Here is a 111,437-nt window from a genome sequence, read left to right as displayed (position 1 = left end):
GTAAAGGGCCTGCAGCGTGTCGCCTGCGGCGGTGTTCAGGTAGCCATAGTCGATAAGGATCGCAGCGCCGCCGTTTCCGGCAATCCGGTGGCCTATCTCCTCGGCAATCGCATTGGCGGCGGGCTGGGTTTCGAAGATCGCGCCTTCAGGGGCGGATGAAAGATCCGCGGGGATGGCGTCATCGGGCAGGCGAGCGGTGCCGACGCCGAACATCAGTTCTCCGTCCTGCGACAGGCCGATCTGGCGTTCCTGCCAGCCACGAGCGGTCTTGACGAACTGGTGGATCGGCAGGGCGTCAAAAAACTCGTTGGCGACCAGGATCAGCGGACCGCCGGGAACATCCTGGAACCGGTTGCGGAAGTGCGGCGTCAACGGACCGCGCGACAGCGTCGCAGTCTGAATTTCCCGCAGTCTCGGACTGGTCTCGACCATATTCAGGCGGGCCGCCTTGATGAAGGCCGGGCGCAGGGACGCCATGCGCAACAGGTCGGCCATCAGCGTGCCGCGCCCAGGCCCGAGTTCTACAAGCTGAAACTCAGCCGGTTCCCCCAGCGCCTGCCAGGCAGACAGGCAGGCAGCGCCGATGAGTTCGCCGAACATCTGGCTGACTTCGGGCGCGGTGATGAAATCGCCCTCGCTGCCGAACGGTTCGCGCGTCATGTAATAGCCGGCGTCCGGGTCGCCGAGGCAAACGGACATATATTGCGCGACCGACAGCGGACCTTCGGTTGCAATCCGGGCCTTGATCCTGTCCTTCAGTCCCGTCACGCCGCGTTTGCTCCGGAGCTGCGCCTCGCTGCCCAGATCATGGTGGCCAGTCCGACCAGGATCATCGGAAGGGACAGCAGGATGCCCATGGTGAGAAAGCCGCTCAGATAACCGATATGGGCATCGGGAACGCGGTAGAGTTCTGAAATCGACCGGGCAACGCCGTAACCGAAGGCAAAGGCGCCGGCAAGGAAGCCGGGTTTTTGCAGGAGCTTGAAGCGCCGGCTGAGCACCATCAGCACCAGAAACAGCACGACGCCTTCAAGCGCGGCTTCATAGAGCTGGCTCGGGTGACGGGGCTCCGGTCCGCCATTTGGAAACACCACCGCCCAGGGCACATCCGTCGGCCGGCCCCACAGCTCGGAATTGATGAAGTTGGCGATCCGGCCGAAGAAGAGACCGATGGGGGCCGCGCAACCGGCAAGGTCGAACAGGGTCCAGATCGACAGGCCACGCTTCCAGGCAAACAGGATCATCGCGATGACCGTGCCGGCAAAGCCGCCATGAAAGGACATGCCACCGGTCCAGATCGCGATCGCCTCGGCCGGGTGGGCGAAGTAATATGCCGGATTGTAGAACAGCACGTAGCCAAGACGTCCGCCGATGATGATGCCGAGCGTGCCCCAGAGCACGAAGTCATCGATCTCAAGCGGGGCAGGGCGGGGGACGCCGCTCCACAGGCGGTCGTTGGCCACCAGCAGGCGCATGTAACGCCAGGCCAGCAGAATTCCGACGATATAGGCGAGCGCGTACCAGCGCAGGGCAAAGGGTCCGAATTCGATGAGAACAGGGTCGATTGCGGGAAAGGGCATAACCAGAACTGGCGGCACGGCAGAACCTTCCAATGGTGCGCGGGCGAATTCGGGCTGAACGCTTGCGCTATCTTGTCCGCCCCGTCAAGCCGATGCGGGTTCGCAGGGGGACGGGAGCCGCCTGCCGAAAGAGGGGATGGCAGGGCGGGGCGGAATGCGTGTGAATGCGGCTGCGGCGGAATTGGTCCTTGAAGTTGCCGCCATTCCCTCATACCTGTCTGTCATCACATGTGTTTCCGATCAAGGAGGGTCCGATGACCCAAGGCCCGAACCGTCTTCTCGATGATTTTGCCAAGTTGATGACCGATGCCGCCGGTGTTGCCCAGGGCGCCCGCCGCGAGGTCGAGACCGCTTTCCGTGCTCAGGCCGAGCGTTTTCTGTCCGACATGGACGTGGTTTCGCGCGAGGAGCATGAAGCGGTCAAAGAGATGGCAGTGCGCGCTCTGGACCGGATAGATGAACTCGAATCGCGGCTCGCCAAACTCGAAAATCCGGAATCCACCGCTTCTGGAGACGCTTAAGCCGATTTGTTGACGTCGATGTGAGCGTTTTCTGTGAAAAGGTGATGACAGAATTACGACGCTTGAACATGGCGGTTTTGCGTTGATTTTGGGCAGTGTGATGAAAAATACCGCTGAGTCGTCCACAAGTTTCGGCTTTTTTCGCTCAACTGGTATGTATCGTTTAAATCATTCCTGCTCCTATACTGAAAGATAACAGGGATTCGTCGGAGCAAGACGGAACCGGTTCCCTTCTAAAGGGCCGTAAAAGGACGCGTTTTGCTCCTCCGGCATGGGACTTTTCCCGGCGGCCCGCCCGGTTATCGTGATCGGGTTACCGGCCCCCGGCTCAGAAGGGGAGTAGGCACATGAGCCTCATCGAGATTGAACTCGAGCGACCTGGTAATCCCGTTGACACCATAGAGACGTTCGCAGCGTTAAACGACTGGACGTTCGAAAGGTCGGACGAGGACGAGATCACCATTTCCCTGGAGGGGAGCTGGTGTGATTACCACGTCTCCTTCTCGTGGATGGAGGAAGTCGAAGCCCTTCATCTTGCCTGTGCTTTCGACCTCAAGGTCACCGAATTGCGCAAGACGGAAGTTGTCCGTCTGCTGGCACTCGTCAATGAACAGCTCTGGATGGGCCACTTCGATCTCTGGAACAAGGAGAACGTGGTGATGTTCCGGCAGTCGCTGCTTCTGGCGGGCGGTGCGGAGGCATCCTCGGCTCAGATCGAGGGAATGCTGACAAATGCCCTTGAAAACTGCGAACGTTTCTATCAAGCCTTTCAATTCGTCGTCTGGGCCGGTCACTCGGCAGCCGAGGCGTTGAACACGGCCTTGTTTGAAACCGCAGGAGAAGCATGAGCTTTTCAAAGGAACGGCCTTTCCTTCTTGTCGGAGCCGGCAAGATGGGTGGGGCAATGTTATCGGGCTGGATGGCGGAGGGGATCGACCCCGCTGCCATCGTGGTCAATGATCCGCATCTGTCCGAAGAGATGGATGCCCTTCTCAAGAAACACGGCATCCGTCATGTGACCTCCGTGCCGGAGGATCTGACGGCCGGGATCGTGCTGGTCGCCGTCAAACCGCAGATGATGGATCAGGTTCTGCCCGGTCTCAAATCCGCGGTTGCGTCCGACACGCTGGTGTTGTCGGTTGCCGCCGGCACGCCAGTTTCCAAATTCGAGGAATTTTTCGGCCATGTGCCGATCTGCCGCTGCATGCCCAATACGCCGGCAATGGTCAAACGCGGCATTACGGCGGTCTATCCGACCCCGGCCGTCTCTGCTCAAGCGAAGGACGATGTCACTAGACTTCTGTCGTCGGTTGGCAAGGTGGTCTGGCTGGACAGCGAAGACCAGATCGATCTCGTGACAGGGGTCAGCGGATCAGGGCCTGCCTATGTGTTCTTCCTTGCCGAAGCCTTGAGCGAGGCCGGACGGCAGGCAGGACTTCCGGAAGAGATCGCCCAGGAGCTGGCGATTGCCACGGTCTGTGGCGCAGGTGAACTGATGCACCAGTCCGGCGAACATCCTTCCGTTCTCAGAAAGAACGTCACCAGCCCGAACGGTACGACGGCTGCCGCGCTTGACGTGCTGATGCATGCCGACGGCCTGCAGCCGGTGATGACCGAGGCTGTTGCCGCCGCGGTCAAACGGGCGCGGGAACTGGCCGGCTGAGGCCGGTCCCGTCAGTGACTTTCAAACAGATCAAAGGCCGCGGGACATCCGGCGGCCTTTGTTTTTTCGACTGAAAGTCCGAGAGTTTTCCTGCGGCATATGCCGGGCGATTACTGCTCGTTGATCGTCGACACGGCAAGATTGGTCAGCTTGCTGTTTGCAGCCTTTTCCTGGTCCAGAATGCCGGTCAGAAGATCGTGGGCCTCGTCATGTCCGAGCACCTTGGCCCATTCGCGCAGCGTGCCGTAACGGGCGATCTCATAGTGCTCGACAGCCTGACAGGCGGCCAGGAGAGCGGCGTTTTTTGCAGCGCCGCTTGCTTCGCTGATGATGCCGTCGGTTTCCTTGATGAGACCTTCGATCGCATCGCATTTCTCGCCTTCCGGCTTCTTGCCGAGCGACTTGAAGACCTGTTCGAGAACCTTGACCTGGCCCTTTGTTTCTTCCAGATGCTCACCAATAGCATCCTTCAGTTTCTTGCCGTTTGCAGCTTCCTGCAATTTCGGCATGGTCTTGGCCATGGTTTTTTCCGCGTAGTAGATGTCCTGAAGCGTGTGCTCGAAAGCATCGGCAAGCGTTTTCATGGGGTCGTCCTTTCACAAGATGCGGTGCGCCCGGGGGCAGGGCTCGGCAAGGGGCATTGAAAGCCACCCGAAGCCAACCGGCACGAACCTCCGACTGAACGGAACTTCGCGTGGGGGAACCGGTCGCCTGGGTGGGACAGGTCATGAAAACCTGGTTCGGGTGACCTTGTGGCCAGTCCGCTCACGGTCTCACACCCGTCACTCCGGCAAACGCTGTCCCTGTCCGTTTGGTTCCTGCCTGTAAGTCGCTTTTGCCGTAAGTTGGGCCCACTGCCAGAATGTTTCGCCCGCCTGCGGCAGCGGGCCGCCCTTTTCTGCAAGCCCGGGCGATCCTATCTTGAGAGATGCAATGACACAGGAGGGCCAGCAATGGCGACCGTCAAGACCAAGCAGAAGATCCTGAAGACCTTTCTCGATCTGTTGTCGGAACATCCTTATGAAGACATCTCGCTGCCGCTGATCGCCGAGACGGCGAAGGTCAAGCTTTCCGAAATGCGCGGCGCCTATGCGTCGAAGCTGAAGCTGGTTGCCGCCTTTCTGGAGCAGATCGATACCACTGTTCTGGACGAACGCGACGAGGACATGGGCGACCAGCCGCCGCGCGACCGCCTGTTCGACATCCTGATGAGCCGCATCGACGCGTTGGCCGAACACAAGGAGGCCGTGCGGGCACTGCACAAGGCAGCGCGGAAGGATCCCGCCCTTGCGCTTGACTTAAACGCGCTTGAGGTGCGGTCGCAGAAATGGATGCTGATCGCTGCGGGGATCGATGTCTCCGGCGTCAAGGCAACCGTGGTTGCCCAGGGGCTGTCCATCGCCTTTGCCCGTGTGGTCGACGTCTGGCTGGACGAGGAAGACGAGGGCATGCCGCGCACCATGGCACGCCTCGACAAGGAACTGGACAAGGGCACGTCCTTCATGAAGCGGCTGAACAAGCTGGATAGCGTAGTGAAAGGCGTGCGGTCGTTCTTCCGCAACGCGTCCGAGCAATCCAGCCGCCGCCGTGACCGGCAGCAAAGTGGCCGGGAAGACACAGATCTTGGCGGAGAGGCCCCGGCAAGCGCCTGAGGGACTTCAGGCCCTTGCGAACAGTCATTTGACCGTCCATGGTCGCTCGCAGAACAAGAGGATTGTTTCCGTGAGCGACCAGATCAGTTTTGACGATTTCCTGAAAGTGGATGTTCGTGTCGGCCGGGTTATCCAGGCCGAGGAGTTCCCTGAAGCGCGCAAGCCCGCCTACAAGATGCAGATCGATTTCGGTCCTGAAATCGGCATCAAGAAAACCTCCGCACAGATCACCAGGCACTACACACCGGAGACCCTGGTTGGAAAGCTGGTGATGGCCGTGGTGAATTTCCCGCCGCGCCAGATCGGCCCGGTCATGTCCGAAGTGCTGACGCTGGGCGTTCCCGATGGTGATGGTGAGGTTGTGCTGCTGTCGCCGACCAAGGACGTTCCGATCGGTGGTCGGCTCTACTGATCCTGTTCACTGCGTGCGCCTTATTTTCAGGACTGCAGCTTTCGCGCGAGCCGGTTCTGGCGTTCTATGACCTTTGGCAGATCGATCGTGGTGATCTGGCCGTCGTTAACGACCTGACGGCCTTCCACGAACAGATGTTTGACGCGCGTCGGCCCGGCGAGCAGCAGGGCTGCCGGGTCCCAGCTTCCGGCGCTCTCGACACCGGAAACATCCCAAAGCGCGATATCGGCGCGATTGCCGACGGCAAGCCGGCCGCAATCGGGGCGGTTCAGCACGTCGGCTCCGCCACGGGTGGCAATTTCCAGGGCTTCGCGGGCGGACATCGCATCCGCGCCGTAGGCGACCCGCTGCAGCAGCATCGACTGGCGCGCTTCCAGAACCAGATTGCCGGCGTCGTTGCTGGCCGACCCGTCGACGCCAAGCCCCACCTTCACCCCGGCGTCGCGCATTGAACGGACAGGGGCGATACCGCTGCCGAGGCGGCAGTTGGAACAGGGGCAATGGGCAACACCGGTGCTGCTGCCGGCGAACAGCCTGATCTCACGATCGTCCAGCTTGACGCAATGGGCGTGCCAGACATCCGGCCCGGTCCAGCCGAGATCCTCGGCATATTGTCCCGGGCGGCAGCCGAATTTTTCCTGCGAATAGCGAATGTCCTCATCGTTCTCCGCAAGATGAGTATGCAACATAACCTTCTTGTCGCGCGCCAGCAGAGCTGCGTCCCGCATCAGCTCCCGGCTGACGGAAAACGGAGAGCAGGGGGCAATGCCGACACGGACCATCGCGCCTTCGGATGGGTCGTGAAAGGCATCAACGACGCGGATGCAATCTTCCAGAATACTGGCTTCCCGTTCCACTAGACTGTCCGGCGGCAGTCCGCCGTCGCTCTCGCCGATGCTCATGGAGCCGCGGGTCGGGTGGAAGCGAAGGCCGATTTCTCTTGCGGCGGCGATGGTGTCATCGAGCCGCGATCCGTTGGGATAGAGGTAGAGATGATCGGAACTGAGCGTGCATCCGGAAAGTGCCAGTTCGGCAAGTCCGGTCTGGGCGGACACGAACATTTCTTCCGGACCGAAGCGGGACCAGATCGGATAAAGGGTTTGCAGCCAGCCGAAAAGCAACGCGTCCTGTCCGCCGGGGACGGCTCTGGTCAGGCTCTGGTAAAGATGATGGTGGGTATTCACCAGGCCCGGTGTCACGACGCAGCCGCGGGCGGACAGCGTTGCGCCGGAGGTTTCCAGATCCGTGCCGATTTCCGTGATCACGCCATCACGCAGGCGAATGTCGACGCCTGACAGTTCCCGGCGGTCGTCATCCATCGTCAGGACGGTATCGGCGTTTTTCAGAAGAAACTCAGACATCGTGCATTCCTTGTGTCCCCGTCTCATCGGAATGCGTTCGGCTGGTGGAAAACGGGGGTAAGAACCAGCCGGCAAATTGGTAGAAAATTGATGCTTGGTCAGTCAACCGGAAATTGGGTTGCGATTGTCTTGCGTTGACTTGAAAGACTTTCAATTGAAGCAGATGGCCAGCCGTTAGGACAAGCTTTTCGGCTGGATCGATTGATGTTTCCCATTTTCGGAAAGACAGCGTGTTCCTATGCCGGGATGCGCAACCTTGCTCTCAATCCGCCCATCGGACTGTCCTCCAGGTAGAGGTCGCCGCCGTGGGCGCGGGCAATGTCGCGGGCGATGGCCAGGCCGAGACCGCTGCCGGTTTCGTCCATGTTGCGGGCAAGGTCCAGGCGGTGGAAGGCCCGGAAGGCAATCTCGCGCTGGTCTTCTGGAATGCCCGGGCCGTCGTCATCGACCGTTATCGTCAGCCAGCCGTTCTCGATGCGGCCGAGCACTTCGACCCGGTTGCCGTATTTGCAGCCGTTGGTGACGAGGTTGGAAAGGCTCCGCTTCATGGACAGGCGGCGTATCTCCACGTCCGATGGCCCCTCGAAGCGCGTCGTCACGTCGTGGCCGGAGATCTCCGCTTCTTCTTCCAGTTCTTCCAGCAGCAGGGAGATGTCGGTCTTCTGGATGTCCTCGTCGCCATAGCCGCTGGCAAAGGCGAGATAGTCCTCCAGCATATGGCTCATCTCGTCGACATCCTTGCGCATCGCCTCGCTTTCCGGCGTGCCGCCAAGGAACGCAAGCTGCAGCCTGAGGCGCGTCAGAATGGTTCTGAGATCGTGGCTGACACCTGCAAGCATGGTGGTGCGTTGCTCGATCTGCCGTTCGATGCGCCGCCGCATGTCGATGAAGGCAAGGCTCGCGCGGCGGACTTCACGGGCGCCGCTGGCCCGAAAGTTCTCAACCGGCCGGCCCCGACCAAAGGCTTCCGCCGCATTCGCCAGCCGGATGATCGGGCGGATCTGGTTGCGCAGGAACAACAGTGCGATGATCACCAGAACCAGAGAGGTCGAAAACATCCAGACCAGGAAGATGTGCGAATTGGAGGCGTAGGTCTGGCTGCGCCGCGTGAAGACGCGCAGGATCGAGTCTTTCAATTGGATACGGATCTCGACGAAGCGGGATCTGCCAACCGTGTCGATCCAGAACGGTTTGCCGATGCGCTGCCCGATGGCCTGGCTCAGTTCCTGGTCGATAACGTCGAAGAACGGCTTGGGCGTGGGCGGCGGCAGGGGTTCCAGCGGCGTTACCGTCATGGACATGCCAAGCGCCCGCGAGGCGAGTTCCTCGATGTTGGCGTAATCCGGGTCCTGCGGATAGTTCTCCAGCACATAGACGACGGCTGCAATCTCGCGCACCACCGCCTCCGACATCCTGCGCGAGACCAGTTGGTAGTGCCGCTCCATGAACACGAAAACGAGCACCGACTGAAGGATCACAATCGGGGTCACGATAATCAGGAACGTCCGGGTGAACAGGCCCTTCGGCATGACCCGGTACATCAGCCGGGACACCTGGCGATAGACCGCCATCAGCGGTTTCAGGGGCACCGTCAGGGGAAAGCGCCGGAGGAAGCTGTCAAGTTTGGCCATTGCGGTCCGGTTCAGTCGCACGCAAGCCTGTAGCCGATGCCGCGCACCGTCTGCAGGTAGATCGGGTTCCCGGGATCGGTTTCGATCTTGCGGCGCAGCCGATTGATCTGAACGTCCACCGTGCGCTCGCCCAGGCCGCTATCGTCGCCGACGATCTTGTGGCGGGGAACGGTCGCGCCCGGCTGTTCGGCGAAAATCGACAGGATCTGTTTTTCCCGGTCGGTGAGGCGCACCATGGCTTCGCCATTCTTGAGTTCTCCGCGCGCGGAGTTGAACGAGAAGGGACCGAAGTGGATCTCTTCGCTGACGATGACCGGCTGCTGGTTGCCGCGGCGCAGGATGGCGGCAATGCGCAACATCAGTTCGCGCGGTTCGAACGGCTTTGACAGATAATCGTCGACGCCGGCCTCGAGCCCGGCGATCCTGTCGGGTGTTTCTGACCGCGCGGTGAGCATCAGGATCGGGACGGACGACTCCTCGCGAAGCGAAACGGCCAGCTCCAGACCGGTTTCGCCCGGCATCATCACATCGAGAATGATCAGGTCGAATTCCAGGCCGGTGAGACACGTGCGCGCCTCGGCCGCATGGGCGGCGGTCGTCACACGGTAGCCGTTCTCCTTGAGCAACCTCGACAGGAGGTCCCTGATACGCTTGTCGTCGTCTACCAGGAGAATGTGATTGGCGTTGTCGTCAGGCACCTGGGCATTCATGTCGGCTTTGTTGTCCTTCTGTGACCGTTTGCCGGTCAATCCTTCAGGTCGTAAAGACTGCGTATCAACTGCAGGATCTGCGGCCGCGCCTCGGGATCGATCATTTGCAGCAGAAACCTGCGGATAATCTCGTCGCTGCCATCTGGCAATCCAATTAGGGCACGTTCAAGGCGCTTTTGTTGCAGGCTCGTCAGGTCCACAGCCAGGGCATGTCCACGTTCGGTGGTATAGAGCAGTCTCTGCCGCCGATCGTGATGGCCTTCGCGCTGTTCGATGATGCCTGCGTCCACCAGTTGCTTCAGCACCCGGCCAAGGCTCTGCTTGGTGATGCGCAGGATGCCGAGAAGGTCGGTGACCATGATCCCGGGATTGCGATCCACGAAATGCAGGACACGGTGGTGGGCGCGGCCGAACTCATATTTGGCAAGCACGTCATCCGGATCACCGGTGAAGTCGCGATAGGCAAAAAACAGAAGCTCGATCAGGTCGTAGGACAGCGTGTCGGCGCCATCCGTATCGGACCCTTCGGGCTGCTGCGTCCGGGATTTGTCCGCACCGCGTCCGAGGGGCGGCTGGTCCGGTTTGAAATTTACGTCAGTCATATTGACTTAATTCTGATCGATTGTTACTTCTATCCGGTCGCGTACGAAATGATCGGTCTTTCTGATGCTTTTTTACGCATCAGATGATAAACGAATCCTATCATCGTCGCCGCGGCCATCAGGATACCGATAGTTGGCGTGCTGTGCAAAAAATACAGCGGTAAAAAAGGCGCAAGTCTTTGGTGTCATTTGCCTCTGTTGAACAGAAAACAAAAAGACGCTCATAGAGCGAGCGGGAGATGAAAGATGGCTGGAACGCCTTTTGATCAGCTCAGTGGTGATATCTGGTACGACGGCACCTTTGTGCCCTGGTCGGAAGCCAAACTGCATGTTCTCAGCCACGGACTGCATTACGGCAGCAGCGTGTTCGAAGGCGAACGTGCCTACGGCGGCCGGATCTTCAAGTCCGAAGAGCATACGGAGCGCCTGCTTGCCTCGGCGCGCATGCTCGGTTTCGAGATCCCGTACACTGCTGAACAGATCAATGCCGCCAAGGAAGAAACCCTGGCGCGCATGAACCTGACCGATGCCTATATCCGCCCAGTCGCCTGGCGCGGCAGCGAGATGATGGGTATCTCGGCTCAGCACAACACCATTCACCTGGCAATTGCCACCTGGGAATGGCCGAGCTATTTCAAGCCGGAAGAGCGGCTGAAGGGCATTCGCCTGGACATGGCCGAATACCGCCGTCCGGCACCGGCCACGGCGCCCTACAAGGCAAAGGCCGCCGGTCTCTACATGATCTGCACCATTTCCAAACACGCCGCGGAAGCCAAGGGCTACACCGATGCGCTGATGCTGGACTGGCGCGGCCAGGTTGCCGAGGCCACCGGTGCCAACGTGTTCTTCGTCAAGGACGGCAAGATCCATACGCCGACGCCGGACTGCTTCCTGAACGGCATCACCCGTCAGACGGTGATCGGCCTGGCGAAGGATCGTGGTATCGAGGTTGTCGAGCGCGTGATCATGCCGGAAGAGCTGTCGGAGTTCGAACAGTGCTTTGTCACCGGAACGGCCGCGGAAGTCACCCCGGTCTCCGAGATCGCCGGCAATACCTTTGTGGTCGGCGACATCATCAAGACCCTGATGCAGGACTATGACGCCGCCGTGCGTCCGCAGTCGCCGGCTCTGCAGGCGGCAGCGGGCTGATAGAGCCTTACTCATGGAAACGATCGGAAAGGCGGGCTTAGGCTCGCCTTTTTTGTTTGTAGCGACGTGGCTGCGTGACCTGACGCTTATCGGAAGCATCTATGAGCGGGCCCCCGTCTTTCAAGGATCGGGTGCGTTAGATCGTGGCGGGCGAGATCCGTCCCGTCAGCGCGGAAACCTGTCCCTTGCGCGAGCTGCAGGCCGCGCGGAAAAGTTTCTGGAAAAATCCTTCGTGGGGAAGATTGAGATAGATGTCGGCGCGTGAAGCGCCGGCAGGTCCTTGTTACGGCTGCGCATGCTTTTCGTGCATGGCATGGAACATCCGCCCGCGTTCAGCGTAGAGAATGCAGCCGATGGCGCACAGGCCATAGATGGTGTAGGCGAGGCCGAGCGGCTGGGTGGTGCCGTCGAAAAGCTGGCCCATGATGTAGCCCAGGATCGCGCCGCCAAGTGTCGAAATGGTGCCGATGACGGACGAGGCAGTACCGGCAATGGCACCAAGCGGTTCCATCGCCATGGCGTTGAAATTCGCTCCCAGGAAGCCGAAGCTGGTCATGATCAGCGTGGCCAGGATCATGAAGGCCCAGAAATTCTCAAGGCCGAGCGCCGCCAGAAGCCAGACGGCAAATCCGAGCGCGGTGTAGACCACCGCCGCGCCATGGGACAGTCGGCGCATGCCGATGGCTTCCACAAGTTGGGCGTTGGTGAAGGAGGCTCCGGCCATGGTGATGGCAATGGCGGCAAAGACGATCGGAAACAGGGTGCCGAGATCGAATATGTCGACGAAGATCTGCTGCGACATGGCCAGGAACGAGAACAGGCCGCCAAAAATGAAGGCCGTGCCCACGGTGTACCCAAGGCTCACCCGCGTGGTCAGCGCCGTCATATAGGCGCTTACGATGGTGGCGACCTCCATCGGCCGGCGGTTTTCGACCGCAAGGGTTTCCGGCATTCTGAGCGCAGACCAGATCATCATCGTGACACCGGAAATCAGCAAAAGCGCGAAGATCCAGTGCCAGCCGGCAATCAGGAGAACTGCCTGGCCGATGGATGGTGCGACCACCGGAACGGCCATGAACACCATCATCACCAGTGACATGACCTTGCCCATGCGCCTGCCGGTGTAGCAATCGCGGACGACCGACAGCACGGTGACACGGGCGGCCGCGCAGCCGATGCCCTGAAGCACGCGGGCAATCAGAAGCGTGTCGAGATCCATGGCGAAGATCGCACCGATACTGGCAAGGCTGTAAAGTGCGAGACCGCCGACAAGGACGCCGCGCCGTCCGAGGGCGTCGGTCACCGGGCCGAAGAAGAGCTGCGCGCCACCGAAGCCGATCAGATAGGACAGGAGCACCAGTTGGCGGTTGTTTTCCTCAACGATGTTGAGCGCATCGCCGATGGCGGGCAGGGCGGGCAGCATGACATCGATTGCCATGGCATTCAGCGCCATGATCATGGCGATGATGGCCACAAACTCGGCAAAGGGAATGCCCGGATCCCGAAGAACTTCGGAGGAAGAGCCGGAAGCGCCCTTTTCTGCCGCCGGCGTCGCAGCGGCTTTGCCAGAGGATTCACTGTCGTGTTTCACGGGGTCGGGACCAATACAAATAACGGGGCTGCCGGGGCAACCGCAAAGCTTGAGAATGGGAAAGGGGCGGCGGAGCGGCCTTTGAATCAATAGCAGACTATTCGCTTGGGCGGCTCAGGTCCAGCGTGCGGCGTCCGTGTCGTCTTCGGTTTTCGCTTCGACCCAGGCCCCACTGCCACCTTCCGCAGGGTGTTCCTTCTTCCAGAAGGGAGCGCGGGTCTTCAGGTAATCCATCAGAAAATCTGCGGCCTCGAACGCAGCCCTGCGGTGGGATGAGGCCGCGATCACCAGCACGATATTGTGACCCGGCGCGATCTTGCCAAAACGATGGATCACGGTCAGGCCTGTCAGCGGCCAGCGTGCGGCGGCTTCCCCGGCTATCCGGGTCAGTTCGGCTTCAGCCATCCCGGGGTAATGTTCCAGTTCCAGCGCTGCCAGGGTTCCGGCTTCGTCCCGGCACAGGCCGGTGAAGGTCACCAGTGCGCCAACATCCTTGCGGCCTTCCGTCAGGCGCAGGCTTTCCGCCTGAAGGTCGAAGTCTTCCGCCTGGACGCGGACAAGCGGCGTAACGGCCATCGTTCAGCCGCCTGTCATGGGCGGAAAGAAAGCAACTTCCCGGGCATTGCCGAGCACGGCGTCCGTTTCAACGTGCATCTGGTCGAGGGCGACACGGATGGCGTCCTCTTCCTCGAAAGCGGCGGCGTGGTTGTCGTCGAGCGTCTTCAGATGCGTGATCAGATCGGCCACGGTCGCGACCGATGCCGGAAGCTCGATGGTTTCCTCTTCCACGCCGACCCGTTCACGGACCCAGGCGAAATAGCGGATGTTCATGAAACCTCCAGGTGGTGTGCTGTCAGGGCCGGACCGAAGGCCCCTATTCCGTTATCAGGTGGCCGATGCCGGCGCGGAAATAATCGTAGCCCGTATATAGGGTGAGGAGTGCGGCGAGCCAAAGTGCGACGAGGCCGGTTTCCGTCGTATAGGCAAATACGGTGTCTCCCGCAGGGCCGGCCAGCAGAAAGGCGACCGCGATCAACTGAACGGTTGTCTTCCACTTGGCAAGCTTGGTCACCGGAACGCTGACCTGCAGTTCGGCCAGGAACTCGCGCAGGCCCGACACCAGAATTTCCCGGCACAGGATGATGATAGCCGCGATCATGGTCCAGCCGTAGATGGTTCCGTCGCCCGCGAGCATCAGCAGGCTGACGGACACCAGCAGCTTGTCGGCAATCGGATCGAGCATGCGCCCGAGTGCGGATTGCTGTTGCCAGGCCCGCGCCAGATAACCGTCGAAGAAGTCGGTGATTGCCGCCAGAACGAAAATGGCAAGCGCGACCCAGCGGGCTGTGTTGCCTTCGAAATAGAAACAGACCGCAACCGCAGGAACCGCCAATATGCGCCCATAGGTCAGGAGATTGGGCAGGCTCAGGACAATATTTCGTTTCATGTCGGCTTTCAGATTTCGGGGAGATCCCGGCGACAAGGCTCCGCAAGACACCGAGCGGCAGCACCTGGAACGTCTGTCCCCAAAGATGGTCCGGTTTTCAGGTCAATCGAATATGCTATCGCCTACCTGGTCAATCATCATTTTCGCTTTACGGATCATCTCGTTCTTCGCGCCTTCCTCATCCGGCAGCGTATCGGCGCGGATGAAGGTGTGAACCTTGGTCGTGTCACCGACCTGTTTTTCAATGCGCCCGCAGACCTGCCACTGGCCGTTCGCCTGCTGAGGCTCCGCGACGATCAGATAGCCGTCGTAGTCTACCGTCGTTGCCTTCGACGCGCTTTTGCCACCGTCTCCGGAAGAGCCGAAAAGGGATTTGAACATCTTGCCGAGCATCTGAGGCCTCAATCCGTTTCATTTGCCCCCTTTTACGAGGGGCGGGGGAGCGCTTCAAGGGGAGAGGCAGCTGAAGCTTGCGGGAAATTGCATTCTCCGGGGCGAGGGAGCAGTGCAGGGGCAACCCGAAAGCCCATCAAGTGGCGGGTGGTGGCTGCAATTTCCGGCAGTGATCTTCAGGAAAGATTAGCGAGCGAGTACCACGAACCCCTGACGTTCGAAGGCTTCGCGCGCGTCCGGTCCCTGGAGATAGGCGAGAAACTCCGCTTCGGCAGGAACATCGCGATTGGCGAGATCTGCCACGGGATAGACGATGGGCGGATGGCTGTCTGCCGGGAAGGTTCCGACGACAGTCACGTTGTCCTCGGCTACGGCGTCCGTGGCATAGACGATGCCGTAGGGGGCTTCGCCCGTGGCGACCAGCGCGAGTGCGGAGCGAACATTGTCGGATTGTGCGATCCGGGGCTCCGCTGCGTCCCACAGCCCGAGGCTTTGCAGCGCCGCCTTGCCGTAAATGCCTGCGGGGACCGCATCGACCAGCGCCATGGCAAGGCGGTTGTCGCCGAGAAGGCCTGCGAGGTCCAGGTCAGTCATATCGAGCGGTTGAGCCTCCCGGCCATGGGCGATCAGGACGAGGGCATTGTTCAGAAGGTCGAACCGGCTGCCGGGCTCCAGAAGGCCGTCCTTCTCAAGCACATCCATCCAGTCCGGGTTGGCCGAAATGAAGATATCCGCCGGTGCACCCTGCTGGATCTGCCGTGCCAGCGCCGAGGAACCGGCCAGTGAAATCACCAGATCGTGTCCAGTGGCGGCTTCGAAATGCTGTTCGATTTCATTGAGCGCGTCGGCCAGACTTGCTGCTGCGAAAACCGTGATCTCGTCTGCCGCCGCTTCAGTCGGCAGGACCGGAAGGTTTGCAAGGAAGGCCGCGGCGGTCAGGGAACGAAGGCGGGCGTTGAGACAGAACTTGAACATGCAGCAGGGTCCTCGAGCGTGCGATATGTTTCCTCGGAAATATCGCCGTCAAACACTCCAAAAGGCAAGCGTTATTTTCCGCTGGATATATCGCTCAGCAGCGTCTTCAGTTTTTCGATATGCGGATCTCCTGCGGCACGCGCCTTCAGTTCGATCGCGCGATACTCCTCGAGAACGGCCAGTCCTGTCTCGGTTACCTGTGCCCCTCCGCCTTTCGCTCCGCCGCGGCTGCGTTCCACCAGAGGGGAGCGGAACATGGCGTTCAGGGTCTCTACAAGCTGCCAGGCCCGTTTGTAGCTCATGCCCATCTCGCGGCCCGCTGCGGCTATCGATCCGGTGCGCTGGATGCGTTCCAGCAGCTCCGCCTTGCCGGGGCCCATCATCTCGTCAGGTCCGAATACGAGGCGAATGCGGAACAGGGGACTGCTGTCTTCGTCTTTCATGCGCCGATATTGACCTTGCCGACCGCGCCGGGACAAGGCGTAAATTGCGGTTACGCCGGATTGTCCCTTCATGGAATAGAACCGACCGCCTGGGGTCGAAGGCACGGTCAATCGCGAACAGGTGCCTGGTACGTCCGCTCTCAGGCCTGAGACTTGGCCGACTTCAGCTCGTCGCGGATCTCGATCAGGACGTCGATTTCCGACGGACCGCTCTTGACCTCCGGCTCGACGTCGTCCGGCTTTTCCGCCATGGATCTGATCCGGTTGACCGACTTCACAAGCATGAAGACGACAAACGCGATGATCAGGAAGTTGATGCAGGAAGTGAGGAACGCGCCGTAGGCAAACACGGCCGCACCGCTTTCGCGAGCGGCGGCAAGGCCGGTTCCCGCAGGAACGTCGCCGGACAGAACGACATACATCGACGTGAAATCGATACCGCCGATGATGAGCCCGACTATCGGGTTGATCAGATCGTTGACCAGGCTCGTGACGATGGCGGTGAAGGCGGCGCCGATGATGATACCGACGGCAAGGTCCATGACGTTGCCCTTGGCGATAAAGTCCCGAAATTCCTTGATCATGTCCAAACCCCAAAAGTCTTCAGATCACTGACCAGAGTGTACGCGGCAACACCTTCATCGAATTGAGGGTGACCGGGTATCTTGTCAGAAAATCTGATAATCCTGCTCTGAGGGGCTTTGTCCATCACAAAGTGCGTGCGTGGAGGAGCGTCAGGCCAGACGTCGGCGTTCAGCCCAGCTTCCTATCCGTCCAGTGACGGCGGCAGAGCGAGACGTATTTGTCGTTGCCGCCGATGACGACCTGGTCGCCTTCCTCAACGATCTTGCCGTCCGCATCCAGACGCGCAACCATGGTGGCCTTGCGCCCGCACCAGCAGATAGTCTTGATTTCCTTCAGATTATCGGCAAGTGCCAGCAAAGCGGCGCTGCCGGGAAACAGCTTTCCCTGAAAATCCGTTCTGAGACCGAAGCACATCACCGGAATACGCAGCATGTCGGCCACGCGGGCGAGCTGCCAGACCTGGTCTTCCGTCAGAAACTGGGCTTCGTCTACGAAGACCGCATCGACCTTCTGCGCTTCGTTGGCACGCAGGATGTGTTCGAAGACATTGTCGGACGAGTTGAAGACATCGGCATCCGCTCCCAGCCCGATGCGAGAGGCAATCCGCCCCTTGCCGGCCCGGTCGTCAAACGCGGCGATCAGGAGCAGGGTGTTCATCCCGCGCTCCTCGTAGTTATAGGCAGCCTGCAACAGCACAGTCGACTTGCCGGCGTTCATCGAGGAGTAGTTGAAATAGAGCTTGGCCATGCGGAACTTTGGGAATCGGTCTTGAAGTTGTGGGCAGTTTTCAGGAAACCACCCGAAGCCTCAAACACTTTCCGGTTGAAGTCACAGCCAATGACTCAATTTCAGGTGCCGGGATCCGTTTGCCGAATTCAGTTGACTGGCGTCTGGGCGATCTCAACGATCAGCGGCAGATGATCGGAACCGATATCGGGGCCAAGAGAAACGTTGACGATCTGAATGTCCCTGGAGACGGCAAACTGGTCCACAGGCGCACCCAGTATCCAGTGCAGGCTGTAGTCGAAGAAGAAGCGTGTCGTCTGCGGCCAGCCATCCGGATAGGCGGTCTTCAGCCCGTTGCGTTCCAGTGTCTGCTGAAACCGTGCAGACCAGGGCGAACTGTTCCAGTCGCCAATCGCCAGAATGTTGCTGCCGTTGCCGGCCTTCAGGGTGTCGATGACAGCGTCGGCCTCATCGAAATAGCGGCGCTTGTTTTCCCAGCGGATCTCCGAGCGCGGGCTGTCGGGATGGATGACCAGCAGATGCAAAGGCGCAGCCCCCGTGTCGAGGGAGAGAGACAGAAGCTCCCTGTCGCCGTCATAATAGACGTTGGCGCCGGAAGGCACATCGCCGGAGATGACGCGGGTCTCTTCTTCCGACAGCGGAAAGCGGGAGTAGACGGCAAGACCGCCGAGATCGCCCACCTTCCGATAGTCTGGGAATCCGTTCTTGCCCGCCCCGCCGACCGGCAGGCCGAGGCGCTGCCAGCGGCGTTCCTGCAGCCACCACAGCACTTCCTGGAAGACGACGACGTCCGGCTGCTCCTTTTCCAGAAAGGCCTGCAAGACCTTGTCACCCAGAAACAGATGTTCGAGATTGATCGAGACGACCTTGAGCGGGCGGTCCCCCGGTGCTGCCGGCCCGAGGGGCTTGGTGTTGGCAAGGGTGCGCGCGCCTGTCAGCCCGGCAAGGCTGAGAAAGGCGGCCAGAGCCAAGACCCAGGTTACCCGGTAGATCAGACGGAGACGGTGCCGGACCAGGAAACCGGCCGCACCGGCCAGACAGCCTGCGAAGCCGGCGGCCAGAAACTGCCGCAGGAAGAAGCTCATGTTGTCTGCAAACCAGACGTCAGGCGCCAGAAACGCCAGCAGACCCAGCACGCTGACCGCAATGGCGCCTAGGCTGCCGCACCACCCGATCAGGGACAATGCGCTGTGGATCCGGGAACGCGGTTTAGCCTGGGGCTTTCGAAACATGGCAGCCTGGGTCCGATTTCTTGAGTAGGCGGCTGTGCTTAGCACGGACTGCGCAATAGGTGCGACCTGTTTTGCCGCAAAGTCAGGTTCCCTTGGCCTCGAGCACTGCCAGAAGCGGCCGGATATGCGCTTGATAAGCCTTCCAGCGGTCGACGGAAGAGCCATAGACCGGACGGCGTGCCTGCTCGCGGCTGAAGGTGAAGATCTGGGTGGTCTCGTCAGGGGGTGTCAGGCAGTCGTCGTCCCAGTCCAGGCCGGTGTGGGTTATCAATGCCCGGCTTTCCGCTTCCGTGTCGCTCACCAGGCTTTCATAGGACTGATGCCTCAAGGCAACCGGCAGAACCTCTGACCAATGGGCCATCAGAGCGAAGTAGTGATTGAAATAACCGCCAAGCGAGGTCTGGCTTTCATTGTAGGAATGGTGCGGCGGAAGCGGTGTCATGTAGATCGAAAGACAGGTGTCTTCCGCACTCCGCGTCACATGCACGAAGCTGGCCTTCGGGAAAAGAAGGGCGAGAAGCCAGAGGTTTTCGAAGTTGTGGGGCATCTTGTCGATCACGCGGTGCGCTCTCTTGTCGATATCCTCCAGATGGGTGAGATAATGGCGGCCGATGCGCTGAGCCTCCTGCCGTTTCATCTGACGGGCTGCCTCGAAAAGGTGCGGGCCGTGTATTTGGCCGGACGTCAGTTTGTGGATCCGATCCGGGATGAACTGAAGCTCGCCTGCGGCCCGGGCTGCCGGATGCCGGCCGATGATCCGCTCGACAAGGGTCGTGCCCGAGCGGGGCATGCCGAACACGAAAACCGGTCTGTCGCTTGAAAGCGCCCAGTCCTCCCGCTGCTTGAAGAAGTCCCGGTTAAAGACGGTTTTACACGTTTCCACGAAGGTTTTTTGGACCTCCGGGTCGTGAGCGGGATAAAGGCCTGTCCGGTAATTGTCGAAGAAGGAGAATGCCTTGTCGATGTCCGCTGCCGCATCGCAGATCTTGCCTGCGGCAAAGGCAAGACGGGTGACCTCAGGGGAGGCTGTGCCTTCAGGTAATTCCGAAAGATGCCGTTCAATCCCGTCAAGGACCTTCGCTCTCAGGGTTTCGTCCTGAACCTCGGCGGCCGCGGTCAGGATTGCAGGATCGGACGGTGCCTGGGAAAGGGCGGTGCGAATATGGCTTTCGGCGAGCTCCCGATTGCCAAGCGTCATTTCCAGTTCGAACAGGCCGAGGTGGGCGCGCGGCGACTTCGGATCGGCCTTGAGCGCCTGCGCGAAGGCCTGTCGGGCAGGTCCGGAGCGTCGAAGGTCGGCATAGACCTCGCCCAGGACGCGATGCGCGTATTCCGATCCCGGGGCGAGGGACGCTCCTTTTCGAGCGTGCGGCAAGGCTTCCTCGCTGCGCCTCTCGATGTTGAGCGCACTTGCAAGCGTGGTGTGCACCACCGCATCCTTTTTCGCGAATTTTGCGGCTTTTTCCAGATGAGGGATCGCCGCCGCTGTCTCGCCGAAGGAAAGGCAGGCGACGCCCAGGCCATAGCGTGCGCGGGCGTTGTGCGGCTCTTTCGCAAGCAAAGCCTGAAGCAGCGCCTGCGCACGGCTGAACTGTCCGGCTTGAAGAAGAGCAAAAGCTTGATCGGTGGGATCTGCGTGCATCTTGGTCCGGTGGTTTGCACCGCGCAGGCGGCTGGAATCGCGAACGCACCCGTTTCCTGAACGACGCAAAAGGCGTGCCGGGTGCCGGTTTGTCGCTACAGCTTGTGATAAACCAGCCAGAAGATGCAACCCTTCGGTGTCAGGTTTCGATCCCTGCAAGTCCCTCCAGAAGCGGACCGATATGGTCCCGGTATTTTTCGAAGCGGTTCACGGCCCCGGTGTGAATGGGTTGCCTGACCTGAGCCATGGAGAAGGTAAAGACCTGCGCCTCGTTCGCTTCGTGATGGCGGCAGGCATCGTCCCAGGCCAACCCGGTGTGGGCGATCAGGGCCGGGCGTTCCTGGTCCGGGTCGTTTACCAGGGCTTCGTAGGACTGGTCGCGGATCGTGACCGGCAGAACATCCCTCCAGTGCGTCATCAGTTTCCTGTACTGCCCGAAGTAGTGGGCGAGCGATTGCTGGCTTTCACAGTAACCGTGCTTGCCGGGCAGAGGCGTCATGTAGATCGAGACGCAGGTATCGGCCGGGTTGCGGCTGACATGGCAGAAATGCGCGTTCGGAAACAGGAGAGCGATCAACCAGAGATGCTCGAAATTCTGAGGCATCTTGTCGATCACACGGGCACTCTTCTTGCTGAAACCCTCGAGCAATGTCAGGTACTTGCGGCCGATGCGCTGGGCGGTCTTGCGATCCAGTGCCATGGCGGCGTCAAAGAGGGCGGTGTCGCCGGTGTGGCCCGTCGTCAGATCGCCGATCTGCTCGTCAAAGAAGCTCAGTTCACCCGCAGCCGTTGCCTTCGGGTGGGCGGACAGGATGGCCTCCACCAGCGATGTGCCCGAGCGTGGCATGCCGAAGACAAAGACAGGTCTGTCGCTGGTAAGGGCGAAGTCCTTGCGGTCCTCGAAGAACTGTTTTGAAAAGACCTTCTGGCAGGTTTCGACATGGCGTTCCTGCCGGCCGGCATCATAGTGGCCGTAAAGCTCGCTCCGATGCAGGCCGAGATAGTGAAAGGCCTTGGGAATGTCGCCGCTGTCGTCGCAGATCTTGCCGGCGGTGAAGGCAAGCCTTGCCCGCTCGACCTTGGCCATCGGCCGGTCTGCATCGTCCAGAAGGGGCTCGATCTTTTCCAACGCTTCCTGTTTCAAGCCAATGTCGGAGAGGTCCCTTGCGCTGATGAGAACGGAAGGTTCTTCGGGGGCAAGCTCCAGCGCGCGCCGGAAATGGGTTTCGGCCTCGTCCATCTTGCCCAGCGAAACCTTCAGCCGCGAGAGCGCCAGATGCGCGATGGCCGATGCTTCGTTGATGGCAAGTGCGTTTTGGAAGGCATGCTCGGCCATGACGGGCCGCCGCAGCCTGGCGTAGATCTCGCCCAGTGTGCGGTGGGCGAATTCGGACTTGCCGTCGAGGGCGACCGCCTTGCGCGCATGGGGGAGGGCTTCCTCGAAACGGTTGTCGAGGGTGAGTGCATCCGCCAGTGTCGCGAAAATCACGGCTTCTTTCTTGGCGACTTTCGCGGCGGCCTGAAGATGATCGATTGCCCGGGCTGCGTGTCCGTGGGTCAGATAGATGACACCTAGCCAGTGGTTGACCTGCGGATCGCGCGGATTGGCTGCATTGAGATCGGTCAGGATCTCCAGCGCCATGCCGTAATCCTTCGCGTCGATGCACCGAAGCGCGGCTTCCAACGGGTTTGACACTCTCAGGCTTCCTTGGCTTTGGCGAAATCTTTGGCCGGGCGGAAAGGCCGGCGCGGCGTCCTATTCATGAAAATGGTCATAGACCAGTTTGGCAATCGCTTCGGAAATGCCGGGCACGGCGGCCAGATCGTCGACCCCCGCCTTGGAGACGGCCTTGGCCGTGCCGAAGTGGCGCAGCAAGGCCTTTTTGCGTGTCGGGCCCACACCTGCGATCTCATCCAGCGGGTTCCTGGTGATGTCCTTCTTGCGGCGGGCCCGGTGGCTGCCGATGGCAAAGCGGTGCGCTTCGTCGCGCAGGCGTTGCACGAAATAGAGAACCGGGTCGCGCTCGGGCAGCATGAAGGACTGCCGGCCGGGGATGAAGAATTTCTCCCGTCCGGCATCCCGGTCGGGCCCCTTGGCGATGCCGACGAGCGGCACATCCGTGATGCCCAGGCTTTCCAGCGTTTCGCGCGCCGCGGTCAACTGGCCCTGACCACCGTCGATGAGCACCAGTTCCGGCCAGGCCGGTACGCCGGTATCGGTGGGAACGGCTTCCAGATCGCTTGCATCGGCGTCTTCGAGGGTGGGGTCATCCGCCTGTGGCTTGCTGTCTTCGCGGGCGTGTTCCTTCAACAGCCTCGAGAACCGCCGGGTCAGCACTTCGCGCATCATGCCGTAGTCGTCTCCGGGGACAAGATCTTCCGACTTGATGTTGAACTTGCGGTACTGACCCTTGGCGAAGCCTTCCAGGCCGGCGACGATCATGCCGCCGACAGCATTGGTGCCCATGATGTGGGAGTTGTCGTAAACCTCGATCCGTCGCGGCGGTTGAGCGAGGTCGAATGCTTCCGCGACGCCTTTCAGCAGACGCGCCTGGCTGGAGGTTTCCGCCAGCCTGCGGCCAAGCGCTTCGCGTGCATTGGTGAGCGCGTGGTCGACCAGTTCTTTCTTTTCCCCGCGTTTGGGGCAGGCGACATCGACCTTGCGGCCCGTCCTTTCGGTGAGAGCCTGTGCGAGCAGGTCCTGTTCGCTCAGTTCGTGGGACAGCAGGATCTGCCGCGGCGCGGGCTTGTCGTCATAGAACTGCGCCAGAAAGCTTTCCAGAATATCGGCTTCCTCAAAGGACTTGTCGGCCTTGGGGAAATAGGCCCGGTTGCCCCAGTTCTGGCCGGTGCGGAAGAAGAACACCTGCACGCAGGTCTGGCCGCCTTCCTGGTGGATGGCGAAGACATCGGCTTCCTCGACCGATTGCGGGTTGATGCCCTGATGCGCCTGAATGTGCGACAGTGCCGACAGGCGGTCGCGGTAGATGGCGGCGCGCTCGAACTCCAGATCGGCGGAGGCGGCTTCCATCTGCTTTGCAAGCTGGGTCTTGATCAACTGACTGCGGCCGGACAGGAAGGCCTTGGCTTCCGACACCAGGCCGGCATAATCCGCCGGATCGATTTCTCCGGTGCAGGGGCCTGCACAGCGCTTGATCTGATACTGCAGGCAGGGGCGGGAACGGTTCTCGTAGTAGCTGTCCGAACAGGTGCGGATCAGGAAGGCTTTCTGGAGCGCGTTGATGGTGCGGTCGACAGCGCCTGCGGAGGCAAAGGGGCCGAAGTAGTCGCCCTTGCGCTTGCGCGCGCCGCGGTGCTTGACGATCGCGGGCGATTCATGGTCGCCGGTCACCAGAATATAGGGAAAGGACTTGTCGTCGCGCAGCAGCACGTTGAACCGTGGCCGCAGACGCTTGATCAGGTTGGCTTCCAGAAGCAGGGCTTCCGGCTCTGTCTGCGTGACGACGAATTCCATCGCCGCCGTCGCCAGGATCATGCGCATGATCCGGTTGGACTGGCCCTGCAGGCGCGTGTAGCTGGTAACCCGCTTCTTGAGGCTGCGCGCCTTGCCGACGTAGAGAACCTCGCCGTTCTCGTCCAGCATCCGGTAGACGCCCGGCCCATTGGGCAGGCGCTTGACCTCGTCGGCAATGACCTCGACGCCCTTGCGTGCGGGGGCTTTGCCGGTCTCCGGCGCTGCTACGGCGCTTTTTTCAGAATCAGTATCGTCCTGCATGCCAGACATTTAAGCCGCGCAAGGCCATAGGGAAAGAGGCGGGCGCAGCGAAGCGGGGCTCTGCTGCCAACCAGGCTGCAAAAAGGGCTTTCAGGAGGTGTGCCCCAGCACATAAACGGTGGCGATATAGGCGCAATAGGCCGTCGTCATGACAGCGCCGGAGACGCGACCAAGGCAGATGCGCATTCCGGCCAGGATTGTCAGCAGGATCGCACAGGCCAGCATCACCCAGATATCCAGCTTGAGAACTTCCTGTGGCACGTCGATGGGAACGATGACCGCGGTGATGCCGATGATCGCAAGAAGATTGAAGACGTTGGAGCCGATGACGTTGCCGATGGCGACGGCGCCATGCTGACGGATGGCCGCCATGACGGTGGTGGCCAGCTCCGGCAGGGACGTGCCGAGCGCGATGACCGTCAGGCCGATCACGGCTTCACTGACGCCCCAGGAGGTTGCGATCGACGTTGCCCCGCTGATGGTGAAATGTGCACCGAGCGGCAGGCCAACCAGGCCGAGCACGATATAGGCCAGCGCGATCCAGATGGAGTCCGGAACGTCCTCGACATCGTCCAGGCCGTCGTCGTCTTCCACCTCGATTTCAGCGGCCGCAGCACCTGCGGAGGCCGCGGCAATCGCCTTTTGCTCTTTTCTGTGCTTGCGCGCCATCATCGTTGAGGCTGCGAGGAAGACACCGAGCAGTGCCAGAAGAATGACCCCGGCCGTGAGGCCGATAGGGATGAAGAAACAAAGCGCCATGAAAACGACGGTGACGGCCACCATGAACAGTGCGTTGCGCGTTGCCCCGGTTTCACCGCATGGCGTTGCCGCGATCAGCGCGGGCATGCCCAGAACCAGAAGCACATTGGCGATGTTGGAGCCGACCACGTTGCCGATGGCGATGCCGCCGGCACCTTCCAAGGCCGCTTTCAGGGAAATGACGAGTTCGGGAGCCGATGTGCCGAAGGCGACGATGGTCAGGCCGATGACCAGATTGGGAATACCGAGACGCTGGGCAATTCCGACAGAACCCCTGACCAAGACATCGCCGGCGATAATCAGAACAACAAGTCCGCCTGCGAGGCTTATGTAGTCAAAGAGCATTTACGAAATTCCGGTTCGGGTCAGGTTCAGTCGTCAAAGGCGGCTTCAATGTGGCAGCGCCAAAGTTCAACTTGGCGCCTTATACGCAATAGATCGGTGAGGGGAAAGCCGCGGACAAGGATCTTTCTACCGGCCAAATGGGGTTTGTGAATGCAAATTGCAATTGTCTTTACGGGTCTTTCATCCTGTCAGAATGTTGCCTCCATTCGTCATCAAAACTCCCCATTCTCAATCCTGATCCGCCACAAACGATCTCCATATCTTTGTGATGGGGGAGAGTGAGGGCGCGGCTATTGTCCCGTCCAACTCGCACATGGCCGGCTGATTACCGGCCTAAGCACTAATGGATAAAGTGGATCTGGAGTACTCAAATGAAACGTCTTGCACTTGCTGGCATGGCCCTGACAGCTGCGGCAACCGCATCGGCGCCTGTTCTGGCTGCGGATCTGCCGCAGTCGCCGGCACCGGCCTATGAGGCGGTTCCGGCTCCGCAGCAAAGCATCGATTGGACCGGCCTTTATGTCGGCGGCAATCTCGGCTGGGCGTTCGGCCAATTCGACAACAAGGCCGGCAACAACACCGGGCTTGGAGTGGATGCCAACGGCATCGCCGGCGGTCTTTATACCGGTTACAATTTCCAGGTAACGCCGAACATTGTCGTCGGCGCGGAAGCCGACTTCAGCCTGACCGACCTGGAAAAATCCAAGTCCAACGGCGGCTTGACCCTTCGGTCCAAGTCTGACTGGAACTCCAATTTCCGTGGCCGTGTCGGTTACGCCTTCGACCGTTACCTGGTCTATGGCGCCGGCGGTCTGGCGATTGCCGACCTGGAAGTTTCCGGCAATGGCGATACCGACAGCAAAACGGCCCTCGGCTGGACGCTGGGTGCAGGTGGCGAAGCGGCCATCACCAACAACGTTACCGCCAAGCTGGAATACGTCTACCAGGACTTCGGCGAACAGGATTTCAACCTGAACGGAACCGGCGTGAGCTCGGATTTCAACAACTCTCAGGTTCGTATGGGTATCGGCTACAAGTTCTAAGCCAGCCCTCATCCGATGCGGAAAAACCCGGTACCGAAAGGTGCCGGGTTTTTTCATGCCTGCCTTGTGACTGGACTTTCATGAGTGGACTTTGATGAGCAGTCTTTGGTGTGGGGCTTTTGGGGCTGCGGCAAAGCGAAGCTGCTGAAAGCCGGGCATGTCCGCTTTCTGCTGATGGCGGTTCGGCACGATACAAGTCGTTACAAGCTTTTCCGAATTTCGCCCCAGTACCGTGCTAGGGATGGCATCTGACGTAAAGTGCCGGTGCTTTGGGCGTTCCGTTCTGCCCGCTGCCCGGCCTTCAGGTGGAGAGGCGAATGCGGTTTCTGATGCGCGGACTTGCCGGTCTGGCATTGATGGCGATCATGATCGGCTTTGCCGGTTTCGGGGGGTATCGTCTTTACGATGCGATGACGACGGAAGAGACCACGCAGAGCCGGCCCGCCCGGGAGCGCAGCTATTCGGTGAATGTCGCCGAGCTGACACCGCAAACGGTGACGCCGGTCACGACCGCCTACGGCCAAGTGGAAAGCTGGCGCACGCTGGAACTGAGGGCGAGTTCCGAAGGCCGACTTGTGGAGGTTGCCTCCAAGTTTCGCGATGGGGCCGCTGTCGCCAAGGGCGAACTGCTGCTCAGGATCGATCCGGCCAATGCGGAATTTCAGATGCTGGACGCGGAGGCGGCCCTGGCTGATGCCGAAGCTCAGAAAGCGGAGGCCGAGGAAGCCATTGTCGGGGCGGAGCAGGAGCTGGAAGCAGCTCGCCGCCAGCTTGATCTGCGCAAACAGGCGCTCGAACGCCAGCAGCAACTGAGGGACAAGGGCTATTCCACGGCCGTGCAGGTTGAGACCGAGGAACTGGCCGTCGCCTCACTGGAACAATCGCTCAGCAACCGTCTGCAATCGGTCATCACAGCGCGCAAGCGTATCGAGCGCATGGACCTGACGGTCAAGCGCGCCCGGCTTGCGCTGGACGATGCCAGGCGCACCCTGGAAGAAATCACTCTGACGGCTCCCTTCAGCGGTTACCTGTCGGAAGTCAACGCCACGCTGGGGCGACGCGTCGGCTCCTCCGAAACCCTTGCTCTTCTGATCGATCCGGCGGCGCTTGAAGTCCGCTTTTCCCTGTCGACCGACGAGTTCTCGCGGTTGCTGGATGCCAGTGGCAATCTGGTGAAGGCGCCCGTGACCGCGATCCTGCAACTGGGCAGCCGTTCCATCGAGGTTCCGGGCTCCATCGACAGGGCCGCGGCCGTCGTTTCCGAAGGTGAGGCCGGACGGATGCTGTTTGCGACGCTCGATCTGGAGCCCGGTACGGTTCTGCGGCCGGGCGATTTCGTGAAGGTTGAAGTGCGCGAGCCGGAGCTTACCCGTGTTGCCCTGGTTCCTTCGTCGGCCGTAACGGAAGACGGCCGCATGCTGATTGTCGGCGACGGCGAGCGGATCGAGGAAATCAAGGCGACGATCCTGCGCCGGATGGGCGATGACGTGATTGTGGCCAATGTGCCCTTCGGGGCCGATTATGTGCGCGAACGCCTGCCGCAGCTCGGCACCGGGCTCAAGGTTTCGCCAAGGCGCAACACTGGCGGGCAGGATATCCCGCAGACGGACGAACCGGCGACTGTGCAAGTGCCGGAAGCTGGCGAAACGCGCCTTTCCGGCGATCTGGTGGCGCTGGAGCCGGAGCGGCGCGCAGCCCTGATCGATCAGTTGAACAGGTCCGACATGCCGGAAAACCGCAAGGCGAGGCTGCTTGCCCTTCTGAACAAGCCGATGGTGCCGAAAGAGCTGATCGAACGGCTGGAGCACGGGGGCGGAAACAGCGGCTGACCAGAGCTGACGTCTTTCGTCCCGTCCCGCCCGATATCCTGATTGGAGTGTCCCGACATGCGTTCTCCTGGCGGATCGCAATTTGCCTCGCTGCTGGATTATATGGTCCGGCACCGCACAGCGGCGAACCTGCTGCTGGCGATGATGCTGATCAGCGGTTTCGCCGCCTCGACGCAGATCCGGACGCAGTTCTTTCCCGATTTTGTCCGCGAGGAAGTGGAAGTCGTCGTCAACTGGTCGGGCGCCGGGCCTGAGGATCTTGACCGCGCCGTGGTCGAAATTCTGGGTCCACAGCTTCTTGCCATCAATGGTGTCGACGAAGCCACATCCGTCGCGCGCGAGGGCAAGGCCAGCATCGAACTGGAGTTCGAGGACGGCTGGGATATGAGCCAGGCGACCGACGAGGTGAAGGCCGCCGTGGACCAGGCTCGCTCCAGCCTGCCCGAAGGCATCGACGAGCCGGTCGTCACCAGAAGCGTCTATTCCGACCGGGTGACCGATGTCGTCATGTATGGGCCGGTCGATATCGACCAGCTTGCCCGATTTGCCGAGGATCTTCAGACCGTCTTTTTCCGCCAGGGCGTGACACGGGTTTCCATTCGCGGGCTGGAAGATCCGATCATCCGGGTGAATGTCGGCGAGAACATGCTGGTGCGGCACGGGCTGACGCTTGCGGAGATTGCCGATGTGGTGTCGGCCGAAATGGAAACGACGCCCGCCGGCGATGTCGCCGGCAGTTCCGCCCGGCTGCGCACCGGGCAGACCCGGCGCAGCGAGCAGGAGCTGGGCGAGATCGTTCTCAAGGCGCCCTCGCAAGGGGAAAAGCTGCAGCTCCGGTCCGTCGCCGATATCGTCACCGAAGGGGTGGAGAGCGGCCGGGCCTATTATCACAAGGGCCAGCCGGCAGTGGTTCTCAGGGTCAGCCGCAGCGCCCAGGGCGATACCATCGAGGTTCAGCGGGCGGTGGAACGCATCACGGCGGAGTTCCAGCACACGCTTCCCGAAGGGGTCGTCGTCCAGCTCACCAACACCCGCTCGCAGGCGATCATCGACCGGCTGGATATCCTGGTCGAAAACGGCATCTTCGGGCTGGCTCTGGTGCTGCTGTTCCTGTTCCTGTTCCTGTCGGCCAGAACGGCCTTCTGGGTGGCGGCCGGCATTCCGGTGGCGATGGCCGCCACTGTCGGGCTGATGTATCTCTTCGGGATCACGCTGAACATGATTTCCGTGTTCGCGCTGATCATCTGTCTCGGCATCGTCGTGGATGATGCCATCGTGGTGGGCGAGCATGCCGACTTCCTGCATCGGCGCGGCTATTCGCCGGCGGAAGCCGCCAGTCTGGCCGCCAGGCGCATGACGGCGCCAGTGTTCTGCGCTTCCATTACCACGCTGATTGCCTTTGTCGGGCTGGTGGCCATCGGCGGGCGCTTCGGCAGTCTTGTGGCCGATATTCCCTTCACGGTGTCGGTGGTGCTGATCGCCAGTCTGGTGGAATCCTTCCTCATCCTGCCGGCGCACATGAACCACGCTTTGAAGGCCAGCAAGAAAAAGCACTGGTTCGATCTGCCCAACCGCCTGTTCAACCGGGGCTTCGTCTGGTTCCGGGAAAAGCTGTTCCGCCGGTTCGTCACCTGGGTTATTGCCGTGCGCTATCCGGCAATCGGCTTTGCGCTGATGATCCTGGCGCTGTCGCTGACGCTGGTACTGGACAAATCCGTGCGCTGGCGCTTTTTCAACGCGCCGGAGCAGGCGGTGGTTTCCGCCAGCATTGCCATGATGCCGGGAGCAAAGCGCGATGACACCAAGGCGATGATCGCGGAGATGGAACGGGCGCTTGACGTGGTTAGCCGGCGCTATGGTGAAAAATACGGCGCGGATCCTGTCATCTTCGCGCTTTCCACCGTTGGCGCGACCGCCGGGCGCGGCCTGAGCGGCGCAGACACCAAGGACGCAGACCAGCTCGGCGGCATTTCCATCGAACTGCTCGACCCGGACCTTCGGCCCTATTCAGCCTTTCAGTTCATTGGCGACTGGCGCGAAGAAATCAAGAAGCCGCCGCTTCTGGAAACGCTGGCCCTGCGCGGCGAGCGCTCGGGCCCGGGCGGCGATGCCATCGACGTCAAGCTCTATGGCAACTCCACGGAAAACCTGAAGGCCGCCGCCGAAAGCCTGAAACAGTCGCTGGGTGCCATGGAGGGTGTCAGCGCGCTGGAAGATACGCTGGCCTATGACAAGCCGGAACTGAACCTGACGCTGACACCGCGCGGCGAAGCGCTTGGCTTCACCACGGACGAAATCGCCCGTGTCCTGCGCAACCGGCTGGAGGGTATCAAGGTTGCCGAGTTCCCGATCGGCCGGCGCACGGCCACCGTAAAGGTGCTGCTGCCGGACGAGGAGACGGATGCCGCTTTTCTCTACACCACGCGGGTGCGCACCGATGCCGGAACCTATGTTTCCCTGAGCGAGATCGTCAATGTCGAGAGCACCTACGGCTTTGCCTCGGTCCGCCGCAGCGACGGCCTGCGCACGTTGCGTGTCTACGGCGATGTGTCGGAGGACAACCCGGAAGCTGCCGCAAGGGTGACAGAGGTGCTGCAGACCGAGCTTCTGCCCCAACTTGCCGCCGATTACGACGTTGAAAGCGAAATGAGCGGGCTGGCGGAACAGGAACGCTCGTTCCTCTCCGATGCCCTGATCGGCTTTGCCCTGTGCCTCGCCGGTATCTATCTGGTGCTGTGCTGGATCTTCGAATCCTGGACCCGGCCGCTGATGATCATGATCATCATTCCCTTCGGCTGCGTCGGCATGATCTGGGGGCACTATCTGCACGGCGTACCGCTGTCGATGTTCTCCGTCGTCGGCTTCATTGGCATGGCGGGCATCATCATTAACGATAGCATCGTGCTGGTGACCACCATCGACGAATACGCCAGGGACCACCCCTTCCGGCAGGCAGTGGTCAACGGCGTCTGCGACCGGCTGCGCGCGGTCGTGCTGACCACGGCCACCACGGTGTTCGGCCTGGCTCCGCTCCTGTTTGAAACCAGCCGCCAGGCCCAGTTCCTGCTGCCAACGGTCATCACGCTGGCCTACGGCCTGGGCGTCGGCCTGTTCCTGGTCATCCTGCTGGTACCAGCCCTGCTGGCGGTGCAGAAAGACTTCGGCCAATCCATCACCAGCGGCAAACGCCTGCTCAAGGCCCGCGGCCGGGCACCGCTTTCGGGTGGGCGGGTGTGAGGTTGGGGGTGGTCTTGCGGAGTGTGGTCTTGGCGAGCATGGGGTTTGCAACGATAGACTGCAACGGGGGCGGTGAGGAGAGCGCCCGCTGTTGAGAGTTGCGGTGAAAAGGCAGACATGTTCCCTATTCCCAGATTGGCGGGGGGGGAGCACACCCGCCTGATCCCGTGTTGCGATGAACCTACGTTGTCGGCACGGTTCCGCCGTCAATGACATATTCGGTACCGGTTATTGTCGCGGCGCGGTCGGAAGCCAGGAAGGCTATAAGGTTCGCGACTTCTTCCGGTTTTGTTGGGCGACCGATCGGAATGCCACCTAGCGAATCCATAATGATCTTCTTGCCGCCTTCGTAGTCGGTGCCGGCTTGCTCTGCAAGACGCTCCGCGAGGCGTACCGAAGCTTCGGTCTCGATCCAGCTTGGTGATACACTCAAGACCCGCACGCCTTTGGGCGAGACCTCTTTAGACAAGGCCTTGCTGTAGGTCGAAAGCGCAGCCTTTGCCGCTGCGTAGGCGGTTGTTGACTCAGGCAACGGCAACTCCCTTTGGATCGACGACACATGGATAACGACGCCGCTGCCTCTATCGACCATGTCCGGGACAAGATGGCGATCCAACCGCACCGCAGGAAAGAGGTTGAGATAGAGTTCGTTATGCCATTCGGCGTCGGTCAGCGCCTTGAACCCGCCAGCCGGAGCGGAGGACCCTCCAAGCATATGCACAATGATGTCCACGCTTCCAAGGCGCTCCCGGACGGCGGTTCCCAGGGTGTCGCAGCCTTCAACTGATGTCAGGTCTGCCGCAACGAAGTGAACGCCTTCCTCAGGCGTTTCTGGCCTGGTGCGCGCACTGGTCATCACCACGGCGCCGAGTTCGCGGAATTGCCTGACCGTCGCAGCTCCGGCGCCGCGAGTACCGGACGTGATGAGCGCCCGCTTACCGGCAAGACTGATAAACGGGGTCATGGGACGATCTCCAACTCAGAGATCCTGCCTTCTCTCAGGACGAAGAAATACCGCAGGTCAACCGGGCTGCCGGGGAAGTCTCCGACAACATGGCCCGTCACCACCGTGCGGCCCTCTTCTTTCCCGATCGCAAATGGCTCGACCGTATAGGAGAACTTGCTCGACGCTGCCGCCTTCCAGCGACGGATCGCCTCTCGTCCGGCGTATACCTGTTGTTCGTCTTTCACCGCCGCGTCCTCGTTGAAACACTCTGCCACTGCTTCAGCGTTCCTGCTCCCGTCGGCTTCAAAATAGGCCGCTATTGGTCCTGGCAACTGCATGTCCATGTCGCACCTCCGTCTCTGGTGACCGTACCCGCCGGATCAATTGGCTGCCCCGGCGTCGATGCTATGGATATAAGGCTGTACATTAGTTGCGATAATTGGGATAAATCTGGATGTAACATTTCGAAAAGCGAAACAATGTCGCGACAGCTCCTAATCGAACTTGAAGCGGTGCTTGCCATCTCCGCTCAAAGGTCTTTTCGTGCAGCAGCGCTCGAGCTCGGCCTGTCGACAACTGCGCTCAGCAACCTAATCGGCAAAGTCGAGCGCCAACTCGGCGTCCGCCTGTTCAATCGCACCACGCGTAGCGTTTCATTGACGGATGCCGGGCGAACCTTCGTCGAACAGGTGGCGCCTGCGCTTCGCGAAATACGGGAAGCGACGGCAGTCGCGCGATCACAGCAAGATACCCCCTGCGGGACGTTGCGTATCAATGCCTTTGCCACCGGTGCCCGCGAAATCTTAGCGCCACTCGTGCTGGCCTTCCTGCGGCGCTACCCACAGGTGCACGTCGACTTAGTCACCGAAGGGCGTGTCGTCGACATTGTCGCCGAAGGGTTCGATCTGGGTGTTCGGACTGCCGACCTGGTGCCGAGTGACATGATCGCGGTTCCGCTTGGTGCGCCTCGTAGTTTCGCCGTGGTCGCCACTCCTTCCTACTTCGAGGAGCACGGAAGCCCTTGCGCGCCCCCCGATCTTCTCGCCCACCAGTGTATTTGCATCCGGCTACCGAACGGTGCCCCCTATCGCTGGCACTTCGAGAAGGGGGGAAGGCCCCTCCAGATCGAAGTCGCGGGCCCGATCACTCTTGACGATGCGACCCTTGCACGGATCGCCGTTCTCGACGGGATCGGAATCGGCTTCTTCATGGAAGCCGACGTACGCGACGAGATCGCTGCCGGCAAGCTAACACGCGTCCTGAAGGAATGGACCCCGCCGACAACGCCGCTGTGCCTCTACTACCCGGGTCGCAAGAACCCATCAGCGGCGTTCCGTGCATTCATCGATATGGCAAGAGATCACGGACGGGCTGCAATCCAGAGCACATAGTCAAGTTTTTTGAGCAGTTCTGCATCCGGATATGAATCGAAGTTCTGGGCTTAGCCGAATGAATGACTGTATGTTTGTGAACGGCAGGTTTCAGGTGATACTATTGCAGGTCTGAACAACCAAGTTGGGAGCGCTTGCGGACTGGCTGATTGCAGCCGCCGCACGGCTGATGCCGACATTCACCCGCCGATAGGGTGCTGCAATGCAGTTCGCCGAAGCTGTCATTCGTTGCGGCGTTGTCGCGGCTACAGGTCACCGCGGCAAAAGGCAAGGTTGGCCGAGAACGGGTGATCTCGGAAGCTCGAAGCCTGATTGATGAGTTCAATCAGGCCCATCGGAAGAAGGATGTAGTCATCGATGCGCACACCGGAGCTGGCGTGCGTACTTCCTCTAGGTTCAATGGCTTACGCCCCCTAGGGGGAGAAACTGGATTGACGCAGAGAATTCCCCACTCGATTGGTGCAACATCACCATTTCATGAAGTTATTTTTTCGGGTACTTTTATTGGCGACTATGCCGTTTGATTTTGATATGGGTAATGCTTCTTTTTATTAGTGTGTTTCCAAATGAGTGATAATCAGTTCAATACATCGGTCAGGATGGGCTCCGAACGGAATTTCGGGCTGGTCTTCGCGGCGGTTTTTGCACTGATCGGGCTGTGGCCGATCACGGGCGGCGCCGCGCCGCGCTGGGTTTTGCTTGGCCTTTCGGCGGTTTTCATCGCCTTCGCCATGTTTGCGCCGCAGATCCTGCGTGTGCCCAACAGGTTGTGGTTCAAGCTGGGCCTGCTGCTTGGTGCCGTGGTGGCGCCGATCGTGATGGCGATTGTCTATCTTCTCGTATTGGTTCCAATCGGGCTGGCGATGCGGGCCAGCGGAAAGGATCCGCTTTCAAGGAAAATGGATCCGACTGAAAAATCATATTGGATTCCCAGAACCGAACAGCCGAAGCCCATGAAACTGCAATATTAAGACGAAATACCGGCACGGTTTCAAAACAAAGCAAGGAGTAGGCTCTATGTCGATGATCGCAGAACTGTGGGGTTTTTTGCTCGAAAGGCGGAAATTCTGGCTTTTGCCCGTCTTCATAGTGCTGGCGATTTTCGGCGCGCTGATCGTTCTCAGCCAGGGCTCGGCGGTCGCTCCCTTCATCTATACGCTGTTCTAGGCCTGTGACGGCTATCCTTGGTATTTCGGCGCTGTATCACGACAGCGCGGCGGCGTTGCTGGTCGATGGCCGGATCGTGGCCGCCGTGCAGGAGGAGCGATTTACCCGGCGCAAGCACGATGCCGGGTTTCCGGCCCATGCCATCGCCTATGTGCTGGAGGAAGCCGGGCTGGACCTGGCAGGTGTCGATCACGTTGCCTTCTACGACAAGCCCTTCCTGAAGTTCGAGCGCCTGCTGGAGACCTATCTGGCCAATGTCCCGCGCGGCTTCGCCTCGTTCCGGATGGCGATGCCGGTCTGGCTGCGTGAGAAGCTGTTCCTGAAGGACCTGCTGAAGCGAGAACTGAGCCTTTTCGACCCGCGTTTCTCAGCGGACAAGCTGCTGTTCGGCGAACATCACGTCAGCCATGCCGCCAGCGCCTTCTACTCCTCCCCCTTCGAAGAGGCTGTGGTGCTGACCATCGACGGGGTCGGGGAATGGGCGACGACCACGGTCGCCATCGGGCGCGGCAAGGATCTGGAAATCCAGCGCGAGTTGCACTTCCCACATTCGCTGGGCCTGCTCTATTCCGCCTTCACCTATTACACCGGCTTCAAGGTAAATTCCGGCGAATACAAGGTGATGGGGCTTGCCCCCTATGGGCAGCCACGCTTTCGCGACCTGATGCTGGAGCGGATCGTCGATGTAAAGCCGGACGGCTCGTTCCGGCTGGATCAGCGCTATTTCAACTATGCGACCGGGCTTACCATGACCAGCAAGGCCATGGAGGATCTTTTCGGCCATCCTGTGCGCAAGCCCGAGACAGAGCCGCTGACACAGTTCCACATGGATATCGCTGCATCTGTCCAGGCCGTGACCGAGGAGATCCTGCTGCGCATGACCCGCGCGCTGGCTCAGGAATACGGTATCCCCTCGCTGTGCCTTGCCGGCGGGGTGGCGCTGAACTGCGTGGCCAACGGCAAGATCTTGCGCGACGGCGCCTTTCGCGACATCTGGGTGCAGCCGGCGGCGGGCGATGCCGGGGGCGCGCTCGGGGCGGCGCAGGCGGCCTGGCATATGGAACTGGGCCAACCCCGACAGGCGCAGCCCGGCGATGCCATGCGGGGCGCCTATCTGGGGCCAGCCTTCGACGACGACCGGATCGCGGCGGAATTGACGGCGGCGGGGGCCAGCTTTACCCGGCTGGACGAGGGTGAGATCCTGACCCGCAGTGCACAGGCGCTGGCGGATGGCAAGGCCGTGGGCTGGTTTCAGGGGCGGATGGAATTCGGGCCGCGCGCGCTTGGCAACCGTTCGATCCTAGGCGATCCGCGCTCGGACTCCATGCAGAAGCTTCTGAACCTCAGGGTGAAATACCGCGAGAGCTTCCGGCCCTTCGCGCCCTCTGTGCTGCGCGAGCATGTCAGCGAGTGGTTCGATCTGGACGTCGACAGCCCCTATATGCTGCTGGTCGCCTATGTCTGCGAACATATCCGGCGCCAGATGACGTCCGAGGAAGAAGCCCTGTTCGGCATCGACAAGCTGAACATCCGCCGCTCGGCCATTCCCGCCGTGACCCATGTCGACTATTCGGCCCGCGTGCAGACCGTGCATCGCGACACCAACCCGAAATATCACGCGCTGATCTCCGCTTTTAACGACCTGACCGGCTGCCCGCTGCTGGTCAATACCTCGTTCAACGTGCGCGGAGAGCCGATCGTCTGCACTCCGACCGACGCCTTCCGCTGCTTCATGGGCACCGGGATCGAGGTGCTGGTCGCCGGCAATTGCCTGCTGGAGAAAGAGGCGCAGGACGCCTCGCTGCACGAGAATTACGAAAACAGGTACGAACTGGACTGATCGGAGAAGCCCTTGCCAATCGCTGGCCGCCATCGGCGGACTGCCATCATCCTGTGCCTGATCCCGGCGAGTTATTTCGTGCTGACCGCGATCTTCGCTCTGGCGCATTACGACGACTACGCGTCGGGCCTGCCCCGGCTGCTGCGCTATGTGGTGGGACCGCTGGCGATTGCAGGCATGCTGGGCGGTTGCGCCATGCTGTTGCCGCGCGACCATGCGCTGACAACGGGGATCACTGCCTGCTCGATCCTTGTCGCAATGTTCCTCTTCGAGGGCTATATGCGCTGGCAAAACCTGCCGCAGCGGGTGGGCCTGGCCGGGATCGTCGATGGCGGCGCCGATCAGGACCGCTACGGCGGCGCCATGCCCCCGGCCTATACGATCAAGGCGCTTAATGCCAAATTAGGGACCGAAACTCTGGCCGATGCGGTGCTTTCCGGGATACCCGGAACCGAGATGCTGCTGTGCAGCCGCATGGGCGTGCCGGTCACGACACGCACCGACCGTTACGGTTTTCGCAACCCGCAGCCGGATACCTCTGCGCCGGTCGATGTGATGATCCTTGGCGATTCCTTTGCCGAGGGCATCTGCCTTGAAGATGGCCAGCATCTCGTCGACCAGATGCGCGCGGGCGGGGCTTCGATCCTGAACACTGCCACAAGGGGCGCGGGCCCCTTGTATGAACTGGCGGTCCTTGGCCGTTATGGCCCGCATTTCCGACCCCGTATCACCGTTGTCGCCTTTTTCGAGGGGAATGACTGGGAAAACCTGACCGTAGAGCTCGAACAGCCATGGCTGCACGAGGCTCTGACGCCGGGAGCAGATTTCGGTCCGATTGAGATGGACGCGGCGCAGCGCGCGGGCGCGGCCCGGATCATCACCGACTGGTGGCAGGGCACCGCCGCCAGTCTGGAGGAATATTTGCGCCGCCGGTCCTATATGCGCAATTTCCTCGCCCTGCAGGAAACCGCCAGCATACTGGGCCTGCACTACCCCAAGGCAGCCGGCGACAACCCGGAATTCGAGCAGATCCTGCATCGTATGAAGCAGATCGCGGATGGCTGGCAGGGGCAGGTAGTGGTGGTCTATATCCCCGCGCTCGACCAGTTCGGAGGGCTGTTTCCGCATGGCTTCGTCAGCGCCCCGCTACGCCGGAACGTGGCTCGCGCGGCCGAGGACGCAGGGGTGGGCCTGATCGATCTGACCCCGACCTTTCGCGACCGTCCCTCGCCACTGGGGCTTTACGCGCCGGATGCGCATCTGAATGCCGAAGGCGCCGCGCTTGCTGCTGGCAGGATCATGACCGACCCGCTCCTGGCTCTCCCCTGACCCCCGCCTTGCCGGGAACAGGGGACGCGGCCAGGATGCTGGCAAAGGTCAAACTGCTCGAGGAGCCCTCATCAGAAGCTGATATTGACCCTTGCGTTTGCTCCCTGGTCGCTTGCGTTCTCCCCGAAGGCTCCCTGGTAGGAAAGGCCGAGCGTGGTGCGGTCGGTGATGGTGAGGGCAAGTCCTGCCTCGACAAGGGCTGTGTCCCGGTCGAGGGGCACACCCTGGACCGTGAAGGGATCAAGACCGGACAGGGCCATGCGCTGATCGGGCGTCAGATCACCTATGGCGTGGCGCCAGCCAAAGGCGCCGGTGAGCGCCACCGAGACACCGTCGGTGGTCGCAAGCGTTTTCGACATGCGAAGGCCGAGCGTGCTTGAGCCCAGAAGCTGGCTGGAGCCATCTCCGGTGAGCGCCAGGGCGGCGGAGCCCTGCTCCTGGAAGGCGTCTGTCTGCTGATGCAGGAGCGCTAGTCCGGCGAAGGGAGAGACCAGCAGCCAGGGTGTTTCCAGGGCATAGGAGGCTTCGCCGAACACTTGCGCGGTCCGGGACCAGTAGTCCGCCGAGAGCGTGTCCTTCAGGCTGCCTACGGCAACGGCGCGCTCGCTTGTCACATCGTGCCAGCTGTAGGCAGCGCCGAAGGTGAGACCGAGGTCGGAAAGCCGTACCCCGCCATAGGCGCCAAGGGTGTAGCTGTTCGCATCCGCTGAGGAAGCCCGCGCGGAAACGCTGGCCTGGCTCTGGCCGAGACCGGCCAGCAGCCCGAAGCGGGCCTGGGGCCAGGCGGTTGCCTCAAGCCCGACGAGGGCGCCGCCGGTGCTGCGCGAGAGCGTGGCTGCATTGCCATCGCCGTCGAGCTTGCCATAGGCGCCGTAGGCGCTGCCCCAGGTGGTGAGGTTGAAGCCTGAACCGGTGCCCAGACCTGGACCCCGCGGGCCGACCGGACCGTTGAAGGCGATCTCGGGCACCTCCGAAAAGCCGGCGAAGGCATCGTGAATGCGGCTGGTCACCGTGTCGCGCAGCCGGGCACTGTCGTTGAGGAACAGTGACGGCAGCGAGGCATGGATCTCGCCTGACAGGCTGTCATAGGCGCGCCGTGCCTGGGTCTCGTTCAGGCCCGCAACAGCCCGGTAGAGATCGCTGGTGGAGGCAAGCCCGCTGAGGGAGCCTGCCACCGCCCGCTGGTTGGCGGTGCGCGCCACATCGGCAAAGCTTATGTCGTTGCGGATCAGATCCAGGGTCACCGAGGTGGCGCCATAGGACAGCTCGGCATCGAGGAAAGCAAAGTTCTCGTTGACCGTGCCAAACGTGCCGGTAACAGCCGTGCCTGCGGTTATGATTGTGTATGTGGTGGACGGAGCATAGCTGGAGCCATCGTCTGTACCGTTTTCCGCCAGAATTTTGACTGCGGCGCCACTGTCGATGGTCACGGTCCCGGTGGCGGCGATCTTGTCGGAGTTCCCGGCGCTGTCGACTTCCACGTCATAGGTCGAGCCTGCGGCAAAGGAAACGTTGCCGGCGACATTGAGAGTGCCGATGGAATTGCCAGGCGCGATCGTGCTGCCGGAATTGGCGGTCACATTACCAAGTGTGCCAGACCCGCCCACGGTGCCGCCGTTCAGGGTCGTCGCGCCGATGCGCCCGTTGACCACCAGCCTGCCGCCGGAAACCGTGGTACCCCCGGTGTGCGTGTTCGCCCCGGTCAGTGTCAACGTACCCGCGCCGGATTTGATCAGCGAACCGGTGCCGCTGATCGCCCCGCCATATGTTGTGGTGCCCGACTGGTTCACCGTGAGCCCCGCACTGCCCAACGAAACGGTTCCACCGGTACCGGAAAGCGCCGACATCGCGAGATCGTACCCGTTGAGGTCGAGTGTGCCGCCATTGACCGTGTAGACCGTGTTTGCGGCGAATGCGCCAGCCGAGCCAGCCTGCAAGGTGCCGGCCTCGACCGTCGTGTTGACGGTATGGGTGCTCGTACCGGTGAGGGTCCATGTGGAGTTGCCTGTCTTCGACAGGACTTCGAAGCCGGTGTATTTGGTGCCGATTTCTCCGGCATCGAAACTTGCGGCCGGGCTGGTATCGCCTCCCAGAACAAGCGTGTCGCTGGTGCCGCCCGCGACGACATTGCCGATGATCGTCGAACCCGCTCTCAGCTCCAGAATGTTGGTGCCTGAGGAGAATTCGATGGCATTGGCGCGAACGCCGCCGCCGGAGAGCCCTCCGGAAATCGTCCCTTTGTTGACGATGGTCAGGTCTGAGCCCGTGATGCCGGCTGCGCCAACACCTACGCTTCCGGCAGACCCGGTACTGTGATTAAAGGAGCGACCTCCTCCGCCCCCGTGGCCGCCCGCACCACCGGCGATCATTCCGCTGTTTTCAATGACGAGACCCGTGCCCGCAATCCCCGCGCCACCCGCGCCGCCGTTGCCACCTCTGCCGCCATCTTCATAAATTGCGAAGCCGCCACCCCCGCCGTTGCTGCCGCTTCCACCCGTTATTGCGCCTTGGTTTTCGAGTTTGAAATCGCTGCCTGAAAACGCCGCCGCACCGTTGCCGCCGTCGCCACCGTTGCCCGGCGATTCGAGGAGGGGAGCGAAGGGGTCGACGTCGCCGCCTTTGCCGCCCGCACCGCCATTACCGCCGGTTACCGAGCCGGACAGGGTGAGGGAAAACCCGCTTCCGGAGAGCGCGCTCGCGCCCGCGTCCCCTGCCGTACCGCTGACGCTAGCCGGGCCGCTGACACCGCTCGCCCCTGCCTCGCCGGCCAGCGTGCCCAACAAGGCGGAAGCAAGCGCGTTCGTGGAGGACACGCCAGACAGGACAAGCGATGTGCCACTCGCCGCGAGTGGCGAACCGGTGATCTCAACCGCAGCGTTCGCCCGAACCGTAACGTCCTGCGCAAAGGCCGGCAATGTTCCGGACACGGTAATGGTCGAGACCGCGGGATCGATCTCGATCACGTCCCCGCTGGCGCCTGCGCTGGCAATGGCCCAGCTCAGAGACCCCGCGACAGTGCCGCTGCCGTCATCGGTTGCTGCTGTAACGGTAAAGGTCGCGGCGCTGGCAACGTGAGGCAGCGCGACAAGCAGGGTGGCGGCGCAAAGGGCGGTGGACAGGCGGAGCCGGGCCGACAGCCGCGGCAGAATGCAATGAGCGGAAATGGTTTTCATGAAAGTCTCAGCGACAAAAGCAGGCAGACAACGACAAAGAGGCACACACGGAGTGGCGCTTCAGGCTCGCGGGAGCTGAGAGGGCGTCAAATCGGGGCATGGGACCTCCCTGGTGGTTTCAGGTGGAACCATGCGGATGCAAGGAGGCCGTTGCTGTGCGCGCCGGCCCCGCGATTGAAATATTTCGCGAGGCATGGTCCGAGACAGCTTTTTGCCGCTGCTTGAGGTGAGGCGCTATCCCCTGTTTAGGGGTTATTGTTTCAAATCAATCCCTTGCCAAGCCAGAGCGCCATCAGCACCGAACGGCTGGACACACCGTATTTGCGGAAGATCCGCTTCACGTGGTCGTGGGTGGTATGCGGGCTCTGGTTGTTCTGCTCGGCGATCTGTTTTTCCGTCAGGCCAAGCAACAGGCCTTGCAATACCTGCTGCTCGACCGGGGTCAGCGGGGCGCTTGCCACGCCAACGCCTTCTCCCAGCATCTGATGCTTGAAGAACCAGCGAATACCGCGCAACGCGTGGGAGACGATTTCCTGATCGTCCGCAGTGAAAGGCCTGATGGCGAATAACCCAACTTTTGAAATTTAGGTTTTTCCGGGAGTGCTCTGATGCCTCCCCCGAAGAGCGGTCGGATTTGTTCCGTTCTGACTTCGACTTCCCAGTTCCAGAACGACAGCTTTCGAGAACCTTGCCTGGGGTTGCTGATGTCCGATTTTGGCTAAGGTTTTCGGGTGCCGTCAGGCGTACGAAAGCCTCCCATGCAGGAACCCGCGGTCGGCACACTCCAGGCTATGGGGATTTGTTTTTCGCGGCAGGTCTTGGACAGATCCAAACAGCAGCAAATGGTGGATTGAGCCAGGCGAGCAAGCGGCATAGTAGCGTTGGCTCAACGCTTATCGCAGTGACCTTGGGCGGGTTTTCGCGGTTGTGAGCCGTCGTCTTTTCACAGTGCGCAAGCGGATCTATTGGCCGGTGCCGTTGCAGGGCGGCCGTTCGAGCGAATAGTCCATGCCGGGTCATGGCGCGGTCTCCCGGGTTGAAGCGGTGCAGCATGGCGGTGCACGGGGCTGTTGCCAGCGGGCGAAGGTCTCGATGATGATCATGTGGCCACCGCAGCAAGGGCATGTCGGGCGCGTCTCGGCAGGCTCTGGCGCATCCTTTTTGAGCTCCGTGGCGACGCTCAGCAACTCGCGAGCGTGATTGAGACTGGCCTTGCGAGAGGTGCCGGCAAGCAAGCCATAGTGGCGGATGCGATGGAAGCCGCGCGGCAGGACGTGGAGCAGGAAGCGTCGGATGAACTCGTCCGGGGTGAGCGTCATGACCTGCTGCCGGTCGGTGCCGTTGCGGCGGTAGTCCTTGTAGCGGAAGGTGACCCCGTTCTCGTCGAAGCGGATGAGACGGCGGTTCGAGATGGCGACCCTGTGGGTGTAGCGGGCCAGATAGGCGAGCACCGCTTCCGGTCCGGCAAAGGGCGGCTTGGCGTAGACGATCCAGCGTTTGCTGCGGACAGGCTTCAGATGACGCAGAAAGACCCTGCGGTTCGCCAGTTGGGTCATTGATCCGAAGAAGGCGAGCTGTCCTGTATCGTGGAGGGCGATCAACCGGCTCAGGAACAGGCGGCGGAACAGCTTGCCCAGCACACGCACCGGCAGCAGGAATGCGGGGCGCGACGATATCCAGCGCGTTCCATTGAGCGAGATGCCGCCGCCCGGCACGATCATGTGCACATGGGGATGGTGGGTCATCGCCGATCCCCAGGTGTGCAGCACCGCGGTGATGCCGATCCTTGCCCCGAGATGCTTCGGGTCGGCGGCGATCGTCAGCATCGTCTCTGAGGCTGCCCGGAACAACAGGTCGTAGACCAACGCCTTGTTCTGGAAGGCGATGGCGGCGATCTCGGCGGGCAGCGTGAAGACGACATGGAAGTAGCCGACCGGCAGGAGGTCAGCCTCCCGCTCGGCAAGCCAGGCGCGCGCGGCGGCGCCCTGACACTTGGGGCAGTGCCGGTTGCGGCAGCTGTTATAGGCGATGCGCCAGTGCCCGCAGTCCTCGCAGGCCTCGACGTGTCCGCCCAATGCAGCTGTGCGGCACTGTTCGACCGCCGACATCACCTTGAGCTGGGCAAGGCTCAGGTGTCCCTCATGGGTCGCCCGGTAGGCCGGCCCGGCAGCGCGGAAGATGTCAGCGACCTCGATTGAGGTTCGCACTTGTTCACTCGGGCGACGTCTTGCCTTCCATCTGCGCCATCAGCCGGTCGAGAGGCCCTGCGACCGCGTGGATCGTCCGGGGCGAGACCTTGGCGTAGAGCGCCGTCGTCTCCAGCTTGCTGTGTCCGAGCAGAACCTGGATGACCCTGATATCGGTACCGTCCTCCAGGAGGTGGGTTGCAAAGCTGTGCCGCAATGTATGCGGACTGACGCGCTTGCGAAGACCGGGACCTCGGCCGCTTCCTGGACGGCACGATGCAATTGCCGCGACGAGATCGGATCGGTGCAGCTGCGTCCCGGAAACAGCCAGCCATGGGGCAGCATCACGCCGCGCCGCCTGCCTTCGCGCCACCACACACGCAAGAGCTCCAGAAGTTGCGGTGAAAGCATGGCGTTGCGGTCCTTGCGTCCCTTGCCCTGTTCGACGCGGCTCAGCATGCGGGTCGAGTCGATATCGTCGACCTTGAGATGCGCGACCTCGGAGACACGCAGGCCCGCGCCATAGGCGGCACCGAGTGCCGCCTTGTATTTGATTCCAGGCACCGCCTCGAGCAAACGTGCGGCTTCCTCCACGCTCAACACCTCGGGCAGCTTGCGCGGGTTGCGGGTGATCACAAGAGTTCGCGACAAATCCCGCCGGTTCAGCGTTACCGTGAACAGGAAGCGCAGCGCCGAAACCGTGCTGTTGATCGTCGCCGTGCCCACGCCGGTCTCGTGCTGGTGCAACTGGTAGTGCCGGATGTCCTCGGCGGTCGCTGTGTCGGGAGGGCGCCCGAGGAACGCGGAGAAGTTCCTGACGTGGCGAACGTAATCATTCTGTGTATGGGAGCCCAGGCCCCGCATCACCATGTCTTGCTGCATGCGCTGACGCAGCGGTGTGATCGGGGTATCGGTCTGAAAGGTGGTCATGGCGAGTTCCTCCTGTTGAAAGGAACTCCATGCTCGGACTACTTCCTCTACCTGCCCAGAGCTTCAGACGATTCTTCTAAGCCTCGCCAAGCGTACCTTCCCGCGCAGCGGGTTCGTGCACGGGAGCGATTTGCTGACTGGCAGGTCAAGCCGGAACCAGCCAGGCAGTCCAGGGGCGGGGAGCGGACTGCCCGCTGTTGAGAGCTGCGACGTAAAGGCAGACTTACCTTCAGCTATTGCCGGTAATCGCCCATCAACACCTTGCAGCAGTTCGCGATTCATGAGCACCCGGTGAGTGTCGCGTTCCGGCCTGCGACCGACATCGTTCGTTGGTCTTTCAATCGGTTTCACGAGCCCGATCCGCCAGTTGGGTTTCCCGGAGACATTCCCGACAAGGGCATCGATCAGAACTCTGATTTTCCTGGGCGTGTTCGCGCCCGGGGGGGAAGCACGTAAAGACCGACTGCCGATGCCGGGTAGTCAAGCAACAAGGGAACCAGGTCACCGCGTTCAACCGCTTCGTTGACGAGAAGCAGGGGCGCTTGAGCAATTCCCAGCGCCGCAACCGCCCAGGCGAACGTCCGGACGGGCGCACCGAGATCTTTCTGTTGTCGGACTGGAAGACCCAGTCCGGTGAAAGTGCGGCAGTGTAAAAAAGGCAGTCATGCGCCGTCAGATCTTCGGGCGACGGTTAGGAGGACTGGCCGGACGAAGTGACCACTCCTGAACTGCTTCGCGAATAAACCCAACCGAAACGGGCCTTCCAGCCAACTGCGATGAAAGCCCTCTTCGCGCTGCTCAGCCGCCGTCTCCTGTGTCGGTGGCCTTTGTCTGTTTAGCAGTGGCTGAAGGCAATGCTCACCAGCACGAATAGCCATTTCGGCGTGCGGTGATCGGCGAGCATTTGTCCAGTTGTGGTGGCAACCAATGGCCCGTGGTTGGACGAAGCCAATCAAACCGAGAACGACGTCTCCGCTCTAAGTTTCTAAAACGATTGAAGGTTCCAAGTGTCGCAGGACCTCTGGTCGCCTTGCGCGACCGGCATGCAGCCTTTTTCGACGCACGTCGTGGAGGTGAGGACATATCGCGCCGCACCAGCTGGAGCTTGAGGGCACAAGGGCAAGTCCACCTGGAATATGCGGCAACCGGGCACATCAAATCTTCCGCTCGTGAGAACAACCACAAGGTCCAGTTCCACCCCCGCACCTGGGCATCAACAGCCAAGGGCCTTGCAGCGCTTCCGACATCACAGGATTTTTATTTGCATGCGCAAGCAAATAAATTGACTTCTTGTATATCCCAATTATTTGTATGCGCATGCAAACAATATTGCGAGTGCGGGCCCGCCTCGGGACCACGCTGCGACAAGGCAATCGCCCAACTCGATGACGGCGTCGTTCGCCGTCTCGACCAGACGAAGCAATCAAGCCGCCAGGCACAGGCTTCGAACGCAACCAGTGACGAAAGGAAAACACTATGAGCTGGCTCTATCTTGGAACCGCCGTGATCTTTGAGATCGCGGTCGCAATCAGCGCAGGCAATGCGAAGGGATTCACGCGCCTCGGGTGGACCATCACCACCCTTGCCAGCGGTGCAATCGCCACCTTCTTCCTCAGCCTTGCCCTTCTCACCTTCGATGTCGGCGTAGGCTACGCCATCTGGACCTCCGTTGCAGGCGTCGGGATCGTTATCCTTGGTGCCCTGTTCTTCGGCCAGAAACTCAACCTGAAAAAGTCTCTCGGCATCGCCCTCGTGATCGGAGGCGTCGTCGGACTGCGCCTCAGTGGCGCGGCGTAACGAACAGCCTTCCCTCACACAATTCCCATCCGACCTGAAAGGAAACTGAAATGACGACCACGGATGAAAAGACCCAAAGCAGCGGGCGAGCATGGAGCATGTTGATGCTGGCGAGCGCCTTCGAGATCGGCTATGCGCTCAGCGTTGGCGGTAGCCAGGCGTTCACGGTCCTGAGTTGGTCGGCCGCCGCCCTGGTGTTCTTCCTGCTCACGCTTTACTTCCTCAGCGCCGCCTTGCGAACGATCGACGTGGGAATCGGTTACGCGGTGTGGGCAGGCATCGGCTCTGTCGGTGCGGCAGTCTTCGGCAGCGTCCTGCTCGATCAGCCCCTCACGCTGGTCCAGGCAATCTGGCTGGCGGTCATCATTGCCGGCGTGGTTTGGTTGAAGCTCGCTGACAGCCCGGCGCTGCAGGCGGAAGCCTAGTGGTGGCCGCTCATTCGCCGACCCGCATCACGCAGCTCATGGAGGAAGCCGTCTCTTTCTCCGTGGATCATGTTCGTGATGGCGGCATCCCGTTCACGGCCTTCGTCGTCGATCGCAATGGCGAGATCCTCGGACGCGGTGTCAACCGCGTCCGGGAGTATCACGATCCCACCGCCCATGCCGAGGTCGAGGCAATACGCGATGCTTGCCGCACCCACGGCACAGTGCATCTGCACGGGGCAACGCTTCTGGCATCGGGGGAACCATGCGCGATGTGTTACATGAGCGCGCTCGATGCAGGTGTTTCGCGGATATTGTTCGCAGCCGATCGGGACGAGGCTACCGCATATGGTTTCGACTATCGCGGCAGTTATCGCCTCTTCAGCGATGATCCTCAAAGCTGGCGGTCGCCGGTTGTGTGCAAATTGGCTGTTGCGGAAAGGCTGCGCCCATTCCTGGCATTTCGCTCAGGGCCGCGGGGGTTAAACCAGCCCGAATTCCCTTGAGACAGTGATTGCATGGACATACATATGATAAATGTCCCGCTAATCGCTCATGAGGAACGCGCGTGTAATGGCAGAAAAAAGCGAATTATGGCTCAAGCTGATCCAGGTCGTGGCCAATATCGAAGCCGAGCTGGGCAGGACCTTGCAGGAACAGCATGGCGTTGGCCTGTCGGACTATCGTGCGCTCCAGATATTGTCGCGGTCACCCGATTCCGAGCTCCGGATGCAGGAACTGGCCTCGTATCTGCGCCTGAACCAAAGCTCGGTTTCCCGAATGGTCGAGCGTCTGGAGCGTCACGGCCTGACTATTCGCGATCTTTGCCCGGACGACAAGCGCGGTGTCTATACGGTCCTGACCGACAAGGGCCGGTCACGTCTTGAAAGCGCACAGCCCGACTACGAGGCAGCCCTGACTGCCGCACTCAAGGAGCATGGTTGCGAGGAGTTGCTGTCGACGAAATTCGGCACAGCGGAAACAAAATAACGTAACCAGAATTAGCGTCGTCGAGCAGTTAACATTGGGCGAAACCAATAGAACGTCAGCCGGGACTGTGGTCTTTTCGGGTCACCTATCCCGCGAGCCCGCGTTACTGTGATCGGCTGTACATAAGCTGTTTTAGGCGGATATCGGTGGTGAATCGCGGGCCGAATGGGATTCGAACCACTTCTTCGAAGTGATCGACCGGCGCTATCGGCAAGGCCAGCTTCCAGGAAGTCGCAAATGTCTTTCGAACGACTGGAGTGGGAGCGCTTTGCTGACTAGCTTGTTGCGCTCGATCTGCCAAATGCGCTGCGCCATTTCCATGTCAGAGCAACCCGCTACCAATCGGGGAGGCAAAGGCAGGGGCCAAGGCATGGCTTGGCCCCGTGCAGTTTGTTGAGGCCGGTGTTACGCCGGGACTGTCGGGTATTTCATGCCCGCTACTTCTTGCATCAGGCGGATAACCTGGGTGCTGTAGCCTGCCTCGTTGTCGTACCAGACGTAGAGGACCAGGCGGTTGCCGTCGACGATGGTGGCCTGGCTGTCGACCACGCCGGCGTGGGTGGAGCCGACGAGGTCGGAGGAGACCAGTTCGGTCGAGGCTGTGTAGTCGATCTGGTCCTGCATCAGCGACTGTACGGAAACGCCCCGCAGGTAATCGTTCATTTCCTCGGCCGTCGTCTCGCGCTTGAGGTTCAGGTTCAGGATGGCCATGGAGACATTGGGGATCGGCACGCGAACCGCGTTGCCGGTCAGCTTGCCCTTCATTTCCGGCAGGCACTTTGCGACGGCGCTTGCCGCGCCAGTGCTCGTCAGGACCATGTTCAAGGGTGCGGCCCGGCCGCGGCGATCGCCCTTGTGGTAGTTGTCGATCAGGTTCTGGTCGTTGGTAAAGGCGTGGATGGTTTCCACGTGGCCGTTCTCGATGCCGAACTCATCGTTGATCACCTTGAGTACCGGCGTGATCGCGTTGGTGGTGCAGGAGGCGGCACTCAGGATCTTGTCGTCTTCCGTGATGTCGCCGTGGTTCACGCCATAGACGACATTCTTTATGTTGCCTTTGCCTGGCGCGGTGAGGATGACCTTCGATGCACCCGGACATTTCAGATGTTGGCCAAGGCTCTCCTCGTCGCGCCAGATGCCCGTGTTGTCGACCACCAGCGCATTGCGGATGCCGTATTTGGTGTAGTCGACCTCGGCGGGCGAGTTGGCGTAGATCACCTGGATGTAATTGCCGTTGGCGATGATCGCGTTCTGCTCTTCATCGATGGTGATGGAGCCACTGAATGCGCCGTGGACGGAGTCCCGTCGCAGCAGGCTGGAGCGTTTCTTGAGATCGCCCTCCTTGCCGCCGCGCACGACAATTGCACGAAGGCGCATCTTGTTGCCGGCGCCGACGCGTTCGATCAGCATGCGGGCGAGAAGACGGCCAATGCGGCCGAAACCGTAAAGAACGACGTCCTGCGGTTCCTGCAGGATGGAGGTTTTGCCGGTGTTGATGCTGGCAAGCTGCGTCTCAAGGAAACTCTTAACGTCACCGCCTTCTTCCATGTAGCGGTGGCAGAGCTTGCCGAGGTCGACGCGGGAGGCGGCGAGATCCATCTCGAGCATCGCCTTGACGATTTCAAGGCTCCTGGAGACTTCCAGCTCCTGCCCGGTGATCTGCAAGGCATAGCGGTGTGCCTTGATGATCTCGATGGCGGAGTTGTTCAGCAGGCGACGCCCGAAAATGCGGATGTTGATGCCGAAATCACGGTAGAGGTGACCAACGAGCGGGATCATCTGCTCGGCGGCGGACTGTTTTTCCTTCCAGTTCTCGAAGTGATTATCCATAGCCGCCATACACAAAACTCCCTTTTGGTCTTTCCAGCGCAATGAGTGGCAAGTCTTTAGCCTGCGCAGGGTGTTTAGCTCTTGTGCAAACGCAATGTCCATAAGCTGTTTGAAGACTAATCGATTGAAATTTCAGAAAGTGCTTTGTGTCGCATCTCTGTGGTGGAAGGCGATACATCCGGAACCTTGGTGGCGCCGAAGTGTCAGCGCAGGGAGACTTGAAACAATCGGTAAGATGCAGAGAAGAACTTGGAGGTTTGCAAATGAGGGCGTGTATAACTTCTGAAATCGGAGTTCGGCCCCAAGCAGATAGCGGCCGTCACACAATTCCAGCCTTGATGAGGGACAGGTTTCCGGCAGTGTTGGGGCCGTGAAGCCTTTTCACACCCCGAGGTCCCGCAGGGCTTTTTCTATGGTTTCGCGAGCGCCATTCTCGGCAAAGGGGAAGGACGCAAAGAAAACTTCCGAGCTGATGGCCGGATCCGCCTGTTTTGCCCGTGCCAGCCATTGCCGGGCTTCGGCATCCTTGCCGGCCAGATGCGACGTCAGCGCTGCGATCAGCGAGATATGCTTGTGCGCCCCGATCATCTGCGCCGCCTTTACGCCAAGCTCTTGCGCCTTTGATATGTTGCCCAGTTGAAGTTGCACCAGCGCCCGTGCCGATGTCATGCCATAGGCGAGCGGGTCGAGCGGGCTGAGGTCCAGCGCCAGCGCAAGGTCAACATCGGCCTGCGCTGCCTGTCCTGCCATCACGCTCACCAGCCCGCGTGTGTAGACGCCTTGCGCGAAACTGGGGCTGAGGCTGGTCGCCCGGTCGAACCAGGCGATGGCATCTTCAAGCCGGCCATCGAGCCAGGAACAGCGCCCGGCGTTGAAATGGGCAAAGGGATCGAACCTGTCGGTCTCCACCGCCTGCTGGGCCAGCGCGCGTGCCTCTTCCACCTCCGCTGCGGGATCGTCTGAAAAACGCATGAAAGCGGACTGGAAATGCGTGAAGGACAGCCCGCCCATCGCGCTGGAGAAATAGGGATCGCGCTCCAGCGATTGCGTGAACAGTGCCGCCGCACGGGCGTTGTCCTGCCGGTTGAAGCGGTACATGTGATCCAGGCCAAGGTGGAAACAGGCCCAGGCATCGAGTTCTCCCGGCGCGCGCCTACGCGCGATCCGCGCTTCGTTCTGCGGGATCTGCACCGCCAGGCTGGCAACCACGTGGCTTTCGATTTCCGGTCTGAGCTGCTGCAATTCGGTGAGGCCGGCACGATAATGTTCCGCCCAGATCGTGCCGCTGCTGGTCATGTCGATCAGCGATACGCCGATCGTGAGGCTCCCGCCCGTACATTCCACCGTGCCGGTGAGACCATAGCAAACACCGAGTTGCCGGCCGGCGGACAGCGGATCCACATCGGGCCCGCGAAAGCGGAAGCTCGATCCGCGTGCGATGACGAACAGCCAGTGCAGGCGCGACAGATCCGCAATGATGTCGGCGGGCAGGGCATCGGCCACGATCTCATGCTGACCCGGTTCGCCGAAATACTGGAAAGGCAGGACGGCGATGGAAGGCCGCCCGTCGAGGGCGTTCTTCAGCAGGTTTTCAATTGCCGGGGCGGCTTGCTCCTCGGTGATCAGATCTGAAGGTCTGGGATGGGCCGTTACCTGGGCACTGGTAACCTCGGTCTCTGCGATAAACCGGAAGCCCTTGCCGTGGATTGTCCGGATGACTTTCTGTGCGCTACCTTTGTCCCCCACCGCCTTGCGCGCCGCCTTGATGCGTGCCGCTACAGCGGTTTCGGAGACGATCCGTCCATCCCAGACATGCTCGATCAATTCGTCTTTGCTGACCAACCGGTCGCGGTTTTCCACCAGCAGCAAGAGGAGAGAAAGGACCTGCGGCTCGATCGCCACGCGTTCGCCACCACGGCGCAATTCGAAACGTGCGCCGTCCAGTTCAAAGCCGTCGAAGGTATATACCAGGGCGTCAGCTTGCGGCACACATCCCCCTTTCCCGAAAGTCTTCATGAAAAGGTCAGTTATATTCATGTCCTCGTCAAGCATTGCCGCTGGGTAAGGCGTATCTCTTGTTCATCGGGAACAGCCGATAGTTTTGAAACACTGAAACATGAACCAGGAGATATGAAATGCCGTTGGTAACGATTGATGTCATCAAGAACGTTTTCACCCCCGAACAGAAGCACCAGCTGATCGAAAAAGTGACCGAAGCCATGGTCGCCGTGGAAGGCGAAGCCATGCGCCCGGTTACCTGGGTCCGCGTTATGGAAGTCGAGCAGGGTGATTGGGCGATTGGCGGCCAGCGCCTGGGAGCTGCGGACGTTCACGCCATGTCGGGCAAGAAAGTCGCCTGACCCGAGCGAAAAACTGTTGCAACAAGGGCCGTGCCTTCGGGCGCGGCCTTTCGCGTTTGGGCAGGCAGTTGCAGACAGCTCCTCAGGGGCGAACGCTGGTTGGTTGAGACCCTTCCGCTTCAGCTGAACAGGCCGCCAGCGGTCAAACCTCAAGCGAGGGAAAGTCGTCGCGCAATTTGTCGGCATATCTGCCTTCGAACGTGTGTTGCCCTGCGTGGCGGATGGTGGTTTGGCAGTCGAGCCAGATTGTGCCGCTGCAACCACGGACCCAGCGCAGGCTGAAGCTCTGATCTTCGTGCAGGAACAGCCGTCCGTCCGGCGTCGGCAGATGGCCGAAGAAGTCGTAATACTCCATGCCGGCATGGGCCGGGATCAGGGACATGTCGGGATAGTGGGTGACGACGCCGCGTGCCACCATTGTTTCGGGCACCTTGCGGCTCAGCAGTGTCAGGCCCTGGCCCCCTGCCGGGATGGAGATGAAGCCATCACGGTGCTCAGGCTGCCAGTCCGTGTTGTCGTAGTCGCGAAGCTGGTGGTTGTAGGTCGTGCTGCGGGAGATGAGCTGTTCCATCGGGGTTCGCTCGGTTTTCGGCAGAGCGGCTTCGGCTTCAATGAGGTGCCGGAGCAGGTCCCAGTTGTAATATTTCTGCGGGTAGGACGCGCTGACGAAATCATCGCCGAAGGCGATCAGCCGCCAGACGGCCTCGGGCGAAAACTCCATGTCGGAATCAAGCATCAGCATATGGCTGAAGTCCTTGTGAGCGAGAAACCTGCTCATCAGGTGATTGCGGTTGATGACGAGGTTGGCCGCGCCGTAGGTTTCGAAGGCAAAGGGCAGTCCGTGACGCTGAAACTCCTGTGTCAGCGCGATGAGCGAGCGAACGGTCGGCAGTTCGACCTGTCCGCGGGTCGGCATCGCGATCATGATGACGAGTGGAGTTGCTTCGCCAGCCTCGTTCGCCATTTCCTATTCCTTCTTCGGAAAGCGGTTGGCTCGAACCGCCGCCTCGGGCAGCCGCGAGGGGCACCGGTTTTCTAGGGTTTCTTTTTCGGTTGAACGAGGTGTGCCGGCCGCAGCTCTTCCGCCGCCCTGAAGAGTGAAAATGTCTGGTTCACAAAGCCGACAACACCGTTGATCTGCTGCAGATAGGCCTCCAGCTCCGGTGTGCGCTCCGCCTCGACCAGCTGGATTGCCCGTGACTGGGGCAAGACTTCAAACAGGACATAGAACAGTGGGTCGCCGCGCCGCAGTTCAAGAGGTGCCGAGATATCGTGCCACTCGAAAGCCCAGGTCAGCGTTCGCGGCCAGACGTTGATCGGAAACCGTCCAGGGATCATCAGACCGGGCAGGGGCGTTTTTCTGAGATGCTGAAAGGGCGGAAGCTGCGACATGTAGGTGGGCTCGTCCGCTATGAAGATATATGGCAGGCGCATCTGCAGGATCGGCCTGCCGGGGTCGCGCCATTCCTCACGCGGATGAAGGATGATGAGATTGGCAAAGACATCGTCACGAACCGTGGACATGGGGCCGTCGGCATTTACAACGGCAGGTTCGCCAAAGTCGGTTTCTGCCATGCGAAGTGTCAGGTCGCAGGGACATTGCACCTCGAACAACCGGCTTTCGAGCCCCAGAACCGCCGGGCACGCAGTCACCGATTTTGCATGGGTTCGCGGGCGTGAGGGCGAAGGCTGTTTCAGCCTTTGCGGCGGCTTGTAGATCAATCGGGATTCGTTTTCCGCCAGAAGCCACCCGATTGTCGCCGGGCCGCTTTCTTCGCCGTCTCCGCCGTGCACGTCAACGCTGACGTTGAAACTCAGCACGGGCGGGCCGCCCCTGTTACCGCCGGAACTGTGCACTGATCCAGGGCGGGGCTGGGAGCCAGCGGTTGAGGCTCTTGTCCAGATAAAGGCCGGTGACGATGTTGTAGGAGACAGTCTCCGGCTGGCGGGTAAAGGGGTTGGTGACCTGCCGCGTCAGAATTTGCGAACCGCGATAGCCCGGTGCAAAGACGGTATTTGCCGATGGTGCCCGGGAGCCGGGGTGGCCCGCATAGATCGTTTCCATCACCGGCAACCGCGAGCCGGGATGGCCGGCGTAGATCGTGTGCATGGCGGAGCGCCGTGCGCCTGGGTGCCCCGCGTAGATGGTGTCCATGACGGGGCGGCGTGCGCCTGGGTGCCCTGCGTAGATGGTGTCCATCACCGGTCGCCGCGCGCCCGGATGCCCTGCATAGATCGTGTTCATCGCCGGCCGTTTGGAGAAGGGAGCATATCCAGCCGGGCCGGCGGTGAGCGTTTCAGAATGCATTTGCCCCGGCCGGCTGCCCATGGAGCTGTCGGCGGATGGCTTTCGACCAGCACCCAACTTTGCGAGATCTTGATCGATTCCCGGCTTCTTACGGTCGACCAAAGCTTTTCCCTCAATATCCTAATAATGTTGAAGATTTAATTCTAAAACTGACATAAAGTTACAAAATACCTCTGCTTTTCGCAACTCTTTTCAGAGCTTCCCTTATATTGCCGACAACATCGGTCCAGTTGCGCGATTTCTCTTGCCGGAAATAGCGCATGCCCGGATACCAGTCCGATCTCTCCCCTTCAAAGCAATGGTACCAATGGGGAAAAGTGTCGAGCAGTACCCAGACCGGCGTGCCGACCGCGCCCGCGATGTGGGCGGCCGCGCTGTCGGTCATCACGATGATATCCAGCGCCTGGATCAGGAGGGCGGTTTCGGCAAAATCGAAATCGTCGCAGTCGATCACGAGATCCCCGAGCCCGCCCTCGATCAGCTGGCGTTGCGGAGGGCCTTTCTGCAGACTGAAGAGCTGGACGAAGGGGAGTTCGGCAAGCGGCAGAAAATCCTGGAGCTGTGCTGCCCTGTCCGCGTTGCCGCCATAGTCCACGTTTCCCGACCAGATGATGCCGACCCGCAGCGGCGCTCTTGCCCTTGCCAACAAACTGTCGCGCTTTTCGGCAAACGACGAGTCGCCCTGCAGGCGCGCCGGTGGATGAAGAGACGGGTCATTGACGTTCAAGAGTGAGGGCAGCGACAGCAGGGACACCTGAAGCGCGCAACCATGCGGGCCATCTGCTTCATCGACCCATTCGTCGACACCTTCGAGGGACTGCAGGAGGCGCAAAAGGGCAGGCGGACACAGAAAATGGACCTTGGCACCCGTGGCCTTGAGCGCGGGCAGGAAACGTACCGCCCAGATAATGTCGCCATAGCCGCCCTCGGGCAGGACCAGGATTTTCTTCCCCAAAAGCGGAGACCCGTCCCAGAAGGGCAGGTGCTGTGATGCCGCCGGGCTGACGTTTAAGCCGAAGCGGTGTTCCCAAAGTGGCCAACCAGCCTGATAGTCCCGTTGTCCCAAAGCCAGCCAGGAAGCTTCGATGGCTGATCCGGCATCATGCGGATTGTGGCACAACAGCTCCCTGAAGGTGGCCAGGGCTTCGTCGCGCTGGCCTCTCCTGGAGCGGGCAACGGCGAGGACATAGTCGATCTCCGGATCATCCGGCTGCCGGTTTTTGAGCTGTTCCGCCACGCGCAAAGCGTCGCCCGAGCGCCCGAGGCGCAGATAGTGCGCGATAAGGCGGTGGAGGGCGGTGGCGCTCGCCGGCTGTGTGGCAACGGCCCGGGTAAGGCACGCAAGGGCTGCCGTCGGCCGCTCCTCCAGACTATGAACTTCAGCCTGGAGCAGCCAGGCGTCCAGATGATCCGGGCAAAGCTCCAGACAGGCATCTGCGTAGGCAATTGCCGCCGCGCATTGCTCGCGGCCGAAGCTTCGTAGAGCCAGGGCGTATAAGTCGTCTGCCGTCAGATGGCCGGGATCCCTGGTCATGTGGTTCTTGCCGCCGTCTCTCGCTCACGTGGCTCTGTAGATTTCGTCGATGCCAATGAATTCGATCACCTCGTATCCTTTCCCGGCCATGAAGGAGGGGATCTCGGGACTGTCGGAAATGTTCTCGATGCTCCAGGTGTCGACCGGGACAGTCTCGAAGGGAAACTCCCGCAGGACGGCCATTTCGCCGCCTTCGACATCCAGGGAGAGATAGTCGATCCTGTCGATGCCCATGTCTTCGAGAATGTCCCGGATCGAGCGCACGGGAATCCTGGCAATACGCTCGTCGTGCTCGGGGTGCAGACGGATCCTGTCCAGAAGATCCGGCGCGATGCTGTCTATAAGCCCACCGCTTTGTGTGTAGCCTGACCGGATTTCGAGAAAGTCCGCCACCGGCACCGGCGCGCCTACTGCGGCGTTGAGACAGGCGCAGCGGCGCACAGAAGCTGCCTGCGCATAGTTGGAAGGTACGGGCTCTATCAGAAGCCCGGTCCAGCCAAGTTCCTTTTCAAAGAAGAGCGTGTTCGATCCGGTGATGCCGTCATAGCCGCCCAGTTCCAGAAAAATGCCGCCCTCGCGGTTCTTCAGAACGGCATCGTTCAGAAACTTGTCCTGGCCGGAATTGCTGAAATACGCTCCGTGCATCCCCAGAGCCTTTTCCACCACCCAAAGCTCGTGCCGCAGGCTACCCCGGACCGGGCCGAACACATGTTCGAGCTGACCGGCAAGCGTTTCCCGCAAGTCGGTCAAGGTTTCCTGGGGATACGTGCTGTAGATTTCCGTCGTGGTCATGAGGCGGTGGGGTCCTCAGTTATTTGACAATGGCGCGTAACTGAATGCTTCAAGTCTAGCCTTAACTTACCTTAGGTTAGATCGGTAAGCAGCCGAAGATCAAGGTGTTCAATCAACCGGTCCGCCTCTGTCCTGGCTCTTTGTAGAATAGGTGAAGAAGCCGAGGTGAGTCACTCGATAGCCGACGCCAGGACAAGAGCGTGGCGGCGGTTGACCTGATCAAGATCGACACGCAAGGCTTTCAAGCCGAGGTGTTCGAGGGCGCGGCACGGGTGATTTCCGAGATCAGGCCGCGACTCATCCAGATGGAATTCAACTGGCATCAGATGTTTCGCAGCAAGACGCTGAACGATTTCGCCGAGATGCTGCCGGGGTATGACGTCTATCAGTTGCTTCCAGATGGCTGGGTGCAGCGGGATCCAAGAGATCCGCTTTCGAACGTCTACCAGTTTTCAAACTTCGGTTTTGTTCTGAGACGCAGATGGGTTGTCCGGAAGACTGCAGCCGTCCGAATAGGATCTTACCTCGACAATGCGGGAGCCGAGTTTGGTATTGATCTCCCGTTTCAGCGCTGTGCGTTTGTCGTTGGTCTGATAGATGCGCCTTGCCACATTGACGAAGCCCTCTCCGAAATCCTGCGCGCGTTCGTAGTTCCGGATGTCGTCTTCCAGGCCCCAGAGGGTTTCGTTTAGGCTCTTTAGCTGGGCCTTCCTGGCCTGGAGCTCGGCGGACTTAGGCAGGTGGCGGTCGAAAACGTCGGTGAGTGACGACAATTCGAAGTGGACATGGGTCAGTTTGTCCGGTGCGGATATGCGGGACGCCTTGATTTCAAGGATGGTGATCCTGTCGATGAGTTCAGCCGGTGAACCCGGTATGTAGATCAAGTCGACCAAGATGCATGCCCCGTGCGCTCATTCCGCTGGCATTAGAACTGTATCACCTAGTTGCCCTTACGTTAATCGGCGTCGCCAATGGGGCCACACCTCGTTCTGGAGGGGAATGGCCTGCGGTCGAAAAAAGCCAGCCCGGCGTCATGCGGGCTGGCTGATTGGGGCGACTGCGCTCAGGTGATTACCGCAGCGGGGCCGGGTCGTTTTCCGGCACGGGAGTTGGCGCAACCCTGGTGTCGGTGAAGGCGGGCACGGCAGCTTCGAAGGCGTCCAGCCAGGCCACCAGCTTCGGATGGGTCTCGCGCCATTTACCGGCAAAGCGGAGGTCCAGATACCCGAGCGCGCAGGCCAGCGTCAGGGAGCCTGCGTTGACGCCTGCGGCGGTGGCCGGCGTGGGCGGTGTGTTGTCTTCGAAGTGCTTCAGGCCGCGTTCCATCTTGCCTGCCTGATAGGCGTCCCACGCCGGGTCACGGTACTTCTGTTCCTTGAAACGCTTCTCGTAGACCCGGAGAATGGCCGCATCCATAATGCCGTCAGCCAGCGTCTGGTCGCGCAGGACCGGAAACCGGGCTTCGCCTTCGGGAAACAGCTTGCCGCCGCCGGCCAGGAAATCGAGATATTCCAGAATGACGGAGCTGTCGTAGAGAACGTCGCCGTTTTCCAGAACCAGTGCCGGGATCTTGCCGAGGGGGTTCTGCCTGCGCAGGCTGTCGGAGGGGTCGGCGGTATTGGCGTCTTCAACTTCGACCTTGCCCTTGAGACCGAGAATGGACAGGGCGAGTTTGACCTTGCGGCCGAAAGGCGAAGGGGCAGACGAGCGAAGTTTCATCATGGGGCCGAACTCCTGAAAGACTTGGGCGGTTGGGGTGTCGAAAACGTTCAGCGAGCGCCGGGTGGCGGCACAGACATGCTGCCGGCGCGGCAGCCGGACCTGTCGACCTCGCGGCAGGACCTGAATTCCAGATCCCGCGTGAGGCAGATACGCACTTCCTCAAGCTCGCCCCGGTCGCAGGTGACTGCAAGCCCCTCTTCCGTGAGGCCCGGATTGGCAAGCCGGAAGGCTTTTTCAACGGTGTCGGGCGCGGCCTTGCCGCGTTTGTCGAGCGTGCGGAAGGCCCCCGGAATGGTGATCTTGTCGTACGCCTCGCGGGTAAGAGCGAAATAGTTTTCCGGCGTCAGGCCGGAGCAGGTACCATGCTTGCGCCACTCGTGAAAAACGAGATTGTGGCTCGGCATGATGTCTTCCATCGAAACCGCGATCTGCCGGTCGATGCGCTGTGGTGCGCCATGGCAGCTTTCCGGAAATCCGCGCTCATATTGTGGCCACAGGCCGTGCACGACGAAGCGAAACGGTTTGGAGACGTCGCATTGATGCGGGTTGGCGTCCGCGCCTTCCTGCTTGCAATAGGTCGGCGACCAGGACAGGGCGAGGACGTAGAAATCGAACCTGCCGGGTTCATCGGCCCAGGCGGGCAGGCCCAAAAGCCCCGCCAGGAGGCAGGCGGACAGTCTTCCGATGCGGCGGAGCAGCGCCATGGATCAACCTTCTAGGGGCAAGGCTGGAGCCTCAGTGCGGGCGTGCCGTGCTGCAATGGTCGCCATAGACCCGCCACTGGTCGAGAGGGGCCAGGCAGGCCTCAACATTCCAGCTCAGCCCGACAAAGCCGGCGTCCTCTTCCACCATGTAGTGGACCGCCTGGAGGGTGCCATCGGACAGGCTGGCCGTGCCCTTGCAGTAGCGGCGCTCGATCGGGCTGACATCGCCGCCGCGGGCGTTGACTTCGCTGATTCCGTCGATGCTCAAGATGGTGCGGCCGCCGTAATAGTCCTTGCGGGCGCGGGCGACGGTACCGGCAACGGCGCTCTGAACGGATGCAGCCGTGCAATCCGGCAGGCGCTTACTACTGTCGCTGCCAAAGGAGAAATAGACACGGTCGTCATTCGCGGCCGCCGGTGCAGCCAAGCTTGCGCAAAAGACCAAGGCTGACAGGGTCAAACAGACGGTTCGGGCAATACGCACGGCATAAACTCCGGAAAGCAAACTGTGAGGGAGACGATGGGGGAGCCGGATCGGAAGGTCAAGGTTCGATCCCGGTAAAAGTGTCACTACAGGGGCTTTATTCGCCGATCAACTGCGCCACGTTCCAGCTCGCGCCGGGTCCCTGGTGCAGGATGTCGCACAACCAGGGCAGGACCAGACGCATTTCGTCCGCCAGCGTGAAGGGGGCGTTGATCAGTGTCATCCCGGATCCGAGCATTCTGGTGTCCGGCCCGCTCTTGCCGACATTGAGGTCGAGACACAGCACATCCCGCAGGCCTGCCTCCGCAAAGTCTTCATGCATGCGGCGGATCGCTCTTGCATCCTTCATCGGAAACCAGAGCGCATAGGTACCACCCGGCCATTTCTTGTAGGCCTTCACCACAGCATCGGTCATGCGGAAGAATTCGTCCGTCACCTCGAAAGCGGGATCGATCAGCACGAGGCCGCGCTTTTCCTTGGGTGGCAGAAAGCTGCCCATGGCAAGCCAGCCGTCCAGGTGGATCGTCTTGACCTGGTGGTCGCCCGCGAACCGCTCTGCCAGCGTCTTGAAGTCCGCCGGGTGCAGTTCCGTCAGGGTGAGCCGGTCCTGCTTGCGCATCAATTGCCGGGCAACCATGGGCGAGCCGGGATAGACCGTCAGTGCGTCACCCTCATTGAGCGCCCGTACCGCTGCCAGCCAGGGGGCGAGCAGATCCGCCACCTGCGGCGGAATTTCCGCCTCAAGCACTTTGCCGATGCCAAGTTGCCATTCGCCGGTCTTCTGCATCTCCTGCGAATTGAGATCGTAGAGACCTATGCCCGCGTGGGTGTCCAGGATGCGGAAGGCTTTGTCCTTGCGCTGGAAATAGGCGATCAGGCGGGCCAGAACGACGTGTTTCAGAACGTCGCCGATGTTTCCTGCGTGGTAGGCGTGGCGGTAGTTCATTCTGTCCTGGTTCCCGAAGCCGGTTCGGCTTCGCGCTTGAAGAAAACGACGGCCTTGTCGCCATGATCGGCCTTGCCGATTTCCGTGAAACCGAGCCGGCTGTGGAAGCGCATCGACCCCGGGTTGGCGGGCCGTTCATTGACTTCGCAAACAAACACGCGGCCAGTGCCGGCGAACCGTTCAAACAGGGCACCGTAAAGCGCATCGCCGATCTTCCTGCCGCGAAGGGTCTCGTCGACGCAGATCCGGTCGGTATAAGCGAAGTTGGACAGGCGTTTGCTCAGCCATTGATAATTGCGGCTGTCATAGCCGGTGCCGTCTCCCAGGCACAGCAGGAAACCGACTGGCGCGTCGTCCACGACGGCCACAAGGCAGACCAGGGCCGAATTGACGAGGTCGAGCAATTCTTCGGCGGTCAGCTCGTTCACGGCCGGTACGGCAGCATTGTTCAGCGGAAGCAACGCGCCGAGATCGCCTGGTAGGAATGGTCGAATGGTCAGGGTATCGGATGAAACGGCAAGCATGGGGCACCTATATGGAATTCGGACAGGCCTTATAGGCACTTCGGCGGGATGTGAAAAGGCGTCCGCTGGATCCGTTGGTCGCCGGAAGAGCGGATGATCGGGCTACCGGGCGCAGCTCGAAAACGTGTGGGGGGAGGCAGTGCCGGTATTATCGGTGAAAAGACAGTGGGCGCAGCATGGCTGCGCCCACTGGCGTCATACTCTCGAACTCCTGCACCGCAGGGAGTATCGGAGTTTATTCTTCGGCCGCTCCGCCGTCGTCTTCCTGCGGTGCGTCGCCGTCTTCGAGTGCCTGCAGGTTGACCGCTTTCGGTCCCTTGCCCCGGCGATCCGGTTCGGTCTCGAAAGACACACGCTGGCCGCTGTCCAGGCCGGCAAAACCGGAACGCTCGACTGCGGAGATGTGCACGAACACATCCGCATCGCCTTCGTCCGGCGTAATGAAGCCGAAGCCCTTGTCGTTCTTGAAGAACTTCACAGTGCCAGACTGACGCGGGCCGCGCTCGACCGGCGGCATGTCCCGCCGAGGACGCTGCTGACGGAAGCCACTGTCGCCTTCGCTGCCACCTTCGCGCGGGGCGCCGCCATAGCCGCCACGGCCGCCGCCGCCGCCATAACCACCACCTTCGCGTCCGCCGCCGCCATAGCCGCCACCTTCACGCGGGGCGCCGCCATATCCGCCACGGCTGCCGCCGCCGCCATAACCGCCGCCTTCGCGTCCGCCGCCTTCGCGTCCGCCGCCGCCATAGCCGCCGCCTTCACGTCCGCCGCCGCCGTAGCCACCACGGCCACCGCCGCCGCCGTAACCGCCACCGCCTTCACGGTCGCCACCGCCGCCGTAGCCACCACGGCCGCCACCGCCGCCGTAACCGCCCCGGCCGCCGCCATAGCCACCTTCTTTATTGTCGTCGCGGCCGTAGCCGCCACCAAAATCATTGTCGCGTCCACCGCGGTAGCCACCATCCCGGCCGCCGCCATAGAAGTCTCCACCGAACTCGTTTCCGCCAAAATCACTGCCGAAGTCTTGCGGACCGCCAAACTCGCGCTTGCCGCCGCGCCGACCACGCGACCGCCGGTCCGAATCACCATCGTGCATTACCGAATCACCTTAATTGTTGCGCCCTTTCGGCACATAACGACCAACCTCACCCGCCTTCACAGTCGAGTCACCACACTCAGGCGCACTCCGTGCGCCCGATCAACATTCTGGGATAGGGCTTGAGCAAACCTGCCGCATCCCTCTCCAGCCGCTGCGTTATCATCATAAGGGCGGGACAGGGAAAATCGCAAGAAAATCCTTGGTGGAAGCCTTAATTGGAGGCGTTTTTCAGCGGCCAGGTGTTTGACCAATTGGACAAGTCAGGTTCCGTACCGTCACATGTCTTCCTGGCCGCTTCTTCAAGCAGGACCAGACCGGTGCCATTCCACACCCAGCGGTTCCACAGGCCGCATTCGCCAACGCCCGACCCCTTGAAGTAACTGACGAGCTGCTGGTCGGCCGGAATCCATCTGGCATTGTAGATGAGATCCGTTGCTATCGGACCCTTTTCCGACATGCGGGCAACATGAACCTGACGGGCCGCGCCGTCCTTGCCGGAAAGCACCGCCACATAGGGACTGTTGTAGGCGGTCGGAGCGCCGCAGGGGATGATATAGAGAGCGGCGCTGTCGGCGAGCGGCACACGGACCGCATTCAGGCTGGCGAAGATGGTCGGGTCGATCTCCGAGCAAAGACGGTTGGCAGACCACACGGCGGCGACTTCCGGCGGGAGCTGGTCGGCGCTCATCAGCGGAATGGCATGGGGTGCGTCCCTGGCCGGGTCGGTGCCGGGGGCGACAATGGCAGCAACCGTGCCGGTACGGTCCTGGCGGTTGTCGAGCCAGAGCAGGCTGGATTTGAGGCCAAGCAGAGAGACAGGTACGGCGACAGGTTCGGTGCCGGTGGCGGTAGCAGCGGGCAGGCGGATGGTCAGTTCCTTGCCCATGCGCATGGCATCAAGCAGTGTCGTTGTTGCCGGTCCTGTCGGATACCAGAAGCCTTCTCCACCCAGCGGGCGGAAGCCGGCCGGTGGATTGACCGCCGGCTGCATTTCGCGAAGCTGTTCGATCGGCAGGGCTTCGATGGGAGCGCCGTCCACCTCGAACTTGAGCGTGCCGTCCTGCGGCAACTCGGTGTTTGTGGTCACGCGGACAAGCGGCTGTGCCTCGGCCTGCCAGTCGCGGACGATGCGCACATCGACCCAGACCGACTGGCTGCGGGTGAAGGATGAGGCGAAGCACACGCCCGTATTGCCGCAATCGACCGTCCAGCTTTCGAAGCTGGGGGTTGTCCGGCCGGGCTGCGCCATTGTGCTCGAAGCGCCCATAAGCGCTGCGGCAACAGTCATCAGCAGTGTTAACAGTCGTGGCGTCATCAGCTCCGGCTATCCGAATGTGCTTGGCATCTTCCAACAGGTCCATACATCTTGTACGAAATGCACGCGGCCAGGTGAAGCCGCGATTGATCAGAAAGACGACGCCGGACGGTGTTGTCCCGTATTTGTTACATTGGGCCGTGCAAGGCCGCTGTTAAAGGAGGCTGCCATGGCGCAAGACACTACGAATTCCGGCGGCGGCGAAAATCACGAAGACGGTATGCCGCCGATCCAGGTCATGGTGCTTGCCGTGACGCCTTTTCAGCAGAACTGTTCGCTTATCTGGGACCCCTCGACCATGCGCGGGACGGTGGTCGACCCGGGCGGCGACGTCGACAAGATCCTGGCGGCCGTCAAAAAGCAGGGCGTCAAGGTTGAGAAGATCGTTCTTACGCACGGCCATATCGACCATGTCGGCGGTGCGGCAGATCTTGCCGAAGCACTCAAGGTGCCGGTGGAAGGCCCGCATGAGGCCGATCAGATGCTGATCGACAGGGTGGCCGACCAGGCGGTGCAATTCGGTGTTGAGGGCGTAAAGCCCGTCACGCCGGACCGCTGGATGGTTGAGGGCGATCAGGTGGAGATCGCAGGCCGCATGTTCGACGTGCTGCATTGCCCCGGTCATTCGCCCGGTCACCTGGTGTTTTTCGACAAGGAACTGCGTTTCGCGATTTCCGGGGATGTGCTGTTCGCCGGCTCCATCGGCCGCACGGATCTGCCGGGGGGCGATCATGCGACCCTGATCAAGTCGATCCGGGAAAAGCTGCTGCCGCTCGGGGACGACGTCGCGTTTCTTCCGGGCCACGGCCAGGCCTCGACCATCGGCCACGAGCGCGAAACAAACCCGTTCCTGACTTGAGGCGGAGACAGGCGGCCGGAACTGCGCTGACGGAACGTCCGCTCAGGCGACCAGAGCCGTCAGAGCAGGGCTCTCAGGTCGTCGATGCGGTCGTTGACCAGCCAGCCGTAGTAGTTTTCCTGCGGCCAGCTCTGGCCGCTGCGGCGGAACTTCGCGGCCCGGTCCCAGGGGTCTCCGAGATTGTAGAGCGTTGCGGTCAGGCCGGGGTTCTTCGAAATGTCCACCTTGCCGACGGATTTGTAGGCGGCGATGGAGTCCTGAATGATGGCGGCCATGTAGTGCAGCGAGATATTGGGGTCCATGGTCGCCTTGTAGACAGCTTCTGAATCTGCGGCGGTCAGCTTGCGGAAGTTGCTTGTTCTGGCAACCTTGTCCGTCATCTTGAGCACGGTGAGGGGGCTCAACTGGCCAAGGCCGAAACTCTGGCCGGAATAGAGCGGCTGAAAGAAGGCTTCGTTGAAGTTCTTTCTCGGATAGCGCACGCCGTCGACCGCCCGACCGCGAAACTTGCTGTTCCAGACGTTCTCGTAGCAGGACCACATGCGGTCCGAACTTTTCTGGATGTGGTCCTTGCGGCAGCGCTCGAACTGCGGACGTTCGACAAAGGTGTCGACATGCTCTCCGTTCAGTTCGAAGTCGAAGCGGATGCCTGCATAGGACAGAGCCTTCACATAATAGGATTGCGCACTGTCGAGCGTGTCATAATTGTAGGTATGCTCGCCGACGATAGCGCCGATGATGTGGATCGGGTCGATGCCGTAGCGCGCGGACACACGCTTGATGGACCCCATCAGACGGCGGTCACGTCTCAGAACAGCCAGAACCTTGTCGAACTTGGCATCATAGGATGACTTCGAGGCGGCAGTGCGGCGCGAGGACGCGTAGGGGATCTTCGGCTGGTTCTTGAGCCGGTTTCCTTCCGGAACCACCCGCACCGACTGCGCTTGCACGGTCGTGCTTGTCGCAAGCGGCAGCGCCAGGGGTGCCAGAAGCAGACCAAAAATCAGGTATCCAGTCATCAGTCTGGAAATTTGGCCGAGATGACGGGTCTTCCTGCACACCATAATTTTTCTGCGCCTGGCTTTATCTTGTGTTTCTTGCCGACCAAATGCGGTCATTCCTGCGAACTTTAGCTGTTTCACATAGCTCGCCGGATGTGACTGTAAATAACTCATCTTGCAAAAAGCCCCCAGAAAAAACCACTGCAGCATCGAAGATGCAACCGGTTCCTGTCTCTAGGGCAGGGACATCAACAAAGAAGTGATGCGGGTCACAGGCCTGCGGATTGTCAGGAGACCGGCTTCGGACGGAAGGCCGCAGCAGGTCCCATGCGTAGGCGAACCGCCTTCGGAACGGCCAGGAAATCATAGAAGGCCCTGTGTTGCCGCAAGCCGCACAATTCCCGCTGGATGGTGACATGCCAGAGCGCTTCACCGGCCTCGGCAAGCCGGTTTTGAAGCGTTTCGGTGTCCGTGTCAGGAGCTTCTTCCGCCGACTTCAGATCGGCGAGAGCCTTTTCCAGCTTTTTGGTAAGCCGGGAAAGTGTGGAGGCCTTCTCGTTGAGGACTTCGTTCTCGAGCGCTGCCGCGAGCGGGTCCTTGTCGGCAGGGCTGATCAACTGAGGCGGGCGTAGGGTCATGTCTTCAGAAGGTGCTGCATCGTTCCGGCAAGGGTAATGACAAGCTCAGCGTCACACGGCGGATCGGTTGAGAGCAAGGTCTTTTTCGTACAGTAAAAGTCCGCACAGGGCGAACAGCTTCAGCACGCATGGCAAGGCTGCATAAGTGACGCTGAGCATGAAATTCAGCTCCGCCGTCATTTCGATGCCGGGCTGGTATCCGAACAGGCCGAGCAGCGGCAGGGCAATGCCTGTTGCCAGCGCCAGGGCGGATTTGGACAGAAACGCCATGACCGCAAACAGGCGTGAGGCTTCCCCCTGACGCCGGTCTTCATCGATGTGGTCGGCCAGAATGGCGGGGGGCAGGGCCAGGTCGGCGCCAAGTGCCAGGCCGGAGAGCGCGCACACAAGGCCATAGGCTATCAGGTCGCCCTCTTGAAGCAGCGCTGCCCAGCAGAAGGTGAGGATGGCGACGGCAAGCGATATCTGCCATGCCCGAACCTTCCCGAAGCTGCGGGCAAGCCGGGTCCAGAGCGGCATGGAGATCACGCCGGAGAGAAAGTAAACAAGCAAAAACAGGCCTGTGTAACTTTCAGCGCCGAGCCGGTCGCGGATGAAGACCATCACCAGGACGGCGGGAATGGCGCTGGCGAAAATATTGAGAAACAGAAGACCGAAGAACAGACGCCGCCAGCGGTTCCGAAGAAGGGCCCACCACCCCATCACCGGAGTGTCCGTTTGCGGCGTTTCAAGCGACACCGATCGCATCCAGCGCAGCAGCAACCATAGTGAGACCGCCAAGAGTGGCAGGTAGCCGAGCGTGACATAGAGAAAGGCTGTTTCAAGGCCGGTCAGGGTTGCCAGGGCGGCAGGCAAGACGGATGCGACCAGAAGGCCGGCAAGCCCGAAGCCTTCGCGCGCTGCCGTCACCGGGGTTCTGTTGGAAGCGCTGATTTTCCAGAGGCCGCCAAGGGTCTGATAGTTGATCGTGACGATCGAAAATCCGGTGGTGCAGATGAGCACGGAAGCGGCGAACCAGACCAGGGGGGCAGCTTCCAGGGGATGAAACAGCATCCAGAAGCCTGCACCGAGCATCATCGCTCCGAATGCGAGCACCGCGCCGCGCACATGGTGAAACCGGTCACTGAGGCTGCCGATGAAGGGATCCTGAACAGCATCGAACAGGCGCAGGAAAAGAAGAATGGCGCCGAGCGTCGCAACCGGCTGCTGCAATGTGACGGCATAAAAGTCCGGGGCGTGGAGGTAGATCGGCAAACCGGCAAAGGCGAGGGGAAATGCCATCGCCCCATAGGTAGCCAGGCTGGAAAGCGTCACGCTTCCGGCGTCGTCTTCCTCTTGCCGATGTGTCGTTTCGATGCCCGACGAGCGTGGCGTCACGAACCGGACCCGACCAGCTTTGCACGTAGCTGCGGATTACGCGTGTTGCCGCCCAGCCAGATCGAGAAGAACTTCTTTGTGAAGGCCGGATCGGTGATGGTGCCAAGCTTCCTGTTGCCGAGGTAGAACTCGGCATGACCGCTGCCGGTGCGGACACCCGTGATGGACTGGCCGGGCGTCACACTCGGGAAGATGGCTTCCATCTGAGCTTGCCACTTTGCCAGTTGCGCGTTCGAAACGCCCCCCAATCGCCGGATTTCCTTGACCGAGCTTTCGGCAATCTGCTTGCCCTTGAAGCTTCGCAGATAGGTCAGCTTCAGGGCGAAAGGCGCCGCAGGGCTGTAGTTGCCCTCTGGGGCGTAAAGTTCGGCGTCGAACACCTTGAACCCGAGGAAGGTCATTCTTCCCTTGCCGACCAGCTCTGGCGAGGGCATCAGCCTGGCTGCCGAGCCGAGATCGGCAAGAGCGGGGCCAGCCGGTAGGGTCACGGTCAAAGCCAGGAGCAGCGCGGCGGCAAATCCGTGCCACCGAAACCTGTGTGTCGTCAATTGAAGAACCATCGAACCATCCTCCGAAAACCATCTCATGGGGCCCAGCCACAAACTCTCTACGAGGGAACATTGCTGCCGGATTAGTGGCCCCCGCCTTCGTTGATGGTTGCGGTCGGCAGGCGCTCCTGGTCACCTTGGCTTCACGGAGAGATCTGGAGCGCCGCCGGCAGACGATCGTCGTCGGGCGTCTTGCTGGCGCTTATTTCCGCTTTGTGATCGCAAGATTTCCGGCTGTCATGTTTTCTTCGATTTCGCGATGCAGTATAGTGGGGTAAAGCAAGGGCCGACTGTGGACGCTGCGTCATGTCAGATGATTGCATCGGGAGCTGAACAGGTCCGCAAGCACGTCGCCGGAGGAATAACCGGCACATTTTCCATTTATCAGGTGAGACCGCATCGTGCGGACCCTAAAGCGTCAGCTTGGACGATTGTCATGAGTGAGATCGATTTCAAACCGAAACTGAAGCAAAAGACGAAAGTACAGCGGCCGAAGCTCTACAAGGTCATGCTGCTGAACGACGATTACACGCCGCGGGAATTTGTCGTCCTGATCCTGAAGGCGGAATTCCGTCTGGACGAGTCTCAGGCGGAAGTCGTGATGATGACCGCGCACCAGAAGGGCGTCTGCGTCGTCTCCGTTTATCCAAGGGACGTCGCAGAGACCAAAGCCACACGCGCCATCGATGCTGCGGTTCGACTGGGTTATCCGCTGCAGTTCACCGTAGAGCCGGAGTGACGTCGCAGGCTGGTGATGCTCTTTTACCGGCCAGACTGCTACGAGCCTGACTGTTACGGGCAAGATTGTCGCCTGCCAAGCGGCACTTGCCTGGCTGTTTCCAACTTTTGCACACCATCTTGCCGACAGCGGCTGGCATGAATTCTGCTGATGATGCACTCAAGTGCTGCAGACATCAGGATTCGTGCCAATATGGAACGTTGCGCAAGAACAATTGCTCCGAAACAGAACATTTCCTTTCGCAAGATCGTTGTCACCGGAGGCCTGGGTTTTATCGGGTCGAAGGTTTTCAAGCGTGTCGCCCGGATGGCAAATGTCGCCGAGACGGTGATCCTCGACCGCGTATCATACGCGGCCGATTTTCGGCGTCTGGCGCCCGTCGGAGACGCGGGCGACTTGCCGGTCATACGCGGCGATATCCGCTCGCCGATCGACGTGGCAGCGGCGCTGCATGATTGCGATGCCGTGATCCATCTGGCGGCGGAAACCCATGTGCCCCGGTCTTTTACCGCTCCGGAACTCTTTTTCGACGTCAATGTGACCGGCACTGAGGTGCTCTTGAATGCGGCCCTGGACGCCGGTGTGAAGCATTTTATTCACATCAGCACGGACGAGGTCTACGGTCCTGCGCTGGACGAGGTGCGCGAAACGGCTCCCTTGCGGCCGACGACCCCTTACGCGACTTCCAAGGCCATGGCCGAGGAAGCCGTCATGATGGCGGCGCAGAGCGGGTTGCGGTCGACCATCCTGCGGCCGACCAATGCCGTCGGCACCGGGCAGAACCCGGAAAAACTGTTTCCGCGGTTCGTCATGCAGGCGTTGAAGGGGCAGCGGTTGACGATCGAAGGCACCGGAGCCCAGGAGCGCAGTTTCCTGCCCGCAGGCGATCTTGCCGCCGCGATCGGCCTCCTGCTCAACACACAGGACGAACAGCCGCTCGAGATCTTCAACATCTCCGGGGAGGAAGATCTGTCGGTGCTTGAGGTTGCCCGCCGGGTGTCCGACGTAACGGGTGTTTCCACCGGCCTGCATTTCATTCCGGACCGTGAGACCAACGACCTGGCCTATCGGATCGACGACAGCCGGTTGCGCTCGCTTGGATACCGCCAGAAGAGCTCGGTCGATCAGGAACTGCGTGCGATCTGTCGGGACATGCGCTCCCGCGTCCGCCGCTTTGCCGATGAGGACCGCTTCTGATGCTGGACCTGCCGGTCGCGGTGGCATCTCAGCCGATCCGTTTTCATACGACCCACATTCCGCCCGCCACCTATGACGCGGTCGCAACGGCGCTCAGCAGCAAACATCTGCGTGCCGGTGGCAGCTATAGCCGCAAGGCGAAGGCGCTGGTGAGCCGGCATGTGGGCCATGACCGTGTGTTCCTGACCAATTCCTGCACGTCCGCACTGGAGGTCGCGGCGCTGGCGCTGGATCTTGGTCCGGACGACGAGGTTATCGTTCCCACGTTCACTTTCTGTGCAACGGCGACCGCCTTCGCCCGCAAGGGCACCCGGATCGTGCTGGCCGACATCGATCCGGCAACGATGATGGTAACAGCCGAGACGCTGGAGGCGCGACTGACGAGCCGGACGCGTGCTGTCGTGGTGGTGCACTATGGCGGGGCCGCCGCTCCCATGGCGGCAATCAAGGATCTGTGCGATCGGCACAACATCGTCATTATCGAGGATGCTGCGCAGGCTTTCGGCACGAAACAGGATGGCAGGGCGGTTGGTACATGCGGTCTGTTTGCTGCTTATTCCTTCCACGAAACCAAGATCATCAGCGCTGGTCACGGTGGGGCGCTGGTTTTGAACAGCGGCAATCCCCGTCTGCGTGAGCGCGTTGAGGAACTGCTGGCGCGCGGCACGAATTTTCCCGCATTCGCCCGGCGGGAGGTGAACCATTATGAATGGACCTCCGTCTCTTCCAGCTTCGAGATGCCGGATCTGAATGCGGCCTTGCTCTACAGCCAACTGGAGCATGCAAAGGAGATCCTTTTCAAAAGCCGTGCGATCTGGGCTTATTACGAAAGAGCGCTTCGGAATTTGCCGGTCGAGATCCTGCGGCCGGAAAAAGGGACGCAGGCCAACGGCTATTCCTTTGCGTTTCTCGCGCAGGACCGGGAAACCGCGGAACGGCTGCTGCAGGGCTCAGCCATGTTGGGGCTCGGCATGCAGTCCCATTACAAGCCGCTGCATCTTTCCCGGTTCGCCGGGCAAAATCTGGCAGGCAGTTGTCCCGGTGCGGAACGCACCTGGGACCGGCTGGTGCGTCTGCCGGTCCACATGGACCTGAACACCGGCGAAGCGTCCAGGATCTGCGACTTCCTGCAAGCGGACCTGGGCTGAAGCGGCTGACTATTCCCGGTGTTTGGCCGACACTGTCCGGTGCAGCAGAACGGCGAGTGTGGTCATCGCAAGCCGAAAGTGAGAGATGACGCCAGCCCGTTCGAAATAGGCGGTGTCGCGGGAAAGCCTTTCTGGCAGGATCTTACTTGCATAAACCGCCTCGGTATCGGCGGCGCCGTCGATCCAGTGAAGGTTTCTCAAGGCCCACAGGGTGCCCGGGCTGAGCAGGCCCGGCAGGAAGAGAAGCGACTTCCGCATCTCGTCATCGTAGTAGCGGGCGACTATGCTCGGGTCTTCCGGCCTCGGTCCGAAAAACGCCATGTCCCCCCAAAGGATGTTCAAAAGCTGGGGCAGTTCGTCCAGCTTGGTGTTTCTCAAAAACCTGCCGACGGGCGTGATGCGACTGTCGCCGACGGCGGTGATTGCGCCGTCCTTGCTTGTTCCGGCGCGCATGGTTCTGAACTTCACCATGGCAAACGTGCTGCCCCGCAGGCCGGTTCTCTGCGCGATGTAGAACGGTGACTGACGGTCGGTAAGCCAGACAAGAAAGGTAATGCCGGCAAAGAGCGGCGACAGCAGGATCAGCAAAACTGCGGCAATTACCTTGGTCATCAATTCATCGACATGCGGGGAAAGCTGAGGGGCAACGCTCCGGTCCGGCGGGAAACGCTGCACAATACCTAACCTGGAACGACGAGGCCCCGGACTTTGAAAGCCGGGGCCTTATCCAAACTTTGGCGGCGGGGCATGGGTCGGGGAAAAGCGTCGACCCAGCGTCCCGTGTCAGTCGCGCAGCTTGACGATCTTGTCGTCACCGCCGCCCGGTGTGTTGCCGTCCGGGCCGTCGTCGTCGGAACCGCCGTCATCGATTTCCGTCGGCTCAGTTTTGCCCGGCAGCGGTTCGGTGATCCCAAGCTCGGCAGCCGGATCGTAGCCTTCGGTCAGCCCGAGTTCTTCTGCCGGGCCGCGGCCTTCCATTGCCATCTGATAGTTCACGATGACCGACTTCAACTGGACGATCTGCTCGTTGGCGGTATCGACCTGGATCTTGTAGCGCTGCAGGCGCTTGTTCTCTTCGATCAGGTCTTCCAGGTTGTCGGCGTACTTCTGGTTCTGGTTGCGCTGGTGGTTCAGGTCCGTCAGGGCCGAGTTGTAGCGCAGATTCAGTTCACGCAGCTTGGCGGTGGTTGCCATCAGCTCGTTGCGGTCTTTTTCGTGGTTCTTCTGCGCGCTGTCGAGCAGGTGCTCGATTTCCTGCATGCGCTTGAGAAGATCGCGGCTGCGTTCCTTCAGCGTGGAGTTCTCGCGCGCCATTTCCTGCAGCGACTGGGCACCGATGCGGCGCTGGGACGAGAGGTTCTCGATTTCCGCATTCAGCGCATAGACCTCGTTGTCGTGCTTGCGCTGTTCTTCCTCAAGCCGGTTCTTGGCGTAGACCAGTTCCTGGTTGGCAACGTCCAGATGGGATTTGAGGTCGATGTTGTCGTTGCGGAATTCGCCAACTTCACGCTTGACCGCTTCCAGCTCGCTGGTGACCTGGTTGTTCTTGCGGATTTCGTCTTCCAGCAGCTTGGCGCTTTCAGACAGGTTCTGCTGCAGCTCCTTTTCCCGGTGACGGACCGCTTCCAGATCGGAGCCGAGGCTCTCGGCGTGTTTTTCCAGCGTCTCGAACTTGGCTTTCAGATCGTTGAGCTTGCCGGTGAGGTCGGACACCTGGGAATTGGCTTCCACCAGCTTGGCGCTCTGCAGCCGGTATTCCTCGTTGACCTTCTTGTTGTTGTCGCGGATGGAAACGATGTCGTTGCGGGCGGTTTCCAGCGCGGTGCGGGTTTCGGTCGCGCGCTTGCGCAGCGAGTGCACCTCGGCCTGGGCATCTTCCAGCTGGGTGGTGAGCGTCCGGACCTTGTGTTCCGCGTCGAGCAGGTCGGTGGAGATCTTGGCGTTTTCCGACTTCAGCCGCACCTCGGTCTCCACGGTCGTCCGGGAGCCTTCAAGGTATTCGGCCATCATGCGGATGGAGGTCTGGCTTTCCGCCGCGAAGGCAGCCATCTGTTCGAAGGTCTGGTTGAGACCACCGATCCGGGACTTGAGCCCGTCCAGATGGTTCATCTTTTCCTGCATCTTCAGGGCAAACGGGGAAAGATGCTCAATATTGCTCTTTTCAGGAACCTGTACGGTTTCCTGAACTTCGCTTGCCTCTGTCCTCGTCTCGACCCGCTGCTCCTGGTCACCGCCGGGGCGCGAGGATTTCGAGAAAATGCCCATTCCTGTCTCCTGACTGTCCCACCGGCGCCGCCCGGCGGAAGATACGCAAAACTTTAACTCTTTATTAACCCATAAGCGCTGGCGGTTTCAACGACTCAGGGAAAGCCGGCCCCAGAATACAGTGTGAAGTGTTACCCTCAAAAGACAGATATCCCCGGCATTTTAACGGATTTGCACCTATGGTTAACATTCGGGCCGGAGTGCAACGGACCATATAGCCCACGCTGGCTGCTGACCGACCGGGGCCACAGCGCGAAGAAAGGACGGTATGACACCCGCTTATCTGATCTTCATGACCTTCATGGCCCTGGCATTTCTGCTGATGATTGCCGGCTATGTGAGCGCGCTCTTCTTCATCAGACGTCAGAACCTTCTGGAGGAGGCAGCGCTTTCCCCTGTCAAAGGCGTCTGGCTTTGGAAGCGCATGTTCACGCGTGGCGGCTTCGGCGATGAGGCCGAGCCGGCACGCCGCCGGATTGCCCGGCTTTATCTTCTGGCACTGGCGGCTTTCGCACTTGCCATTCTCCTGTTTTTCGTCCTGCCGGCTGTACCGGGCTGATCGGGGCCGCGTTGATGGGGGCCGCAGTGTTCGCGCGGTTTGAGGATGACGCTTGACGTTACGTCCGGCGTTGGCCGAAATGCCGGAGACCAAACACGGTTTCCCGGAGATATTCATGCGCATTTTTCAAAAGGCATTTTTGCTGGGCCTGGCCCCGGTTCTGGCTCTGGCCCTGGCATCGTTTTTCCAACTGCCCGCATCCGCCTATCAGGTGTTTTATACCTACAGGATTGCCGGCAGCGACATTCTGGAGGTGAGCGAAGGCGATCACGTCGAAGAAGATCCACTCGTCCTGTCACTGACGCTCAACATCGGCAGTGGCCAAACCACCAGTCTGGCGATCGAGACCGACGGCGACATCGAAGAGTGCAAGCTCCAGCTTGAAACCATCATGGGATCAAACTCGGCCTACGCAGAAATTGTCGTCGACATGAACGCCCAGACCATGAACGGCGTCCTGATGATCCAGTGCGCGGTGTTTCATGGGCTGTTTCCGGAGAAGCAATAGGCGCGCCTCGCTTGTCCGGAATGACGGTGGTGTTTCGGGTCGAAGGTGTCATGCAGACCCGGAAACCACAAACGTCAGCCCGTGAAGATCTATCCAGCGAAGGGCCTAATCCCCCATCTCGTCAATCGTCCAGCTCAGCGGCCAGCCTTCGGGCGGGCCGGTGATGCCGTCGCAGTCGGATTTTTCGAGATATTCCACCAAGGTGTAGTTGCCGCTTTCCGCGTCGATCTCATGGCGCTCGAAGGTGCCGCAGTCGTAGTTGGGTGAAGAGTAGGTGGTGCCCGTGACCTGGCCGTTGTCCGGGTCGAAGAACAGATTGTTGACCAGAGCATGGTTGGGCTGGTTGAAGCCCGGTGGTGTTTCGAACTCCTTCCACTCGTCAAGCGATGGGTCGAAGGGAACATGGGTCGCCATGTAATAGGGCACGTTGACGTCGGCCATCTGACAGGGAACGACCCATGTTTCAACGTCCCCTTCCGCGTAGTATTGCGCGCCGAAGGCAGGCACCGTTTCCGCAAGCTGGCAATTCAGCGTCCGGTAACCCATCATCTGGATCTCGTCCGGAAGCTCGTTGAGTGTATAGACTTGGCCGCGTGCACCTCTGTCCAGGCCGCTGTTGTTGGTCTCCTGCGACGGCATGATCGGCGGCGGCAGATCCTTTGCAGGTGCTTGTGCCACCGGTTCGGCTGGGGCCGGTGCCGGTGCCGGTGCCGGGGCTGGCTGAGCCGTTGCAGGGGCGGCCGCAATGCCGGTTGTTTCTTCCGGTGGCAGGCCACCCCAGGCCACGATGGCATCCTGCCGGCCGATGCGGCCCTGAACCTCGTCGATCTTCAACAGCGCATGCGTGATGCCGCTCAGCGAGACCTCGTAGGTGATCGTGCCGGTGCTGCCGCCATATTCGATCTGGACCGACGCTTCCTGGCCAAGACGCAGGTTTTCGATCAGGTCCCGGTCTGCGTCACCACCGAAGGTCATCTCATTGCCGGTGTAGATCTTGTCAGCCTTGCCGAAGAAGCCGACGTTGTCCTCGTCGCCCTCAATTTCGATCCGGGCACGCAAGCCGGTTTCGAGAGGCGTTTTCGGACGCAGGGTCACGTAGACCTGTGCCCCGGGCTTGGCGCCACGCTCCACCTTCAGCCGGAACGGTTCGCCATTGGAGCCGCTGCCACCGGTTTCGGCGATGCAGTAGTTCTTCTCGTTGCAGCGTACCGACCAGTCGCCGAAGTCGGTCCGCTCGAGTTCGGCGGCCGCCGGTGTGGCAAGAACCAGCGAAAGAGATGCAAGTAAAATAAGTCTTTTCGTCACGTCAGCCCCCTCTGACTGTACCGGCTTTTCGCCGGTCCCCGCCCCACCATGGCTGTTCAGGGGGGGAAGTCAATCGTGTGAAGGACGGAAACAGAGGGCTTGCTGCGAAAGGGCGGTTTCAGCGCCACCAAGCGAACGGACGTTGGAACGAAAGCGCCGGTTACTTGTTTCCCATTGAGCGTACCTGGCCGACGCCGGTTCGGAAAAGTTCGCCGGGGGGCGAGAGGATGGAAAGAATGACGTCTAGATTGCTTCGAAATTCAACGGCCATGGCTCTTGTCCTGGCCATCGGCCTGCCGCTGCAGCCGAGCCCGTCCCGCGCCCAGGAAACGGCGGTTGATTGTGCCGCAAATCCGGACCAGGAGGCCTGCCGGACGGAGGAGGCTGCACCTGCCGCGGAAGCAAGCACCAGCGAAGCGCCTGCGGAGCCGGCGTCTGAAGAGGCTGCCCCAGAAGCTCCCTCAGAGGCTACCCAGGAGGCAGCCCCAGAAGCTGCACCTGAAGCCGGCCAGGACGCAGAGCCTGCCGAAGCCATCGAGACGCAGGAAGCGCAGCCAGCGGAAAAACCCGCTGCCCCCGTGGAAGAAGCCACACCCGCCGAGAAACCGGCCGCTCCGGTTGAGGAAACCGCGCCTGCGGAAAAGCCCCAGAACACTGAAGAGACAACAACTGAAGAGACCGCGGCGCCGGAAGCAAAGCCGGAAGCGCCGGTAGAGGAAGCTGCTCCGGCAGAAGAGCCTGCGGTTGAGCCATCATCCGAACAGACGAATACATCACCGGAAGCCGGCGCTGCTGAACAGCCGGCGGCAGAGCAGCCCGCCGATGCGGCGGCCAGCACGGAAGCCGGACAGGCAGAGACTTCGGAAAGCCCGGAAACGCAGGCCGATGCGCCGAAGCCGGCTACCGAAGAGCAGCCCGCTGATGCCGCTGCCGCAGAAGAGCCCGCTGCGGCCGAGGAGCCCGCTGCCGCTTCGGCTGAGCCTGCGCCAGAAGAAGCTGCCCCGCAGCAGACGGACGCTGAGCAGAAAACCTCGGACCCCGCACAGGCCGAAACGCTCGCCGCGCCAGATGCTGCTCCGGTCGAAGCCACCGCGGCAGATGAAACCGTGACCGAAGAGCCGGGTGAGCCGATCAAGGCCCAGGCCACCGCGCCGGCGGAAGAACCGGCGGCTGTCGTCTCGGACGATGCGACGGACGCGCAGAGGGCCGAAGTCAAGGCGAAGGAAGAACGCCGCCGCGACAAGGCCCGCGACCGCAGGCTGGAACTGCTCGGCGCCGCGGCTGTTGGTGTCGGGGTCGGGATGTTGATCCCCGCCCTTGGCGGCAAGGTAGTCGAGGACCAGGGGGACCGGATCATCGTTGAACGGGACGGCGAATATTTTGTGCGCAAGGACGAAAGCAGCCTGCTGCGCTATGGCGATGACGAATTCCATGCGGAACGTCTTCGCGGCGGCCGCACGCGCGAGATCGTCACCCGCCGCAACGGTGTGAAGATCATCACGATCCGCGACGAGGGCGGCTATGTGCTGTACCGTTCGCGTCTTCTGCCGGATGGCCGCGAATATGTGCTGATCGACAATCGCGAGTACAACCACCGCCGCCGCAATTACGACCGCGAGCTGCCGCCGCTGCAGGTCGGCATCCCGCGTGATCGTTACATCGTGCCGGCAGGCCGGGCGAATTATGACGATATCTACCAGACATTCACCGCGCCGCCGGTGGAACAGGTGGAACAGGCCTATTCCCTGCGCGACATCCGCGAAAGCGAACGCCTGCGCGACAAGGTGCGACGGGTGGATCTGGACACGATCACCTTCGACACCGGCAGCGCCGTGGTGCGCCAGAGCCAGGTGCCGCAGCTGGAAGATATCGCCCGCGCGTCCCAGGCCGTGATCGAACAGGACCCGACAACGGTGCTGCTGATCGAAGGTCACACGGATGCGGTCGGTTCGGATGTCTCCAACCTCGCGCTTTCCGACCGCCGTGCGGAAACCGTCGCCCGCATTCTCGCGGACGTCTACGGCGTGGCACCGGAAAACATGGTCGTTCAGGGCTATGGCGAAGACTATCTGAAGGTCGACACGCAGGGCGCGGAAGAGCGTAACCGCCGCGTGACGATCCGCAACATCACGCCGCTGCTGAGCGCGCGCAGGTAACAGGCAAAGGGCGCGGCGCCTGCTTTATACGGCGCCGCGTTTCTCGCCTGAGGTCTGGACACGGGCCAGGAACACCACGTCAGATGTGGGAAGGCATTGCCCCTGTCCTGACTGACATTGACAATTCCTGACGCCACGGCTCATGTGACCGCTCCGATCCGTCCGAGCAGAACAGCTCCGGACGGCCCAGGATTGACCCGCTCCGCTGTGCCGGCCCTCCGGGGGATCACGGCAAGGCGGACCGAAAAACAGAACCAGTTAAGAAGGTCCCCATGCGCCTGACACCTCCCTCCTTGATCGTTTTCATCGTTTCCCTGGCCCTTTTCGTTGTCGCGGTGCTCCCGATGCTCGGCGTCGCCATCCCGAGCATCGGCGTTTCCACCGTCCACCTCCTGATCGGCTCCTGGGCCGTGCTGGCCGCCGGTGTCTTGTTCAAAGGCATCTGAACTTGACGTCTTTTGGTGGAAGGTGAGCGAGCTGCGCTCGCGCTGATGCGCTGGTTTCCGGATCGGCGCGCAGCTTTGCTGCACTTGTCCGGAATGACAGTGGGGGAGGAGAGGCTTGTCAGTTTCCTAAGATCTTTTTAGCAGGAGGCGTTGCAGTCGGTGGGCTTGCCTTGCCACGGAACCTTTCGTCGGAGACACCTGTCCCCAGTCCCACCCACCCGTCCTCCCGGACAAGTGAGGCAACGCCGAACGCAGATCCGGGATCCAGACATAATCTGCGCCACAGGCACGCTCATTTCCTATGGAGAAGGTGACTGAGGTGCGAGTTTTGCTCGCGCTGATGCGCTGGGTTCCGGATCGTCGCGCAGCTTCGCTGCGCTTGTCCGGAATGACAGCGGGGGAGGAGAGGTTTGCCGGCTTCCCGAGGCCTCACGTCCAGAAAGCGTTGCAGTCGGAGCGTTGGTCTTGCCACCAACCCTATCGTCGGAGACACCTGTCCCAGGCCACACACACCTCGTCATCCCGGACAAGTGAGGCAACGCCGAATGCAGATCGGGGATCCAGACATAATCTGCGCCACAGGCGCGCTTATTTCCTATGGAGAAGATGACTAAGGAGCGAGCTGTGCTCGCGCTGATGCGCTGGATTCCGGATCGTCGCGCAGCTTCGCTGCACTTGTCCGGAATGACGGTGGCGAGAGGAGAGAGGAGAGGCTTTGGTCGCCTCACAGCTTCATGTTTCCACCGTCATTGCAGGGCTCGACCCTGCAATCCATGCCATGTCTATTCGACACTTGAGGTCTCTCAGCGTGGTCTGGGTAACGACATGGATCCCACGGTCAAGCCATGGGAGGACGATAAAGCAGGGCGATGCGATCAATCCAAGCCTCGTCATCCCGGGCTGTCGAACCTTTGATTACCCTCCAACAGGAGGATTTCTTTACCGCCCCGGTCTCCCACTCTTCTTCGGCCGCCCACGATTGCGTTTCTCCTCTGCCGGGTCTTCGTAGGACCCCGCGCCGATCTTTGCGCGCACCAGCGGTTTGACCGGGTCTGACGAGCCGAGGGGGACTTCCGTGCGGCCGACGGTCATTTCGTCGAGGGTGTTCTTGCGCACCTTGGCGCTGGGGGCGGGCAGGGCGTTTCGGTCTTTGGCGGCCTGGGCCCTGTCGCGGGCCGTCTGTTTCTTCTTGCCGCTCGCGCCTACCTTGGTGCCGCCGGCGCCAAACTTGCGGTCGCCGCGATAGCCGCCGGTCTTGCCGTCGACGTCGGACTGGCGGGCCATGGCGTCGTCGGCGACGGCCAGTTCGGTTGCCTGCAGGCGCTTGATCTCGTCGCGCAGCCGAGCGGCCGTCTCGAAGTCGAGATCGGCGGCGGCGTCGCGCATCTGCTTTTCCAGATCCTCGATATGGGCCTTGAGGTTGTGGCCGACCAGGTTGCCCTCTTCGGCGAAGCCGGCGTCGATGGTGACGTGGTCCTGCTCGTAGACGCTTTCCAGAATGTCGCCGATGGAGCGGCGGACGCTTTCCGGGGTGATGCCGTGTTCCTCGTTGTAGGCGAGCTGCTTTTCGCGGCGCCGGTTGGTTTCGGCAATTGCTCGTTCCATAGAGCCGGTCATGTTGTCGGCGTAGAGGATCACCTTGCCGTCGACGTTACGCGCCGCGCGGCCGATGGTCTGGATGAGCGAGGTTTCGGAGCGCAGGAAGCCTTCCTTGTCCGCGTCCAGGATCGCGACCAGAGCGCACTCGGGAATGTCGAGGCCTTCGCGCAGCAGGTTGATACCGACCAGCACGTCGAAAGCGCCCAGGCGCAGGTCGCGCAGGATCTCGATGCGTTCCAGCGTGTCGATGTCGGAGTGCATGTAGCGCACGCGCACGCCGTTCTCGTGCAGATATTCCGTCAGATCCTCGGCCATGCGCTTGGTGAGCGTGGTCACCAGCGTGCGGTAGCCTTTCTGGGCCACCTCGCGCACTTCGCCCAGAAGGTCATCGACCTGGCTGGTGGCCGGGCGGATTTCAACTGGCGGATCGATCAGCCCGGTGGGGCGGATGACCTGTTCGGCGAAGACCCCGCCGGCCTGTTCCATCTCCCAGGAGCCGGGCGTTGCCGACACCGCGATGGACTGCGGCCGCATGGCGTTCCACTCCTCGAAGCGCAGCGGGCGGTTGTCCATGCACGAGGGCAGGCGGAATCCGTATTCGGCCAACGTCGCCTTGCGGCGGAAGTCGCCCCGGTACATGGCGCCGATCTGCGGAATGGTGACGTGGCTTTCGTCGGCGAAGACGATGGCGTTGTCCGGCAGATATTCGAACAGGGTAGGGGGCGGCTCGCCCGGCTTGCGGCCGGTGAGATAGCGGGAATAGTTCTCGATGCCGGCGCAGGAGCCTGTTGCCTCCAGCATTTCCAGATCGAACATGGTGCGCTGTTCCAGCCGCTGCGCCTCCAGAAGGCGGCCGTGCTGGTTCAGCTCCTCAAGCCGGTGCTTGAGCTCGTCCTTGATCGACTTGATCGCCTGGTTCAGCGTCGGCTTGGGCGTGACATAGTGCGAGTTGGCGTAGATCTTGACGCTTTTCAGCTCGCCCGACTTCTGCCCGGTGAGCGGGTCAAACTCGGTGATCGACTCGATCTCGTCGCCGAACATGGAAATACGCCAGGCCGTGTCCTCATAGTGGGCGGGGAACAGCTCGATGGTGTCGCCGCGCACCCGGAAGGTGCCGCGCTGGAAGGCAGCGTCGTTGCGCTTGTATTGCAGGGCCACCAGATCGGCGATCAACTGGCGCTGGTCCATGCGCTCGCCCACCTCGATGGCGAAGGTCATCGCGGTGTAGGTCTCGACCGAGCCGATACCGTAGATACAGGACACCGAGGCGACGATGATGACGTCGTCACGCTCCAGCAGCGAGCGGGTGGCGGAGTGGCGCATCCGATCGATCTGCTCGTTGATCGAGCTTTCCTTCTCGATATAAGTGTCCGTGCGCGGAACATAGGCTTCCGGCTGGTAGTAGTCGTAGTAGGAAACGAAATACTCGACCGCGTTGTCCGGGAAGAAGGACTTGAACTCGCCGTAGAGCTGGGCTGCCAGCGTCTTGTTGGGGGCCAGGATCAGCGCCGGGCGCTGGGTGCGGGAAATCACCTGCGCCATGGTGTAGGTCTTGCCCGAGCCGGTGACGCCGAGCAGAACCTGGGTCTGTTCGCCGTTTTCCATGCCTTCCACCAGATCGGCAATGGCGGTCGGCTGGTCGCCCTTGGGCTCATAGGCGGATTTCAGAACGATCGGCACGCCGCCTTCGGATTTTTCCGGGCGCTCGGGCCGGTGCGGCACCCAGAGCTCGCCGTTCTTGTGCAGCGGGTTGCCGCTTTCAATCAGCGCGGACAGCGCTTCGACCGTCGCGGTGGCACCCTGGTTGCCGGTCAGCTCGCCGAACTTGCTTTCCTTGTTCTTCTTCTTGTTGTCTTTCTGGTGCTGCTTGAGCTGCTTTTCCAGGCTTTCCGCCTCTTCCAGCGACATGTCGAGACCGGCCACCGGGTTAAGGCCGCCCGCCGCGCGTTCGCGCGCACTGTCCGCCTTGCCGATGGAAGTTCCGCGTGACGACTTGGTCGGCTTTTCCTTCTTCGCGCTCGCGGTCGCACCGGCCTTGCGGCCTGATCTGCGTGACGGCGCGCCGTCGGCCCGAGCCTCTTTTCCCTCACGAGCGCTCTGGGGTGCCGCCTTTTTCGGCTCCGGCTTGTCCGCCTCTTGCGAAATCTCGGCTGCCCAATCGCTGATCGACCCGGACAGGGGCGCCCCTGAAAAGGGGCTTTGCGGCGCTTCGCCGAAGCCGTCAGCAGAGGTGGTGTCGTCGGGGGAGGATTTCGTCGGGCGCTTGCTCATGGGCGCAATATGGTTCGGTTACGCGCGCGAGGAAAGGGGGTGGTTGCGGGTTTGTTCCGCTTTTTGCCACTTCCTGTCAGTCTCCTGACATATGGGTGTCAGGAAGTCCGCCGGGAAGAGGCGCTTCTTGGCCGGAGATAAGAAAAAAATCGGCCCGCGAAGGGTAGGACTGCGGGCCGATGGAAGAGTTGGATATAGACAGTCGGATGTGGCCGCAGATCGGGCTTTGGCCGGGACCGCTCCGGCTTGCATCCTGCCCGGAAGGTGAGAGCGGCAGGAGGTGAAAGTCGAAGGGCATGTCACGATATGAAGCCGGCCCTCGGGCGGCTGCCGGGCTTCGTGGTCGTGTCGTTCATCAGGCTGTCTCAACCGGCCTTCGGGTCTTGCGACTGAGTGCAATCGGTCAGAGGCTGCCTGGGCTCGTTTCCAAGGGAAAACAGGCCATCGAAAGGATCGAAGGGCAGGGATATCCCTGCGATGTCATCTGCGAGCGCGAACCGAAGGCCGTGTGGGGGCAAAGGTGGCAACTACGGTGTCGTCGCAATCGCGATGGGTCATTTGGGCATTCACGTCTCCTTTGGCCATCGGCATCAGGACCCGGTGACGGGGGCGTCGCGGGTTCTGAATCGAAACAGTCGGCATGTCCTCAGCCGGAGGGCCATCCGCGTTTCGCTGACGAACGGAGGACCTAGGGCTGGACCTCGATGGACAGGATTGAATCCACGCCGCTTTCCGAGCCGTCGTAGACAATGGTGACGGTTTTTCCTGCAGCCAGGGTGTCCGGCACCGCAACGGAGCTGGAAATCGTCTGGAACTGGGTCTTGTCGCTCAGAACGAGCGTGCGGGTGGTCGGGTTCCATGTCTCGACGGACGCGGTCACGCTGTCGGCAACTGCGGGCACCAGGCCGGCAGCAAGGAAGGCAGCACCAAGGACTAAGCCACGAAGGGCCATTGCAGATATCCTTTCAAGGATAGAGATGTTTGAAGGTGCAGTGGTGTCGCGGCCATGACGGCTGGTTGCCGGTGTCATGACGGCTTGGGTTCTCTATCCATCGGATGCCTGGGAAGACCAGAAGCACTGCCTGGTGAGTGGCTTACGCGGGACGCGCTTAACCCTGCTGAAGCGGATTCAGCGCCCGGATTGCGGCGGAAATTTGTTCGAAAACAGGGGGGCTAAAAATATTCTAAGGGCGGATTGGGGAGGGGCCGACTGTGCTTTTTCCGGCGATGCTCGGCTTGCTTCCCGTGCCCGTTTGCGGTCGGAAATTTGTCGTGCAAACAGGTGAGGCAGGAGGCCGTTGCCGGTTGGGCAGCCCACGGAGGGCTGTTGTTTTCGTCAGTAAATCTTTTGCGTGCTGCGTAGTTTGCTGAATATTCAGCGGTTCGGTCTCGTGCTATAATCAGTTCCATCATATCACAAGCAGATATGCTGCATCTTGCGCGGAGGAGGCGAAAGATGAGACTGAGAGCTATTGTTAAATTTACGCTGATGGCGGGTCTGTTTTACGCAGCTGGCCCTGCCAGTGCGGATCCGCTCGACCTGACGCATCAACCGGATCTGACGGTTGCGAAAGTCGTTCTGGCCAGCCTGGACAGAGAGCTCGCGGTGCCGCCGATGCCCAACATGTCGCCGCGCCTGTCCGGTGCGGTGGATCTTCCGGTATCTTCAACCGACAAGGGGCCGTTGATCCAGGTCGCCGGTCGTTGCGGATCGTCCGAATACTACTGCGACTCTCCCGGTTTCCTCTATTGCTGCGGCAATTCTTCGGACGGGTTCTACTGCGCTGCCGATGTCAACGGCTGCACCAAGTAGTCTCCGGTCAGGGTCACGTGTCGACTAGCGACACTCACACACGGACATGCGGCCCTGCACAGTGGTGCGCCACTGGCCGCTCCAGCTGAGGCCGTTGCCGAAGCAGATGCCGGGGCATTTGCCTTGCGCATCGGCGTTGTTCCAGATGGGGCCGGCGTCGATGTCCCGCCCGGGGCTCGCCTTCTCGCAGGAGCAGACCGACATCTGTCCTTGAACCGTCGTATGCCACTGCCCGTTCCAGCGCGTACCCAGCCCACCGCAAACCCGCGGGCATTTCGCCTGCGCATCGCCATTGTTCCAGATCGGCCCGGCCTCGACGTTGTAGGTCTGGGCACCGGCGGGAAGGGCGACGAGCAGGAAGAAGAGCGCGGCAAGGGACATCGGCAATCGCATCGGGACCTCCGTAGGCAATCGATCCTCCGCAGCTTCCATTACCCGTCGCCGTGTGTCGACCGGGAAGTTCTGTGTGAACTGGTTTCTCGCGCGGTGTGGCCCTGCTGCAGCGGGGCTAGGATCGGGATCGGGGTTTCCATGGGGAAGGGATCTGGGAAATCGGGAGGTCAGAGGCGTACTGGATCCCCGCCTGCGCGGGGATGACAAGGAGGGTGTGGTGGGCCAAGGGGCTTGGAGGCAAGCGTGGTTGCCTCGCTCCGCGTTGTCATCCCGGTTTGGCGAAGCCAAGACCGGGATCCAGTATTCTGTGGAGCCGGTAAGTGGACATTCGCGAGGTCAGAGGGGTCCTGGATCCCCGCCTGCGCGGCGATGACAAAGAGAGAGTGGTGAGTTCTGGGGTTTGAAGACAGGTGCTGGTGCGTTGCGTCTCTCACTCTCCCCTCGGATACCTCTGGCTCTCTTCCACCACGTTCAGGTCCATGTGGTTGCGCATGTAACGTTCGGAGGCTTTTTGCAGGGGTTGGTAGTCCCAGGGGAAATAGGCTCCGTTGCGCAGGGCTTCGTAGACGATCCAGCGGCGGGCCTGGGACTGGCGGACCTCGGCGTCGAAGGCGGCCATGTCCCATTGTTTTCCGGCGATTTCGGCGAAACGTACAGCGGTTGCGGCATGGGCCGGGTCGGCGGCGAGGTTGGTCAGTTCGTGCGGGTCGTCCGTCACGTTGAAGAGCAGCGGCGGGTCGAGTTCGCAGTGGATGTATTTCCAGTCGCCTTCGCGGATGCCGACCAGCGGTGCGTAGGAGGCTTCGGCGGCGTATTCCATCAGCACCGGTGCGCTGCGGGGCTCGCCTTTCGCCAGAGGCGCGAGGCTGGTGCCGTCGGTCCAGGGCATGATCTCGCTCATGTCGATGCCGGCGAGATCGCAGACGGTCGGCAGAACGTCGAGCGTGCTGACCGGGTCTGAAATGTGCTTCGGAGCGAGATCGGCATCGGCAACCATCAGCGGTACGCGGGCGGAGCCTTCGAAGAAGTTCATCTTGAACCACAGGCCGCGCTCGCCCAGCATGTCGCCGTGGTCGGAGACGAACAGGATGGTCGTGTCTTCGGTCAGGTCCATCGCGTCGAGCGCATGCAGGATCTCGCCGATCTTGTCGTCCAGATAGGTGATGTTGGCAAAATAGGCCCGGCGGGAGCGGCGGATGTCTTCTTCGGTAATGTTGAAATTGCGCCAGTCGTTGGCGTCGAAGATGCGCTTCGCGTGCGGGTCGTGATCGTCATAGTCCATCGCCGGAACCTGCGGCAACAGCTGCTCGCAATCTTCGTAAAGGTCCCAGTATTTCTGGCGGGCGACATAGGGATCATGCGGATGGGTGAAGCTGACCGTCAGGCAGAAGGGGCGGTCATATTTGCCGCGGCCGTAATCGTGGATCTTGCGCACGGCCTGGAAGGCGACGTCGTCGTCATATTCCATCTGGTTGGAAATCTCGGCAACGCCTGCGCCCGTCACCGAGCCCATGTTGTGGTACCACCAGTCGATGCGTTCGCCCGGCTTGCGGTAGTCCGGCGTCCAGCCGAAGTCGGCCGGGTAGATGTCGGTGGTCAGGCGTTCCTCGAAGCCGTGCATCTGGTCCGGACCGACGAAATGCATCTTGCCCGACAGGCAGGTGGTGTATCCGGCGCGGCGCAGGTGGTGGGCATAGGTCGGAATGTCGGAGGCAAATTCCGCCGCATTGTCGTAAACGCCTGTGCGGCGCGGCAACTGGCCCGACATGAAGCTCGCCCGCCCCGGAGCACAAAGCGGGGAGGCGGTGTAGGCATTCTCGAATCTGACCGACCGTTCCGCCAGTTGTTTGAGATTGGGTGTATGTAGAAATTCCGCCGGTCCGTCCGGAAAAAGCGTTCCGTTCAATTGGTCGACCATCAAAATCAGGATGTTCTTGCGCTTGGTCATAGAGCTTCTCCAACGGAATGCAGGACGGGTTGCCAAATTCCTATCGTTTTTTTGATTGAGCAATCAATCAAATTCATTATCCTCTTTCACCAGCCCAAGATGTCGTTAAAGCGACGTAACTTGCACATTTTACCTATGTGTGCAGGTTATGCCGCTCAGCCGGGCCAGATTGGCCTCAAGAAAGAAGGGACAGGTATATGAAGACTCTAAACCAGCCACTCTTACAATCGGGGGTCTCCCGGCGCGGCGTTCTGATGGGAACGGCAGCCATCGGCGCAACGGCGTTCGCAGGCCAGTTCGGAGTCGGCCCAGCGGCCGCGCAGCCCAAGAAGGGCGGCACGTTCAGGGTCGGCATCGCCGCCGGCAACACCAGTGAAAACTACGATCCGGGCACCTGGGACAATGTCTTCGTGCAGGTGTTCGCCACGTCCCGTCACGGGTACCTCATCGAGATCACCGCGGACGGTACCCTGGTGGGCGAAGTGGCGGAAAGCTGGGAAGCGTCTCCCGATGCCACGATCTGGACCTTCAAGATCCGCCAGGGTGTCGAGTATCACAGCGGCGGCACGGTCAAGCCGGAAGACGTGGTGGCCTCGGTCAACTATCACCGCGGCGAAAACAGCACCTCGGCGGCGAAGCCTTTCGTCGATCCGATCAAGGACATCAGCGTCGACGGCGACAGTGTCGTGTTCACGCTGGAAGCGGGCAATGCCGACTTCCCGTTCGTGGTCAGCGACTATCACTTGCCGATCATGAAATCCTCCGACGGCAAGATCGATCCGACCAGCAGCGACGGTTGCGGTCCCTACAAGGTGACCAACTACCAGCCGGGTGTCATTGCCGAACTGACCAGGAACGAGAACTACTGGAAGACTGACCGGGCGCATTTCGACGATGTCAAGCTGCTGACCATCGTTGACCCGGCAGCGCGTCAGTCAGCACTCCTGACCGGCAATGTCGATGTCATCGATCAGGTGGACCTGAAGACCGTCGGTCTGTTCAAACGGTCGCCGAACGTCACGATCCTGTCGACCACGGGCACGCAGCACTACACGTTTGCGATGGACACGCGCACGGCGCCCTTTAGCGACAACAATGTACGTATGGCGCTGAAATATGCTGTCGATCGCCAGGAACTGGTCGACAAGATCCTGTTCGGCTACGGGGCTGTTGGGAACGATCATCCGATCAGCCCGTCCAACCGCTTCTTCGCGGACGACCTGGAACAGACCACCTACGATCCCGACAAGTCGAAATACTACCTGAAGCAGGCCGGTCTCGATTCCCTTGACGTCAGCCTTTCAGCGGCTGATGCGGCCTTCGGTGGTGCCGTCGATGCGGCCGTGCTTTATTCAAACAGCGCGAAGAAGGCTGGCATCAACATCAAGCCGGTGCGCGAGCCGAATGACGGTTACTGGTCGGATGTCTGGATGAAAAAGCCGTTCTGCGCGGTCTACTGGGGCGGACGTCCGACGGAAGACTGGATGTTCTCCGTGGCCTATGCGTCCGGTGCTCCCTGGAACGATACCTACTGGGAGAACGAGCGCTTCAATCAGCTGCTGAAGACGGCCCGTTCCGAGCTTGATGAAACCAAGCGAGCCGATATGTACCGCGAAATGCAGAACCTGGTGCGCACCGACGGTGGTGTGATTATTCCGATGTTCGCCAGCTATGTCATGGCGCACAACGAAAAGGTCCAGCATCCGGAAAAGGTTGCCGCCAACTGGACTCTGGACGGTTTCCGCGCCGTCGAACGCTGGTGGTTCGCTTAACAGAACCAAGACGGCACCTGCAGCCGTTAAGGCGAAGGCGGTGGAAACCGCCTCGCCGGATCGACCTTCAAAGCGCTCCTGTTTGGGGCCTTTCCAACGGCCGGCCGGGCAAGTCCCGCCGGCCGCTTTTTTTCAATTGGACTTTTCCGAAATCAATTGTTGGCGAAAGGCCTCGACGTTGACGATCAGGCCCGGCAGCAACCATTGAAACAGCCGCACCACATCGCCGACCGGCTGCGCGTTGGTGTCCCGGGCAATCGCCGCTTGCAGGATTTCCGGTGTCAATCCGCCAGGGTTGGGCAGTGTCCGGGCAAGGTTGACCGCGCAGTCGTGAACGCGTTCGCAGGCCTTGTCATAGTCGGTGGTTTCGATCTGAGGACGCAGTGCATTCCACGCGAGGCGAAAGTAGCTCGGCCAGCGGGCAAGGGCACGATAGTCGGTGTTCACGAACGGCAGGCCGAGCGTGCGCATGATGTCGTCGTAGACATCTCGCGTCTGGCTGTCGACGTGGTGCATTTCCATGAGCACCGGTGCCCCCAGTCGCCGCGGCCCGTGTTCGCTGTCGTAGGGTGAAATAGTGCTGCTTTCGCGAAGGTCATGGTTCTCGATCAGAAGCCGGGCAGCTGTCGCGATCAGGAGATAGGGCATGTTGCCGTGGGAGAAGACCTCGATCTCGTCTCTTATCCGCTCGAGTTCCTGATCCGCATACCCGCGTTTGCGCAAATCCCTTGTAATTTCCGGAACCGAAAAGGCGGCAACTTCCTGCTCTGCACATGATCTCAGCTCCGCGCAGGCTGCAACGAATTCCCTGCTTCCGGCAAGGTCTCGCAGTCCACCCCACAAGGCGGCGTAGAAGTTCGGATATTGTGCAAAGGCCATCGTCACCACGCCCATCCATGGCACTTGCAGCACGGCCTTGGTGTCTTCGTAGACAGCGCGCAGCGCTTCGTTGGCACGGATCTCCGGAACCGTGGTCACCTGTGGCAAGGGAGAGGGCTTGCGGCGTGGCAGGGTCTTGCTAGCCTGTTCGGCAACCATCACCGCCAGTGCCTGAAGCCCCGTTTCATAAATGCCGGCAACCACGGAACGTGCCTCTTCTTCTGAAGCGCCTTCAGCATCGAACCTTCCCGACCATTCCACTTTGCAGCCGTTGCCGGTCGCAAGGATCCGGAAAGTCGAAGTGTAGTCACGCACGGGAAGGGGGCCAGAGAGTATGCGGTAGCTGTAGGTTCCGGGAACCGTTCCGTCGTCGGTCCGAGCTTCCTGGAGTATCGCGCCGTCCGGCAACGTCAGGTGGCGCACCGTTCCGGAAGGTGCTTCGCTCGTCTTGCAGTCCGCAACGGACGGATGCCATGCACCGATCCGGTCAAAACCACCTGCAAGCTGTCTCACCAGGTCCGGATGGACCGGCAGAGCTTTTTTTCGGTGAACGTCGATCATCGTCTTCCTCCCGTTCAAGTTTAGGCAATCGTGAAGTGGCGGCTGTTCAATCGCGGGGCCCGTTCGCGTCATCGGGCTGACGCGACCGGGCCGTTTGTTCAGGCGCCCATCTGCTGTGCGTCGTATTGGGTAACCTGCGGGAAATCATGCTCCGGGTCCGCCACGTGCCGCACATACTGGATCAGGGTGTAGATCCCGATGATCCCGATGGTTTCAAGAAGGGCCTTGTCGGAAAAACCGGCCTGCCGGACAGCATGAAGCGTCGGGGCGGTCACCTGACCGCGGTTGCGGACGACTTCATTTGCGTAGTCGAGCAGGGCCTGCGTCCGCGCATCCTCCGCGCGGCCTTCCATTGCGGCCAGCATCTCGGTTTCGCTACCGCCGTGCATCTGGCCCACTTTCATGTGAACGTTGACACAATAATCGCAGCGATTGAGTGCGGAAACGAGCATGGCTACCTGTTCGATCTCCTTGCCCGTCAGTTCTATGCCGTCGTTGACGCCGGCATTGAGCGCAAGGAAGCCCTTCAGCACATTGGGGGCATTGCCCGTGACCTTGAAGAGATTGATGACGCCGCCGAATTGCCGCTTGGCCTCATCAAACGCCTCCTTTGTGGCTCCTGTTGCCTGGCTGGGTTCGATTTGAAGCATGTTTGGCATTTGTCGTTTCCTTTCGTGTGTCAACTGACCGACCAGTCAAACGATGTTTAAACGTGCTCGGACGTCCGGTGTTTGCCGCAATTGGCGGCGGTTAGGGTTTAAGGCTGTTCAGATGGGCGAGGGCGCCGGGGGCAAGAAGGGTGATGTGCGATGGGTCGTTCTGCGCCTTGGCCAGCAGAAGCCCACCCTGAATGAGGCCGATGACGACATCCGCTCCCTTGTCGCAATCGATCCTGGCGAGTGAACCGGTCTCGATGAGCTGGTGCAGGATATCGCGCACCGGGGCTTTCCACGTCGTCAGTGCATGTTTGATGGCCTCGCGTACAGGGATATCCACGGCCCCGAGTTCCAGGCTCATGTTTCCGACAAGGCATCCTTGTGCAAAGCCGTGCCGGGTTTTCCAGTCCCGGTTTGCCCTGGCGGGAACGTCGAAGAGCTGGCGGAGCTTTTCTTCCGGTGCTGCGTCACTGTCGGCAATGTCGCGGAAAGCTTGTCCGAAAGACGTTGCATATCGCTCGATCGCTGCAGCCAGAAGATCCGACTTCGAAGGGAAGTAGTGGTACAACGTTCCCTTGTTCACCCCGGCGCTCTTGCAGAGTTCCGTGGTGCCGACGGCACCGAAGTTGCGTCCCAGAAAGAGCTCGGTGGCGGTGTCGATGAGAATGTCGCGTGTCGTGGTCATGCGGGATTGATATTTCCAACTGACCGATCAGTCAATTGATTGACGCTCACCCCAAGTTCACGACGTCGCGAGGTGGGGTCTTGCCGTCTTCAGGTCTGGATGCCTCGAAGACGGCCGAACCGGAAGAAGATTGGCCCCTGTCAGCAATGCAGCTCCGTGACGCCAGATTTGATTTAGTTGAAAAAGACGCTTGACCTGGAGTGCACTCCAACCGGTACCTGAGAGAAATCGTTCCGTTCGGAGACTGACATGCGGATTGGCGACCTGGCCGAGAAATCGGGACTTTCGACCGACACCCTGCGCTACTACGAAAAGATCGGCCTTTTGCCGCGTCCCTTGCGGGACGGTGGCGGGCGGCGGGTCTACGATGCAACGATCCTCAGGTGGATCGACTTCCTGGACCGGCTGAAATCGACCGGTATGGGCATCAAGGACCGGCTGCGTTATGCGGACCTGCGTACAAAGGGCGAAGCTTCGTTGACGGAGCGCCGGAAGCTGCTGGAAGCGCACAGGGGAAAGGTTGCCGGCGATATTGCCCGGCTCACCGAGATGCTGGACGTCCTGGACGATAAGATTGATCGCTACAGAAGGATGGAAGCGGGTGAGACCGTTGATCCGGCCTTCGAAAGCTGCGCCCGGACCGAACACGGCGCGCCGCCAAGCAAGGAAGCTCCGAAACATGAGCACCGCCCTGGAGCGCGGCCGCGCGCTGACGCAGAAACTTAACCCCGACCTCGAAGCCGTCCTCAGCGAGCGCTATGACGATCTTCTGCCTGGCTTTGCCGAAAGCCTGATCGAATGGGCCTATGGCCGGCACTATGCCCGTGAGGGCCTCGACCTGAAAACGCGCCAATTGTGCACCATCGCGGCCCTGACCGTGCTCGGTGGCCAGACGGCACCGCAGCTGAAGATCAACATCGAACACACGCTTGCCGCCGGGGCCAGTCGCACCGAGATCATCGAGGCGATCTGGCAGATGGCCGTCTACGGCGGCCTGCCGGCAGCCATCAACGGCCTCAACGCGGCACGGGAGGTGTTCGAGGCGTCGGATGCGGCGTGAGTGAATTCAGTCACGCAGCCAATCCGATAAGATGACCTATCCGCAGTCATCCCGGTCAAGCGAAGCGCGCACCGGGATCGGGGAGCACATGCATGTCGAAAGACACTCGAACGCCTGGCGTAAGTCAGGCGCACCCCGATCCCGGATCTTCGCTACGCTGCGTCCGGGATGACTGCGGATAGGCAGGTGAAAACCAGCGGGGTGCCGGGATGACCCCGGGAACTAGGAGAATGCCGCCACTCAGGCTGCGGCGACGTCCTGCAGGAACCGGTCGATCCGGGTGGTGACTTCAGCGAGCTGCCGGGTGGCCGCGTCGGTGATTTCTTCCACCTCACGGGCCGACAGGCTGGTTTCGCTGGAGCCGCGGGAGAGGTCACCGATATTCTCCGACACGCTGGCGGTCTGGCCGGCCGCCTGGGAGACGCCAGTGGAGATTTCGGCCGTTGCACCGGCCTGCTGCTCCACGGAGCTTGCCATGGCGGCGGCTGTTTCGTTGACGGATTCCATCATGTCCATGATTGCGCTGATCGCTTCGACAGCACCGTTGGTGGCCTGCTGGATTTCTGTCACCTGGCTGGAGATTTCCTCGGTCGCCTTGGCTGTCTGTCCGGCCAGAGACTTCACCTCGGAGGCAACCACGGCAAATCCCCGTCCGGCGTCACCGGCACGGGCGGCTTCGATGGTCGCATTGAGTGCCAGCAGATTGGTCTGCTCGGCAATCTCCTGAATGAGCTGCACGACAGCGCCGATGCGCTCCGCCGCGGCGGACAGGCCCTTGATCTGGTCATTGGAGGTGCGGGTGGCGCCTGCAACTTCCTCGACGCGCACCAGGGTGTCGTTGACCTGCCGGCCAACTTCCTGAACCGAGGCGCTGAGTTCTTCCGTGGCGGCTGCAATCGTCTGGACGTTATGGCTGGCCTGGCTGGAGGCCGTGCTGACATCCTCGGACTTGCCTGTGGTCGTGCGGGCGATTTCGGAAAGCTGCTCGGCAGTGTTGTCAAGCTGCTGCATGTTGCCTGTCACCGTGGCGAGGGCTTCCTCGATATCCTGGCGGAACGAGGCCACAAGGGCGTCAACGGTCGCTTGCCGCTTGCGGACACCTTCCTGGTTGGCAAGGGTTTCCTCTTCCAGCCGCATTCGTTCGATTTCCCGGTCGCGGAAGGTTGCGACGGCCTGGGCCATATGGCCGATTTCGTCCTTGCGGTTTGCTGCGGGCAGGTCGAGATCCGTATCGCCGTCTCTCAGTTTGAGCATCGCGCCGGTCAGCCCCCGGATGGGGCGGATGATGGCGCTGGATAGCAGCACGACGAAGGCGATGCCCAGAAGCAGGGCCAGACCCAGGGTGACGGTGATCTGCGTCTGTGCGCCAACGGCGCTTGCAAGAGCGGTCGCTTCCGAGTTGGCGCTGATGACTTCCGCCTGATCGGTTAGCGAGGCGGCTGCCGCGGCAAAGGATTGTTCGCTTGAGCGCAGTGCCGCCGTTGAGGCAACGACTTCGGCAAACGTGGTGTCCAGTTTCGGCAAAGCGTCCGTACCGGCCGCAACAAGCGCCTTCAGGGGCCCGTTCAGAAGATCGGTCAGGGCCTTGTCGGAGGTATTCTTGCCGGCGGCGGTTCGCACTGTGTCGAGGTTGCCCAGTTCCGTGCGGGCATCGGCCAGGTACATCTGGAACGTATCGGCGGCGTTTTGGGACGATGTGTTCAGATAGTCGGAATAGGCGCTGCGGACACCAAGCACGCTGCGGGCAACGCTCTGGGTATAATTCGACAAAAGGGCAATGTCGGCGCTGGCCTTGTCGAAGTCCCGCAGTTCCTGCGTCAGGTCGTTGATGGGTTCTTCGGCGGCCTTGATGATGGTGTCGGCAAGGGTGATCAGCTCACGGGTGGCGGGCTCCAGTTGCTTTTGCCAGGCGTTCGGGTCCGGAGACTTCAGATGCGCCTTCAGCAGCTTTTCAAAGGACTTGGAGCTTTTCGTCAGAGCCTTGACGCTGTCCTTGATCGTGTCGGTCTTCACCGTGCGGCGGACGGCCTTGGCATCCTTGTCCAGGGCATCCACCCGTTCGGCCAGCTTCTTTGCCAGGCCCTTGTCCGGTGCCGCGGCAAAGGTCTCTGCCTCCTGCGCCAGCACCACCGTGGTGATGCGCATGTTGCTGAGCCGAGGGCTGACGTTGGACAGGTTGTTCATCTTGCCTTCGTTGGTGATGGCAAGGGCGGATCTGTAAGCGGCAAGGGCCGTGTAGTCCTCGAAGGCCTTGTTGGTGGTTTCGACCAGTTCGGACGTCAGCGTGTCGAGACTGGCCGCTGCCGTATCCCGGCTCTGCCGTTTGTCGCGCAGCGTCGCAAATCCGGTCTCCAGCTCGCCGACGATTGCCGCAAGCTGTGTTGCTGCCTGGGGCTGGCTTTCGGAGAGGTTCAGGCTTTCCCGGGAAATCGAGGCAATATCGGCGGTGACGGCGTCTGCCGCCTGGCTGCTTCCGTCGCGGCCGAATGTCTGGGCGTTGGTCAGCAAGCGGGGAACGCTGCCGAGGAGTTCGTTGGCCGTCTTGGCGACCGTCACCGAGTTCTTGACCTCCGAGCCGGCGTACAGGCCGCCCGCACCGACGCCGATGGCGCACAGAAGCATGGCGCCGAAGCCGATCTGCAACTGGGTCTTGATCGGCCAGTCGAAGAAGACGCGTTGCCGTGCCGCTGTCCCGGTCCGGTCAATCCCTTTCGGTGTGGCGCTGGTTGCAGTCTTCCGGAAAGGAAGGTTTACGAACTTCATTCTCGAGCTCCGGAGGTTGTCTAGCCGGAACCATTTTGAGCGGAAAGTTTTAAGAAGACCCGAAGGAGAGCTGCATTAATTATGGGCGGCTTTTTGTACGCTTGTTGTGCAGGTAAGGCTTTGGAAAGGTTCTCTGCTGGGCCCCGCTAAACAAAGAACCTCTTTGAGAAACGAAATTTCCTATTGCGTCAAACGCTTGGGGTTGCTCTGCGGTTTCTTTTCAAGGTGGGAATTGAGGACGGCCTGCAGCCTATCGGTGAGTGACACGTCTGTTTTCGGGTTGCAGGCCAGCGCAAGCTCCACGGTCTGGAGGGTCAGCAGCTTCCTGATCTCCACGCCTTCCTGCGCGGCGACATAGGGGGATGATATCAGACCGCCCAGCCAGAGCTGGGTATGGCCGGTCTTCAGCATGTTTGCGTTCAGCTTGTCTTCGTACACCAGAACCAGATTGGGGTGGCCCGCATCCTGAAGTTCGTTGGTACTGGTCCAGCCGCCAACCGCCCCCGTCGCATAACCAAAACTGTCCTCAACGGATGACAGTCTGATCGAGCTGTCCTTGAGGGCAAACAGACCGTAGCCGTCGATTTCCAAAGGTCCGACCCAGTTGAAATTCGGTTCGCGGGCTTCTGTGCGCCATAGAGCCATGAAACAGTGGTTGGCGTTGCTTTCAACCGCGTTCAATCCGCGCTTGAAAGGACGCATATGCATCTGGACCGATATGCCGGCTTCGTCGGCAAGGCTCTGGACAAGTCTGGTGACAGAGCCGTCGATACGTCCGTCTTCATGGGGAAAATAAAGAGGTTTGTAGTCTTCGGTGTAAATGACAATTTCTGGTCGGGTATTGTCGGTTGCTGCTGAAACGCCTGTTCCTGCGAGCAATACTATTGCCAGAAATAACCCTGATAACCCGATGTGCATGAAGGCTCCGGTTCATGCGGCTTGTCTTGATTTTCATCCGAAAGCTTCGTTTCAGACGCGTACCTTAGAAGTCCGCAGGTTTAAGAAGGGTAATCCAATCAAACGTCCCCGGGATCGTTCTGCTGGTCTTGCCGGTCGCTGTGGCCGAGATCCTTCTCCGGCCAAAGCTGGTCGCGTAACCGCTGTTTCAGCACCTTGGCCTCCGGAAAGCCGCCATCCGTCTTGCGGTCCCAGACGGTTTCACCGTCGCAGACGATCGTAAAGATGCCACCGGTGCCAGGAACCAGCGTAACCGCCCCTGTTTCTTCAGAAAAGGTGGACAGGATCTCCTGAGCCATCCATGCGGACCGCAGCAGCCAATTGCATTGGCGGCAATAGGTGATGATGATATGGGGCGAAGGGACGTTCGTCATGGCGTCCGGCCGGCTCCTCTGTTTCACTTAATGGTCTTTGCTTGTGCCACAGCTTTCCACCGACGCGCCAGACGCCACCTTGCCAGTCATCCTGGAAACCTTCGAAAATCATCCGGATTTGCACCGTCTTTGCGGCATGCCTTTGACGGCCACGGCCTTTCCTGGGTTGACCAACCGTGTTTTCAGGCTTGAGGCCGGGAAAGGCACCTTCTTTCTACGCCTGCCGCGTTTGGAGGAGGCAGGCAGCATCGACAGGAAAGCGGAGGCGCGGAACCTGTCGCTGGCAGCGGACGCCTGCCTTGCCGTGCCGCCGGTGTTCTGTGATCCAGGCACCGGCGTTCTGGTGACAAGGGCAGTCGAGGTCAGTGGCGCCCCTGCCGGCCTTCTGGGCCAGATGCCGCATGTTCTTGCTCAGGCTCTTGGTCAGGCGCTGGGGCGCTTGCATGGGTCTGGGGCGGCCTTCGAAGGGCGGCTCGACCCGGACTGCGTGCTTCAGGCACAATGGCAAGGACTTCGGGATGCGGCCGGGCTTGGTGCGGAAATGGCCGGGCTGGAAAAGGTGCTGAAGCTTCGCGCGACAGTTACAGCGGGCAGCGCTGGCCCCGTGTATGTCCCGAGCCATGGGGATCCATCTCCCGGCAACTGCCTGATGACGGCTGAACGGCTCTGGCTGATCGACTGGGAGTTTTCAGCCATGTCCGATCCAGCCTGGGATCTTGCCTATGCTGTTCTCGAACATCAGATGGGGCCGGATCAGGAGGGCGTCTTTCTGCAAGCCTATGCGGTCACCGGGGCGGACCTGCCTGATGCGAGACGTCTCGTCGTGATGAAAGCCAAATGTGACGGCGTATCGGCGCTCTGGGCGTTGGAGCAGGTAGCCGCAGGGCGGGACGAGGCTGTGTTTCTGCCCTTTGCGCGGCAGAGGCGGCAGCGGGCGCTGCAGCAATTGGCTGAGCTTGCCTGAGCCCAGGAAATGCCCCGCGGCATCAGGGAAGGTGACGTCAGTTGACCGGGGCCTGCCACTCCGGGTCAGCGAGGCACTGGCTGTATCGGTTTGACATTTGGTTTCGCAGCGACTGGTTTTCCGGCTCTGCCAGAAGCTTATCCCAGATGCCGTCTGCTTTCAGATAGTCGAGCGTGCATCCGCAAGCTGCCTGGCAGATGTCCGGCGTGGCGGTTGTGCCCTGGCAGGAAGCCGTGCAGTTGCGCACAAAGGCGATTGCGGACCTGTCCATTTCGGGGCCGACCTGCGCTGCTGTCCATACAAGGCCGTATAGCAAAGGCTGGTGCAGCAGATAGACCGGCAGGGAATGGCGGCCAAGAAACCGTGTCAGACGACCCGGGCGATGGGAAAAGGTCAGGCCGGACAAACTCTGCCACAGGCCGAGATTGCGAAAGATCTTCGAGACGGCGACGCCGGCGAGCGTCACGCCGGCCCAGGGTGCAAGAGGGACATAGTCGACGCTGGCAAACCCCGGCGTCCCAAGCCCGGTCCACAGCCACACCTGCCCGTCAAATGCAGGCGAAGCCGCCCAAAATGGCAGGGAGAAAACCAGTGCGGCGGCGAGCACTGCAAAGACGACGGGCAGACGTGTGAAGGGCAGGGCGATCAGGCTGGACAGGGCAATAGAGTGCAGGATGCCGAAGCGGACAAACGTATCGCCAAAGGTGAAATAGGTGACCGCAGACACCGCAGCCGCCGCGGCAACGATCACGCCAAGACGGCGCCAGAAGGCCTGCCAGCGGATGCCCGTGTGATGTGCGAAATCGAGGCTGATGCCGGCCAGAAACAGGAAGCTGCCGGCTATCGAAGCAGCAAAGATGCGCCAGCCGGTACCCTGGGCGACGGGCCAGTCGACGTAAGCGAACCAGGATAGGTCCCAGGAAAAATGGTAGATCGCCATGGCGACAACAGCGAGGCCGCGGGCAAGATCGAGCACGGCCAGACGCGTTGAACGCATAAAAAACTCTCTGAACGATAACCGGGGCCGTTGACGGGCGGCAGAGCCGGTATGGATTAGCTGCTGAACGCGACGACCAGTGTCGTGATCAGGGCCGACGCAGCAATCATTGCCCCGACATATGGCCATGGAGACGGACGATGGACGGTAAATACGTCCTGGTTCGCCGGATCCTGAAGCATGCCCTCACTCCCTTGTCCCACCACGAAGTGAGGCAAGAGTGAGCCAAATGTCCGGTTGCCGAAAGACGGTAAATCAATTGCTAACGGGTTTTCCCAAGGAAAACGACCAGATGTGGATGACCCGGCAACATTGACCCAGGCGTCCTGACCTTCGAATGCCTGCGAAGTCCGGCGGACAAGGACGCCCGGTGGTGGTCGTCAGAGGTCGAGCGTGTCGAGCCCGGCTTCCAGGTGATCGGCCAGAAGCGGCATGCCGAGCAGGTAAGTTGCCGTTGAGCCGACGGCACGTTCCCGCGCTTCATCGACCGCTTGCTGGAAGTCTTCTGCCTCGAAGTCGCCGCGGCCGATCCAGGCGATAGCCACCAGTTCGGCGGCTTCATCGACATTCAGGTCCTCGATCAGTTCCCGCAATTCCTCATCGGAGAGGTCGTCGTTTTCCTCTTCCGCCAAGCCATCGTGACCGTGGCTCTGCTCCAGCGCGTCGGCATCAAATTCGACGTCGCCCTCGTGACCGTCCTCGAACGAGTCCTGAAGAGACGACGCTACGGCCCGTGCCTTTTGGGCAAGCAGGCGGATCGTGTCCGCTGAAAGTGTGAGGTCGATGTCCATTGATGCCTCCGACAAACCCTTCGTTTCTTTATCGATCCACTTTTCGCCGTTGGCAATGGTCATGATTGGAAATCCCTCTCTGGCCGCCAGTTGCGGCGGCGATAATCACCGGTTGAGGGATAAATGCCCTGTTGCCGGTTTTGTTCCACCTCAGCTGGCAGGACGCTTTCCGGGACACTCGCAAATACCGTACCCGCGGTTATCCCCGGTATTCAAGGCTGTGCACCGCCGCTCGGTTTTATTTGCGGCCAAAGCCAGCCTGGAACCGTGCTCGGTCTTGCAGGCAGAACATGTTCTTGCTTTACTTGGACGGCGAACAAAGTCCTGTCCTTGACCGTGATCAACAGCGGGCGCAACTAACGGATAACCTCTGGGTGGTCAGGCTGAGGGCGTGCACAAGCGCATGCTTCTGCAATGGCCGGGCAGCCTGACAAAAGAGGGGCCGGCAACGGACAGGAGATCTTTTCCGGGGGCGGACCGGGCACTGAGGCCCGGCACTCATGCCAAGCATGAGGCCGGGTCTCGGCTTTCTTGCGGGTTAAGTTTTCAGAACACGGACTTTGATGTCTGATCGGGGTGACCGGGGACTGCCGGAGCGGATCCGATTGCCGTGTGAGCGACGGGTTCTGCCTTTGGACCACCGTGCATGTTGGCGGGGTTTGCCATGGCTGCCGCCGCGACCAGGGCGGTCGCCAGCAGCATGCCCAGAAAGATCGCCTGCAACAGCGGCCGGGCTTCATGCAGGTCGCTTTTCAAGGGAGCGGATTTTCTGGATTTCTGGTTTTCGACGCGTGCCATGATCAAGATCTGTCTGGTTTGAGCGGTTGTACGTTGGTTGCTGTCAGTCTGCCTGCGCATCTGCGCCGGTCAGGTCCTGAAACAGGCGGCGGGCCATCAGACAGGTGACGGCGGCCATGGACAGGAACGCGACCATCGGCAGCACCAATGACGGCTCCAGGGCGGACATCAACATCAACAAGCCTGCTGCCACTATGAACAGCAAAACAGGTTTGAAGCTTGCGTTCTGCGTTTTAATCGTCGGCTGAACTATCGTTGCTTGGGCCATCGGCTCCTCCATCCGCTTGGATGAGTTCAATCTCGACGGAAATTGCGCCGGCACGCAGACGCGAATTAGACATGGCCTGTGTGTTTTCGTGACAATTTTTAGGCAAATTCGATCTATGGTGTCGCCCGCTGAAAGTGCCGCAACAGGTAGTGAGCCGTCGCCCATCGATGCTTCGGACAAGGTGAATGCGTTCCGGTTTTTGCAGCGCCAGTTCCGTGCCGGCAAGGCGTTCCGGAAAAGCTGGAAATTCCGCAAGTCCGCAAATTAAGCTTTCGTAAAATTGACAATAAAACTTCTCATTAAATTGTATTTCATTTTTTTAATACTGTAAAAATTGACGTATCTCGGGAATTTTACGATGCAGTTTTAGTGTTTGTTTGCATTTCCCAAGCATGCTTGGCCGCAGGGAAATCCGCGACGAACAGACCAGGCATGGAATGACGACTAACGCTGCGCAGAGCGCCACGGTGGACAAGCCGACAGACCCAGTAACGTCGACAGAACCGCCGGTCAAAAAGGCCGGGGAACCGCCGGCGTTGTCGCTGGCGGGTATCCAGTTTTTCATTGCCGACATCAGCAAGAAAACCATCCTCTGGCACGAGATCGGCTCTCAGAGTTTCAACAGCGAAGTGCGCGACCTGCAGGAGGCGCCTTCCAACGAGGCATTGCGCCATCTGTCACCGGAAGACCGGAAAACCATTCTCCGCCTGGTTCAGGGCGCGATCCGGGAAGGGCAGGCGGGACCGTTCGACGTTGGCGGCGGGCCGGATCACCGTATTCCGGGCATTCCGATCGTTGCCTATCGTTACGAGTTGCCGGACGGCAAGATCCTCGCAATCTGTTTTCCCTCCATCGGCGAGAGCGACAGCAATCCGGGTCGGGTCATCCTGGGGCTGGCACCTATCCTCCAGCATTTCGTGGCGTCGTCGACGCGCGTGGTGCTGCTGGTCGACAATTTCGGTTACGTGCGTTTTGCCAGCGACGGTTTCCTGAAGAGATTCCAGATCGAAGACGCGCGTCTGATCCTGGGCCGGAACATCGCCCACATCCAGAACCGTGTTGGCCGGACAATCGTCTCCCTGACGATAGCGGCGCTGACACGCCGGGCCAGCGCGACCGGGCGTGGCAAGTTTCTGCTGGCATCCAACGACAGCGTCGAGCTGAAATATGATGCCATGTATTTTCGCGTTGGCGGCACGGTGGGCGGTGTGCTGTTTTCGGCAGGCCATGCGGGCGGCGATGTCGATTTCGCCAGGGTTTTTGAAGCCTGCAGTGCGCCGATCCTGGTGGTCAACATCAATACGAAGATCATCATCGCAGCGAACAACGCGGCAATGAAGACCTACCACCTAACGACGGACGTTCTCGACAGCCGTCCGATCACCGAGATGCTGCTGCACCCGAGCAACTATGCGTCCCTCTTGACCTCTGCCAAAGACGCTTCGGATGTTCCGCTGTCGGTGCCGGTGACGGTGCTCAACGGCCAGACCAAGAAAAAGCGCTTCAAGTGCACGATCATCGACGAGGACAAGGACGAGCCGAAGCTGATCCTCGAGACGCGAAGCTGATCACGCACGCCGGGGACGGACGACCGGGCCCGGACTTTCAAGCCGCAGACGCAGCATTGCCGTCGTGGTGTTCCAGGGCCCAAAGGTAGATCTGCCCCAGGATTTCCGCCAGGCTCCGGCCTTTGGATGTCAGGGCGTAGCGGACGCGGCGGTGAGTGTCGTCCAGTTCGGTACGGGCGACCAGGCCTATCTCTTCCAGATGGCGCAGTTCCTGCGTCAGCACCTTGCGGCTGATCGGTTTGAGTGTCCGCTGAAGTTCCAGAAAATGATGGTCCTTCACGGTCAGGCAATGCAGGACCCTTGGCGTATGTTTGCCGCCGATGCTTTTCAGGGTGTCGGCGACTGGGCATTCCTGCGTGCCGGGCAGGCGCCAGAGGGATGCGATCTGTTCGCTCATGTCCGTCTCCAACGGTTCGCCGGGGCCAAAGGACTGTCCGGGTTACCAAAAGGTGCCTAATTGAACGCATTTCCGCGTCCGACTAGGTGTAGCCCTACAAATGAAGACGAAATGGCATGAGAAATGGCGAAACCGCGTCAGGAAGGGTGCGCGGAGCGGGCTTTCTGCCCGGTCAAGCACCCTGACGACACGCTGTGAAGCCATTTTCATGTCCTTCGGAACTGACCGGATTGGTCCTCCTCAGCGTTGCGAAAGCTTGAAAATGAGCCACATTTCCTGCGCCTCCGCGCCTTGTGGCAGACCAATCCGCCTCAAACCATTTCATCTTCAATTATGAGTCCACACCCCAGGTGAAGAGCCAGCTTATCACCAGGAAGAGAACGGCGGCAAACATGTCCGAGATTCAGATCCACACCATTCCGATCCTACCGTTCGGCATGGTCAATGCGTTCCTGCTGACCTCCGCAACTGGTGCCGTGCTTGTCGACACGGGGCTGCCGGGCAGCGAGCGCAAGATCGAGAAGGTTCTGGCGGCAGCCGGTCGTTCCCTTGCCGACCTCAGGCTTATCGTGGTGACCCATGGCCATATCGATCATGCGGGCTGTGCCGCGCGTCTCAGGAAAATAACCGGAGCACCCGTTGTGTTGCATGAGGCCGACCTGGCCTATTGTCAGGGCAAGACCCCCATTTTGAGGCCATCGGGTTTCTTCGGCCGCCTGTTCAAGATGACCGGCGTCATCGAGCGGCCGTTTCCCGCAGTCGAACCGGACATTCTTCTGTCTGGGGAACAGACCCTGGACCTGTCTGCCTACGGCCTGGCAGGAGACATCCTGCCGACGCCGGGGCACACGCCGGGATCGCTTTCAGTACTGCTTGAGGATGGTGCCGTGATCGCGGGCGATCTGGCAGCATCCGGCATTCTTCTGGGGGGAATCGCCTTCAAGGGGTGGCCCAAGCCGCCTCCCTTCGAAGAAGACACACTTCAAGTGGCCCGTTCGCTCAAAATCCTGCTGTCGAAAGGGGCAAAACGGTTCTATCTCGGCCATGGCGGACCGCTCGATGCCGAGGTGATCGAGAGATACGCCGGCAAACTGGCGCAAACGGCCTGAAAACTCCCGATCCCGTCCGGATTTGGTCTTGTCTTCCGCAGCGCACGGATCTAGGGTCCGCGCGCTGTTAATCCCGTTTCCCCTGGAGGACATTATGGGCTTTCTTGCTGACGCATTGGCGCGTGTTAAACCTTCTGCGACCATCGCCGTCACCAACAAGGCACGCGAGCTTAAAGCCGCAGGCCGCGATGTAATCGGTCTCGGAGCTGGCGAGCCGGATTTCGATACCCCGGAAAACATCAAGACAGCCGCCATCAAGGCCATCACCGACGGCAAGACCAAGTATACGGCTGTCGATGGCATTCCGGAGCTGAAGGCGGCTATCGTCGAAAAGTTCAAGCGGGAAAACGGCCTCACTTACGAAACCAACCAGATCACCGTGGGAACCGGCGGCAAGCAGGTGCTTTACAATGCCCTGATCGCGACGTTGAACCCGGGCGACGAAGTCATCATTCCGACCCCCTACTGGGTGAGCTATCCGGACATGGTGCTGCTCGCAGGTGGCGAGCCGGTGATTGTCGAAGCCGACAAGTCGACCTTCAAGATCACCCCGGAAGCGCTCGATGCAGCGATCACGTCGCGCACCAAGTGGCTGATCTTCAACTCTCCGTCCAACCCGTCCGGTGCGGCCTATACGGAAGCTGAACTGAAGGCACTGTGCGCCGTGCTGATGAAGCACCCCCATGTCTGGGTCATGACCGACGACATGTATGAGCACCTCGTCTACGATGACTTCAAGTTCACCACGCCCGCCCAGGTGGAGCCTGCTCTTTATGAGCGTACGCTGACGGTCAACGGCGTCTCCAAGGCCTATGCGATGACCGGCTGGCGTATCGGCTATGCCGGCGGCCCGGCCGACCTGATCAAGGCCATGGCCAAGGTCCAGTCCCAGTCGACCTCCAACCCGTGCTCCATCGCCCAGTGGGCGGCGGTCGAGGCGTTGAACGGCACCCAGGACTTCATCCCGAAGAACAACGAAGTCTTCAAGGGACGCCGGGATCTGGTCGTCTCCATGCTCAACCAGGCGAACGGCATTTCCTGCCCTGTGCCGGAAGGTGCGTTCTACGTGTTTCCGTCCTGCGCCGGTACTATCGGCAAGACGGCACCGTCCGGCAAGGTGATCGAGAGCGACGAGGACTTCGTTTCCGAACTTCTGGAAGCGGAAGGCGTTGCCGTTGTTCATGGGTCCGCATTCGGTCTCGGTCCGAACTTCCGCATTTCCTATGCGACCTCGACCGAAGCCCTGGAAGAAGCCTGCACCCGCATCCAGCGCTTTTGCGGCAACCTGAAATAATCTTCCTGATCTTCTCAAAGAGATGCGAAAGGGCGGCCAGTGGCCGCCCTTTTTTGTCGCCGGGTGCATTCCGGGTTGAGGGGTGCGCGGTTTACAGCACGGTTTGAACGTCTTAGCCTTTCCCGATCAGTCGAGGGACGGACGATGGCAAACGCGCGACAAAAACAGCTGCTTCTTGATCTGTTCGAAAGCCTGCCGTCGATTGTTTTCATTCTGCTCTGGCGGCAGACGAGTGACCTGGAACTGGCGGGCTGGACCGGCTGCGGTCTTGCAGCTTTCGTTCTTGCCGGATTTGTGCTGGTCAAGGCACGGATGCATCCTGTCTTGCTCGGGATCAATCTGCACATCTTGCTGGTGACGCCGGTTCTGGTCGGCTTCTACAGGTTCGGCGATCGCGCTCTAGCGGAGTTTCTGACGGACTACTCCTACAGCGCCGTGTTGTTGACGGTGACCGTCACCGGCGGCGTCCTGACCCTGTTCTCGCGCGGTGGGTTTGTCGGTGTTCCCGGCTTGCCCCGGCATCAGCGGCATCGGTTGTCCTTGCTGATGCTTGCCGTGTCGTTGGCCGGCGCGGTTTGGGCTTGCTGGGCGCCGGATAACAGTATTTTTCCGGTAGTTGCCACATTGACTCTGCTGATTGGCGGCCGCCGGTTTCTGATTGCCGGTCTGTCGGAAAAGTCTGCGAACGGCGTCATGCTCGCGCCTGTTCTGGCTGGTGCTTCGGATACTACCAACGGTTATACATGACGCCTTGTGCTCTTGCCGCGATTTTGACGTCTTGGCGCGCCATATCACGGACGTGATCCGCGCATTTGCTAAAAGCGGATATTCGCAGCCGAACGGGAGTTCTCTACATGCGTATTCTGAAACCGGTTCTTGCCGCCGTGGCCGTTGCCATGGCAATGCCGGCCCTTGCCTCCGAAGACAGCCCAAAGGTTGAAATCGGCAAACTGAGCTGCCTGGTTGAAGGCGAGCACAGTTTCATTGTCGGTTCGTCGGCAGCACTTGGATGCAGCTTTTCGCCGGTCGACGGCGGCGCGGTCGAAAATTACAAGGGAACCGTGCGCGACTACGGGCTCGACATCGGCAAGACCAATCAGGCCACGCTGGTCTGGGGCGTGCTGGCGCCGTCCGCGAACCGCAAGCCAGGCCTTCTGGCGGGCACCTATGCCGGTCTGACCGCCGGCGCAAGCATTGGTGCGGGCATCAAGGCGAACGCGCTAGTGGGTGGTTTCGACCGGTCCATCGCGCTCAACCCCTTCAGTCTGGAAAGCCAGACCGGCACCAATCTGACCCTGGGTGTCAGCAAGATGACGCTGGAACTGATCAACTAAGCCTCAGCGGCAACCGCCGTACATCTTCCGGCTTCAATCTCGGCAGCTCTCATTCGCACCGGCACAGGGTGTTTCCACCTTGTCCGGCTGCATGTTCTGCCGGTTGATCTGCTCGGTGCGGTTCAGGCGAACCGCACCGTCGATCTGTTGACGGGTCGAGAAGCCGGACTGTTGCCGGTTGAGGTTCTGGTTGAGTTGCTGTCCGGCCGAGGGCAGCCGCGGAGAGGACGCCATGGGGGGACTGCGCAGTTGGTTTGATTGCGCCTGAGCCGGAACTGCCGGCGCTGCGGCCACTATGGCTGCGATGAGTATCAGGGTCTTGGTCAAGCATGCTCCTAGTGCCCGGAGGCGGTTCATTACAGATACATAGGTTGCCGCGCTTCAATTTCACTACCTGCCAATTCCGGCAGGGCAAAGGCACCTGCGGCGGAGCATCCGAAAGACAGGCTTCCTTCAAATCCCGGTCCGGTTAAACACCTCCGCCAAGCGCGCGAGGCTTCTGCCCGACAAGCTGGTTCATGCGCCGGGGATCGGCGGTTATTTGGTTTCCGGTACATGGGTGGCGAGTTGCATCAAACTGGCAGCAGGGTAACCTTTGAAGGGGCTCAGGCACAAATTGCTGCGCTGCGGCGTAAGATTCCCTTGCGTTGCCGCCGACATCGGCGCGACGATGGGGGACCGCCCCTGGTCGATCGGCCGCAGTTTGGGGCTTGGTGCCAATGAGTACCGGGCTTAAGGCCTTCGATCCCATCCGGGCGAAACGCGGCAGGCCGCGTTCCCCAGTCGGCCCTGTCGCGTTGTTACGAGGTATCCTCGAACTAACGGGAGGCTCAGCATGGCAACGAGTTCAAACGGAAAAGGATCTGCTGCGGGCAGCGCTCCGCGCTGTATCGCCTTGGTAGGTCCGTTCGGCAGCGGCAAGACCAGTCTTCTGGAAGCCTTGCTGGCGCGAACGGACAAGGTGGCCCGGCAAGGAACCGTCGCGAACGGCAATACGGTGGGCGATGCTTCGCCGGAAGCGCGCGCCCACGGCATGAGTGTGGAACTGAACATTGCGGACGCGGAATTTCTGGGAGACCGCTTCGTGTTCGTTGACTGCCCTGGATCGGTGGAATTCCTGAGCGAAATGGACGGGGCGCTGTCCGGCGCCGATCTGGCGGTCGTGGTGGCGGAGGACGACGAGCGCAAGGTTCCGGCCCTGCAGCTTATCCTCAAAGCCCTTGAAGCCCGCGCCATTCCGCGGGTTTTGTTTTTGAACAAGATCGACAAGAGCACACGGCGGGTGCGTGATGTCCTGGGCCTGCTGCAACCGGCCTCCGCCGTGCCGCTGGTGCTTCGGCAGATCCCGATCTGGGAAGACGGTCTGGCAACAGGTTTCATCGATCTCGCTCTGGAACGGGCGCACGTCTATCACGAAAAGGAAGAAAGCACGCAGATCGACATGTCCGATGCGGACCTTGCGCGTGAGCATGAAGCCCGCTTCACAATGCTGGAACATCTGGCCGATCATGATGACGACCTGATGGAGGCGCTGCTGGAGGATATCGCGCCCGATCGCGATCAGGTGTTCGCCGATCTGGTGAACGAAATGCAGGACGGGCTCATCTGCCCGGTCTTCTTCGGCTCTGCGGAACACGGCAATGGTGTCAGCCGGCTGCTCAAGGCCCTGCGCCACGAGGTGCCGGGTGTCGACCTGCTGTCGCGCCGGGTGCTCGGCATGAAGTCGCGGGCGATGTTGCAGGTGATCAAGACGCTGCATACCCAGCACGGCGGCAAGCTGTCGATTGCCCGTGTCCTGGAGGGCGTGGTCTCCGACGGTGACAGTCTGTTTGTGAACGGAGACAGTGAGGTGAAGGTATCCGGCCTGTTCTCCGTCTTCGGCCAGCAGGCAAACAAGATCGCGACCGCGAGCAAGGGCGATCTGGTCGCGCTCGGGCGGCTCGACGATGTGCAGACAGGCGATCTCCTGAGTTTCGAGAACGGAAAGATCAAAAGCCAGCAAATGCCGGAGCGGCGTACTCCCGTCCTGGCAACGGCGATTGCCGCCAACCAGCGCAAGGATGAAGTCCGGCTTTCGGCGGCACTGGCAAAGCTCGTTGAAGAGGATCGCTCACTGATTGTCTCGCAGAACCAGACGACGGCCGAAACCCTGCTGGCAGGGCAGGGCGAGATGCACCTGCGCGTTGCCCAGGAACGGCTTGCCGGTAAGTACGGATTGGATATCGCAGCCCATACGCCGCATGTGCCTTATGCGGAAACGATCCGGACAGGCACAAGGGTGCGTGGCCGTCACAAGAAACAGTCTGGCGGGCACGGTCAGTTCGGTGATGTGGTGATTGAAATATCTCCACTGCCGCGCGGTGAGGGTGTTCAGTTTTCCGATACGATCACCGGCGGCGTCGTGCCGAAACAATATATCCCGTCCGTGCGCGACGGTGTGCTGGATGCATTGGGGCAGGGCCCGCTGGGGTTCCCGGTGGTGGATGTGTCCGTCTGTTTGACGGACGGGTCCTATCATTCGGTCGACAGCTCCGATCAGGCCTTCAAGATGGCCGGTATCCTGGCGATCCGGGAAGGTTTGCCGGAGTGCAAGCCGGTGTTGCTGGAGCCGATCCAGAAGGTGGTGATTGCCTGCCCGAGCGATGCGACGGCGCGCGTCAATGCGATCGTCTCCGCGCGGCGTGGACAATTGCTTGGCTTCGACGCCCGCCCGGACTGGAATGGCTGGGACGAGGTTCAGGCGCTGATGCCGGAGGCGGAAATCGGTGATCTGATCGTCGAACTGCGCTCGGCGACGGCCGGTGTCGCCAGCTATACGGCAGAATTCGACCATATGGCCGAATTGTCCGGCAAGGCGGCCGACCTGGCCCTGCAGAGGTCCGGCAAGCAGGCAGCGTGAGCGGCAGTCACCTGAATGCGGTTTCAGAGGGGCCGTCAGGCCCCTCTGTTGTGTTCGCTGTGCCCCTTTGCGCACATGTTCGATCACCTTGTCGTTGCGTCCGGTCACCAGGGCGTTATTTGCCATTGAATGCCGATTCCGGTTTCCTTCGGAACAAACGGGAGACTGACAATGAATATGGTGAAGAAGCGCAGTTGGGAGATCCCTGAGCGTGAGGCGACGCTGGAGGCGGTTTTCATGAACCGCCGACAGATCCTTGCCGGCCTTACCGGGGCGGGGGTGCTGATGGGCACGGGGCTTGGAATCCGGCCCGCCTTTGCGGAAGAGGACCCGAGCGCGGGTCTTTATCCCGTCGAGCGAAATGGTGCCTTTACACTTGACCGGGACGTGACCCCGGAAGAGTTCACGTCCAAATACAACAATTTCTATGAGTTCGGCACGCACAAGCAGATCTGGCCGGCAGCGCAGGATCTCAAGATCCGCCCGTGGACGGTCGTGCTGGATGGTATGATCGACAATCCGCAGGAGATCGGCATCGATGATCTTCTGGCCAAGATGCCTCTGGAAGAGCGGCTGTATCGCCATCGCTGTGTCGAAGCGTGGTCGATGGCTGTGCCCTGGTCGGGATTTGCGCTGGCCGAACTGGTGAAGCTTGCCGGGCCGCAGACGGGTGCGAAATACCTGCGGTTTGAAACCTTCCTCGATCCGTCGGTTGCCAGCGGGCAGAAGCAGAGCTGGTATCCCTGGCCGTATGTGGAGGGGCTGACGCTGGAAGAGGCGACCAACGAACTGGCCTTCATCGCGACGGGCATCTATGGCAAGCCGCTTGCCAAGCAATATGGTGCGCCGATCCGTCTGGTGGTTCCGTGGAAATATGGTTTCAAATCGATCAAGTCGATTGTGAAGATCTCCTTCACCGATGAGCGGCCGGTCAGCTTCTGGGAAGAGATCCAGTCTTCGGAATATGGCTTCTGGGCGAACGTGAACCCGTCCGTGCCGCATCCGCGCTGGTCGCAGGCTTCCGAGCGGTTGCTTGGAACGGATGAACGCCGCAACACGCTTCTCTACAACGGCTACGAGGAGCAGGTGGCCGGCCTCTACAAGGACTTGGGCAACGAACGCCTGTTCATGTGAGGTGCCATTACGTCATGCTGCGCTGCGGCAACTTGTAGACAAAAAAAGAGCCGGGTCTTAAAAGACCCGGCAGTTTATTTTGATTCACTGAAAACAGTGGAATCACCTTCCAGAGGGGAACAGCTGGTCGGAACATCACTGGGAGGAGGACGTGATGTCCGTGTGACCAACAGTGATGCTTATATGCAGTGCACAAGCTGCATAAACAAGAGGCAGGGGCGCAGATCTGCTATGCGTTTTCCGCAGAGCTTGACCGGATGGTCAAAAATCTCCCCAAAACTCCTTTAATTTCAACAGATTGAATTAGTATGGTTTTGTCGGAAGCCCTCGAAGAAAAGTTTAACTCCGGGTGAAAAGTTCCATTGAGTCCGCGGAATTTGCGAAAATGCCTGCTCTTTATGCGAATATTTTACTGCCTAAATCTTAGCCTGATTTGAATTTGAGTCGGATAACCGTCGTGCGCGCCGGGGAAACCGTATCAGATCAAGGGCAGGGCACGTTTTCCGTCGTTTAAGCGCCATGACAAGACGAGGATAGCCCTGACCATGTTCTTCGAAGTTGACCGTCTCTGCGCCGCGGAAAATTGAAAAGGATCACATTTTCTGCGCTTCCGCATCTTGTGGAAGGCTGGTCACGTTCAACCCGTTTGATCGCAAGTCACGGCACCGCAGCCGAAGACTGCGGTGTCCGCGAAGCGGGGGGTAGATCCGGGTGAGCTCCGGCCATGCAAAGTCGGCATACCACGATTGCAGGGCCTTACGACTGGCACTTGCTCAGTGGGCATCGGGGCAGTCGTAACCGGTGGCTGCCTTGTGGCCATTGCAATGGCCAGTATTTACGCTCGCAGGGGCCCTAGAAAACCCAGCCTTCCGCATTTGCCAGCAGAAACTCTCGGAAGGCGGTGACACGCGCGGTATTTTTCAGTTCCGAGGGATAGACAAAATAGGTGTCGAACGAGGGCACCTTGTCTTCCTGATCAGTCATCACCGGCACCAGGTTCGACGATTTGTCGATGATGTAGTCCGGCAGAATGGCAATGCCCACGCCAGACTGAACCGCCCGTTTGATGGCAACGATGTTGTTGGCCTTCAGAACGGATCTGCGCGGGCTTGTCGCGACGCGCCCGGCTGTTTCCAGCCAGTTCATCGAACGAAGATAGGCCGGGGCCTGTTCGCCGAAGGTGATCAGCCGGTGCTTGTCGAGATCATCGATGGTCACCGGCGTTCCGAAGCGCTGCAGGTACTCCGGCGCCGCATAGACGTGGAAGTGCACTGTGAACAGCTTGCGCTGAATCAGATCAGGCTGCGTTGGCTGGCGCAGGCGGATGGCGACATCGGCTTCGCGCATGCCGAGGTCCAGTTCGTCGTCATCGAATATCAGGTGCAGGTCGACGTCCGGATAGAGATCGATGAAACTCCTGATCCGCGATGTGAGCCAGGTGGAGCCCAGCCCCACCGTGGTGGTCACGCGCAAGGCACCGGACGGTTTTTCCTTGCTGTCCGTCAGGCTGGACTGGACGGCTTCCAGCTTCATCAGCACGTCGTTGGCGGTCCGGTAGAGAAGTTCACCCTGTTCGGTCAGCAGGAGCCCGCGGGCGTGCCGGTGAAACAGAGGAACGCCCAGGTCGTGCTCAAGTGCGCTGACCTGACGGCTCACGGCGGACTGACTCATGTGCAGAGTGTCGCCCGCGTGCGTGAAGCTGCCGGCCTGTGCGGCCGCATGAAAAATGCGCAATTTGTCCCAATCCATGCGTGCCCCTCCGCAGGACAGTCATGCCAGCCTATTCGGCGGCCTGTTTTGTCGACGTCACTTCATGTTCGGCCAGAAACTTTTCAGCTTCAAGGGCTGCCATGCAGCCCATGCCGGCGGCGGTGACCGCCTGACGGTAAATGTCGTCGGTGACATCACCGGCTGCAAAGACGCCAGGGATGGAAGTCTTGGTCGAATCCGGGGCCGTTTCCAGGTAGCCGTTCGGCTTCAGGGTAAGCTGGTCCTTGAAAAGCTCGACGGACGGGGCATGGCCGATGGCAATGAAAACGCCATCGGTGGAAATTTCCCGGAATTCACCGGTGCCGGTGTTCTTCAGCCGCACACCTGTGACAGCCTTCGGCATGCCGCCGCCAAGGATCTCATCCACCTGGTGATCCCAGATGACGTCGATCTTCGGGTGCTGGAACAGGCGGTCCTGCAGGATCTTTTCCGCCCGCAGGCTGTCGCGCCGATGCACCAGCGTCACCTTCGACGCCAGGTTGGCGAGGTAAAGCGCCTCTTCCACGGCGGTGTTGCCGCCACCGACAACCACAACTTCCTTGTTGCGGTAGAAGAAGCCA

Annotated in this window: 107 protein-coding genes and 2 pseudogenes (1 of these 109 running past the window's edge); 41 read left to right on the top strand and 68 right to left on the bottom strand. The window is 60.7% G+C overall.

The genetic code is table 11. The features are described from left to right. Positions 1-768, bottom strand: the 5' portion of a protein-coding gene (locus SIAM614_RS20710; protein WP_006937594.1) for a class I SAM-dependent methyltransferase. It extends 321 nt beyond the left edge of the window; the window shows 768 of its 1,089 coding nt (coding positions 1-768); its start codon is at positions 766-768; its stop codon lies off the left edge, out of view. Continuing rightward, positions 765-1,580: a prolipoprotein diacylglyceryl transferase gene (lgt, locus tag SIAM614_RS20705; RefSeq protein WP_006937593.1), complete on the bottom strand. Its 816-nt coding sequence runs from the start codon at positions 1,578-1,580 to the stop codon at positions 765-767. Before lgt ends, SIAM614_RS20710 begins: the two co-directional genes overlap by 4 nt. 254 nt (positions 1,581-1,834) lie before the next feature. Here lgt and SIAM614_RS20700 point away from each other — a divergent pair, with 254 nt between their 5' ends. The 3 genes from SIAM614_RS20700 to proC all read left to right on the top strand — a co-directional run bounded on the left by SIAM614_RS20700 (position 1,835) and on the right by proC (position 3,764). Further along, positions 1,835-2,101: an accessory factor UbiK family protein gene (locus SIAM614_RS20700; protein ID WP_040440700.1), complete on the top strand. Its 267-nt coding sequence runs from the start codon at positions 1,835-1,837 to the stop codon at positions 2,099-2,101. A 347-nt stretch (positions 2,102-2,448) separates the two neighbouring features. Continuing rightward, positions 2,449-2,949, top strand: a complete 501-nt coding sequence (locus SIAM614_RS20695) for a type III secretion system chaperone family protein (protein WP_040440699.1) — start codon at positions 2,449-2,451, stop codon at positions 2,947-2,949. Further along, the gene (gene proC, locus SIAM614_RS20690; protein ID WP_006937589.1) at positions 2,946-3,764 is read left to right on the top strand and encodes a pyrroline-5-carboxylate reductase; all 819 of its coding nucleotides are present in this window, start codon (positions 2,946-2,948) and stop codon (positions 3,762-3,764) included. Before SIAM614_RS20695 ends, proC begins: the two co-directional genes overlap by 4 nt. A 110-nt stretch (positions 3,765-3,874) precedes the next feature. Here the strand turns inward: proC and SIAM614_RS20685 are convergent, their stop codons facing one another. Beyond that, positions 3,875-4,348, bottom strand: coding sequence for a YciE/YciF ferroxidase family protein (locus SIAM614_RS20685; protein WP_006937588.1), 474 nt, complete (start codon positions 4,346-4,348; stop codon positions 3,875-3,877). A 369-nt stretch (positions 4,349-4,717) separates the two neighbouring features. Here SIAM614_RS20685 and SIAM614_RS20680 point away from each other — a divergent pair, with 369 nt between their 5' ends. Beyond that, the gene (locus tag SIAM614_RS20680) at positions 4,718-5,416 is read left to right on the top strand and encodes a TetR/AcrR family transcriptional regulator (protein WP_006937587.1); all 699 of its coding nucleotides are present in this window, start codon (positions 4,718-4,720) and stop codon (positions 5,414-5,416) included. 70 nt (positions 5,417-5,486) lie between these two features. Then, on the top strand, positions 5,487-5,828 hold the full coding sequence (locus SIAM614_RS20675; RefSeq protein ID WP_006937586.1) for a tRNA-binding protein: 342 nt from the start codon (positions 5,487-5,489) through the stop codon (positions 5,826-5,828). A 26-nt stretch (positions 5,829-5,854) separates the two neighbouring features. Here SIAM614_RS20675 and SIAM614_RS20670 read toward each other — a convergent pair whose 3' ends face one another. From SIAM614_RS20670 to SIAM614_RS20655, 4 genes are all read right to left on the bottom strand, one after another. Then, complete coding sequence (locus SIAM614_RS20670) at positions 5,855-7,189, bottom strand: 8-oxoguanine deaminase (RefSeq protein WP_006937585.1); 1,335 nt, start codon at positions 7,187-7,189, stop codon at positions 5,855-5,857. A 236-nt stretch (positions 7,190-7,425) separates the two neighbouring features. Further along, positions 7,426-8,820, bottom strand: coding sequence for an ATP-binding protein (locus tag SIAM614_RS20665; protein ID WP_006937584.1), 1,395 nt, complete (start codon positions 8,818-8,820; stop codon positions 7,426-7,428). 11 nt (positions 8,821-8,831) lie between these two features. Further along, a complete protein-coding gene (locus tag SIAM614_RS20660) occupies positions 8,832-9,530 on the bottom strand; it encodes a response regulator (RefSeq protein ID WP_040440738.1) in 699 nt (232 codons plus the stop codon). A 35-nt stretch (positions 9,531-9,565) separates the two neighbouring features. Continuing rightward, on the bottom strand, positions 9,566-10,132 hold the full coding sequence (locus SIAM614_RS20655) for a MarR family winged helix-turn-helix transcriptional regulator (protein WP_006937582.1): 567 nt from the start codon (positions 10,130-10,132) through the stop codon (positions 9,566-9,568). A 246-nt stretch (positions 10,133-10,378) separates the two neighbouring features. On the opposite strand from SIAM614_RS20655, the gene SIAM614_RS20650 reads away from it, so the two are divergent. Together SIAM614_RS20650 and SIAM614_RS20645 are read left to right on the top strand one after the other, a co-directional pair. Then, positions 10,379-11,281, top strand: coding sequence for a branched-chain amino acid aminotransferase (locus SIAM614_RS20650; RefSeq protein ID WP_006937581.1), 903 nt, complete (start codon positions 10,379-10,381; stop codon positions 11,279-11,281). Between the two features lie 13 nt (positions 11,282-11,294). Beyond that, positions 11,295-11,546 carry a hypothetical protein gene (locus SIAM614_RS20645; protein ID WP_006937580.1) on the top strand — a complete coding sequence of 84 codons (252 nt, stop codon included), beginning with the start codon at positions 11,295-11,297 and terminating at the stop codon, positions 11,544-11,546. 18 nt (positions 11,547-11,564) lie between these two features. On the opposite strand, the gene SIAM614_RS20640 is transcribed toward SIAM614_RS20645, so the two are convergent. From SIAM614_RS20640 to SIAM614_RS20575, 14 genes are all read right to left on the bottom strand, one after another. Beyond that, the gene (locus SIAM614_RS20640) at positions 11,565-12,872 is read right to left on the bottom strand and encodes a multidrug effflux MFS transporter (protein WP_006937577.1); all 1,308 of its coding nucleotides are present in this window, start codon (positions 12,870-12,872) and stop codon (positions 11,565-11,567) included. 114 nt (positions 12,873-12,986) lie between these two features. After that, a complete protein-coding gene (locus SIAM614_RS20635; RefSeq protein ID WP_006937573.1) occupies positions 12,987-13,448 on the bottom strand; it encodes a molybdenum cofactor biosynthesis protein MoaE in 462 nt (153 codons plus the stop codon). Between the two features lie 3 nt (positions 13,449-13,451). After that, positions 13,452-13,703, bottom strand: coding sequence for a molybdopterin converting factor subunit 1 (moaD, locus tag SIAM614_RS20630; protein WP_006937569.1), 252 nt, complete (start codon positions 13,701-13,703; stop codon positions 13,452-13,454). 43 nt (positions 13,704-13,746) lie between these two features. Next, positions 13,747-14,319 (bottom strand): CDP-diacylglycerol--glycerol-3-phosphate 3-phosphatidyltransferase, encoded by a 573-nt coding sequence (gene pgsA / locus SIAM614_RS20625; RefSeq protein ID WP_006937567.1) that lies wholly within the window; start codon positions 14,317-14,319, stop codon positions 13,747-13,749. Between the two features lie 102 nt (positions 14,320-14,421). Continuing rightward, positions 14,422-14,712: an HlyU family transcriptional regulator gene (locus tag SIAM614_RS20620; RefSeq protein ID WP_006937566.1), complete on the bottom strand. Its 291-nt coding sequence runs from the start codon at positions 14,710-14,712 to the stop codon at positions 14,422-14,424. 186 nt (positions 14,713-14,898) lie between these two features. Further along, on the bottom strand, positions 14,899-15,687 hold the full coding sequence (gene modA, locus SIAM614_RS20615) for a molybdate ABC transporter substrate-binding protein (RefSeq protein WP_006937564.1): 789 nt from the start codon (positions 15,685-15,687) through the stop codon (positions 14,899-14,901). Positions 15,688-15,758: 71 nt separating this feature from the next. Continuing rightward, complete coding sequence (locus SIAM614_RS20610) at positions 15,759-16,130, bottom strand: winged helix-turn-helix domain-containing protein (protein ID WP_006937557.1); 372 nt, start codon at positions 16,128-16,130, stop codon at positions 15,759-15,761. A gap of 140 nt (positions 16,131-16,270) precedes the next feature. Continuing rightward, positions 16,271-16,714, bottom strand: a complete 444-nt coding sequence (gene mscL, locus SIAM614_RS20605) for a large conductance mechanosensitive channel protein MscL (protein WP_040440698.1) — start codon at positions 16,712-16,714, stop codon at positions 16,271-16,273. A 169-nt stretch (positions 16,715-16,883) separates the two neighbouring features. After that, positions 16,884-17,462 carry a thymidine kinase gene (locus SIAM614_RS20600; protein WP_006937555.1) on the bottom strand — a complete coding sequence of 193 codons (579 nt, stop codon included), beginning with the start codon at positions 17,460-17,462 and terminating at the stop codon, positions 16,884-16,886. Positions 17,463-17,590: 128 nt separating this feature from the next. Then, positions 17,591-18,646: an endonuclease/exonuclease/phosphatase family protein gene (locus SIAM614_RS20595; protein ID WP_006937554.1), complete on the bottom strand. Its 1,056-nt coding sequence runs from the start codon at positions 18,644-18,646 to the stop codon at positions 17,591-17,593. 130 nt (positions 18,647-18,776) lie between these two features. Then, on the bottom strand, positions 18,777-20,336 hold the full coding sequence (locus tag SIAM614_RS20590; RefSeq protein ID WP_006937552.1) for a tetratricopeptide repeat-containing sulfotransferase family protein: 1,560 nt from the start codon (positions 20,334-20,336) through the stop codon (positions 18,777-18,779). A 139-nt stretch (positions 20,337-20,475) separates the two neighbouring features. Beyond that, on the bottom strand, positions 20,476-22,032 hold the full coding sequence (locus SIAM614_RS20585) for a tetratricopeptide repeat-containing sulfotransferase family protein (RefSeq protein ID WP_157139989.1): 1,557 nt from the start codon (positions 22,030-22,032) through the stop codon (positions 20,476-20,478). Positions 22,033-22,092: 60 nt separating this feature from the next. Further along, positions 22,093-24,072, bottom strand: coding sequence for an excinuclease ABC subunit UvrC (gene uvrC, locus SIAM614_RS20580; RefSeq protein ID WP_006937550.1), 1,980 nt, complete (start codon positions 24,070-24,072; stop codon positions 22,093-22,095). Positions 24,073-24,162: 90 nt separating this feature from the next. Further along, positions 24,163-25,176 carry a calcium/sodium antiporter gene (locus SIAM614_RS20575; protein ID WP_006937549.1) on the bottom strand — a complete coding sequence of 338 codons (1,014 nt, stop codon included), beginning with the start codon at positions 25,174-25,176 and terminating at the stop codon, positions 24,163-24,165. Between the two features lie 371 nt (positions 25,177-25,547). Between SIAM614_RS20575 and SIAM614_RS20570 the strand changes: the two genes are divergently transcribed. From SIAM614_RS20570 to SIAM614_RS20560, 3 genes are all read left to right on the top strand, one after another. Continuing rightward, positions 25,548-26,219: an outer membrane protein gene (locus SIAM614_RS20570; RefSeq protein ID WP_006937548.1), complete on the top strand. Its 672-nt coding sequence runs from the start codon at positions 25,548-25,550 to the stop codon at positions 26,217-26,219. Between the two features lie 317 nt (positions 26,220-26,536). Next, positions 26,537-28,048, top strand: a complete 1,512-nt coding sequence (locus SIAM614_RS20565; protein ID WP_006937546.1) for an efflux RND transporter periplasmic adaptor subunit — start codon at positions 26,537-26,539, stop codon at positions 28,046-28,048. Positions 28,049-28,105: 57 nt separating this feature from the next. Beyond that, complete coding sequence (locus tag SIAM614_RS20560; RefSeq protein WP_006937545.1) at positions 28,106-31,285, top strand: efflux RND transporter permease subunit; 3,180 nt, start codon at positions 28,106-28,108, stop codon at positions 31,283-31,285. A 181-nt stretch (positions 31,286-31,466) separates the two neighbouring features. Here the strand turns inward: SIAM614_RS20560 and SIAM614_RS20555 are convergent, their stop codons facing one another. After that, positions 31,467-32,249, bottom strand: a complete 783-nt coding sequence (locus tag SIAM614_RS20555; RefSeq protein WP_006937544.1) for an SDR family oxidoreductase — start codon at positions 32,247-32,249, stop codon at positions 31,467-31,469. Continuing rightward, positions 32,246-32,575, bottom strand: a complete 330-nt coding sequence (locus SIAM614_RS20550; protein WP_006937543.1) for a nuclear transport factor 2 family protein — start codon at positions 32,573-32,575, stop codon at positions 32,246-32,248. The genes SIAM614_RS20555 and SIAM614_RS20550 overlap by 4 nt, the downstream gene beginning before the upstream one ends. A gap of 135 nt (positions 32,576-32,710) precedes the next feature. Here SIAM614_RS20550 and SIAM614_RS20545 point away from each other — a divergent pair, with 135 nt between their 5' ends. The 5 genes from SIAM614_RS20545 (at position 32,711) to SIAM614_RS20530 (ending at position 37,958) form a co-directional block, all read left to right on the top strand. Next, positions 32,711-33,622 (top strand): LysR family transcriptional regulator, encoded by a 912-nt coding sequence (locus SIAM614_RS20545; protein ID WP_006937542.1) that lies wholly within the window; start codon positions 32,711-32,713, stop codon positions 33,620-33,622. A gap of 566 nt (positions 33,623-34,188) precedes the next feature. Then, positions 34,189-34,593, top strand: a complete 405-nt coding sequence (locus SIAM614_RS20540) for an SxtJ family membrane protein (protein WP_040440696.1) — start codon at positions 34,189-34,191, stop codon at positions 34,591-34,593. A 46-nt stretch (positions 34,594-34,639) separates the two neighbouring features. Then, the gene (locus SIAM614_RS32515; RefSeq protein ID WP_006937533.1) at positions 34,640-34,789 is read left to right on the top strand and encodes a DUF5989 family protein; all 150 of its coding nucleotides are present in this window, start codon (positions 34,640-34,642) and stop codon (positions 34,787-34,789) included. 4 nt (positions 34,790-34,793) lie between these two features. After that, positions 34,794-36,629 carry a carbamoyltransferase family protein gene (locus SIAM614_RS20535; RefSeq protein ID WP_085956409.1) on the top strand — a complete coding sequence of 612 codons (1,836 nt, stop codon included), beginning with the start codon at positions 34,794-34,796 and terminating at the stop codon, positions 36,627-36,629. Positions 36,630-36,641: 12 nt separating this feature from the next. Continuing rightward, the gene (locus SIAM614_RS20530; RefSeq protein WP_006937529.1) at positions 36,642-37,958 is read left to right on the top strand and encodes an SGNH/GDSL hydrolase family protein; all 1,317 of its coding nucleotides are present in this window, start codon (positions 36,642-36,644) and stop codon (positions 37,956-37,958) included. Between the two features lie 71 nt (positions 37,959-38,029). Here the strand turns inward: SIAM614_RS20530 and SIAM614_RS30740 are convergent, their stop codons facing one another. The 4 genes and pseudogenes from SIAM614_RS30740 to SIAM614_RS33460 form a co-directional block, all read right to left on the bottom strand. Beyond that, a complete protein-coding gene (locus SIAM614_RS30740; RefSeq protein ID WP_006937527.1) occupies positions 38,030-41,131 on the bottom strand; it encodes an autotransporter outer membrane beta-barrel domain-containing protein in 3,102 nt (1,033 codons plus the stop codon). 260 nt (positions 41,132-41,391) lie between these two features. After that, positions 41,392-41,646 carry a helix-turn-helix transcriptional regulator gene (locus SIAM614_RS20515; RefSeq protein WP_006937526.1) on the bottom strand — a complete coding sequence of 85 codons (255 nt, stop codon included), beginning with the start codon at positions 41,644-41,646 and terminating at the stop codon, positions 41,392-41,394. Positions 41,647-42,147: 501 nt separating this feature from the next. Beyond that, entirely contained in the window at positions 42,148-43,338 is a 1,191-nt protein-coding gene (locus SIAM614_RS20510) for an IS91 family transposase (RefSeq protein WP_006937524.1), read from the bottom strand. A 4-nt stretch (positions 43,339-43,342) separates the two neighbouring features. Then, positions 43,343-44,181 (bottom strand): annotated as a pseudogene (locus SIAM614_RS33460) (tyrosine-type recombinase/integrase). A gap of 1,542 nt (positions 44,182-45,723) precedes the next feature. Between SIAM614_RS33460 and SIAM614_RS20500 the strand changes: the two are divergent. From SIAM614_RS20500 to SIAM614_RS20485, 4 genes are all read left to right on the top strand, one after another. Then, positions 45,724-46,044 carry a DMT family transporter gene (locus SIAM614_RS20500; protein ID WP_006937521.1) on the top strand — a complete coding sequence of 107 codons (321 nt, stop codon included), beginning with the start codon at positions 45,724-45,726 and terminating at the stop codon, positions 46,042-46,044. Between the two features lie 50 nt (positions 46,045-46,094). Further along, entirely contained in the window at positions 46,095-46,469 is a 375-nt protein-coding gene (locus tag SIAM614_RS20495; RefSeq protein ID WP_006937520.1) for a DMT family transporter, read from the top strand. 2 nt (positions 46,470-46,471) lie between these two features. Next, the gene (locus SIAM614_RS31290) at positions 46,472-46,975 is read left to right on the top strand and encodes a nucleoside deaminase (RefSeq protein ID WP_229597985.1); all 504 of its coding nucleotides are present in this window, start codon (positions 46,472-46,474) and stop codon (positions 46,973-46,975) included. A 67-nt stretch (positions 46,976-47,042) separates the two neighbouring features. Continuing rightward, on the top strand, positions 47,043-47,459 hold the full coding sequence (locus tag SIAM614_RS20485; protein ID WP_006937518.1) for a MarR family winged helix-turn-helix transcriptional regulator: 417 nt from the start codon (positions 47,043-47,045) through the stop codon (positions 47,457-47,459). Positions 47,460-47,864: 405 nt separating this feature from the next. On the opposite strand, the gene SIAM614_RS20480 is transcribed toward SIAM614_RS20485, so the two are convergent. Both SIAM614_RS20480 and SIAM614_RS20475 read right to left on the bottom strand, forming a co-directional pair. Then, complete coding sequence (locus SIAM614_RS20480; RefSeq protein ID WP_040440694.1) at positions 47,865-49,298, bottom strand: glyceraldehyde-3-phosphate dehydrogenase; 1,434 nt, start codon at positions 49,296-49,298, stop codon at positions 47,865-47,867. 372 nt (positions 49,299-49,670) lie between these two features. After that, positions 49,671-51,326: a winged helix-turn-helix domain-containing tetratricopeptide repeat protein gene (locus SIAM614_RS20475; protein ID WP_198137363.1), complete on the bottom strand. Its 1,656-nt coding sequence runs from the start codon at positions 51,324-51,326 to the stop codon at positions 49,671-49,673. A 98-nt stretch (positions 51,327-51,424) separates the two neighbouring features. On the opposite strand from SIAM614_RS20475, the gene SIAM614_RS20470 reads away from it, so the two are divergent. After that, on the top strand, positions 51,425-51,649 hold the full coding sequence (locus SIAM614_RS20470; RefSeq protein ID WP_006937515.1) for a tautomerase family protein: 225 nt from the start codon (positions 51,425-51,427) through the stop codon (positions 51,647-51,649). A gap of 142 nt (positions 51,650-51,791) precedes the next feature. Here the strand turns inward: SIAM614_RS20470 and SIAM614_RS20465 are convergent, their stop codons facing one another. The 5 genes from SIAM614_RS20465 to SIAM614_RS20445 form a co-directional block, all read right to left on the bottom strand. Further along, positions 51,792-52,613, bottom strand: a complete 822-nt coding sequence (locus tag SIAM614_RS20465; RefSeq protein ID WP_006937514.1) for a hypothetical protein — start codon at positions 52,611-52,613, stop codon at positions 51,792-51,794. A 71-nt stretch (positions 52,614-52,684) separates the two neighbouring features. After that, positions 52,685-53,470 (bottom strand): hypothetical protein, encoded by a 786-nt coding sequence (locus SIAM614_RS20460; protein WP_006937513.1) that lies wholly within the window; start codon positions 53,468-53,470, stop codon positions 52,685-52,687. 16 nt (positions 53,471-53,486) lie between these two features. Continuing rightward, positions 53,487-53,957, bottom strand: coding sequence for a hypothetical protein (locus SIAM614_RS20455; RefSeq protein WP_157139987.1), 471 nt, complete (start codon positions 53,955-53,957; stop codon positions 53,487-53,489). 160 nt (positions 53,958-54,117) lie between these two features. After that, the gene (locus SIAM614_RS20450; protein WP_006937511.1) at positions 54,118-55,491 is read right to left on the bottom strand and encodes a tetratricopeptide repeat protein; all 1,374 of its coding nucleotides are present in this window, start codon (positions 55,489-55,491) and stop codon (positions 54,118-54,120) included. 24 nt (positions 55,492-55,515) lie between these two features. Continuing rightward, positions 55,516-56,283: an FkbM family methyltransferase gene (locus SIAM614_RS20445; protein ID WP_006937510.1), complete on the bottom strand. Its 768-nt coding sequence runs from the start codon at positions 56,281-56,283 to the stop codon at positions 55,516-55,518. A gap of 200 nt (positions 56,284-56,483) precedes the next feature. Here SIAM614_RS20445 and SIAM614_RS33545 point away from each other — a divergent pair. Then, a pseudogene (locus tag SIAM614_RS33545) lies at positions 56,484-56,588 on the top strand (FkbM family methyltransferase); the annotation flags it as partial. Between the two features lie 147 nt (positions 56,589-56,735). Here SIAM614_RS33545 and SIAM614_RS20440 read toward each other — a convergent pair. From SIAM614_RS20440 to SIAM614_RS20405, 8 genes are all read right to left on the bottom strand, one after another. Then, on the bottom strand, positions 56,736-57,176 hold the full coding sequence (locus SIAM614_RS20440; protein WP_006937506.1) for a DUF6165 family protein: 441 nt from the start codon (positions 57,174-57,176) through the stop codon (positions 56,736-56,738). A gap of 178 nt (positions 57,177-57,354) precedes the next feature. Then, positions 57,355-58,005, bottom strand: a complete 651-nt coding sequence (locus tag SIAM614_RS20435; RefSeq protein WP_006937504.1) for a glutathione S-transferase family protein — start codon at positions 58,003-58,005, stop codon at positions 57,355-57,357. A 47-nt stretch (positions 58,006-58,052) separates the two neighbouring features. Next, positions 58,053-58,709, bottom strand: coding sequence for a ribonuclease T2 family protein (locus SIAM614_RS20430; protein WP_006937503.1), 657 nt, complete (start codon positions 58,707-58,709; stop codon positions 58,053-58,055). 31 nt (positions 58,710-58,740) lie between these two features. Continuing rightward, the gene (locus SIAM614_RS20425; RefSeq protein WP_198137362.1) at positions 58,741-59,193 is read right to left on the bottom strand and encodes a cytoplasmic protein; all 453 of its coding nucleotides are present in this window, start codon (positions 59,191-59,193) and stop codon (positions 58,741-58,743) included. A gap of 97 nt (positions 59,194-59,290) precedes the next feature. Further along, positions 59,291-60,139 (bottom strand): 23S rRNA (adenine(2030)-N(6))-methyltransferase RlmJ, encoded by an 849-nt coding sequence (locus SIAM614_RS20420; protein WP_006937501.1) that lies wholly within the window; start codon positions 60,137-60,139, stop codon positions 59,291-59,293. Further along, on the bottom strand, positions 60,136-60,663 hold the full coding sequence (locus SIAM614_RS20415; protein WP_006937500.1) for a GNAT family N-acetyltransferase: 528 nt from the start codon (positions 60,661-60,663) through the stop codon (positions 60,136-60,138). Before SIAM614_RS20415 ends, SIAM614_RS20420 begins: the two co-directional genes overlap by 4 nt. 235 nt (positions 60,664-60,898) lie before the next feature. Next, complete coding sequence (locus tag SIAM614_RS33455; protein WP_006937499.1) at positions 60,899-61,759, bottom strand: cold-shock protein; 861 nt, start codon at positions 61,757-61,759, stop codon at positions 60,899-60,901. 214 nt (positions 61,760-61,973) lie between these two features. Then, a complete protein-coding gene (locus SIAM614_RS20405; protein ID WP_040440693.1) occupies positions 61,974-63,077 on the bottom strand; it encodes a DUF1176 domain-containing protein in 1,104 nt (367 codons plus the stop codon). Between the two features lie 169 nt (positions 63,078-63,246). Here SIAM614_RS20405 and SIAM614_RS20400 point away from each other — a divergent pair, with 169 nt between their 5' ends. Beyond that, positions 63,247-63,936: an MBL fold metallo-hydrolase gene (locus tag SIAM614_RS20400; RefSeq protein ID WP_006937496.1), complete on the top strand. Its 690-nt coding sequence runs from the start codon at positions 63,247-63,249 to the stop codon at positions 63,934-63,936. 59 nt (positions 63,937-63,995) lie between these two features. Here SIAM614_RS20400 and SIAM614_RS20395 read toward each other — a convergent pair whose 3' ends face one another. The 4 genes from SIAM614_RS20395 to SIAM614_RS20380 all read right to left on the bottom strand — a co-directional run bounded on the left by SIAM614_RS20395 (position 63,996) and on the right by SIAM614_RS20380 (position 67,512). Continuing rightward, positions 63,996-64,955, bottom strand: a complete 960-nt coding sequence (locus tag SIAM614_RS20395) for a DUF1402 family protein (protein WP_040440726.1) — start codon at positions 64,953-64,955, stop codon at positions 63,996-63,998. 269 nt (positions 64,956-65,224) lie between these two features. After that, positions 65,225-65,575: a DUF6665 family protein gene (locus tag SIAM614_RS20390; RefSeq protein WP_040440692.1), complete on the bottom strand. Its 351-nt coding sequence runs from the start codon at positions 65,573-65,575 to the stop codon at positions 65,225-65,227. Positions 65,576-65,626: 51 nt separating this feature from the next. After that, entirely contained in the window at positions 65,627-66,952 is a 1,326-nt protein-coding gene (locus SIAM614_RS20385; protein ID WP_208984056.1) for an MFS transporter, read from the bottom strand. Next, positions 66,949-67,512 (bottom strand): chalcone isomerase family protein, encoded by a 564-nt coding sequence (locus tag SIAM614_RS20380; protein WP_006937492.1) that lies wholly within the window; start codon positions 67,510-67,512, stop codon positions 66,949-66,951. The genes SIAM614_RS20385 and SIAM614_RS20380 overlap by 4 nt, the downstream gene beginning before the upstream one ends. A gap of 424 nt (positions 67,513-67,936) precedes the next feature. Here SIAM614_RS20380 and clpS point away from each other — a divergent pair, with 424 nt between their 5' ends. The 3 genes from clpS to SIAM614_RS20365 all read left to right on the top strand — a co-directional run bounded on the left by clpS (position 67,937) and on the right by SIAM614_RS20365 (position 70,584). Beyond that, the gene (clpS, locus tag SIAM614_RS20375; protein WP_006937491.1) at positions 67,937-68,239 is read left to right on the top strand and encodes an ATP-dependent Clp protease adapter ClpS; all 303 of its coding nucleotides are present in this window, start codon (positions 67,937-67,939) and stop codon (positions 68,237-68,239) included. A 192-nt stretch (positions 68,240-68,431) separates the two neighbouring features. Beyond that, a complete protein-coding gene (locus tag SIAM614_RS20370) occupies positions 68,432-69,436 on the top strand; it encodes an NAD-dependent epimerase/dehydratase family protein (protein WP_050789440.1) in 1,005 nt (334 codons plus the stop codon). Then, a complete protein-coding gene (locus SIAM614_RS20365) occupies positions 69,436-70,584 on the top strand; it encodes an aminotransferase class V-fold PLP-dependent enzyme (protein WP_006937489.1) in 1,149 nt (382 codons plus the stop codon). Before SIAM614_RS20370 ends, SIAM614_RS20365 begins: the two co-directional genes overlap by 1 nt. A gap of 9 nt (positions 70,585-70,593) precedes the next feature. Here SIAM614_RS20365 and SIAM614_RS20360 read toward each other — a convergent pair whose 3' ends face one another. Beyond that, on the bottom strand, positions 70,594-71,196 hold the full coding sequence (locus SIAM614_RS20360; protein WP_040440722.1) for a sugar transferase: 603 nt from the start codon (positions 71,194-71,196) through the stop codon (positions 70,594-70,596). A 171-nt stretch (positions 71,197-71,367) separates the two neighbouring features. After that, a complete protein-coding gene (locus tag SIAM614_RS20355; RefSeq protein WP_006937487.1) occupies positions 71,368-72,849 on the bottom strand; it encodes a coiled-coil domain-containing protein in 1,482 nt (493 codons plus the stop codon). Between the two features lie 268 nt (positions 72,850-73,117). On the opposite strand from SIAM614_RS20355, the gene SIAM614_RS20350 reads away from it, so the two are divergent. Beyond that, positions 73,118-73,408 (top strand): hypothetical protein, encoded by a 291-nt coding sequence (locus tag SIAM614_RS20350; RefSeq protein WP_006937486.1) that lies wholly within the window; start codon positions 73,118-73,120, stop codon positions 73,406-73,408. Between the two features lie 115 nt (positions 73,409-73,523). Beyond that, positions 73,524-73,916 (top strand): hypothetical protein, encoded by a 393-nt coding sequence (locus SIAM614_RS20345; protein ID WP_157139986.1) that lies wholly within the window; start codon positions 73,524-73,526, stop codon positions 73,914-73,916. Positions 73,917-74,021: 105 nt separating this feature from the next. Here SIAM614_RS20345 and SIAM614_RS20340 read toward each other — a convergent pair whose 3' ends face one another. After that, positions 74,022-75,221: a DUF1176 domain-containing protein gene (locus SIAM614_RS20340; protein WP_006937484.1), complete on the bottom strand. Its 1,200-nt coding sequence runs from the start codon at positions 75,219-75,221 to the stop codon at positions 74,022-74,024. Between the two features lie 236 nt (positions 75,222-75,457). Here SIAM614_RS20340 and SIAM614_RS20330 point away from each other — a divergent pair, with 236 nt between their 5' ends. After that, the gene (locus SIAM614_RS20330) at positions 75,458-77,377 is read left to right on the top strand and encodes an OmpA family protein (RefSeq protein WP_157139985.1); all 1,920 of its coding nucleotides are present in this window, start codon (positions 75,458-75,460) and stop codon (positions 77,375-77,377) included. A gap of 272 nt (positions 77,378-77,649) precedes the next feature. Beyond that, positions 77,650-77,823 (top strand): hypothetical protein, encoded by a 174-nt coding sequence (locus SIAM614_RS32090; protein WP_006937482.1) that lies wholly within the window; start codon positions 77,650-77,652, stop codon positions 77,821-77,823. Between the two features lie 939 nt (positions 77,824-78,762). Here the strand turns inward: SIAM614_RS32090 and uvrB are convergent. Continuing rightward, the gene (uvrB, locus tag SIAM614_RS20325; protein ID WP_006937481.1) at positions 78,763-81,693 is read right to left on the bottom strand and encodes an excinuclease ABC subunit UvrB; all 2,931 of its coding nucleotides are present in this window, start codon (positions 81,691-81,693) and stop codon (positions 78,763-78,765) included. A gap of 688 nt (positions 81,694-82,381) precedes the next feature. Next, positions 82,382-82,645: a hypothetical protein gene (locus SIAM614_RS20320; protein ID WP_006937480.1), complete on the bottom strand. Its 264-nt coding sequence runs from the start codon at positions 82,643-82,645 to the stop codon at positions 82,382-82,384. Between the two features lie 504 nt (positions 82,646-83,149). Between SIAM614_RS20320 and SIAM614_RS20315 the strand changes: the two genes are divergently transcribed. Next, on the top strand, positions 83,150-83,506 hold the full coding sequence (locus tag SIAM614_RS20315; protein ID WP_157139984.1) for a hypothetical protein: 357 nt from the start codon (positions 83,150-83,152) through the stop codon (positions 83,504-83,506). A gap of 24 nt (positions 83,507-83,530) precedes the next feature. Here SIAM614_RS20315 and SIAM614_RS20310 read toward each other — a convergent pair whose 3' ends face one another. Further along, the gene (locus SIAM614_RS20310) at positions 83,531-83,917 is read right to left on the bottom strand and encodes a mannan-binding lectin (protein ID WP_198137361.1); all 387 of its coding nucleotides are present in this window, start codon (positions 83,915-83,917) and stop codon (positions 83,531-83,533) included. A 412-nt stretch (positions 83,918-84,329) separates the two neighbouring features. Next, positions 84,330-85,847 (bottom strand): choline-sulfatase, encoded by a 1,518-nt coding sequence (gene betC / locus SIAM614_RS20305; RefSeq protein WP_006937477.1) that lies wholly within the window; start codon positions 85,845-85,847, stop codon positions 84,330-84,332. A 197-nt stretch (positions 85,848-86,044) separates the two neighbouring features. On the opposite strand from betC, the gene SIAM614_RS20300 reads away from it, so the two are divergent. After that, positions 86,045-87,619, top strand: a complete 1,575-nt coding sequence (locus tag SIAM614_RS20300; protein ID WP_040440691.1) for an ABC transporter substrate-binding protein — start codon at positions 86,045-86,047, stop codon at positions 87,617-87,619. A 132-nt stretch (positions 87,620-87,751) separates the two neighbouring features. Here SIAM614_RS20300 and SIAM614_RS30735 read toward each other — a convergent pair whose 3' ends face one another. The 3 genes from SIAM614_RS30735 to SIAM614_RS20285 form a co-directional block, all read right to left on the bottom strand. Then, positions 87,752-89,059, bottom strand: a complete 1,308-nt coding sequence (locus tag SIAM614_RS30735; protein WP_006937475.1) for an SRPBCC family protein — start codon at positions 89,057-89,059, stop codon at positions 87,752-87,754. 98 nt (positions 89,060-89,157) lie between these two features. Continuing rightward, positions 89,158-89,718, bottom strand: coding sequence for a carboxymuconolactone decarboxylase family protein (locus tag SIAM614_RS20290; RefSeq protein ID WP_040440690.1), 561 nt, complete (start codon positions 89,716-89,718; stop codon positions 89,158-89,160). Positions 89,719-89,809: 91 nt separating this feature from the next. Further along, positions 89,810-90,400 (bottom strand): TetR/AcrR family transcriptional regulator, encoded by a 591-nt coding sequence (locus SIAM614_RS20285; RefSeq protein ID WP_006937473.1) that lies wholly within the window; start codon positions 90,398-90,400, stop codon positions 89,810-89,812. Between the two features lie 249 nt (positions 90,401-90,649). Between SIAM614_RS20285 and SIAM614_RS20280 the strand changes: the two genes are divergently transcribed. Together SIAM614_RS20280 and SIAM614_RS20275 are read left to right on the top strand one after the other, a co-directional pair. After that, entirely contained in the window at positions 90,650-91,126 is a 477-nt protein-coding gene (locus tag SIAM614_RS20280; RefSeq protein WP_006937472.1) for a MerR family transcriptional regulator, read from the top strand. Next, entirely contained in the window at positions 91,080-91,460 is a 381-nt protein-coding gene (locus SIAM614_RS20275) for a carboxymuconolactone decarboxylase family protein (RefSeq protein WP_006937471.1), read from the top strand. Before SIAM614_RS20280 ends, SIAM614_RS20275 begins: the two co-directional genes overlap by 47 nt. A 240-nt stretch (positions 91,461-91,700) precedes the next feature. Here SIAM614_RS20275 and SIAM614_RS20270 read toward each other — a convergent pair whose 3' ends face one another. From SIAM614_RS20270 to SIAM614_RS20260, 3 genes are all read right to left on the bottom strand, one after another. Further along, positions 91,701-94,223, bottom strand: a complete 2,523-nt coding sequence (locus tag SIAM614_RS20270; RefSeq protein WP_006937470.1) for a methyl-accepting chemotaxis protein — start codon at positions 94,221-94,223, stop codon at positions 91,701-91,703. A 180-nt stretch (positions 94,224-94,403) separates the two neighbouring features. Beyond that, positions 94,404-95,102, bottom strand: a complete 699-nt coding sequence (locus SIAM614_RS20265; protein ID WP_006937469.1) for a substrate-binding periplasmic protein — start codon at positions 95,100-95,102, stop codon at positions 94,404-94,406. A gap of 137 nt (positions 95,103-95,239) precedes the next feature. Beyond that, entirely contained in the window at positions 95,240-95,554 is a 315-nt protein-coding gene (locus SIAM614_RS20260) for a SelT/SelW/SelH family protein (protein WP_006937468.1), read from the bottom strand. A gap of 43 nt (positions 95,555-95,597) precedes the next feature. Between SIAM614_RS20260 and SIAM614_RS20255 the strand changes: the two genes are divergently transcribed. Beyond that, positions 95,598-96,518 (top strand): choline/ethanolamine kinase family protein, encoded by a 921-nt coding sequence (locus SIAM614_RS20255; protein ID WP_157139983.1) that lies wholly within the window; start codon positions 95,598-95,600, stop codon positions 96,516-96,518. A gap of 37 nt (positions 96,519-96,555) precedes the next feature. Here the strand turns inward: SIAM614_RS20255 and SIAM614_RS20250 are convergent, their stop codons facing one another. The 5 genes from SIAM614_RS20250 to SIAM614_RS32085 form a co-directional block, all read right to left on the bottom strand. Continuing rightward, on the bottom strand, positions 96,556-97,515 hold the full coding sequence (locus SIAM614_RS20250) for a heparan-alpha-glucosaminide N-acetyltransferase (protein WP_006937466.1): 960 nt from the start codon (positions 97,513-97,515) through the stop codon (positions 96,556-96,558). A gap of 56 nt (positions 97,516-97,571) precedes the next feature. Then, complete coding sequence (locus tag SIAM614_RS33330) at positions 97,572-97,697, bottom strand: hypothetical protein (protein ID WP_267871945.1); 126 nt, start codon at positions 97,695-97,697, stop codon at positions 97,572-97,574. Between the two features lie 198 nt (positions 97,698-97,895). Next, the gene (locus SIAM614_RS20245; RefSeq protein WP_040440713.1) at positions 97,896-98,306 is read right to left on the bottom strand and encodes a DUF3775 domain-containing protein; all 411 of its coding nucleotides are present in this window, start codon (positions 98,304-98,306) and stop codon (positions 97,896-97,898) included. Between the two features lie 546 nt (positions 98,307-98,852). Further along, on the bottom strand, positions 98,853-99,104 hold the full coding sequence (locus SIAM614_RS20240) for a hypothetical protein (RefSeq protein WP_157139982.1): 252 nt from the start codon (positions 99,102-99,104) through the stop codon (positions 98,853-98,855). A gap of 43 nt (positions 99,105-99,147) precedes the next feature. Then, complete coding sequence (locus SIAM614_RS32085) at positions 99,148-99,552, bottom strand: hypothetical protein (protein ID WP_157139981.1); 405 nt, start codon at positions 99,550-99,552, stop codon at positions 99,148-99,150. Positions 99,553-99,809: 257 nt separating this feature from the next. Here SIAM614_RS32085 and SIAM614_RS20230 point away from each other — a divergent pair, with 257 nt between their 5' ends. After that, positions 99,810-100,940: a hypothetical protein gene (locus SIAM614_RS20230; protein WP_198137360.1), complete on the top strand. Its 1,131-nt coding sequence runs from the start codon at positions 99,810-99,812 to the stop codon at positions 100,938-100,940. A 37-nt stretch (positions 100,941-100,977) separates the two neighbouring features. Here the strand turns inward: SIAM614_RS20230 and SIAM614_RS20225 are convergent, their stop codons facing one another. Beyond that, entirely contained in the window at positions 100,978-101,337 is a 360-nt protein-coding gene (locus SIAM614_RS20225; protein WP_006937459.1) for a winged helix-turn-helix transcriptional regulator, read from the bottom strand. A gap of 392 nt (positions 101,338-101,729) precedes the next feature. Between SIAM614_RS20225 and SIAM614_RS20220 the strand changes: the two genes are divergently transcribed. The 4 genes from SIAM614_RS20220 to SIAM614_RS20205 all read left to right on the top strand — a co-directional run bounded on the left by SIAM614_RS20220 (position 101,730) and on the right by SIAM614_RS20205 (position 105,074). Then, positions 101,730-102,446 (top strand): MBL fold metallo-hydrolase, encoded by a 717-nt coding sequence (locus SIAM614_RS20220; RefSeq protein ID WP_040440708.1) that lies wholly within the window; start codon positions 101,730-101,732, stop codon positions 102,444-102,446. A 94-nt stretch (positions 102,447-102,540) separates the two neighbouring features. Further along, entirely contained in the window at positions 102,541-103,740 is a 1,200-nt protein-coding gene (locus SIAM614_RS20215; RefSeq protein ID WP_006937451.1) for a pyridoxal phosphate-dependent aminotransferase, read from the top strand. Positions 103,741-103,884: 144 nt separating this feature from the next. Continuing rightward, complete coding sequence (locus SIAM614_RS20210; protein WP_006937449.1) at positions 103,885-104,487, top strand: hypothetical protein; 603 nt, start codon at positions 103,885-103,887, stop codon at positions 104,485-104,487. A 107-nt stretch (positions 104,488-104,594) separates the two neighbouring features. Further along, positions 104,595-105,074: a DUF992 domain-containing protein gene (locus SIAM614_RS20205; RefSeq protein WP_006937442.1), complete on the top strand. Its 480-nt coding sequence runs from the start codon at positions 104,595-104,597 to the stop codon at positions 105,072-105,074. Between the two features lie 33 nt (positions 105,075-105,107). Here the strand turns inward: SIAM614_RS20205 and SIAM614_RS20200 are convergent, their stop codons facing one another. Next, the gene (locus SIAM614_RS20200) at positions 105,108-105,401 is read right to left on the bottom strand and encodes a hypothetical protein (RefSeq protein ID WP_157139980.1); all 294 of its coding nucleotides are present in this window, start codon (positions 105,399-105,401) and stop codon (positions 105,108-105,110) included. Between the two features lie 508 nt (positions 105,402-105,909). On the opposite strand from SIAM614_RS20200, the gene SIAM614_RS20195 reads away from it, so the two are divergent. Together SIAM614_RS20195 and msrP are read left to right on the top strand one after the other, a co-directional pair. Beyond that, positions 105,910-107,973, top strand: coding sequence for an elongation factor G (locus SIAM614_RS20195; RefSeq protein ID WP_040440688.1), 2,064 nt, complete (start codon positions 105,910-105,912; stop codon positions 107,971-107,973). A gap of 171 nt (positions 107,974-108,144) precedes the next feature. Next, on the top strand, positions 108,145-109,107 hold the full coding sequence (msrP, locus tag SIAM614_RS20190) for a protein-methionine-sulfoxide reductase catalytic subunit MsrP (protein WP_040440687.1): 963 nt from the start codon (positions 108,145-108,147) through the stop codon (positions 109,105-109,107). Positions 109,108-109,959: 852 nt separating this feature from the next. Here msrP and SIAM614_RS20185 read toward each other — a convergent pair. After that, positions 109,960-110,856 carry a LysR family transcriptional regulator gene (locus SIAM614_RS20185; RefSeq protein WP_006937421.1) on the bottom strand — a complete coding sequence of 299 codons (897 nt, stop codon included), beginning with the start codon at positions 110,854-110,856 and terminating at the stop codon, positions 109,960-109,962. A 31-nt stretch (positions 110,857-110,887) separates the two neighbouring features. Further along, positions 110,888-111,437 (bottom strand): NAD(P)/FAD-dependent oxidoreductase (locus SIAM614_RS20180; RefSeq protein WP_006937419.1); only part of this gene is annotated, 550 nt, incomplete at its 5' end.

This window comes from Roseibium aggregatum IAM 12614, from assembly GCF_000168975.1.
Classification (GTDB): Bacteria; Pseudomonadota; Alphaproteobacteria; order Rhizobiales; family Stappiaceae; genus Roseibium; species Roseibium aggregatum.
Note: the sequence above shows the minus strand (reverse complement) of the source record. Positions and strands in the feature narration are given on the sequence as shown.

What these genes read in the sequence shown, in the direction of transcription:
- lgt (WP_006937593.1), bottom strand. Translation starts at nt 1,580, where the DNA reads ATGCCCTTTCCCGCAATCGACCCTGTTCTCATCGAATTCGGACCCTTT.
- SIAM614_RS20700 (WP_040440700.1), top strand. Translation starts at nt 1,835, where the DNA reads ATGACCCAAGGCCCGAACCGTCTTCTCGATGATTTTGCCAAGTTGATG.
- SIAM614_RS20695 (WP_040440699.1), top strand. Translation starts at nt 2,449, where the DNA reads ATGAGCCTCATCGAGATTGAACTCGAGCGACCTGGTAATCCCGTTGAC.
- proC (WP_006937589.1), top strand. Translation starts at nt 2,946, where the DNA reads ATGAGCTTTTCAAAGGAACGGCCTTTCCTTCTTGTCGGAGCCGGCAAG.
- SIAM614_RS20685 (WP_006937588.1), bottom strand. Translation starts at nt 4,348, where the DNA reads ATGAAAACGCTTGCCGATGCTTTCGAGCACACGCTTCAGGACATCTAC.
- SIAM614_RS20680 (WP_006937587.1), top strand. Translation starts at nt 4,718, where the DNA reads ATGGCGACCGTCAAGACCAAGCAGAAGATCCTGAAGACCTTTCTCGAT.
- SIAM614_RS20670 (WP_006937585.1), bottom strand. Translation starts at nt 7,189, where the DNA reads ATGTCTGAGTTTCTTCTGAAAAACGCCGATACCGTCCTGACGATGGAT.
- SIAM614_RS20665 (WP_006937584.1), bottom strand. Translation starts at nt 8,820, where the DNA reads ATGGCCAAACTTGACAGCTTCCTCCGGCGCTTTCCCCTGACGGTGCCC.
- SIAM614_RS20660 (WP_040440738.1), bottom strand. Translation starts at nt 9,530, where the DNA reads ATGAATGCCCAGGTGCCTGACGACAACGCCAATCACATTCTCCTGGTA.
- SIAM614_RS20655 (WP_006937582.1), bottom strand. Translation starts at nt 10,132, where the DNA reads ATGACTGACGTAAATTTCAAACCGGACCAGCCGCCCCTCGGACGCGGT.
- SIAM614_RS20650 (WP_006937581.1), top strand. Translation starts at nt 10,379, where the DNA reads ATGGCTGGAACGCCTTTTGATCAGCTCAGTGGTGATATCTGGTACGAC.
- SIAM614_RS20645 (WP_006937580.1), top strand. Translation starts at nt 11,295, where the DNA reads ATGGAAACGATCGGAAAGGCGGGCTTAGGCTCGCCTTTTTTGTTTGTA.
- SIAM614_RS20635 (WP_006937573.1), bottom strand. Translation starts at nt 13,448, where the DNA reads ATGGCCGTTACGCCGCTTGTCCGCGTCCAGGCGGAAGACTTCGACCTT.
- moaD (WP_006937569.1), bottom strand. Translation starts at nt 13,703, where the DNA reads ATGAACATCCGCTATTTCGCCTGGGTCCGTGAACGGGTCGGCGTGGAA.
- pgsA (WP_006937567.1), bottom strand. Translation starts at nt 14,319, where the DNA reads ATGAAACGAAATATTGTCCTGAGCCTGCCCAATCTCCTGACCTATGGG.
- SIAM614_RS20620 (WP_006937566.1), bottom strand. Translation starts at nt 14,712, where the DNA reads ATGCTCGGCAAGATGTTCAAATCCCTTTTCGGCTCTTCCGGAGACGGT.
- modA (WP_006937564.1), bottom strand. Translation starts at nt 15,687, where the DNA reads ATGTTCAAGTTCTGTCTCAACGCCCGCCTTCGTTCCCTGACCGCCGCG.
- SIAM614_RS20610 (WP_006937557.1), bottom strand. Translation starts at nt 16,130, where the DNA reads ATGAAAGACGAAGACAGCAGTCCCCTGTTCCGCATTCGCCTCGTATTC.
- mscL (WP_040440698.1), bottom strand. Translation starts at nt 16,714, where the DNA reads ATGATCAAGGAATTTCGGGACTTTATCGCCAAGGGCAACGTCATGGAC.
- SIAM614_RS20600 (WP_006937555.1), bottom strand. Translation starts at nt 17,462, where the DNA reads ATGGCCAAGCTCTATTTCAACTACTCCTCGATGAACGCCGGCAAGTCG.
- SIAM614_RS20590 (WP_006937552.1), bottom strand. Translation starts at nt 20,336, where the DNA reads ATGCACGCAGATCCCACCGATCAAGCTTTTGCTCTTCTTCAAGCCGGA.
- uvrC (WP_006937550.1), bottom strand. Translation starts at nt 24,072, where the DNA reads ATGCAGGACGATACTGATTCTGAAAAAAGCGCCGTAGCAGCGCCGGAG.
- SIAM614_RS20575 (WP_006937549.1), bottom strand. Translation starts at nt 25,176, where the DNA reads ATGCTCTTTGACTACATAAGCCTCGCAGGCGGACTTGTTGTTCTGATT.
- SIAM614_RS20570 (WP_006937548.1), top strand. Translation starts at nt 25,548, where the DNA reads ATGAAACGTCTTGCACTTGCTGGCATGGCCCTGACAGCTGCGGCAACC.
- SIAM614_RS20565 (WP_006937546.1), top strand. Translation starts at nt 26,537, where the DNA reads ATGCGGTTTCTGATGCGCGGACTTGCCGGTCTGGCATTGATGGCGATC.
- SIAM614_RS20560 (WP_006937545.1), top strand. Translation starts at nt 28,106, where the DNA reads ATGCGTTCTCCTGGCGGATCGCAATTTGCCTCGCTGCTGGATTATATG.
- SIAM614_RS20555 (WP_006937544.1), bottom strand. Translation starts at nt 32,249, where the DNA reads ATGACCCCGTTTATCAGTCTTGCCGGTAAGCGGGCGCTCATCACGTCC.
- SIAM614_RS20550 (WP_006937543.1), bottom strand. Translation starts at nt 32,575, where the DNA reads ATGGACATGCAGTTGCCAGGACCAATAGCGGCCTATTTTGAAGCCGAC.
- SIAM614_RS20545 (WP_006937542.1), top strand. Translation starts at nt 32,711, where the DNA reads ATGTCGCGACAGCTCCTAATCGAACTTGAAGCGGTGCTTGCCATCTCC.
- SIAM614_RS20540 (WP_040440696.1), top strand. Translation starts at nt 34,189, where the DNA reads ATGAGTGATAATCAGTTCAATACATCGGTCAGGATGGGCTCCGAACGG.
- SIAM614_RS32515 (WP_006937533.1), top strand. Translation starts at nt 34,640, where the DNA reads ATGTCGATGATCGCAGAACTGTGGGGTTTTTTGCTCGAAAGGCGGAAA.
- SIAM614_RS30740 (WP_006937527.1), bottom strand. Translation starts at nt 41,131, where the DNA reads ATGAAAACCATTTCCGCTCATTGCATTCTGCCGCGGCTGTCGGCCCGG.
- SIAM614_RS20500 (WP_006937521.1), top strand. Translation starts at nt 45,724, where the DNA reads ATGAGCTGGCTCTATCTTGGAACCGCCGTGATCTTTGAGATCGCGGTC.
- SIAM614_RS20495 (WP_006937520.1), top strand. Translation starts at nt 46,095, where the DNA reads ATGACGACCACGGATGAAAAGACCCAAAGCAGCGGGCGAGCATGGAGC.
- SIAM614_RS20485 (WP_006937518.1), top strand. Translation starts at nt 47,043, where the DNA reads ATGGCAGAAAAAAGCGAATTATGGCTCAAGCTGATCCAGGTCGTGGCC.
- SIAM614_RS20480 (WP_040440694.1), bottom strand. Translation starts at nt 49,298, where the DNA reads ATGGCGGCTATGGATAATCACTTCGAGAACTGGAAGGAAAAACAGTCC.
- SIAM614_RS20475 (WP_198137363.1), bottom strand. Translation starts at nt 51,326, where the DNA reads ATGAATATAACTGACCTTTTCATGAAGACTTTCGGGAAAGGGGGATGT.
- SIAM614_RS20470 (WP_006937515.1), top strand. Translation starts at nt 51,425, where the DNA reads ATGCCGTTGGTAACGATTGATGTCATCAAGAACGTTTTCACCCCCGAA.
- SIAM614_RS20465 (WP_006937514.1), bottom strand. Translation starts at nt 52,613, where the DNA reads ATGGCGAACGAGGCTGGCGAAGCAACTCCACTCGTCATCATGATCGCG.
- SIAM614_RS20455 (WP_157139987.1), bottom strand. Translation starts at nt 53,957, where the DNA reads ATGCATTCTGAAACGCTCACCGCCGGCCCGGCTGGATATGCTCCCTTC.
- SIAM614_RS20450 (WP_006937511.1), bottom strand. Translation starts at nt 55,491, where the DNA reads ATGACCAGGGATCCCGGCCATCTGACGGCAGACGACTTATACGCCCTG.
- SIAM614_RS20445 (WP_006937510.1), bottom strand. Translation starts at nt 56,283, where the DNA reads ATGACCACGACGGAAATCTACAGCACGTATCCCCAGGAAACCTTGACC.
- SIAM614_RS20435 (WP_006937504.1), bottom strand. Translation starts at nt 58,005, where the DNA reads ATGATGAAACTTCGCTCGTCTGCCCCTTCGCCTTTCGGCCGCAAGGTC.
- SIAM614_RS20430 (WP_006937503.1), bottom strand. Translation starts at nt 58,709, where the DNA reads ATGGCGCTGCTCCGCCGCATCGGAAGACTGTCCGCCTGCCTCCTGGCG.
- SIAM614_RS20420 (WP_006937501.1), bottom strand. Translation starts at nt 60,139, where the DNA reads ATGAACTACCGCCACGCCTACCACGCAGGAAACATCGGCGACGTTCTG.
- SIAM614_RS20415 (WP_006937500.1), bottom strand. Translation starts at nt 60,663, where the DNA reads ATGCTTGCCGTTTCATCCGATACCCTGACCATTCGACCATTCCTACCA.
- SIAM614_RS33455 (WP_006937499.1), bottom strand. Translation starts at nt 61,759, where the DNA reads ATGCACGATGGTGATTCGGACCGGCGGTCGCGTGGTCGGCGCGGCGGC.
- SIAM614_RS20405 (WP_040440693.1), bottom strand. Translation starts at nt 63,077, where the DNA reads ATGACGCCACGACTGTTAACACTGCTGATGACTGTTGCCGCAGCGCTT.
- SIAM614_RS20400 (WP_006937496.1), top strand. Translation starts at nt 63,247, where the DNA reads ATGGCGCAAGACACTACGAATTCCGGCGGCGGCGAAAATCACGAAGAC.
- SIAM614_RS20395 (WP_040440726.1), bottom strand. Translation starts at nt 64,955, where the DNA reads ATGACTGGATACCTGATTTTTGGTCTGCTTCTGGCACCCCTGGCGCTG.
- SIAM614_RS20390 (WP_040440692.1), bottom strand. Translation starts at nt 65,575, where the DNA reads ATGACCCTACGCCCGCCTCAGTTGATCAGCCCTGCCGACAAGGACCCG.
- SIAM614_RS20380 (WP_006937492.1), bottom strand. Translation starts at nt 67,512, where the DNA reads ATGGTTCTTCAATTGACGACACACAGGTTTCGGTGGCACGGATTTGCC.
- clpS (WP_006937491.1), top strand. Translation starts at nt 67,937, where the DNA reads ATGAGTGAGATCGATTTCAAACCGAAACTGAAGCAAAAGACGAAAGTA.
- SIAM614_RS20370 (WP_050789440.1), top strand. Translation starts at nt 68,432, where the DNA reads ATGGAACGTTGCGCAAGAACAATTGCTCCGAAACAGAACATTTCCTTT.
- SIAM614_RS20365 (WP_006937489.1), top strand. Translation starts at nt 69,436, where the DNA reads ATGCTGGACCTGCCGGTCGCGGTGGCATCTCAGCCGATCCGTTTTCAT.
- SIAM614_RS20360 (WP_040440722.1), bottom strand. Translation starts at nt 71,196, where the DNA reads ATGACCAAGGTAATTGCCGCAGTTTTGCTGATCCTGCTGTCGCCGCTC.
- SIAM614_RS20355 (WP_006937487.1), bottom strand. Translation starts at nt 72,849, where the DNA reads ATGGGCATTTTCTCGAAATCCTCGCGCCCCGGCGGTGACCAGGAGCAG.
- SIAM614_RS20350 (WP_006937486.1), top strand. Translation starts at nt 73,118, where the DNA reads ATGACACCCGCTTATCTGATCTTCATGACCTTCATGGCCCTGGCATTT.
- SIAM614_RS20345 (WP_157139986.1), top strand. Translation starts at nt 73,524, where the DNA reads ATGCGCATTTTTCAAAAGGCATTTTTGCTGGGCCTGGCCCCGGTTCTG.
- SIAM614_RS20330 (WP_157139985.1), top strand. Translation starts at nt 75,458, where the DNA reads ATGACGTCTAGATTGCTTCGAAATTCAACGGCCATGGCTCTTGTCCTG.
- SIAM614_RS32090 (WP_006937482.1), top strand. Translation starts at nt 77,650, where the DNA reads ATGCGCCTGACACCTCCCTCCTTGATCGTTTTCATCGTTTCCCTGGCC.
- uvrB (WP_006937481.1), bottom strand. Translation starts at nt 81,693, where the DNA reads ATGAGCAAGCGCCCGACGAAATCCTCCCCCGACGACACCACCTCTGCT.
- SIAM614_RS20320 (WP_006937480.1), bottom strand. Translation starts at nt 82,645, where the DNA reads ATGGCCCTTCGTGGCTTAGTCCTTGGTGCTGCCTTCCTTGCTGCCGGC.
- SIAM614_RS20315 (WP_157139984.1), top strand. Translation starts at nt 83,150, where the DNA reads ATGAGACTGAGAGCTATTGTTAAATTTACGCTGATGGCGGGTCTGTTT.
- betC (WP_006937477.1), bottom strand. Translation starts at nt 85,847, where the DNA reads ATGACCAAGCGCAAGAACATCCTGATTTTGATGGTCGACCAATTGAAC.
- SIAM614_RS20300 (WP_040440691.1), top strand. Translation starts at nt 86,045, where the DNA reads ATGAAGACTCTAAACCAGCCACTCTTACAATCGGGGGTCTCCCGGCGC.
- SIAM614_RS30735 (WP_006937475.1), bottom strand. Translation starts at nt 89,059, where the DNA reads ATGATCGACGTTCACCGAAAAAAAGCTCTGCCGGTCCATCCGGACCTG.
- SIAM614_RS20290 (WP_040440690.1), bottom strand. Translation starts at nt 89,718, where the DNA reads ATGCCAAACATGCTTCAAATCGAACCCAGCCAGGCAACAGGAGCCACA.
- SIAM614_RS20285 (WP_006937473.1), bottom strand. Translation starts at nt 90,400, where the DNA reads ATGACCACGACACGCGACATTCTCATCGACACCGCCACCGAGCTCTTT.
- SIAM614_RS20280 (WP_006937472.1), top strand. Translation starts at nt 90,650, where the DNA reads ATGCGGATTGGCGACCTGGCCGAGAAATCGGGACTTTCGACCGACACC.
- SIAM614_RS20275 (WP_006937471.1), top strand. Translation starts at nt 91,080, where the DNA reads ATGAGCACCGCCCTGGAGCGCGGCCGCGCGCTGACGCAGAAACTTAAC.
- SIAM614_RS20270 (WP_006937470.1), bottom strand. Translation starts at nt 94,223, where the DNA reads ATGAAGTTCGTAAACCTTCCTTTCCGGAAGACTGCAACCAGCGCCACA.
- SIAM614_RS20260 (WP_006937468.1), bottom strand. Translation starts at nt 95,554, where the DNA reads ATGACGAACGTCCCTTCGCCCCATATCATCATCACCTATTGCCGCCAA.
- SIAM614_RS20250 (WP_006937466.1), bottom strand. Translation starts at nt 97,515, where the DNA reads ATGCGTTCAACGCGTCTGGCCGTGCTCGATCTTGCCCGCGGCCTCGCT.
- SIAM614_RS33330 (WP_267871945.1), bottom strand. Translation starts at nt 97,697, where the DNA reads ATGCTTCAGGATCCGGCGAACCAGGACGTATTTACCGTCCATCGTCCG.
- SIAM614_RS20245 (WP_040440713.1), bottom strand. Translation starts at nt 98,306, where the DNA reads ATGGACATCGACCTCACACTTTCAGCGGACACGATCCGCCTGCTTGCC.
- SIAM614_RS20240 (WP_157139982.1), bottom strand. Translation starts at nt 99,104, where the DNA reads ATGGCACGCGTCGAAAACCAGAAATCCAGAAAATCCGCTCCCTTGAAA.
- SIAM614_RS20230 (WP_198137360.1), top strand. Translation starts at nt 99,810, where the DNA reads ATGACGACTAACGCTGCGCAGAGCGCCACGGTGGACAAGCCGACAGAC.
- SIAM614_RS20225 (WP_006937459.1), bottom strand. Translation starts at nt 101,337, where the DNA reads ATGAGCGAACAGATCGCATCCCTCTGGCGCCTGCCCGGCACGCAGGAA.
- SIAM614_RS20220 (WP_040440708.1), top strand. Translation starts at nt 101,730, where the DNA reads ATGTCCGAGATTCAGATCCACACCATTCCGATCCTACCGTTCGGCATG.
- SIAM614_RS20215 (WP_006937451.1), top strand. Translation starts at nt 102,541, where the DNA reads ATGGGCTTTCTTGCTGACGCATTGGCGCGTGTTAAACCTTCTGCGACC.
- SIAM614_RS20210 (WP_006937449.1), top strand. Translation starts at nt 103,885, where the DNA reads ATGGCAAACGCGCGACAAAAACAGCTGCTTCTTGATCTGTTCGAAAGC.
- SIAM614_RS20205 (WP_006937442.1), top strand. Translation starts at nt 104,595, where the DNA reads ATGCGTATTCTGAAACCGGTTCTTGCCGCCGTGGCCGTTGCCATGGCA.
- SIAM614_RS20195 (WP_040440688.1), top strand. Translation starts at nt 105,910, where the DNA reads ATGGCAACGAGTTCAAACGGAAAAGGATCTGCTGCGGGCAGCGCTCCG.
- msrP (WP_040440687.1), top strand. Translation starts at nt 108,145, where the DNA reads ATGAATATGGTGAAGAAGCGCAGTTGGGAGATCCCTGAGCGTGAGGCG.
- SIAM614_RS20185 (WP_006937421.1), bottom strand. Translation starts at nt 110,856, where the DNA reads ATGGATTGGGACAAATTGCGCATTTTTCATGCGGCCGCACAGGCCGGC.